Origin of the sequence: Rhizobium sp. TRM95796 (assembly GCF_025779995.1) — a bacterium.
Taxonomy (GTDB): domain Bacteria; phylum Pseudomonadota; class Alphaproteobacteria; order Rhizobiales; family Rhizobiaceae; genus Rhizobium_E.
The window spans coordinates 1-113890 of record NZ_JAOXHE010000004.1 but is presented as its reverse complement, the minus strand read 5'-3'; the positions used below and the strand labels follow the sequence as shown (position 1 = coordinate 113890).

Here is a 113890-nt window from a genome sequence, read left to right as displayed (position 1 = left end):
AGGGACGAGGCGAGATTGCGGCCGAGATGACCGAGGCCGATAAAGGCGTAGCGCATGTAAAGTGTTCTCCTGCTGTTGCCGGAAATCTTACGTCGCCTCACTCATGCGGCAAACCAAAGAATAAACCTTCTGAGACATCGCCGAATTTTTGCATAAAGGCAAAATCTCGGCCGACGCACAAATCGAACCACTGCATTGGCGTATTTTCCTTTGATTGCGTCGATGACCCGTTCGCGCTGGAATCCGCGTCATGGGAGCGCGCCGTTTTTGGCGTATGGGAGGTTTTCATGGATGATGTCTGCACCGTATCCGCATCGCGAAGAGCCGGAGGCCGCGCCGCGCGCGTCGCTCAACGCGCTGCCCCTCTTGCCGACAATCTCCGGCCGATCCGTCCCGGCCTGTCGGGCGGCCAATACAAGCCGCTGACCGACGCCGGCGTCAAACGCATCCATGAAGCGGCGCTCGAGGCGCTTGAGGTCATCGGCCTGTCGCAGGCGCCGGAGACGGGCGTCGAAGTGATGACCCGGGCCGGCGCGGTGCTCGGCGATGACGGCCGCCTGCGCTTTCCGCGCGCGCTGGTCGAGGACATGCTGGCGCTGGCCGCCCGCGACATCACCCTGTTCGGCCGCGATGCGAAATACGACATGCAGCTTTCCGGCACCCGCACCTATTTCGGCACCGCTGGCGCCGCCGTGCACGTCGTCGATGTCGAAAAGCGTGAATATCGCGAATCCACCGCCAAGGATCTGCTCGACGCCTCGAAACTCGTCCACCACCTCGACAATATCCATTTCTTTCAGCGCGCCATGGTCTGTCGCGACGTCACCGACAATCTCCTGATGGACATGAACACGCTTTACGCCTGCTGCGCCGGCACGAGCAAGCATGTCGGCACCAGCTTCTCCGACCCGTCCCATGTGGCCGACGGCTTCGAGATGCTGCATATGATCGCCGGCGGCGAGGATCAGTGGCGGGCGCGTCCCTTCGTGTCGAATTCCAACTGCTTCGTCGTTCCGCCGATGAAATTCGCCACCGAAAGCTGCCAGACCATGGAGCATTGCATCCGCGAGGGGATGCCCATTCTGCTGCTGTCGGCGGGACAGGCCGGCGCCACCGCGCCCGCGCCGCTCGCAACCGCCATCGTGCAGGCGGTCGCCGAATGCCTGGCGGGCGTCGTCTATGTCAACGCCATGGCGCCGGGCCATCCCGCCATTTTCGGCACTTGGCCTTTCGTGTCGGATCTGCGCACCGGCGCGATGTCGGGCGGCTCGGGCGAACAGGGGCTGCTGTCGGCCGGCTGCGCCCAGATGCACCATTTCTACGGCCTGCCGGGCGGCGCTGCCGGCGGCATGTCGGATTCCAAGCTGCCGGACATGCAGGCGGGCTGGGAACAGGGCATCCTCAATGTGCTCGCCGGTCTCTCCGGCCTCAACATGGTCTATGAATCGGTCGGCATGCATGCCTCGCTGCTCGGCTTCTGCCTGGAATCGCTGGTGCTGGGCGACGACATGCTCGGCCAGGTGCAGCGCTGCGTGCGCGGCATCGATGTGACTGAGGATTCCGTCTCGATCGACACGATGAAGTCGGTCTGCCTGGAAGGCCCAGGCCACTATCTCGGCCATGAACAGACGCTGCAGGTGATGCAGACCGAATATGTCTATCCCGCCGTCGCCAACCGTTCGAGCCCGAAGGAATGGGTGGAGCTCGGCCGTCCCGATCTCGTGCAAAAGGCGATCGAGCGCAAGAACCGCATCCTGCGCGACGCCGCCCCGAGCCTGATCGACCCGATCGCCGATCAGGCCATTCGCGAACGCTGGCAGATCTACTGCTGAGCAAATAGGTAAGCCATGACTTCCGGTCCTAAAGCCGGAAGTCCTTGAGCCGGTCGGTCAACAGGCCGATCGTCTCTGCGTCGGCATTGGCGAAGGCGAAGCGCAGGTGGTTGTCCTGCCCTTCGCCGAAATAGATCCCGGGCAGGCAGACGATCCCCGCCTCCCGCGCCAGTTTCTCCGCGACACGCTCGGAGGGCTGGCCGGCAAAAGGATGACGGATATAGGCGAAATAGGCGCCGATGGCGTCGAGCGACCAATCCGGCAATTCCTGCATCACCGTCTTCAACGCCTCGACCCGTCGGGAAATCTCCGCCTTGTTGGCTCTCCGCCAATCGGCCAGCGCCGGAATAGCCCTTGCGAGCGCAGCCTGGGCGGCCCGCGGCGCGCAGATCTGCAGATTGTCCATCACCTTGGCGACCTGATCGACCAGTGCAGGCCCGCCCATCACGGCGCCGAGCCGGTGGCCGGGAATGCAATAGGATTTCGAAAAACTATAGGTGAGGATCAGCCCGTCCTGCCAGTTCTCGACCGACATCAGCCCATGCGGCGCGGCCTCGCCATCGATGAAATCGCGATAGGTCTCATCCAGAATAAGCCAGGCGTCATGCTTGCGGCAAAGCGCGAAGATCTCGGCAAGCAGATCGGCGGGATAGACGGCGCCGGTGGGATTGTTCGGGCTCACCACCGCAAACGCCTTCACGCCGCTCTGCAGCACTACTTCGACATCGGCTGGGTCAGGCAGGAACCCGTTCTCCTGCCGGCAGGCCACCGTCCTGACGCCGATGCCGAGCATGGCAAGCGTTGTTTCCATGTTGAAGTAGAAAGGCCGCGTCAGGGCGATCGCATCGCCGGGACCTGCCACCGCCATGGCGGCGCAGAGGAAAGCCTGATTGGCGCCCGAGGTGATATGGACATTCTCAGCCGTCACATCGACGCCATAGAGCCCAGCGACATGGGCGGCATAGGCCTGCCGCAACGCGTCCTCGCCTTCGATCGCGCCATAACCGGTATAGGCTGCCGAGCCTGCCGCCTCCGAGAGCCATGTCAACATGTCCGGATGCGGAGGATAGCCCGGCACCGCCTGGCTGAGATCGATCTTCGGCCCGCGCTCGCCGTCATAGGCTTGCGCCCAGGCGAGCACGGAGGGGATGGGCGGCGGCGACAGACGGGCGACGAAGAGATTGAAGGCGGGCATGCGGGGCTCCATGACAGTGTCGCGCCCCAGGGCGCGATCCTGTGAAGGATGTGGCGCAAGCGCCCGAAACAGTCAATCCGGGCAAAGCGACCGGCTTCAGGCGACTGGCCGACCGTCGGCACCGAAGCGGTGCATCTTGCCCTCCTGCGCCTTCACCGACACCGTGTCGCCGGTGTTGTAGCGGGTGGTGCCGTTCTCGCGCACGGTGAGAGGTTCTTCCGCGCCGATCTCCAGATAGAGATAGGAATCCGCGCCGAGCTTTTCGGTATGGATCACCTTGCCCGTCCACTGGCCGCCGCTCTCGACGACATCGAGATGTTCGGGGCGAACGCCGATCGTCGTGCAGCCATAGGGTTCGGCGAGCTTTCCGCCGAGCAGGTTCATCTTGGGCGAACCGATGAAGCCGGCGACGAACAGCGACTGCGGATTTTCATAGAGCTCCAGCGGCGTGCCGACTTGCTCGATCTTGCCGGCAGAGAGCACGACGATACGGTCGGCGAGCGTCATCGCCTCGACCTGGTCATGCGTCACATAGATCATGATCGCATCCGACATGCTTTCATGAAGCTTGGCGATCTCGATGCGGGTGGCGACGCGCAGCGCGGCATCCAGATTCGACAGCGGCTCGTCGAACAGGAAGACCTTGGGATTGCGCACGATTGCGCGGCCGATGGCGACGCGCTGGCGCTGGCCGCCGGAAAGCGCCTTGGGCAGGCGGTCGAGATAGGGCGTGAGTTGCAGGATGTCGGCCGCGCCGCGCACCCGTTTGTCGATCTCGGCCTGCGAAGCCTTGGCGATGCGCATGCCGAAGGCCATGTTGTCGTAGACGGTCATATGCGGATAGAGCGCATAGGACTGGAACACCATGGCGATGCCGCGCTTGGAGGGCGGCACGTCGTTGACCAGTTCGCCGTCGATGAACATCTCGCCGGAACTGATCTCTTCGAGACCGGCGATCATGCGCAACAGCGTCGATTTTCCGCAACCCGAGGGACCGACGAAGACGATGAACTCGCCCTTGTTGATCTCGAGATCGACGCCATGGATCACCTTGATCGCGCCATAGGACTTTTTGACGTCCTTGAGAACCACACCGTTCATGCGCTTGCTCCCTCGAATTTTTCTTCTTTGATTTCTATTGCGCCGGTCATCGTCAGCCGCCCTTCACCGAGCCGGCGAGCAGGCCGCGCACCAGGAAACGCTGCAGGGTGAAGAACACCAGAAGCGGCACGATGATGGTGATGAAGGCCGAGGCGGTGAGGATTTCCCAATTGCCGCCGCGCGAACCGAGCAGGTTGACCAGCCGGCCCGTCAGCACCAGTTCGTCATTGCCGGTGCCCAGAAACACCATTGCGACCAGAAGATCGTTCCAGGTCCAGAGGAATTGGAAGATCGAAAAGGAGGCGAGCGCCGGGAAAGACAGCGGCAGCACGATCTTGACGAAGATCTCGAAGTCCGAGGCGCCGTCGACGCGGGCGGATTCCATGATTTCCTTGGGCAGGCCGGCCATGTAGTTGCGCAGCAGATAGACGGCGAGCGGCAGGCCGAACCCCATATGGGCGAGCCAGATGCCGAGATATGTCTTGGACGGCACGCCGAAGAAAGCGCCGACGCCGTTGTAGAATTTGAGCAGTGGGATGAGCGACATCTGCAGCGGCACCACCAGCAGGCCCACCACCACGGCAACGAGAATCGAGCGGCCGGGAAACTTCATCCAGGCCAGCGCATAGGCCGCGAAGGCCGCGACGAGGATCGGGATGACCGTCGAGGGGATCGCCACCGTCAGCGAATTGATGAAGGACGAGCCGATGCCGGCCGACGTCAGCACTTCGCGGTAATTGTCGAGCGTAAACCGCGGCGGCGTCTCGCTGACCACGACGAAACGCTGGCCGCGCGACCCTTCCATACGGGTGGGCGAGACGATCTCGAAGGAGCCGTCATCCTTCACCGACATCTTGGAGCCGTCACGCAACTCGGCGCTGTCGCCGGGCTTGTAGGCTTCGGGCTGCTGCGTGCTCACGCCCCAGGCGACCACCGTGCCGCCGCGTTCTTCCAGCGCATTGCCTGTGATGACGAAGGCGCCGTCGCGTTCGACCTGCTCTTCCGGCGAGGGCGCGCGATAGACGATATTCTGGCGCGAAGTCGACAAGGCCGTCCACCAGCCCGATACGGCCAACTGGTTCTTGTCGCGGAACGACGAGATGAACAGGCCCGCAGTCGGCAGCGTCCATAATGCGACGATGAGCAGGACCGAGAGATGAACGACCCAGATCAGCGGGGATTTCTTGCTCGCATACATCAGCGGCCCTCCATCTCGGCCCGCGCATTGCGGATATTCCAGATCATGATCGGGATGACCAGCGCCATGATGACGATGGCGATCGCCGCGCCGCGGCCGAAATCGCCGCCGCCGCGGAACATCCAGTCGAACATGAGATTGGCGAGCACCTGCGTCTGCCACTGACCGTTGGTCATGGCGAGCACGATGTCGAACACCTTCAGCACGAGAATGGTGATGGTGGTCCAGACCACCGCGATGGTGCCCCATATCTGCGGCACCATGATCTTGAAGAAGATCTGGAAACCGTTGGCGCCGTCGATCACCGCCGCCTCGATCGTTTCGTCGGGAATGCCGCGCAGCGCCGCCGACAGGATGACCATGGCGAAGCCGGTCTGGATCCAGATCAGGATCGCCATCAGGAAGAAGTTGTTCCAGAAGGGAATGGTGATCCAGGCCTGCGGCTGAAAACCGAGCCAGACGATGAAGGCGTTGAGAATGCCGATCTGCTCGGAGCCGGCGTCGCGATAGTCATAGACGAATTTCCAGATCACCGCCGCGCCGACGAAGGAGATCGCCATCGGCATGAAGATCAGCGACTTGGCGATGTTGCCCCACCAGATGCGGTCGGTCAGAACCGCGATCACCAGGCCGAAGAACGTGGCCAGCGCCGGCACCACCAGCAGCCAGAGGAAATTGTTGAAGATCGATTCGCGGAACTGCGTATCGCCAAACATCCAGATGTAATTGTACAAACCGACGAATTGCTGGCCGTCCTTGCCATGGAAGGACAGCCGGACGGATTCGATGACGGGGTAGATCAGATAGAGCGTCAAGGCGAGAAGCGCGGGGCCGAGAAACAGCCAGGGTCTGATCAAGGCGGCGCGGCGCATGTTGCGGGCCGCCGCTGCGGCATTGGATCCCCGCGACGGCAGCGCGAGATCGAGCAGGAAATTCGACAGGAAGAAATAGGCGGCGCAGCCCGCCACCCCCGCGATCATCGTCACTATGGCGTAAAGCAACTGCTCCATCGCTGAGCCCCTCCCCTGAAGATCGCGATATGACTTCTGTTCTGAAGAAGATGTGGTGAGGCCGCGAAAGCTGCAGCCTCACTCCGATTTTGCCGGCCGGAAGATTTACTTCAGCGCGTCCCAGGCTTTCTGGATTTCCCCGCCGACATCTTCGGCCGACTTGCCGCCGGCGTAGTCCACCATGCCGGTCCAGAAGGCGCCGGCGCCGATCTTGCCGGGCATCAGGTCGGAACCGTCGAAGCGGAAGGTCGTGGCGTTGGTCAGGATTTCACCCATCTTTTTCGAAGGTTCGTTCGAATAGGCGTCCGGATTGACCTTCTTGAACGGCGTCAGGAAACCAGATTGCGCCATCCACACTTCATGGGCGATCGGCGTCTGCAGCCAGGCGATGAAGGCGCGGGCGACAGGCGAATCCTTGGTGATCGCCACCAGCGTGCCGGCGCCGAGCACCGGGTTGCCGAGATCGGGCTTGGAGGCGTAGGGCGGCAGGTAGAAGAAATCCGCATCCTGGCCGAGCTTCGTGCCTTCCGGGAAGAAGGACGGAATGAACGACGCCTGGCGGTGCAGGTAGCACTTGGGCGGCGAGGAGAACATGCCCTTCGGGCTGTCGCGGAAATCGGTGGAGGCCACCGCCTTGGCGCCGCCGTCGACATAGGCGTCGTTGCGGGCGAACCAGCCGAATTCATCGATCGCGCCGACCACGGCCGGATCGTTGAACGGAATCTGGTTGGTGACCCACTGGTCGTAGACCTCGGGCTTCTGCGTGCGCAGCATCATGTCTTCGACCCAGTCGGTCGCCGGCCAGCCGGTGGCCCCGCCGGAACCGAGCCCGATGCACCAGGGCTTGTGGCCGTCGGCGGCGATCTTCTCGGTCAGCGCCTTCAGCTCTTCCATGGTCTTGGGCACTTCATAGCCCGCGTCCTCGAAATTGTCCGGCGAATACCAGACCAGCGACTTCAGGTCGGCCTTGTAGGGGAAGGCGTAAAAATGGTCTGCGCCGTCCTTGCCCTTGTAGCTGCCGAGCTTGACCCAGGAATCGCCGGCGGCGTAATTCTCGGTCATCCACTTGGCGGCGTCGCCGCCGAGATCGACCAGAAAGCCCTTGGAGGCGAGGTCGGCGAGAAGACCCGGCTGCGGAAGAACCGCGATATTCGGCGGGCTGCCGGCCTGGGTGTCGATGACGATCTGCTGCTCGTAGTTCTCAGAGGAAGAATAGTTGACGGTCGCGCCGGTCGCGTCCTCGAAATAGGCGAGCATCGACTTGACCAGCGTCTCGTCTTCACCGCGCCACGGTCCGAAAATCGTCAGCGTCTGGCCCTTCACGTCGCCATGCGCGGCCTTGAATTCCTCGAAGCTCGCCCAGTTGAAGCGCTTGTCTTCACCCGGCTTGAACTTGAGATCGGCGGCGCTCGCGGCGCCGGCCATCAGGGCCATAGCGGCCACGGACATCAAAAAGATCTTCTTCATTCGGCAATCCTCCCTGGATCGGATAAATTAAGGGCGCGGCCTTCGCCTGCCGTCCCCCTGCAAGCGTTCATCCTCACTCTTTCGAACATCTGGAGCCCAGATATTGAAAGCGCTTTAAATGATTAAAGCGTCTTTAAGGGTTGAGTGTCAAGGGCGCAGCGGCAAGATTTTACGCGCGATGGGCGATCATTGGACGTCATACCGGCAATAAGTGCTTTATATCAACAACAAGAGGAAATAGTCCGATTTATTCGGACGACTGCCCGTCCTCGCTGCCGGAAAGCTGCTTTGACAACACGGATAAAAAACAATTGATGGCGCTTTCAATTATCAAGCGCCTGTCGTAGGATTTTTGAAAGTGCGGCGCCGACATGGCGATTGAGGGTCGCCATGCGCGGTGTGAACCCGGCGCCGGCAATCCGAGGAGGCCACCATGAACTTGAAAGAGTTCGCCAAATCCATCGGCATGAGCCAAACCACCGTCAGCCGCGCGCTTTCAGGTTATCCCGAAGTCAAGCTCGAAACGCGCGAGAGGATCCTTCGGCTGGCCCAGGAGCTCGGCTATCACCCCAATCGCTCGGCGGCGGGCCTCGCCACGGGCCGGGCAGGCGCTGTCGGCATCGTCATGCGCGAAGGTCTGGGCTTCGACCCCAACACCACCGAATTCATGGCCGGACTCGGCAGCCGGCTGGAAACCCGTCAGATCGACATCCTGATCACCGTCGTCGAGGACAGGCAGGCCGAACTCGCCGCCTATCGACGGCTCGCCGCCTCCAAGCGCGTCGATGCGGTCATTCTCCACACGCCGACGCTGGACGATGAACGCATGCAGTTTCTCAAAGAGCTCAACATGCCCTTCATCGTCCATGGACGCGGCGACGAGGACGGCGGCTATCCCTGGCTCGACATCGACAATCTCGGCGCCATGTATCGGGCGACCGGCTATCTGCTCGATATCGGCCACAAGCGCATCGGCCTGATCAACGGCGCCAAGGGGGACGTCTTCGCCGAACATCGCGAACAGGGCTACCGCCGCGCCATGAAGGAACGCGGCCTGCAGGCGCCGGACATGCTGGTGGTCAACGGCCTGTTCACCGACGATATCGGCTATCGCGCCATGCAGGACTTCCTGGCGCTGCCGGAACCGCCGACGGCGGTGCTGGCCGGTTCGATGATGAGCGCGCTCGGCGTCATGCGCGCGGTGCGTTCGGCCGGTCTGCAGCTCGGCCGCGACCTGTCGCTGATCGCCCATGACGACGTGTTCAACTATATCAACGCCGACAATATGGTGCCGACCGTGTCGACCACCCGCTCCTCGATGCGCGAGGCGGGCGTCAGGATCGGCGACATCATCCTGCAGATGCTCGCCGGCCGCGACGTGACGAATCATCACGAGATCTGGCCGGTGGAACTCGTTTTGCGCGAATCCACCTGCCCGCCGCCTGCGGCCTGATCGGGGCAGGCCCGAGCTATTCCGCAGGAGGCGGATTGCCGAGGATTTGACTTTCACCGCAAAAGCGCTTAGCGGGACGTCAAGGGATGGAAACCCCTGCCGCCCGCAGTCTCAAGACATGGTGAAGTTTCCGGCGCGATCTCTTTCATCGTTCCCAATGAGGCGTTTCGCCTTGGCAATGCGGGTCCCAAGCAGTCAGGAAACGCCGCCATGAGGACCGCCATGAGCGAGACATCCCGCCTACCCTCTATGGAGGACATCAAGGCCCAGGCCCGCCGCCTGCGCGACGCGCTGGCCAGCCAGGGTTCCCCCGTCACCCATTCGAAATCACTGGAACTGATCGCCGCCCAATACGGCTTTCGCGACTGGAACACGCTGCACGCCCGGCTCGGCAATAGGCCGCCGCCGCGCCTGCAGGTCGGCGACCACGCCTCCGGCCTCTATCTCGGCAAACCGTTTCGGGGCAGGGTCGTGTCGCTGCAGCGGATGAACGGATCGGACGACGTCGTCAGGGTCGCCTTCGATTTCGACGAACCGGTCAATGTGTCGAAGTTCGAAAGTTTCGATGTTTTTCGAAAACGCGTCGTCTGCACGCTGGGACCGGATGGCAGGACGGTGGAGAAGACGTCGGACGGCGCGCCGCATCTTCAACTGGCCTGACCAAAGCAAAACGCGCTCCCCGCATGAGGGAGCGCGTCGAATAGACGTCAGGCAATCAGGCGTCAGCCGTTGCTCTTCTTCTTGCGCTTGGGCTTTTCATCGCCGGCGCGAGCAGGCTTGGACGGCTTGCCCCAATCCTTGCCCGGGCGGTCGGCCGGCGGCCGATCCTGATAGGCGGAGCGATCGCCGGCATATTCCGGCTTCCGGCCGAACTTCTTCTTCGGCGCGCCGCCGAAATCATCGGCTGTCGCATCGGCGCGGCGACCGGCCGGCTTTTCGCGCTGCGGCTTTTCCCAGGAGGTGTTGCGATCGTCGCTGCGGGGACGCTCATCGCCGCGCTCCTGCGGCTTGCGGTCGCCATAGGACTTGCGCTCGCCCTGCGGCTTGCGATCGCCGTCGAAACGCGGCGCGCTGCGCGTCGGACGCAGATCCGGTTCGCCCTCGACGAGCCTCAGGCGCATGCCGCGTTCGAGCGTCTTGTTGGGACCGATCGCCGCGAGGAAATGCTCGAGGCTGTCGTTGGAGATCTGCACGAAGGTTTCGTCCTGCTGCATCTTGATCGCGCCGATGTCGTGGCGGGTGATGTCGCCGTTGCGGCAAAGGACGGGAATGAGCCAGCGCGGCTCGGCGTTCTGCTTGCGACCGACCGACAGCGACACCCAGGCGCTGGGGCCGAAATCCTCGCGGCGGCGCGGGGCCGCGTCTTCGCGTCCAGCCGGCCGATCGCCGTCACGCGGCGGCCGGCGGTTGGCGCCGCCGTCGAACACCTGGCCGATATCGACCAATTCTTCCGGCGCGGAGCGGCCGGCGCGATAGAGCCTGAGGAAGGCGGCGGCCACCTGGGCCGCGCCATGCGTCTCGATCAGGCGTGCGCCGATGTCGATCTCGTCCTCGTCGGCGATCCGCGTCAGCATGTCGTCGGCCATCAGCCGCTCGTCGTCGCGGGCGTTCACCTCGTCGGCCGAGGGCGGCGAAGCCCAGGTGGCGCGGACAGTGGCGGCCTGCAGCACGCGCTCGGCCTTGCGGCGGGCGCTGGTCGGCACGATGACTGCGCTCACGCCCTTGCGGCCGGCGCGACCGGTGCGGCCCGAACGGTGCAGCAGCGTTTCCGGATTGGTCGGCAGATCGGCGTGAATGACCAGTTCGAGATTGGGCAGGTCGATGCCGCGGGCGGCGACATCCGTTGCGATGCAGACGCGGGCGCGCCCGTCGCGCATCGATTGCAATGCGTGGCTGCGTTCGTTCTGGCTGAGTTCGCCCGACAGCGCCACCACGGTGAAGCCGCGATTGTGCAGCCGCGCCGTCAGGTGATTGACGGCGGCGCGGGTGTTGCAGAACACGATGGCGTTCGGCGCTTCGTAATAGCGCAGCACGTTGACGATGGCGTTGTCGCGATCAGCCGGAGCGCAGACCAGCGCGCGATAGTCGATGTCGACATGCTGCTTCTGTTCGGAGGCGGTGGCGATGCGGATCGCGTCGCGCTGATAGCTTTCGGCCAGCTTGGCGATCGGCTTGGACACGGTCGCAGAGAACATCAGAGTCCGGCGTTCTTCGGGCGAGGATTCGAGAATGAACTCCAAATCCTCGCGGAAACCGAGGTCGAGCATCTCGTCGGCTTCGTCGAGCACCACGGCGCGGATGGCCGAAAGATCGAGCGAATTGCGGGTGATGTGGTCGCGCAGACGGCCGGGCGTGCCGACCACGATATGGGCGCCGCGATCGAGCGCGCGCCGTTCGTTGCGCATGTCCATGCCGCCGACGCAGGTGGCGATCTGCGCGCCGGCCTCTGCGTAAAGCCATTCGAGTTCGCGGGCGACCTGCAGCGCGAGTTCACGGGTCGGCGCGATCGCCAGCGCGAAAGGCGCGTCGGCGCGGTCGAAACGAGCCTTGCCGGCCAAGAGCGTCGGGGCGAGCGCCAGGCCGAAGGCCACCGTCTTGCCGGAGCCTGTCTGCGCCGAGACCAGCGCATCGCGGCCTTCGAGTTCGGGCGCGAGCACGGCTTTCTGCACAGGAGTCAGTTCGGAATAGCCGCGTTTTTCGAGCGCGACGGCGAGCGCCGGCTCAAGAGCTTGTATATCTGTCATTCCATGTCTTTCGGATGCTGTTGCGACCGGCGGGCCCAAAGCCCTGGAAGTCGCGCGACGCCATTTGCTGCGCCGCAAATCGGAATTGGCGCGTTCATAGGCTGATTGAGGGCAAATGTACAGGGAAAAGGCCGAAGCCGCATGATTTACGGGCCAATGGTTAAGCAGCCCAATAGTCTCGCGCCTGATGGGGCAGCCGTGAAAGCGCGCGATCAAGAGTGATTTGATCCAGACTGGCGCGCAATGCGCGGGCGACCAAACGGATACTGTCGTCATCGGCGAGGTTGTGATCGCGTCTGTTGGCGCGGACTTCGCGCGCCAGCGCCGCGCGGTCTGGAAACGGCGGGAGCTCTGCCGGCGGACGCCAGGTCTCGACGAAGATCGCTCGAAGCACTGCGGGCAGAGCATCGGCAAAAACCAGCGCGTCATGAACCGACAGATGCGCCCGAAACACATGCAGCACGGCGCGCGTCACCGCATAGGCGCGGTGACGCGTTTCCAGAGTGGTGAGATCGAGAAGCGCGGTCATGAAGCGCTCGAAATCCCTGTCCGCATGGGCATATTCGGCCGGCACGGTCATCAGGCTCAGACCGAGATGTCGACCACGCCGCAATCGCCGGCGTCCGACGAGAAAGCCAGCAGCTTGCCGCTTTGCGACCAGCTCATGCCGGAAATGCCGCCCTTGCCCGGACGGCGCAGCAGCGCTTCCTTTTCATCGGCCAGGCGCACGCCGAGGATCATGCCGTCGATGAAACCGATGGCCAAAACCTCCTCGTTGGGATGGAAGGCCACCGAGGTCACCATGATATTGGCGCGCGTGCCGAGCTCCAGCGGCGCCTTGCCCATAGGCCCGTCCTTGGACGAGAACGGCCAGACGATCGCCGCCGGCGCGCCTGATGAAGCCAGCCATTTGCCCTTGGGCGACCAGGACAGCGACTTCACTTTGGCGGGATAGCCGCTCATGCGCATATGGCGGGTTTCTTCGCCCGGCTTGACGTCAAGTTTCCAGCCATGCAGCGCGCTTTCCTGCATGGCGGTGACGAGGAAGCGGCCATCGGGCGAAAAGGTCACGAAAGTGTGTGCGCCCTTCCATTCGAGATCGACGGGCGCGCCGTTTGTGCCCGCCCAATGCAGCGTCACGCCATTATAGCGCGCGACGCCGATGCGCAGGCCCTTAGGCGCAAACGCCAGATGCTCGATGGTGCGCTGCTCAGTAAATTCGCGGCTCTTGCCGTCTGCGGTCACCACCACCGCCGTCTTGCCATGCGCGAAACCGACCGCGCCGGATGGACCGGCCGCCACGGCGTTGATCCATTTGCGCGGCGCTTCCGCAACCTGCGTCACCGCGCCATCGGCGGCGATGCGCAACACCTTGCCGTCTTCCCCGCCGGTAATCAGCGATTTGGACGCGGGATCGACGACGGCGGTCAACAGGCCATGATGGGCTTCGGAGACTTTATGCCCATTGTCGAGTCGATGGATTTCACCCGAAGAGGCGGCGAAAAACGGCGTATCGCCAAGGAAGAAGGCCCCGTAAACGTGGCCTTCCAGATCAAGCGGCGCGACTGTGGGCATCAGGCGGCCTCACAGGCCTTGAAGCTTTCCTCGATCTTCTTGCGGTCGAGCTCGCGGCCGATGAAGACGAGACGGCTTTCGCGCTTTTCGCCGTCCTTCCACGGACGCTGGTGATTGCCTTCGATGATCATATGCACGCCCTGCACCACATAGCGTTCGTCGTCCTGGTCAAAGGCGATGATGCCCTTGAGGCGCAGAATGTTCGGACCCTGCACCTGGGTGATCTTCTCGATCCAGGGGAAGAACTTCTTCGGGTTCATCTCGCCGCCGCGCAGGGAGATCGATTGCACCGTCACGTCGTGAATGGCGGACGGCGCGGCATGGTGATGATCATGCCCATGGTCGTGATCATGATGGTGGTCATGGCCGTGGTGATCATGATCGTGATGATGGTGGTCGTGATCATGGTCATGATGGTGATGGTCGCAATCCGGGCCGCAGACATGGTCTTCATGGCCATGCTCGAGGAAATGCGGATCGTTCTCCATGGCGCGTTCGAGATCGAAAGCGCCGACGTCGAGGATCTTGCCAAGCTCCACATTCGAGCGCTGGGTGTGATAGATGCGGGCCGAAGGGTTGATCACGCGCACGATCTCCTCGATGCGCTTGACTTCCTGAGGCTCGACCAGATCGGTCTTGTTGATCAGCACCACATCGGCGAAAGCCAGCTGGTCTTCGGCTTCGCGGCTGTCCTTGAGGCGCAGCGGCAGATGCTTGGCGTCGACGAGCGCGACGACGGCGTCGAGCTGGGTCTTGGAGCGGACGTCCTCGTCCATGAAGAAGGTCTGCGCCACCGGCACCGGATCGGCGAGACCCGTGGTTTCGACGATGATCGCGTCGAAGCGGCCGGGACGGCGCATCAGACCTTCGACCACGCGGATCAGGTCGCCGCGCACGGTGCAGCAGATGCAGCCATTGTTCATTTCGTAGATTTCTTCGTCCGACTCGACGATCAGGTCGTTGTCGATGCCGATCTCGCCGAATTCGTTGACGATGACGGCGTAGCGTTTGCCATGGCTCTCGGTCAGAATGCGGTTGAGCAGCGTCGTTTTGCCGGCGCCGAGATAGCCGGTGAGCACGGTGACGGGAATTGGCTTGGCGGTCTGGGCTTCGGTCATGAGACTTCCTCGCGGAATGTAATATTATATCATCGGCGCTCTATATAGGAGAGATGAGGAGCGAGCGCAAATGCCTGTCGAGGCTCTTTTCAGCAACCATGCGCGAAAAGGGCTGAGCCGCGGCCTATAAATTTTCCCGCAAATTCTAGGGTATTTTATATTACTATATATTCATTTTTGCGACGCACAAGAATTCGTATCCTGCACAAACCGCGAGGAAGAGACTCTCATGCTGCAGAATCTGCCGATCCAGATGAAAATTGGCCTCGTCATGATCTTCATGGCCGTGGCGTCGCTCGCAATCGCCGGCGTCGGCATTCTCGGCATGCGCGATATCGGCGGCACGCTGGCCTCGGTCGGAACCCGCGAAGAAATGGCCCGTGAAGCCATGGACCTGCGCGTCGACATCATCGCCATCAGCCGCATGACGTATCAGCTGGCGCTCGCGCCGGAGAAGGCAGCGGATTTCGCCGCTGAAACCGAAAAGCGCGCCAGCGAAATGCTGGAGCGGCTGCCGAAGATCGAGCAGGTGGCGAGCCCCGACGAAAAAGCGATGCTCGCGGATGTGAAGACTGCGCTCCTCGCCTATTTCGACCAGATCCGCGCCATGGTGAAGACGGCGCAGGACGGCGGCGACGCTGCGGGGCTGAAAGCCGCACTCGGCAAGGCGCTCGACGCGCAGAAGGCAGTGACCGCCGCCGTCAAGATCTACAGCAAATCCTCGGGCGAAAGCCTGGCGACGGCCCGCGTCAACGCGCTCAGCGAAGCCGATCTCGCGATCTGGGTGCAGATCGGCGTCGCGGCCTTCTGCGTGATCATCGGCGGCAGCGTCAGCTCCTACATCGCCCGCAACGGCATCTCCAGACCGATCAAGGCGCTGACCGGCGCGATGAGCCGGCTAGCCGGCGGCGATCTCTCCGGCGAGGTCGACAGCACCGCCCGCCAGGACGAGATCGGCGAAATGGCCCGGGCCATGGAAATCTTCCGGAAGAACAGCATCGCCATGCGCCAGCTCGAAGCGCAGGAACAGGCGCTGCACGCCAAGAGCGCCGAACTGCAGAACACGATCAGCGGCGTGGTCGCCGCCGCCGTCAACGGCGATTTCTCGCTGCGCATTTCCAAGGATTACGACAATCCCGACCTCAACCGCTTCGCCTTGAGCGTGAACGAGCTGGTCGGCACGGTCGACAAGGGTGTCGGCGCGATGCGCCGCGTGATCGGCGCGCTCGCCGACGCCGATCTCACCCAGACCATGCAGGGCGAATTCCGCGGCGCCTTCGCCGAACTGCAGAACAACGTCAACGCGACGATGGAAACGCTCGCCTCGACGATCGAACGCATCCGCCTTTCCGGCTCGACGATCAACGACAACACCCGCGAACTGAGCGCAGCCGCCAACGACCTCTCCCGCCGCACCGAACAGCAGGCCGCCTCGCTGGAAGAAGCCGCCGCCGCCCTCGACGAGATCACCGCCACCGTGCGCAGCACCTCGCAGCGCGCCCATGAGGTGACCTCGATGATGGTGGAGACCAAGCACAGCGCCGGCAAATCGGGCGCAATCGTCCGCGACGCTGTCTCCGCCATGAGCCGCATCGAGGAATCCTCGGGCAAGATCAGCCAGATCATCGGCGTGATCGACGAGATCGCCTTCCAGACCAATCTGCTTGCCCTGAATGCGGGCGTCGAAGCCGCCCGCGCCGGCGACGCCGGCAAGGGTTTCGCGGTCGTGGCGCAGGAAGTCCGCGAACTCGCCCAGCGCTCCGCCAACGCCGCCAAGGAAATCAAGGCGCTGATCAACCAGTCGGAGACGGAAGTCTCCACCGGCGTCGGCCTGGTCCGCTCGACCGGCGAGGCGCTGCTGGAGATCGAAGGCCTGGTCAACCGCGTCAACGATCACATCGAGACCATTTCCAAGGCGACCCAGGAACAGGCTTCGGCGCTGCAGGAAATCAACAGCTCGGTCAATCACATGGACCAGATGACCCAGCAGAACGCCGCCATGGTCGAGGAAACCACCGCCGCCAGCATGTCGCTCTCCGAACAGAGCCGGCATCTGCATGAATTGCTGGAGCGCTTCCGCCTGAGCGCGTCCACCACCCGGGCGGTCCGCCGCGCCGCCTGAGGTCCGGATCAAGGCGTCTCAGCCGCCTCGCCCGCCCGGCGAGAACAAGCTGAGGTCGAACCTCGCCATGTCGTCCACCAGCTCCACGAGCCCCGAGACGGCATGGGTCAAAAGCGCCTCGCCTTTCTCACTGGTGGCCAGTCGCGCATCGCCGGCCGCGCCCTTATCGTTGAGATCGCGCATCATCCATCCGAAGGCATGCGGCCCGTAAGCGCGCAAATGGGTAAAATTCCGCGCGAAATCCGCTTGGCGGGACGCAAAGTTCGTGCATTTCTCGCGTTCGACCAGATCGGGCCTGAGCGCCAGCATCACCGATGTCTCAATCTCGCCGCCATGAATGTCGAAGGCCTTCCTCTCCGGCGGCACGATGTCGACCGGAATACCGAAGCGCGTCCAGCTGGTGGCGACGCAGAGCATCCCGAAACGCAGGCGCGCCTCCATGGCGACGATCGACAGAAGAGGCGAATTGCCGCCATGCGCATTGAGCAGCATCAGGCGTCCCACGCCCTGCCCGCGCAGCGTCTCGGCCATGCCGAGCCAGCGTTCGATGGCCTCCTGGTAGCCGAGGCTTCGTGTCCCCGGCCGATCGAGATGCTCCGGCGAGTAGCCGACCGGCTCCACCGGCAGCAGGATCACGTCGCGCGCTCCGAGCGCCGCCTCAAGACGCGCAGCCATCCCTTCCACGATCACCGCATCCGTCTGAAGCGGCAGATGCGGCCCGTGATATTCATGCGCCCCGAGCGGCAGGATGGCGATGCGGTCGCTCCAGCCGCCGGGCGGCGGTCCCGGCATATTGCTCATCTTTTCCTTGCCTTTGCCAATCGCCATACGTCATACAGACGGAAAGCAGAAAATCCTAGGGCGGGGCAGGGCATGGCCAAGAAGGACAAACAGGCCAAGAAGGATAAGTCCGAAGACAAGGACAAGCCCAAGGAGAAATACGAGCCGGGGACGCTACAGCCCGAACTCACCAAAGCCGCCCGCTCCATGCGCACCTTCCTGACGCGTTCGCTGTCCGCGAGCGGCCTCTATGCCGGCCAGGACGGCGTGATCCTGGCGCTGTCGTCGCAGGAAACGATGACCGCGGGCGCGATCGCCGCCGAACTCGGCGTCAAACCGCCGACCATGACGCGCACGCTGTCGCGCATGGAAGCGCAAGGCTTCATCAAGCGCGTCGCCGACGAGAGCGACGGCCGGCAGATGCGCGCAGCGTTGACCGATCTCGGACGCAGGCAAGTCGGCGCGATTTCCTATGCGGTCAAGGCGACCGAAGCCTTCGCCCTGACCGGCTTCAGCGACAAGGAAATCCGCCAATTCTGCAAGCTTCTCAGAAAGATCAACGGCAATCTCGGCCAGGAAAACGACAAGGGCGACGGTTTCGGTGAATAATGCTTCGCTTTTCTCCGTCGTCGACCTTGCGGCGCGTCGGCTATGTGATACCTCAAACGATTTAGGAGGATTATGCAGCCCTGCATGCGCGTCTGGCGGCGCGTTCGGGCGGCCGACCTCCTGGGAGGACGCATGGCTCAGAAGATAAAACTGTCGACGATCGCCGAGACGCTCGGCGTATCAACCGCCACCGTGTCGCTGGCGCTGCGCGACAGTCCGCTGGTCGCCGCTTCGACGCGCGAGAAGATCAAGGATCAGGCGCGCGCGCTCGGCTATATCTACAACCGGCGCGCCGCCAGCCTGCGCACGTCCCGCTCCGGCATCATCGGCGTGATCGTTCATGACATCATGAACCCGTTCTACGCCGAAATCCTCAAGGCGATCGAAAGTGAACTCGACCGCAGCCAGCACACCTTCATTCTGTCAAATCACTATGATTCCGTCGAGAAACAGCGGAATTTCATCGAAACCATGCTGCAGCTCGGCGGCGACGGCATCATCATGTCGCCCGCCATCGGCACGCCGAAGATCGATCTCGAACTGGCCGAGGAAAACGGCATGCCGGTCATTCTGGTGGCCCGGACGATCGAGGACGTCAATCTGCCCGCCTTCCGCGGCGACGACAGCTACGGCATTTCGCTCGCCACCAACCATCTCATTTCGCTCGGCCACCGCGTCATCGCCATGGTCGGCGGCACTGACCAGACCTCGACCGGCCGCGACCGCTACCAGGGCTATGTCAATGCGCTGCGCAAGGCCGATATCGCCGTGCTTCCGGAGCTGCGCATTCCCGGCCCCCGCACCCGGCAGGGCGGTTTCGAGGCGGCGGTGAATTTTCTCTCTCATCCGCTCAAGCCGACCGCCGCCGTCTGCTGGAACGATCTCGTCGCCATCGGCCTGATGAACGGCGTCGCTCGCGCCGGACTGATTTCCGGGGTGGATATTTCCGTGACCGGCTATGACGACCTCGAAGAGGCCTCGATCGCCACGCCCGCGCTGACCACCGTGTGGAACGGCCAGTCCGAAGTCGGACGACTGGCCGCCCGCGCCCTTCTCGATCGTCTCGCCGGCAGCCACGAGCCGGACGGACTGCATCTGATCAAGCCCGAAATGCGCATCCGTCAGTCAACGGGGCCGATGAAACCTCGCAAATAAAGGTGACGCTCATGAAAACCGTGCTGATGGTCGGCCGCGCCCATCCCCGTTTCCGCGAACGGCTCGCGCCGCATTTTCGTCTCCTCGAGCTGCCGAGCGCGCGGCCGGAAGACGTGACGCCCGAAATGGCGGAAACCGTCTCCGGCGCGACCACCTTCAACGACTTCAAACCGCCGCTGTTCGACGCCCTGCCCAATCTGAAGATGGTCGCCAATTTCGGCGTCGGCTATGACGGCGTCGACGCGGCCTATGGCGCCGGCAAGGGCGTGATGGTGTCCAATACGCCCGAAGTGCTGGACGAAGAGGTGGCCGACACCACGATCGGTCTGCTGATCAACACGATCCGTCTCCTGCCGCAGGCGGAGAATTATCTCCGCGCCGGCCGCTGGGTGAAAGAAGGCGCGTTCCGCCTTTCGCCATTGTCCTTGCGCGGCCGCCATGTCGGCCTCTATGGCCTCGGACGCATCGGCCAGCAGATCGCCCGGAGGCTGGAGCCCTTCAACGTCAAGATCAGCTACCACACCCGCAGCCCCAAGCCTGGCGTTTCCTACGACTACCTTCCCACTTTGGAAGCGCTGGCCGAAACCGTGGACACGCTGATCGCCATCGTGCCGAAGACGCCGGACACGCATCGCACCATCAACCGGCAGATTTTGCGAGCGCTCGGCGCCGACGGCGTGCTGATCAATGTCGGCCGCGGCTGGACCGTCAGCGAACCCGATCTGATCGAAGCGCTGCGAGCCAAGGAGATCGCCGGCGCCGGCCTCGACGTGTTCGACGACGAGCCGAACGTTCCAGCCGACCTCCTGGAGTTCGACAACGTCTCGCTCTTGCCGCATGTCGCCTCGGCTTCGGTGATCACCCGCAACGCCATGGCCGACCTCGTCGCCGACAATCTGATCGCCTTCCTCGGTGACAAAGCCCCTGTCACGCCGGTTCCGGAATGCCGGGCCCTGCTCGATTAAGGCTTGATTCACCATAAATATTAATCGTTAACGCTCGGGTAAGGTTTGCCGCGCATTCTCGTCTGCGGAATTTCTAAAATTTCGTCGGAAGAAGGAGCAAGCCATGCTTCGCATGTTCGCGGTCACAGCGGCCATCATCGCTGCGGGATATGTCTATCTGCCGGCCCAGGAGGGCGCGGCCAGGATCGACCCCGTGACATCCGCATCGGTCGCCAGGCCGGACAACAAGGAATTCACCGTCTCCAACATGGAAAATGGAGCGGTCTGCATCGTCACCCGAGGCAAACTGCTCAGCTCCCGCTCGAGACAGGTTCAGGCGAGCGCCGATTGCGAGCAGGTCTGGCCCGGCCTCGCCACGGCCCGTAACTGGACCGACAATGGCGACGGCACCGTGGCGCTGACCAATGACGGCGGCGAGGCGATCCTGACGCTCGGCTTCGGCGACGGCGTCGAATATGAAAGCCTCGAGCCCGAAAACGCAGTCCTGGCGCTCAACGGCATCGGCTGAGCGCCCGAAAAGCGTCAATGCCCGCCGCCGGCGGCGGCCGGAGCGGCGCGCGGCTTCTTCAGCGTCATCGCCAGCACCACGAGTGCGGAGAACAACAGCGCCAACAGCATGAAGATGTCGATGAAGGACATCACATAGGCCTGCTGGTTGACCATGCCCACCACCTTCTGAACGGCGATCGCCGAGCCGTCCATGCCGGCCCCGTCATATTTGGCGGTGAGATTGGCGATCATCGACACGGCCTCGGGATTGGCCGGATTCACATGCTCGGCGAGTTGCCCGTAGTGGACCTTGTTCTGCTGTGTGATCAGCGTATTGATGACCGCGAGCCCCACCGCGCCGCCGAGATTGCGGGTGAGGTTGTAGAGCCCCGACGCATTGGCGATGCGGTTCGGCGGCAGGGTTCCCAAGGCGACGTTGTTGATCGGCACCATCGCGAACATCAGCGAGAAGCCGCGCAGGATCTGCGGCACGAGCAGCTCATAAAAATCCCAATCCGCCGTCAGATGCGCCATCATGTAGTTGGACAGCGCAAACCCGCCGAAACCGACCATCATCATCAAGCGCGGATCGAGCTTGCTGGACATGATGCCGGCGATCGGCGCGGTGCAGAACATCGCCAGACCCGACACGAACATCGTCTCGCCGATCATCAGCGAGTCATATCCCCTGATGTGACCGAGATATTGCGGATAGAGATAAGTCAGACCATAGAGCCCGATGCCCATGATGAAGGAGAACATCGAGCCGAAGGCGAAATTCCGGTCCTTGAACGCCTTGAGATCGACGATCGGGAACGGCGCGGTGAAGGCCCGCCAGAAGAATACGAGCGCGCCGGCGGTCAGAGCGACCGTGCCCATGATGATGTGCTCGTCGTCAAACCAGCCCTTGGCGTTGCCTTCTTCGAGAACATATTCCATCGATCCGAGAAACACCGCCATGGCGGCGAGGCCGGTCCAGTCGAATTTCTTCATCAGCGAATGATCGGGCTTGTCGAAATCGATGAACATCCAGGTGGTGATCGCCACGATGACGCCCGGGATGACATTGACCAGGAACAGCCAGTGCCAGGAAAAGATGCTGGTGAGATAGCCGCCGACCGTCGGCCCGATCGTCGGCGCCAGCGTCGCCACCAGACCGATGATCGGCGAGACGACCGCGCGTTTGGACGGCGGGAAGATGGTGAAGGCCGCGGCGAACACCGAGGGAATCATGCCGCCGCCGATGAAGCCCTGGATCGCGCGATAGACGATCATCTGGTCGATATTGGTGGCGGTGGCGGCGAGCGCCGAAGCGATGGTGAAACCTGCCGCGGACACGGAGAACAGCACGCGCGTCGACAACACCCGCGCCAAAGTGCCGGACAGCGGAATCATGATCACTTCCGCGATCAGATAGGAAGTCTGCACCCAGGCGATCTCGTCGTTGCTGGCGCTCAGCCCGGCCTGAATTTCCGAGAGCGACGCCGAGACGATCTGGATGTCCAGGATCGACATGAACATGCCGAAGACCATGGCGAAGAAGGCGATCAGCCGCCGCGTATCCATCTGTTGGGCAGGCGCTCCCGCCATGCTGCTTGTCGTGGCCGCCATGGCGGGCCTCCTGTCCGTCGCCCCACCGGGCGCGACGCTTTGAACCAGACTGCGGGAATTGCGCTTATTTCAGATGCCGGGCCGGATCGCCGGTGCGGCTGTCGACTTCGGCGACGACGCTGAGACCCGCCCGCAGATGGCCGCTTTCCAGGGCGTCCTTCGGCAGCCGGATGCGAACCGGCACGCGCTGAATCACCTTGGTGAAATTGCCGGTCGCATTTTCCGGCGGCAGCAGCGAGAACACCGAGCCGGAGGCGGGGGAGATCGACACGACCTCGCCATGCAGCGTCTCGCCGCCGAGCGCGTCGACTTCGAGCGTCACATCGGCGCCCGGGTGGATGCCGGCCAACTGCGTTTCCTTGAAATTGGCGTCGACGTAAAGCTCGGTGACCGGAACCAGAGCGGCGAGCTTCTGACCCGCCGAGATGAAATCGCCGTCCTGCACGGCGATATTGCCGGCGACGCCGTCGAAAGGCGCCTTGATCACGGTGAACCCTAGATCGCGGGCTGCCTTGTCCTTCGACAATTCGAGAGTGCGGATCTGGCTTTCGGCTTCCGCCTTCTGCGCGGTGACGACGGCGATATTGGCCTTGGCCGAGGCGATGGCGGAATCCGCGCCCACCAGATTGGCCTTGGCCTGATCGAGCGCAACCTGGGCGTTGTCGAGATCTGCGACCGTGCCGGCATTGTTGGCCGCGAGTTTGCTGGCGCGCTGTTCGGTGATCTCGGCGCCGCGCAACGTCGCCTGCAAGGCCGTCTTCGAGGCTTCGGCTTGGGACAGGGAGGCGCGAGCCGCTTCGATCTGCGCATCGAAACGTTGCAGCGCCAGCTTCTGCGTCGCGATCGCTGCGTCCGCCTGTTCGACGGCGATGCGATAGTCACCGGAATCGAGGGTGACCAGCGGATCGCCCTTCTTCACCCGCTGATTGGCGATGACGTCGACACGGGCGACATAGCCGGACACTTTGGAGGCGATGTTGGTGATATCGCCTCCGATATAGGCGTCGTCGGTCGACACCATGAACCGTCCATCGATCCACCATTCATGGCCGTAATAAGCCCCGCCGGCGAGACCGGCGAGCAGCAGTATCGGCAACACCACCTTCCTGACCCCGCCCTTCGACCTGGCCCTCTGCGGCGGCGCGGCGGCGACCTGGACGGGCGCTGCGGGCGCGCGCGGAGCCTCTGCTGCGGGCTCGGCTTTGAACTCTTCGTCCACGGGACGGACTTTGGCGCTGCTGGTCGGATTGGCCATGACGAACTCGATTCTTTGGGCGGCGATCTGATCGAACCGAACGGTTCGGTTTGAAATTGACATAGTCCCTTTTTTGTTCCATAGCAACATCAATCGAACCACGCGGTTCGAATAAAATGAACAAATGGGAAAAGGCATGGCGAACAAGGAAAGCCGCGCCCCGGTGGAGGAACCGCAGCAGCTCAGCCTGTGTGGTCCGGGACGGCGACCCGCAGCGGGGGAAGATCCCGCCAAGCGGGAACAGATCCTCGATGGAGCCCAGCAGGTTTTCATGCAGCTCGGCTATGACGCCGCCAGCATGAACGACATCACCCGCGCCGCCGGCGTGTCCAAAGGCACGCTCTATGTCTATTTCGCCAACAAGGAAGATCTCTTTGCGGCGATGATCGACCGGCAGAAAAGCCGCATCATGAGCATGCTCCGCCAGGTGCTGGAAAGCGGCCTGCCGCTGGACGAAACGCTGCGCCAGTTCGGCGTCGGCCTGACGGAGCATATCTGTTCCGAGCGGGTGATACCCGCCATGCGCATGGTCATCGGCGTGCTCGACCGCATGCCGGATCTCGCCAAGCGCTTCTACACCACCGGCCCCGGCGGCGGCCCGATGCTGCTCACCCTTTACATCCAGAAGCAGCTCGAACTCGGCACGCTCCGCAACATCGAAGATCCCGAATTGGCCGCCCGCCAATATGCCGAACTCTGCATGGCCGGCATTTTCCGGTCGCGCCTGTTCAACGAGATGCCGGAACCGCCCTCGCCCGAGCGCATCGCCCGGAACGTGCGCGAAGCGCTCCGCCTCTTCCTCGGAGCCTATGCCGCCAAGCCGTCCGAATGAGCTTTTCCTTGACGACTTGGGCTGAATATGGCCTAAGGCGGCGCTGACGGAATTGTCCGGCGCCGCCGCATCTCATGGCGTCTCCGCGACTTCTTCCCCACCGAATTTCATCCGGCGAGCCGGCCGGCCCAAAAGGCCTTGGCTGGCGCGGCGGCTTTTTTGCATGATCCATGGGCCAGTAACATGACAACTTCAGGCGTCCGCGTCCGCATCGCACCTTCTCCCACCGGCGAACCGCATGTCGGCACCGCTTATATCGCGCTGTTCAACTATCTCTTCGCCAAGAAGCATGGCGGCGAATTCATCCTCCGCATCGAGGACACCGACGCCACCCGCTCCACGGCCGAATTCGAGCAGAAAGTGCTGGACGCGCTGAAATGGACCGGCCTCACCTGGTCGGAAGGCCCCGATGTCGGTGGTCCCCACGGCCCCTATCGCCAGTCCGAGCGCAAGGACATCTACCGCCCCTTCGTCGAAAAGATGGTCGAGGAAGGCAACGCCTTCCGCTGCTTCTGCACACCGGCTCGGCTTGAACAGATGCGCGAGGCGCAGCGCGCCGCCGGAAAGCCCCCGGGCTATGACGGGCTCTGCCTGCATATCAAGGCCGAAGAAGTCACCGCCCGCGTCGAAGCCGGCGAGCCGCATGTCGTGCGCATGAAGATCCCGACCTCGGGCTCCTGCGATTTCCACGACGGCGTCTATGGCGACGTGTCGATCCCCTGGGACAGCGTCGACATGCAGGTGCTCTTGAAAGCCGACGGCATGCCGACCTATCACATGGCCAACGTCGTCGACGACCACCTGATGAAGATCACCCATGTGGCCCGCGGCGAGGAATGGCTGGCGTCGGTGCCCAAGCATATCCTCATCTATCGCTATCTCGGTCTCGAGCCGCCGGTGTTCATGCATCTGTCGCTGATGCGCAACGCCGACAAGTCGAAGCTTTCCAAACGCAAGAACCCGACCTCGATCTCCTATTACTCGGCGCTCGGCTATCTGCCGGAAGCGCTGATGAACTTCCTCGGCCTGTTCTTCATCCAGATCGCCGAAGGCGAAGAACTGTTGTCGATGGAAGAGCTGATCGAGAAGTTCGATCCCGACAATCTCTCCAAGGCCGGCGCGATCTTCGATGTCCAGAAGCTCGACTGGCTGAACGGTCGCTGGCTGCGCGAAAAGCTGTCGCCGGAAGAGTTCGTCGCGCGCGTGCTCGACTGGGCGTCCGAAAACGACAGGCTGGTCGAGGGGCTCAAGCTCTCCCAGAGCCGCGTGACCAAGCTCGGCGAATTGCCGCCGCTCGCCGGCTTCCTGCTGTCCAACGATGTCGGCCTGACGCCCGCCTCCTTCGCCAGCCTCAAGACCTCTCCGGCCGAGACGCTCGAGATCGTCACCACCGTTCAGGCCGATCTCGAAAAGATCCTCGAATGGAATGTCGGGACCATCGAGGAAGAACTGCGCGCCATTTCCGATCGTCTCGGCAAGAAACTCCGCGTCGTGACCCCGCCGCTCTTCGTCGCCGTCTCCGGCAGCCAGCGCTCGCTGCCGCTGTTTGACAGCATGGCGCTGCTCGGCCGCTCGGTCGTTCGCCAGCGGCTCAAAGTGGCGATCCAGGTGCTGACCTCGATGGTGGGCGCACAGAACTGATATTGAATGAAACGCCGCCATCAGGCGGCAGCGCATGGAATACCCCCCTCTGCCCTGCCGGGCATCTCCCCCACATGGGGGGAGATTGGGCAAGACCCGTCACGGCGGCGACCAATCTCCCCCCTTGTGGGGGAGATGTCACGAAGTGACAGAGGGGGGTGAAACGCACTCCGAGCCGAGGCAGATAGAATGACCGAACAGAAGACCGAAACCGCGCTTTCCTCCGACCCCACCGAAGTCCGCCGCCAGAAGCTCGACCAGCTGCGCAAGACCGTCGGCGACGTCTATCCTGCGCATTTCCACCGCACGCTGACCAATGCGGAATTCGCGGAGAAATATGCCGGTCTCGAGCCGGACCAGGAATCGGAAGATATCGTCACGGTCGCCGGCCGCGTCTATTCCTCGCGCAATTCCGGCATGTTCATGGACATCCATGACGCCTCGGGCAAGATCCAGATCTTCTCCCACAAGGACACGACCCCGGAAGAAGCCCGCGCGCTGCTGCCGATGATCGATCTCGGCGACATCATCGGCGTCAAGGGCCAGGTCCGCCGCACCAAGCGCGGCGAACTGACCATCAACGCCCATGAAATCACCATGCTGACCAAAACGCTTCTGCCGATGCCGGAGAAGTATCACGGCCTGGCCGACATCGAGCTGCGCTACCGCAAGCGCCATCTCGACATCCTCACCAATGAGGATTCCAAGCTCCGCTTCCAGCAGCGCTCGAAGATCGTCTCCGGCATCCGTCGGTTCATGGAAGGCGAAGGCTTTCTCGAAGTCGAGACGCCGATGTTGCAGACCATCTATGGCGGCGCCACCGCCGATCCGTTCAAGACCTTCCACAACACGCTGAAGATGGACATGTATCTGCGCATTGCGCCGGAACTGTACCTCAAGCGCACACTGGTCTCGGGCCTGTCCGACAAGGTGTTCGAGATCAACCGCAACTTCCGCAACGAAGGCGTCTCCACCCGGCACAATCCGGAATTCACCATGATGGAGTGCTACTGGGCCTATGCCGATTACGAGGACATTATGGGTCTCGTCGAGCGGCTGTTCGAAGGTCTCGCCGTCTCCATCCACGGCACGCCCGAAGTGACCTTCGGCGACAAGCAGATCTCCTTCAAGGGTCCGTTCAAGCGCGTGCCCATGCCCGACGCCGTCAAGGACGCCACCGGCATCGATTTCCTCGCCATCAAGACGGATGAGGAAGCCCGCGCAGCCGCCAAGGCCGCCGGCTTTGAAGTCGAAAAGGACTGGACCTGGGGCGAATGCCTCGCCTTCATCTTCGAGGAAAAGGTCGAGGGCACGCTGATCCAGCCGAGCCACGTCACCCATTTCCCCAAGGACATCTCGCCCTTCGCCAAGGAGGTGCCGGGCGAGCCGCGTCTGGTCGAACGCTTCGAGACCTATTGCAACGCCTGGGAAGTCGGCAACGCCTTCTCGGAACTCAACGATCCCGAAGAGCAGCGCAAGCGCATGGTCGAACAGCTCGAGCAGGCCCATGCCCGCGGCGAGAAGGACAAGCAGCTCGACGACGAGTTCCTCGACGCCATCGACCAGGGCATGCCGCCCGCCGGCGGCCTCGGCATCGGCGTCGATCGCCTGATCATGCTGCTCACCAATGCGCCGTCGATCCGCGACGTCATCCTCTTCCCGGCCCGCCGTAACAAGGCAGACTGAGCACGGATAGTCCGAAACAAAAAAGCCCCCGCGACGAGGCCGTCCGGGGGCTTTTTCGATTTCTTGATCTCTGCGCTCAATGCGCGGTTTCGACCGGCGGGCTCTCGGCGGCGGCGTGGTCTTCGGCAGGCGCCGCATCATGCCCGGCAGGGTCCGCCTGGCCATGTTCCTCCGGCTTCGGCGCGGCGTCCGCTTCGCCGGCGGCTCCATGTTCCTCCACCGGCGCGGCATGGCCTTCGGATGCAGAATGATCTTCCACAGGCACAGCGTGGTCTTCGGCTGGAGCGGCATGTCCTTCGCCGGGCGCGGCGTCATGACCTTCGGCCGCGGCATGATCTCCGGCTTTGGCGTCTTCCGCCGGCGCCGCATGCGCCTGAGCAGGTTGATCCACAGCGGCGTCATGTTCGCTGGCCGCGCCGTGATCCTCGGCTGGCTCGGCGTGATCGCCCTCGGCCGCGTCGGACGGCTTTTCGGCGGGAGCGTGTTCGCCCTCCGCCTTTGCCGGTGCATGATCTTCCGGGGGTTTCTCTTCGCCGCCGAGACCCACCATGCCCAGCATGGAATCCATCATGGACGGCTCCGGCGCGGCGGAGGCGGTTTCATGAGCTTGCTCGCCGGGCGCGGTTTCGCCCTCTGTGTTCTTGGAGGCGTCATGGCCCTCGGCCTGCTTTTCATCGCCGCCGCCCAGGCCGACCATGCCCATCACAGAGTCCATCATCGACGGCTCTTCGGCAGGCGCTTCACCATGACCCTCTGACTTGGCTTCCTCGCCACTGGCTGGCGTTTCGCCATGGCCTTCGGCGACAGGCTTTTCCTCGCCATGGCCTTCGGCGGCGGGCGCGGCATGTCCTTCTTTGGCCGGAGCCGAATGGTCCTCGGATTTCTGGGACGCGTCATGGCCCTCGGCAGGCTTGTCCTCGCCGCCGCCCAGACCGACCATGCCCAGCACCGAATCCATCATCGACGGCTCCGCGACGGGCGCTTCGCCATGGCTTTCGGCTTTCGCTTCCTCGCCGCCGGCCGGCGTTTCGCCATGGCCCTCTGCGGTCTTTTCGCCGTGGCCCTCGGCCGGCGCTTCGCCGTGGCCTTCGGCGGCGGGCGCGGCATGACCTTCCGACACCGTCGGCGCGCCATGCTCTGGCTTGGCGGCCCCATGCGCCGGCTTTTCGCCTTCGGCCGGTTCCGGCTTCGGAATGTCGGCGCAATCCTTCTTGTCCGGTTCGTCCTTCATCGCCGCCATGAAGATCTTCACTTCCTCGGCGTCGAGGTCGACCCGCTCGCCATAGAAGCGTCCGTCCTCGGCCGGGAGACCGTCATAATAGCGCGCGATGAACGGCTGCTTCATCTCAGGCACGTAGCGCGGCTGGAGCGCGATCACCACCTCGGCGCCGATGGCGCGGCCGCGCATGAAGGCGCGCTTGTCGGGCCCGCGATCGTCGAGGATCGACACCTGGATCAGGTCCACCTTGTTGGTCTTGGCGAGCAGGCCCGCCACGCGCAGCGCGGTCTTGATGCGCATGTCGGCGTCGGCGGAGGCCATCTTCACATATTTGCGCATCCACAGCCGTTTGCCCGGCGTCTTCAGCACCATGGTCTGGATCGTCTGGCATTCGCCGCCGGTGGTGTTGGGCTTCGGCGGCCCGAGAATTTCGTCCTTGCCGACATAGAGCGCGGCGGCCCCGGTGCCGCCCAGAAGCGCCAGCATGCCAGCGGATATGATCGCCAGCTTCTTGGAGAAGCGGATCTTTGGCAGGCCGATCTTCACACGCAATACTCCGGGCCAATACGCAAAACAGGAATGGTTACCGGACGATAAGGTGGCGACGTTTCGGAACGCTTAACAAACTCGCCTTAAATTTACGGCGTTCGCGCTTTGAGGAAACTTTGCCGCGCCTTGCCCGTTTTCCCTCCGCGACCTGAACGGATCGCCACATCCTGCGGAGCCACCTGATGTCGGACAATATCCATTTCCATCTCGACCGCTTCGTCGAAGCGCAATCCTCGAGCTGGCCCCGCGCGCTCGATGAGTTGCGGGCCGGGCGGAAGCAGAGCCACTGGATGTGGTTCGTCTTCCCCCAGCTCGCAGGTCTGGGCATGTCGCCGACTGCACAGCTCTATGCCCTCGTCTCGGTGGAAGAAGCCAAGGCCTATCTCCGCCATCCCATGCTCGGACCGCGGCTGATCGAGGCGACCAAGGCGACGCTTGCCCATTCGGACAAGAGCCTCCACGAGATTTTCGGCGCGCCAGACGACATGAAATTCCGATCTTCCATGACGCTGTTCGAGTTGGCTGCAGGCGACAGTGGTTCGCTCTTCTCCCGCGCGCTCGACGAGTTGTGCGGCGGCCAGCGCGACGACAGGACGCTCGCGCTCCTCGATTGGACGCCCGAGGCCAACGCCTGATCAGGAGAGCACGAAACTCCGCATCGAGATCGAGCCGAGATCGATCGTGTCGTTGAAGAAGGCCAGATCGTCCGCCTTGTCCATCACCGCCAGCGGATAGAGGATCGGCAGGAAATGCTCGACGGTGGGATGCGCCAGCGCCGCCGCCCGTCCGATTGAACCGGCGTTCAGAACACGGCCGATATCGCGCGTCTCGATGGCGTCGGCCATATAGCGGTCGAACTCCACCGCCCAATCGAACACCTGACCGTCGAAATTCAGCGCCCGGAGGTTATGGACCACGTTGCCGCTGCCGATGATCAGCACGCCTTTTTCCCGCAGCGCCCTGAGTTCGGCCGCCAGCTTGAAGTGATCGGCGAGCCCCTTCGAAAGATCGAGCGACAGCTGGAAGACCGGGATATCCGCCTTCGGAAACATCTGGATCAGCACTGACCAGGCACCGTGATCGAGCCCCCAGCGATCGTCGCCTTCCGCATGGCTTTCCTGCAGGAGGTCGATCGTCGCCTGAGCGAAATCCGGCGCGCCCGGAGCATTGTATTGCTGCGCGAACAGTTCCGGCGGAAAACCGCCGAAATCGTGGATGGTCTTGGGATTGCGGCCGATATGCACCAGCGTCGTCCCCCGCGTCATCCAATGGGCGGAAACGCAAAGAATGGCCTTGGGCGTCGGCAGGCTCTCGCCGATCTTGCGCCAGCTGCGGCTATAGTCATTGTCGAGGATCGCATTCATCGGGCTGCCGTGCCCCACGAACAGCGCCGGCATGCGCGGGGTCGAGGAGAGATTGGAAAAAGCGTTGCTGAGCGATGCCATGTTTGCCTCTGGGCCACGTGATGCATGAGTGTCACGACAAACATAGTCCTTGGGCTATGTTCACGATAGACGCGAAACTCTCGACAACTCGTTCGCAAATCCTGAACAGCAAGAAGCCCGGACATGCCGGGCTTCTCTGATTTCAGGCGTGGCGCGTCTCACACGCTCAGGCAGAGATACTTGATCTCGAGATAATCCTCGATGCCGTATTTCGAGCCCTCGCGACCCTGGCCGGACTGCTTGATGCCGCCGAACGGCGCCATTTCGCTGGAGATCAGACCGGTATTGACGCCGACCATGCCATACTCCAGCGCTTCCGCCACCCGGAATACCTTGGAGAGGTCTTTCGAGTAGAAGTAGGAGGCGAGGCCGAATTCGGTGTTGTTGGCCATCTCGATGACCTCTTCCTCGGTCTCGAACTTGAACAGCGGAGCGACGGGACCGAAGGTCTCTTCACGGGCCACCTTCATCTCGCTGGTCACGCCGGTCAGGATGGTCGGCTGGAAGAACAGGCCGCCCTTCTCGTCGCGCTTGCCGCCGGCAGCCACCTGCGCGCCCTTGGAGAGCGCGTCGCCGATATGCTCCTCGACCTTGTCCATCGCCTTGGCCGAGATCAACGGACCGGCATTGACGCCGGCTTCGAAGCCGTCACCGACTTTCATCTGCGACACCTTAGCGGCCAGCTTTTCGGCGAAGGCGTCATAGACGCCGGCCTGGACATAGAGGCGGTTGGCGCAAACGCAGGTCTGGCCGTTGTTGCGATATTTAGACACCATCGCGCCTTCGACCGCCGCATCGAGATCGGCGTCGTCGAACACGATGAACGGCGCATTGCCGCCGAGTTCAAGGCCGAGCTTGAGGATCTGCTCGGCGCCCTGCCGCATCAGGATCTTGCCGACATTGGTCGAGCCGGTGAAGGTCAGTTTGCGGATCTTTTCGTTCTCGCACATTTCCTGGCCGATCGGCGCGGAGGCCGACGACAGGATGACGCTGAACAGGCCGGCCGGAAGACCGGCGCGTTCGGCGAGCAGCGCCAGCGCCAAAGCGGAGAGCGGCGTTTCGCCGGCGGGCTTGGAGACCATGGCGCAGCCGGCGGCCAGCGCCGGCGCCATCTTGCGCGCCAGCATGGCGTTGGGGAAGTTCCAGGGCGTGATCGCAGCGACGACGCCGACCGGCTGCTTGATGACGATGATGCGCTTATCCGGCTGATGGCCGGGGATCGTGTCGCCATAAACGCGCTTGGCCTCTTCGCCGAACCATTCGACATAGGATGCGCCGTAGAGGATTTCGCCTTTGGCTTCCGCGACGGGCTTGCCCATTTCGGTCGTCAGGATGATGGCGAGATCGTCGGCGTTGGCGACCATCAGGTCGAACAACTTGCGCAGCACGCCGGCGCGTTCCTTGCCGGTCTTCGCAGCCCAGGTCTTCTGCGCCTTGTAGGCCGCGTCGATGGCGCGGGCGGTTTCCGCCCGGCCCATATCCGGCAGCGTGGCGATGACCTCGCCGGTGGCCGGATTGGTCACGTCGAAGGTCTTGCCGCTATCGCTCTTGTCCACCCACGCGCCCGCAACCAGCGCTTTGTCGACGATCAGGCTGGGATCTTTCAGCTTGGACTTGAAGGTGTCGGAAATCGCCATGGATCAGGCCTCCTTCGCGCATTCGCGCAGCGTGGTTTCGAGAATGTCGAGCGCCTCGGCGAAGACATCGTCCTGGATGGTGAGAGGCGACAGGAAACGGATCACGTTGCCATAGACGCCGCAGGTCAGCAGGATCAGACCCTTTTCGAGAGCCCGCACCCGCACCTTGTTGGTGAAGTCGGCGTCCGGCGTCTTGGTTCCGGGAATGTTGAATTCGACGGCGTTCATGAAGCCCGGGCCGCGGATGTCGGCGATCTGCGGCACAGCCTCGATCAGCGACTGCAGGCGCTGCTTGAGGCGAGCGCCCAACTGCTCGGCGCGGTCGCAGAGCTTTTCCTCTTCGATGACGTCGAGCACGGCGTTGCCGGCGGCGATGCCGATCGGATTGCCGCCATAGGTGCCGCCGAGGCCGCCGGGGCCAGGCGCGTCCATGATGTCGGCGCGGCCGGTGACGGCGGCGATCGGGAAGCCGCCGCCCAGGCCCTTGGCCATGGTGGTGATGTCGGCGACGACGCCGTAATGCTCCATGGCGAACAGCTTGCCTGTGCGGGCGAAGCCGGTCTGGACTTCGTCGGCGATCAGCAGGATGCCATGCTTGTCGGCGAGTTCGCGCAGCTTGACCATGAAGGCGCGCGGCACTTCATAGAAACCGCCCTCGCCTTGCACCGGCTCGACGATGAAGGCGGCGACGCGGGCCGGATCGACATCGGCCTTGAACAGCTTGTCGAGCACCGACAGCGAGTCCTCGATCGTCTGGCCATGCAGCTCCACCGGGAACGGCACATGGAAGACGTCGGGCATCATCGCGCCGAAGCCGGTCTTGTAGGGAACGACCTTGCCGGTCAGCGTCATGCCCATGAAGGTGCGGCCATGGAAGGCGCCGGTGAAGGCGATGACGGCGGAACGGTTGGTGGCGGCGCGCGCGATCTTGATGGCGTTTTCGACCGCTTCGGCGCCGGTGGTCACGAAGATCGTCTTCTTCTTGAAGTTGCCGGGCACGGCGTCGTTCAGACGCTCGGCGAGCGTGACGTAGTTTTCGTAGGGAATGACCTGATGGCAGGTATGGGTGAAGTGATCGAGCTGATCCTTCACCGCCGCGATCACCTTGGGATGGCGGTGGCCGGTGTTGACCACGGCGATGCCGGCGGCGAAATCGATATAGCGGCGACCCTCGACATCCCAGACTTCGGCATTCTCGGCCTTGTCGGCATAGATCTGCGTGGTGACGCCGACGCCGCGCGAGATCGCATCGGTTCTGCGGGCGGCGATATCCGTATTCAACATGGGAAACCCCTGGATGTTCGAGTGACCTGATCGAGCCGCGGAACTCTCCGCGACCACTCCGGAAGATTTCTTGCATTTTTTCTGTAGACTTGCAATATGGTCCGCAAGAATTGTCGCGACGTAAATCGTGCGCGCACCAGACCGGATCGGACGAGGATGGAGATACGCTACAAGATCGCCGAAGCGGCCCGCATGGCCGGCGTTTCGGCCTCAACGCTCCGGCTCTGGGAAAGCCAGGGGCTGATCGAGCCGATCCGCACCGATTCGGGCCAGCGGCTTTACGACGCGGGCCATGTCGAACGCCTCAAGAGCATCAGCTGGCTGCGGCACGAGAAAGGCCTGAACCCGGCCGCCATTCGCGAAAATCTGAAAGCGGAACAAGAACAGGACGCTTCCGAGGACGACGCGACCGACGACGGCGATATCGGCGAAATCCCGATCGGCAGGAAGATCCGCAGGCTGAGGCGCGAGGCCGGCAAGACGCTGGATGCGGTGGCGCAGGCCATCGGCCTTGCGACGTCGACACTCTCCACCTTCGAACGAACATCGCAGGGCCTGTCCTTCAAGGCGCTGCATGAGCTGGTAGCCCATTTCGGCACCACGCTCGCGGTGCTTTCGGGGCAGGAAGATCGCCATGCAGGCGAATCGCTGATCCGCAGCGGCGAATGGTCGACCTGGCCGCCCTCCTCCACCGGAGTCACCGTGCAGATCCTGTCGGAAGGCAAGAACCAGATGGAGTGCCATCGCTTCGTGCTCGCGCCCGGCGCCTCCAGCGAAGGCGCCTATCAGCATCCCGGCGAGGAGTTTCTGCATGTGCTGACCGGCAACCTGGAGATCATTCTCGACGGCGACCAGTTCTTCGAGCTCGGCCCTGGCGACAGCTTCTATTTCGAAAGCCGGCGACCTCATTCCTGGCGCAACGCATTCGACGGCGAGACGGTGCTGATCTGGGTGAACACGCCGCCGACGTTCTGACATTCCGGCCGCGTTTCGGAAATTTCACCCGGAAACCATGTTCGATGATTCCGATTGCGGACTTTTCCATGCGGCGTAGGGTTTCGGCGTCAGTCACCGTCAGGGCGCGCCATGAGCAAAGACGCCATCCGAGAAGCGGCCACCCGCTTCCGCCTCGCCATTGAAACGACCGAGAAGAGCCGCCTGTCGGCAGGATTTCGCCTGTTCCCCTGGGGCTCCTGCGGCGACGCCTCCGTGCTGCTCGGCAAATTCCTCGAGGATCAGGGGTTGGGGGATTTCACGCTGGTCATCGGCCGCTCCGCCGACAATCAGCACGCCTGGCTGGAGCAGGACAATGTCGTGGTCGACATCACCGCCGACCAGTTCGACGGTTTCGGCGGCCTCATCCATGTCGGCGACGATATCTGGCGCAAGCGCTTCGCAGAGCGCACGCGCTGCGGCGCGGCGTCTCGCCATGTCGACAACGGCGCGGGATCCGAACTGGCGGGCGATTATCGGTTGCTCGCCGACCGCGCTTTGCTCTGCGCATGAAAAGAGCCGCCTTATCAGGCGGCTCGACGATCGTCTTCAGGCGGCCTGCTTGAGACCCGGCTCGACCAGCTTGCGGCCCGTGGCCACCAGCATGCCGACCGCGCCGTCCAGCCAGCCGTCCTTGAGTTCCAGCGCCAGGAAGCGATCACGGGCAAACGGGCCCGGCATCATCAGCGTCTGGGTCTTGTCTGCGCAAAAGCCGAAGCGCTCGTAATAAGGCGCGTCGCCCACGAGCAGGATCGCCCCGTGACCGAGGGATTTGGCTTCGACAATCGCCGCCCGCATCAGCGCGCCGCCGATGCCTTTGCCCTCATGATCGGCGGACACCGCGAGCGGGCCGAGCAGAAGCGCCGGCACGGCGCCGCCGGCGGGCGTCACGCCCGCCTGGACGTTCCACAGCCGCACGGTGCCGATGACATGATCGTCCTCGTCGCGCGCCACCAGCGCCAGGCCTTCGGCCGGCACGCGATTGCGGCGCAGCGCCTCGGACGATTTCTTGCGCCGATCCGGCCCCATGGCGAGATCGAGCAGGCGCTCGCGCGCGACCACGTCGCCGGGATTTTCCCGGTCGATGCGGAAAGACAGAGAAGACTTGGGCGCAAACAGCGCCCGCACAGTGTCAAGTACAGCGGCCATCTTGGCCTCCCGTGCCCAATACCGTTATCAGCGGCGGTGATGTTGAAGTGTGAAACGCGCGCCCCGGATCATCCGGGGCGTTCGCATATGTCGATCCGGACGCCCGGGATCAGATCACATAGGCCTTGAGCGGCTCGAACCCGTTGAACGCGACCGCCGAATAGGTGGTGGTGTAGGCGCCCGTGCCTTCGATCAGAACCTCGTCGCCGATGGTCAGCGAGACCGGCAGCGGATACATGTTCTTCTCATACATCACGTCGGCGGAATCGCAGGTCGGGCCGGCGAGCACGCAGGGCTCCATCGCGTCCGCATCGCGGGTGGTGCGGATCGGGTAACGGATCGCCTCGTCCATGGTCTCGGCCAGACCGCCGAACTTGCCGATGTCGAGAAACACCCAGCGATGTTCGTCATTGTCGGACTTCTTGGAGATCAGCACGACTTCCGTCTTGATCACGCCGGCGTTGCCCACCATGCCGCGGCCCGGCTCGATGATGGTTTCCGGAATGTGATTGCCGAAATGCTTCTTGAGCGAGGCGAAGATCGCGCGACCATAGGCTTCGGACGTCGGAATGTCCTTGAGATACTTGGTCGGAAAACCGCCGCCCATATTGACCATCTTGAGTTCGATGCCGCGCTTGGCGAGCGACACGAACACGCGCTTGGCGTCGGCGAGAGCCGAATCCCAGGCGTCGAGCTTGGTCATCTGCGAACCGACATGGAAGGACACGCCATGCGAGACGAGGCCGAACTGATGGGCGTAGACGAGCACGTCGACGGCCATTTGCGGCACGCAGCCGAACTTGCGGCTGAGCGGCCATTCGGCGCCTTCGCCATCGGTGAGAACGCGGCAGAACACGCGGGCGCCGGGAGCGGCGCGGGCGATCTTCTCGACTTCCTCATGGCAATCGACGGCGAAAAGGCTGACGCCGAGCGCATGCGCGCGAGCGACGTCGCGCTCCTTCTTGATCGTGTTGCCGAACGAGATGCGGGCAGGCGTCGCGCCGGCGTTCAGCGCCATTTCGATTTCGGCCACAGAGGCGCAATCGAAATTGGAGCCGAGATCGGCGAGCAGCTTGAGGATTTCGGGGGCCGGGTTGGCCTTGACGGCGTAATAGATCTGGCTGTCCGGCAAAGCGTGACGGAAGGCCTTGAAATTGTCCTTGACGACATCGAGGTCCACGACGAGGCACGGTCCATCAGGACGTCGGGTGGCGAGGAAATCGCGGATGCGCTGGGTGGTCATGGCGGGTGTCCTTCCAAAATCCAGAGTAGATTGATCCGTCGCCGGAACCGGAACGAACCGGCCACGGACTGGACAAGTGGCATTCACCGGATGAACCGGTCGACATGAGACAAGGATACGCAGCAAACAGGGCCAGCAGATGGAGACACCGGACCTATAAACTGAATATGCAATGCAATGATGACCTAACGCCTTACAGCGTCGGATCGTCTTGTCTGCCTTGGATTGGAGGGATGAACCCGACCGCACTTCCGGCAATGAAGGTGTGCCTCTTCAGTAACCCCGGCTGATGGAAAGCCGGCAGACACCAGAAAGGCCCGCACCGTCGTTGCTTCAAGATGTCCTCGCATTTCCCGGTTGGCCGGAATAGCGACTGGAGCGGTTAGGTCCAGGTACCTTACCGATAACCTCACCTTAGGGATCTCTCCCAGTTCGAGGGTCGGCGGACACCCACAGGCACGTGCGACTTTGGGCAAGGGGGAGATAGGCATGTTCGCTGTCATAATCAAGAATTTTTTGGCCCCTTTTTGATTTTTTTTCGCCGTGGTAAGACACTGGCGTTCAAGTCTTTTCTTACATTTTTATGAATCGGGGCCCTATGGATACGCTGACGCGGATGCGCGCCTTCATCGACGTTGTCGACGCGGAGGGTTACTCGGCAGCCGCGCGCAAGCTTGGACGATCCAAGGCGCTGCTTTCGAAATATGTGAAGGAGCTGGAGGACGAACTCGGAGCGCTGCTGCTCAACCGCACCACGCGTCAATTCTCACTCACCGAGGCCGGCCATACCTATTATCGCCAGGCCTCTGAAATCCTGAAGGAAATCGACAATCTCGCCGATCTCGTCCGCGAAGGCGCGACCGATCTCAAGGGCCGCATCCGCATCTCGGTGCCGCGCAGCTTCGTCGACGCCAATATCGGCCAGTGCCTCATCGATTTTTCCGCCGAGCATCCAGACATCGTGCTCGACATCGTCGCCGAGGACCGCTTCGTCGACTTGATCGAGGAAGGCTTCGACGTGGCGATCCGCATCACCCGGCTCGAAGACTCCGGGATGATCGCGCGCAAGCTCTGCGATTTCGGCATGAAATTCTTCATCTCGCCGAAGCTGCTCGAAAAATATGGCGAGGTCCGTCATCCCAGCGATCTCGCCGGCATTCCATGCATCGTCGACACCAACAATCGCAATTACAATGTCTGGCGTTTCGAAACCACCGACGGGACCACCCACTCCATTTCCGTCTCCGGTCCGATCGAGGTCAATTCGCCGATCGCCACCACCCGGGCGGCCATTGCGGGTCTCGGCGTCGCGATGATCCCGGATTTCATCGCCCAGCCCAAGGCCGAATGCGGGGCCTTGGTCACTATTCTCGATGATTACGAATTGAAGGGCGGCGGCATCTACGCCATCTATCCGCATCGCCGTTATCTGCCGGCCAAGGTTCGCCGCTTCGTCGACTATCTGCATGGCTGGTTCAAGAAGAACGGCTGAGGCGTTACGGCCGCTCTGTCGGAATTTCGACGCAATTTTCGGCGATCTGCCGTCGATCGGAAGGGACTGGAGATCCATGAGGAAAGACCTCGCGCTTGCCGCATTGCTGTTTGCCGCGCCGTCGGCGGCATGGACGCATCCGCATGTGTTTGCCGACGCCCGGCTCGAGATCGTCGCCGGCGGCGACGGCAAGATCCAGGAACTCCATAATATCTGGCGTTTCGACGAGGTGTTTTCCTCCTCCGTGCTGATGGATTTCGACAAGAACGCCAATCTCGAGCTCGATCCCGGCGAACTCGCCGAAGTCGGCAAGACCGTCCTGGCGTCATTGGAAGAGTTCGACTACTACACCACCATCACCGACAATGGCCGCCTCATCAAGGTCGCCAAACCCGACATGATTCATGTCGACTACAAGGCCGGCCAGTTGCTGATGTTCTTCGCCGTCAAGCCGGCCCAGCCAATTGCGCTCAAGGGCAAGCTGACTTTCGGCGTCTATGATCCCACGCTCTACACGTCGATCGACTTCCCCTCCGATAAGGACGTGGTGATGATGGGCGACTTCAAGCAGTGCAAGGGCGCAGTGGTCAGACCCGATCCAGACGAAGTCATCGCCGAGAACAAGTCGACGCTGACGGACGCCTTCTTCAACGATCCGACCGGCACCGACATGTCGAAACTGTTTGCGACGCGGATGGAAATTCAATGCTCATGAACCGCAGAACACTCGGCGGCGCCCTCCTGTTCGCCTTGGCCGCGCTCGCGCCGTCGCTGGCGCTCGCCTCGTCGCTGGGACTCGGCAACGCCGAACCGGGCGCGGGGCCGCCCTCGGAATTCATGATGCGCTATCTGCCATGGCTGGAGCCGGTCGTCCTGTTCATCAATGCGGAGCAACAGCAGTTCTATCGCGCGCTGACCGAGGCGCTGAAGGCGATGCGCCAGGACAACTGGCAAGTGCTGTGGCTGGTGGGCGTCTCCTTCATCTATGGCGTCTTCCACGCCGCGGGTCCCGGCCACGGCAAGGCGGTCATTTCCTCCTACATGATCGCCAACGAGACCGAGTTGAAGCGCGGCGTCATGATCTCGTTTCTTTCCGCCTTCGTGCAGGGCGCCGTAGCGATCCTGGTGACCGGGGCGGGCTTCCTCGTGCTGCGCGGCACCTTCATCACCATGACCGACGTCGCCAAATGGCTGGAGGTCGCCTCCTTCGCCATCATCATGGGTTTCGGCGTCATGCTGCTCTACCGCAAGCTCAAGAGCCTGACGGCAGCCATGACCGAACCCGGTCTGGCCGTCATCCCGGCCTTTTCGACGCCGCACAATGTCAGCTTTCGCGAAGGTTTCGTTCACGATCACAGCCATGGCCCCGGCCTCAAAGGTCACGCCCATACGGCCGGCGACGTCTGTTCGGTCTGCGGCCACGCCCACGCCCCTTCGGTGGACACCGTACGCGGCGATCGCTTCTCCATCGCCGACGCCTGGACGGCGATCATGGCGGTCGGGCTTCGCCCCTGCTCGGGCGCGCTGATCGTGCTGACCTTCTCCTTCCTCAATGGACTCTATCTCGGCGGCGCGCTGTCGGTGCTGGCCATGTCGATCGGCACGGCGATCACCGTGTCGATCCTCGCCACGCTCGCCGTCACCGCCAAAGACGCCGCCCTCCGCTATGCCGGCTCCGGCGTCGGCGGCAAGCTCGGCCATGGCATCGAACTCATGGGCGCCGTGATCATCATCCTGTTCGGCTTCACCTTCCTGATGGCGTCGCTGCAGGGCTGACGACGCGTTGCCATGGTCAGCCCGCGCAAACGACTTGCGCTCCGGTCAAATCGCGCTAAAGCCTGCGCTTGCAAGCGCCGACGCCGCCGATGCGCGGCGCGCTACAATTTGCAAAACAGGAACATATCATGACCCTCACGCTCCACACCGTCGCCGCGGGCTCCGTCCTGCCTCGCCTCAAGGGCCTTTCCACCGTTCTCGCCAAAGCTTCCGCCCATTGCCGGGAGCACGGCCTCGCGGAACAGACGATCCTCGGCGACCGCTTGGCGGCCGATATGTTCGACCTGACGCGCCAGGTTCAGATCGCCACCGATCACACCAAATCCATGCTCTACCGCGTCACCGGCCAGGACGTGCCGTCCCTGCCCGACACCGAAACCAGCTTCGCTGAGCTCCAGGCCCGCATCGAGAAGGCCAAAGCTCTGTTCGAGGCCGTGGATGCCGACGCCGTCAACGCCCGCACCGAGGTCGAGTTCGAAGTGAAATTCCCTTGGGCGACGATGTCCTTCACCGGAGCCTCCTATCTCCTGCAGTTCGGCCTGCCGAATTTCTATTTCCACGTCGCCACCGCCTACGACATCATCCGCAAGAATGGCGTGAAGATCGGCAAGAGCGATTTCCTGAGCGCTTGAACGCATCAGCAAATCCGATTTTCGAAAGCCGGCGATCCTGTCCCGCCGGCTTTTTCTTTGCCGCACGAAATTTCTGATTTACGTACCTCATAATCTTCGCTATGACCCCATCCGGGAGGAATGCGGGCATGAAACCGACGGTTCATGACATTGCCAGGGAAGCGGGCGTCAGCCTCGCCACGGTCGACCGCGTGCTCAACCGGCGTCCCGGCGTGCGCGCCGCCACCCGTGAACGCGTCGAAGCGGCCATCGACCGCATCGGCTTCGTGCGCGACGTCGCCGCCGCCAATCTCGCCAAGAGCCGCACTTATGGGCTGGCCTTCGTCATTCCGGAAAGCGACAATTCCTTCATGCAGGCGCTGCGCGACGAGGTCGCCGCCGCCCGGCTGCGCGGAGCGCTGGAGCGCACCGACATCCGCCTCATCGCCGTGCCCGCTTTCGATGAACAGGCGCTCGCCGCAGCGCTCGACGCGCTGATCGACAATCCGCCCGCCGGCGTCGCCGTGGTGGCGATCGATGCGCCGGCGATCCAGGCGCGCATGGAGCGGCTGCGCGAAGTGGGCGTCGCCGTGGTCACGCTGGTCTCCGATCTCGTCGCCTCCGGCCGCGACCATTTTACCGGCATCGACAATCTCGCCGCCGGCCGCACCGCGGGCTCGCTGATGGGCCGTTTCCTCGCCGGCCGCACGGGCGCCGTCGCTGTGATCGCGGGTTCCCTTCGGCTCGGCGACCATCGCGACCGTCTTACCGGTTTTAGCGAACGCCTCGACGAGATCGCGCCCAGTGTCCGCCTGCTGGAGGTGATGGAGAGCCAGGACGATCCGGCCCGGGTCAAATCTCTGCTGACATCCGCCTTCCGCGATCATCCCGATCTGATCGGCGTCTACAATCTCGGCGCCGGCAATCGCGGCCTCGTCGCTTCACTCGAGCAGACCACAGGCGAGCCCCCGGTGGCGATCGCCCATGAACTCAGCGCGCTGACCCGCAAGGCGCTGGAGGACGGGCTGATCGACGCGATCCTCAACCAGGATCCCGGCCATGAAATCCGCTCCGCAATCCGCGTTCTCAAGGCCCGGGCCGACGGCCTGCCGGTGATCGCGGCGCAGGAGCGCATCCGCATCGACATATTCCTGAAAGACAATCTGCCCTGAAGGGCAAGGGAGGACAACAATGTATCTCGGTCTCGATCTCGGCACATCCGGCGTCAAAGCCATGCTGATGGACGCCGATCAGAACATCATCGGCTCGGCCAATGGCCATCTCACCGTCTCGCGGCCGCATTCCGGCTGGTCCGAACAGGAGCCGTCCGACTGGATCCGCGCTACGGAAGAGGCGCTCGACGCGCTAAAGGCGGCCCATCCGGCTGAACTCGCCGCCGTCAAGGGCATCGGCCTCTCCGGCCAGATGCATGGCGCGACCCTGCTCGACGCCGCAGACCAGGTGCTGCGCCCCTGCATCCTCTGGAACGACACGCGCTCCTACAAGGAAGCCGCAGCGCTGGACGCCGATCCGCGCTTCCGGGCGCTCACCGGCAATATCGTCTTCCCCGGCTTCACCGCCCCCAAACTCGCCTGGGTGAAGAACAATGAGCCCGAAATCTTCGCCAAGATCCGCAAGGTGCTTCTGCCCAAGGATTATCTGCGGCTCTGGCTGTCGGGCGAGCATATTTCGGAAATGTCCGACAGCGCCGGCACCAGCTGGCTCGATACCGGCAAGCGCGCTTGGTCATCCGAATTGCTCGCCGCCACCGATCTCGACGAAAGCCAGATGCCGCGCCTCGTCGAAGGCACGGATAAGGCCGGCGAATTGCGCAGCGAGCTCGCTGGCAAATGGGGCATGGGCGCAGGCGTGGTGATCGCCGGCGGCGCGGGCGACAATGCGGCCTCGGCCTGCGGCATGGGCACCGTGTCGGAAGGCGCGGCCTTCGTCTCGCTCGGCACATCCGGCGTGCTCTTCGCCGCCAACGCCTCCTATCTCCCCAACCCGGCCAGCGCCGTCCACGCCTTCTGCCATGCGCTGCCCAACACCTGGCACCAGATGGGCGTGATCCTCTCGGCCACCGATGCGCTCAACTGGCATGCGGGGGTGACAGGCAAATCGGCGGGCGAGCTGACGGCGGAGCTGGGCGACACGCTTCATGCCCCCGGCCCGGTCACCTTCCTGCCCTATCTCTCCGGCGAGCGCACGCCGCACAATGACGCGAAAATCCGCGGCGTCTTCACAGGCCTTGGCCATGAATCGGGCCGCGCAGCGCTGACCCAAGCCGTGCTCGAAGGCGTCGCCTTCGCCTTCCGCGACAATCTCGAAGCGCTGAAATCCGCCGGCGCGAGCGTGCCGCGCATGACCGCCATCGGCGGCGGCTCGCGCTCGACCTATTGGCTAAAGGCGATCGCCACCGCGCTCGACACGCCTATCGACATCCCCGCCGACGGCGATTTCGGAGCCGCCTTCGGCGCTGCCCGCCTCGGCCTCATCGCCGCCACCGGCGCCGACCCCGTCGCCGTCTGCACCGCGCCCGCGACCGAAGCCAGCATCGAGCCCGAGGCTGGCCTGCGTGACGTGTTTGAAACCGCGTACCAACGCTACCGCGCCGTCTATCCGGCGATTGCGGCGCTGAACGGCTAAACTTGGCGGCAGCCCCTCATCCGGCTGCCGCCACCTTCTCCCCGCCACAGCGGGGAGAAGGATGATGGAGCACCGTCATCGCCACGATTCCCCTTCTCCCCGTTCTACAGGGAGAAGGTCCCGGCAGGGGGATGAGGGGCCACCGCCCACATCCACCGCCAGAACCACCACCACGAACACCAAACCAAGGAGCAAACACTATGGGTACCGGCTTTTTCGGCACGATCGAAAAGATCAAATTTGAAGGCGAAGGCAGCACAAATCCGCTCGCCTATCGCCATTACAACCCCGACGAAATCGTGCTCGGCAAGCGCATGGAGGATCACCTCCGCTTCGCCATCGCCTATTGGCACACTTTCGTCTGGCCGGGCACCGACCCGTTCGGCGGCAACACCTTCGAGCGTCCCTGGTTCGAAAACACCATGGAAGCGGCAAAACTCAAAGCAGATGTCGCCTTTGAATTCTTCCAGCTGCTCGGCACGCCCTATTACTGCTTCCACGACGCCGATGTGCGCCCGGAAGGCAAGAATTTCGCCGAGAACACCAAGAACCTCAACGAGATCGTCGATTACTTCGCCCAAAAGCAGGCCGAAACCGGCGTGAAGCTCCTCTGGGGCACCGCAAACCTCTTCTCGCATCGCCGCTATATGTCGGGCGCCGCCACCAATCCGGATCCGGATGTGTTTGCGTTCGCCGCAGCGACCGTGAAGACCTGCATCGACGCCACCCACAAGCTCGGCGGTGAAAACTACGTGCTCTGGGGCGGCCGCGAAGGCTATGAGACGCTGCTCAACACCGACCTCAAGAAGGAACTGGACCAGATGGGCCGCTTCCTCAACATGGTCGTGGAATACAAGCACAAGATCGGCTTCAAGGGCGCGATCCTGATCGAGCCCAAGCCGCAGGAACCCTCCAAGCACCAGTATGACTACGACGTCGCCACGGTCTACGGCTTCCTCAAGAACTACGGTCTCGAAAAGGAAGTGAAGGTCAATATCGAGCAGGGCCACGCCATTCTCGCCGGCCACACCTTCGAACATGAACTGGCGCTCGCCAATGCGCTCGGCATCTTCGGCTCGATCGACATGAACCGCAACGACTACCAGTCCGGCTGGGACACCGACCAGTTCCCCAACAATGTCCCGGAAATGGCGCTGGCCTATTACCAGGTCCTGCAGGGCGGCGGCTTCACCTCGGGCGGCACCAATTTCGACGCCAAACTGCGCCGTCAGTCGCTCGACGCCGAAGACCTGCTGATCGGCCATATCGGCGGCATCGATTGCTGCGCCCGCGGCCTGAAGGCGGCCGCCAAGATGATCGAGGAAAAGGCCCTCTCCGTCCCCCTCGACGCCCGCTATGCCGGCTGGGCCAAGCCAGAAAACCAGAAAATGCTGGCCAACGAAAGCCTCGAATCCATCGCCGCCCGCGTCGAAGCCGAGGACATCAACCCGCAGCCAAAATCCGGCAAGCAGGAACTGTTGGAAAACGTGGTCAACCGCTACGTTTGAGGCGGAAGACAGAGGGAGGCGGCGGCGACGCCGCCTCCCTAAACAGTGAAGCGCGCAACTAGCCCAATGGAGCCGGCTCTGACGTCCCGTCTTACCGATCGCTTCGAACAATATCCAAAGCTTCAACCTGAAAGTTCAGCCCAGCACGCCGCGCTGATCGATCTTGTTCATAGTCTGGGGATATCTGGCTCGGTGTTTCACGTCGTTGAGCATGTCGTGGATCAGGGTGAAGACCTCTACACATTACTATGCGACGACCGACTTGTGGTTTCCTTTGAAGTTCCCCGTGGGACGTCGCCCCTTGTCGCTGAGGAAGTCAGCCAAAGAACAGTGTTCCAATATCGCCAGCACATAGGACAGGGTAAGAAACTGATCCGACTTGACCGAACTTTGAACAGCCTGCATGCGCTGTAGGGTTAGTAGTGGGCGGCACCGTCAGTTGCTCGACGCCGAAAACCGGCTGATCTGCGATATCGGCGGCATCAATTGCTGCGCAGGCTGTCTGAAGGTGACGGCGAAAATAGTCAGGGCCAATGTCGGCCACGCTCGACCCCCGTTGCGTTTGCTAGGCCAAGCCCGAAAACCAGAAAATACTGACCTCCGAATGCCTCAAGACATTCGCCACCCGCATCGAAGCCAAGGGTTTCAACTCTCAGTTGAATACCGGCACGCAGGAATGGTTGAAAAAGGCGTTGTGAACCACTACGTCTGAAAGCAGAGATCAGGCAAAGCATCGAGCTCGTGCAGCATTTTCTCGCCAATTTCTACTACTGAAGCAAGATCACAGATCATCTGAGGATGGAATAGAACTGGCTTACCGTCATTCTCATTCGGTCCAAACGAGTGCATCATACAAGGCTGAAATGCCCCAAGCAGCGACTGTTGCCCGCGAAGCTGCCCATAACGACCCATGTCACGGGCTTTCAGAGCTTCAAGGCTCTCTACTTCTAAGCGCCTCCATTCCTTGGCTGCATCGTCATCCATCCTTTTAGGAGGAATATAAAGCGGTACTCGGTGTGCCAAGGCATGGCGGTAATTCTCAAGATAGGCAAACCAATCATTGGTGGTTGCAAGATATGCCTGCATCTGCGTTGACAGGCTTTGCCTGACGATGTTGTGGGCAGGTGTCAATCCGATATTCATCGGCTTAATGGACTTACCCTTATGTTGAATATCGGCTTCCCATACCCACAGTCTGGCGTAGTTATCAATGACTCCGTATGTATTGATCATGAATGCTTGCAGCCAAACAGCGGCATCTTCAATTTCAACCTGCAACGGAGAAACGGTGGCCGGCGGCACCAGATTATAAGCCTGCTCAATACAGCGAACTAGGGTGCGCAGCCGACGTGTGGCCCCATGAGCAACCAGTATTTTTGAGCGCTCGTGCTTATATGCCCTTAAGATGAGTCTCTCGCTTAGATCGCTTTCACGAGCAATCCACTCTTCGAGGCTCGTGCTGAAGTCGGCTATCTGTTCTGCTGAGTACGACATCCTTGGTGCTGCTTGCCCTTTTCCCCATAAAACAGGGCCTCACCCACTGATCCTGTGTAAGGCTCACGGAGTTTTAATGCGTTTCGGAGTCCATACTCGCTGTACTATACTAGAAGGCCGTCTGCAACCCAAACCAACTGAGCGCTGGATCTGATAATTAGACACTGGCAAGTTTTAAAAATTTACCGCGCGCTTAAGCACCTTCTGGAGAGCTTCAAGCTTAACGACTGCGAAGGAGGCCGTATCGATTCCGTGGGGCATTTTTTGCCGTGAAAACACTTTAGCGGCTGAAGGATTGCCTACTTACCGATTACTTCCAAACCATTGCCATCAGGATAAAGCTCACTGCGCCCAACATACCAAAAAGCCCTGTCCCATGACCGACCCCATCCGCACCATCACCCTCACCTTGACCGCCGATGACTACATCGCCGCCAACAAGCTGTTCACGATCAAAACCTTCACCTCACGCTGGCGGCTTGCAGGCTATCTCATCATCCTCGCCATCTTCGTCCTCTCGCTGTTCGCGCCGGAGTCGAGGCGATCTGCATTCACGCCCTTCTACATCATGATGGCCATCGGCTTCGTCCTGCCGTTCTTTCAGTATTTCTATGTGGCGCGGATGGCGGCGCGAAAATCCTATTCGGCGCAGAAGACGCTGCGCTACGAGACGATGGTCGCCTGGACGGAAGACAACGTGACCCTGACAAACCAGCAGGGCGGCGTGACCATTCCCTGGAGCGATTTTCTGAAATGGGCTGATAATGACAGGGTTTTCCTGCTGTTTCAGGGGCCGCGCCTTTTCAACATGCTGCCCAAGCGGGCGCTGACGGCGGCGCAGATCGGCGACCTCAGGGCCATCCTCACAGCCAAGGTCAAACCCGCCTGACTGTCGCGCCCGCGATTGTCGCCGCGCCTTCAGCGCCACAGCCTCCGCATGGACAGTTCTGCGAAGGTAGCCTAAAGTGTCACCAGGTAATACCCAGTCATAGGAACCGAGGACCATGGCGACATCCCTCAAGATCGACGACGACCTGAAGAGCCGCGTTCAGCAGCTTGCCAGCCAGCGTCAGCGTTCGGCGCACTGGATCATGCTCGAAGCGATCAAGCAATATGTGGACCGCGAGGAGGCTCACGAGAGCTTCAAGCAGGACGCCTTGGCGTCCTGGTCCGCCTATCAGGAAACGGGCCGACACCTGACCGGCCAGGAAGTCAGAACCTGGCTGTCCACCTGGGGCGCTGACGATGAAAAGGCGATGCCGGAGTGCCACGAGTAATCGTCACGGAAGGCGCGGCTCTCGGACTGGCGCGTTGCCGGCGGTTTTTGTCCGCAAAAGCGCCGGAAGCCGCCAAACGGGCCGGTCAGGCTATAGCGCGTCAATTCCTCATCCTGGAAACGACTCCGGACATCGGCAGGCCTTTGCCGGAGCAACCTGAACTGCGCGAGTTGCTGATACCGTTCGGAGATTCCGGCTATGTAGCGCTCTATCGCAACGAAGCGGTCGACGATACGGTCTATGTGCTGGCCTTCCGCCATCAAAAAGAAGCGGGATATTGAACGGGTCCAAGGCCCCTACCTCTTCCCCTTCGGCGCCCCCACCGAATTCCGCACCACCAGATCCGGCGCGATCAGAATCTCGGTTTCCTCGGGCTTTTCGTCCTGCAGCAGCTTGAAGAGCAGCGCCATCGCCTGTTTGCCGATCGCGGTGCGCGGCTGGCGGATCGTGGTGAGCGTCGGGTTCATGAAGCTCGCCTGCGGCACGTCGTCGAAGCCGGTGACGGAGAAGTCGCCGGGGATGGAATAGCCGCGCGCGGTCAGCGCCAGCATCACCCCGATCGCCGTCTGGTCGTTGACGCACATGAAGGCCGAGGGCAGCGTGTCGCGCATGAACAGCTGCTCGACGGCAAGGCGGCCGCTTTCGATCGTGCCGTCGCCGGGCATCACCAGCCGCGGATCGAGCTCAAGCCGTGCGGCGCTGAGGCCGTCTTCATAGCCGGCCTTGCGGCGGGCATGCGCGAGCCTTGTGCGGGATTCGCCGATGAAGGCGATGCGGCGATGGCCTTCGGCGATCAACAGGTCGATCGCCTTGCGGGCGCCGGCGGCGTCGTCGACGCCGACATAGGGAATGCCGCCATTATAGACCGGCTCGAAGACGCCGACGCTGGGCGGCAGCCGCGCGGTCATGGTCTGGTGGCCGAAGGGCAGGATGCCGGTGAACAGGATCATCCCGGCCGCCTGGTTGGAATTGAGAAACTTCAGATATTCCAGCCCGCGCTGCGGATCGTTCTGCGTATGGCCGATCAGCACGCCGTAGCCATGCGAGCGCGCCTCGTTTTCCAGTCCCACCAGAATATTGGAAAAATTAGGGTCGCCGATATCGGGCGCCACGACCAAAATCATGTTGGAGCGGCCGAGCCTGAGGCTGCGGGCCATGGCGTTGGTGGTGTAGCCGGTGATGGCGATCGCCTGCGTCACCTTGAGGCGGGTTTCCTTCGCCACCTTTTCCGGCGTATGAATGGCGCGCGAAACCGTCGCGATGGAAACCTCCGCGAGACGGGCGACATCTTCAATTGTTGCGGGGGTGGATTTCGACACGCGCGTCCTCGGTTCCGCCGTTACGGCTGCAAACTACACAGACTCTCGGCAAGGTCAAACGATCCGCCGCTGAAAATTCGAACGACGTGAATGTAAACCTTTACATCACTCCTGTAAAGGTTTACACAATGGCCAACACGGTGGGAAGACCGTGAGGGAGGAAGACCATGACGGCCCCTGAGGCGAGTGAGCGACAGCCTGTTCTGGCTGCGCGCCGGATCAGCAAATCTTTCAATGGCGTACAGGTGCTGTTCAGCGTCGATTTCGACCTGGCCAAAGGCGAGATACATGCGCTGATGGGCGAAAACGGCGCCGGCAAATCCACGCTGGTGAAGATCCTCTCGGGTTTCGAGCAGCCGACCTCCGGCGAAATCCTCCTCGACGGCAAGCCGGTGAGATTGCCGCCCAATGGCGCGGCCGAGGCGCTGGGCATCGTCATCATCCACCAGGAATTCAATCTCGCCGACCATCTCACCGTCACCGAAAGCCTGTATCTCGGCCGCGAAGTCACCCGTTTCGGCGTGCTCGACCGCGCATTCATGCGCCGCGAGACCCGCCGCGTGCTCGACCAACTCGGCTCGCATATCGATGAAAACGCGCTGATCAGTTCGTTGGCGGTCGCCGACAAGCAGATGGTCGAGATCGCCAAGGCGATCAGCCGCGACGCCCGCGTCGTGTTCATGGACGAGCCGACCGCCGTTCTCTCGCGCGAGGAAACGCTGATCCTGTTCGATCAGGTGCGCAAGCTGCGCGACAAGGGCACCAGCTTCGTCTTCGTCTCCCACAAGCTCAATGAAGTCATGGAGCTGACCGACCGCGTCACCGTGCTGCGCGACGGCCAGTGGATCAAGACGGCTCCGACCTCGATGATGGACGGCGAGGCGATCGCGCAATTGATGGTCGGCCGCGAATTGTCGAGCCTCTATCCCGCCAAGCGCGAGCCCGACGTCGATGAGGAGATCGTACTGTCTGTGCGGAATTTGACGACGGGCTATGTCCGCGGCGCGAGCTTTGAGCTGCGCAAGGGCGAAATCCTCGGCTTTTCCGGCCTGATCGGCTCGGGCCGCAGCGAGATGATGGAAGCCGTGGCGGGCCTGCGCCCGCGTCTGTCGGGCGATGTCGAAATTCGCGGCCAGGCCATGCCCTCGGGCGATATCCGCGCCGCAAATGCGCATGGCCTCGCCTATATGACCAAGGATCGCAAGGGCAAGGGCCTGCTGCTCGGCGAAGGCATGACGGTCAATCTGACGCTGCAGAATCTCGACCGCCATTTGAAGACGGTCTATCTCGATCCCAAGAGCGAGACGACCGCCATGGAGCGGGCCCGTCGCCGCTTCGATATCCGCGTGCGCGACGGCAATGTCGTGGCCGGCCGCATGTCGGGCGGAAACCAGCAGAAGCTGCTTCTGGCGAAGGTCATGGAGACCGAGCCCGAGATCGTCATCATCGACGAGCCGACGCGCGGCATCGATGTCGGCACCAAGCAGCAGATCTATCATTTCATCGCCGCGCTCGCCCGCGAGGGCAAGTCGATCATCGTCGTCTCCTCCGAGATGCCGGAAGTGATCGGCCTCTGCACCCGCGTCGCCGTCATGCGCGAGGGCCGCATCGTCGGCATGCTCGAGGGCGAGGAAATCAGCGAACAGGAAATCATGCGCTATGCGGCGGGGCTGAAAGAAAAGCTGGCCAGCTGACGAGCGTGGGGCTCGGACGACAAGATCCGAACGGGGAGAGAGAGACGTGGACATGAGCATCAATGGCGGTGAGACGACGCGGAAGACGCGGAGCTGGCGCGATATCGACATGCGGGCCGTCGCGCCCTTTGCGGCGTTGGCGCTGCTCCTGATCGTCGGGGCGCTGGTCAATCCCAATTTCATCGGCATCAACAACCTCGCCAATGTCGCCACCCGCTCGGCCTTCATCGCCATCATCGCGGTGGGCGCGACCTTCGTCATCTCCTCGGGCGATCTCGATCTCTCGGTCGGCTCCATGGTGGCCTTCGTCGCCAGCCTGATGATCCTGTTCATGAACTCCGGCGTCATCGCCGATCCGGCCTTGATGCTGGCCGCCGCCGCCGCGCTGACCGTCGTCATCGGCGCCGCCTGCGGCCTGTTGAACGGGTTGATCACCACCGTCGGCAAGATCGAACCCTTCATCGCCACCTTGGGCACCATGGGCATCTTCCGCGGTCTCACCACCTGGCTGTCGCAGGGCGGGGCGATCACGCTGCGCTCGCCGGAACAGCAGGAGCTCTATCGTCCCGTCTATTTCGGCTCGGTGCTCGGCCTGCCCGTGCCGATCCTGATCATTCTCGTGGTCACCGCCATCGCCGCCTTCATTCTCTACCGCACCCGCTATGGCCGCCATGTCGTGGCGGTCGGCTCGAGCCGCGATGTCGCCCGCTATTCCGGCGTCGCGGTGGATCGCGTCCGCACCATCGCCTTCGTCATCCAGGGCCTCTGCGTCGCCATCGCCGTGCTGCTCTATGTCCCGCGCCTCGGCTCGACCTCGGCCACCACGGGCATTCTCTGGGAACTGCAGGCCATCACCGCCGTCGTGGTCGGCGGCACGGCCCTCAAGGGCGGCGCCGGCCGCGTCTGGGGCACCATCTGCGGCGCCTTCATTCTGGAGCTGGTCGGCAACATCATGCTGCTGTCCAACTTCATCAGCGAATATCTGATCGGGGCCATCCAGGGCGCGATCATCATCATCGCCATGCTCGTCCAGCGTTCGCTGGCGCGCAAGGGCTGACACGCCGGGTCGGGGGTCGCCCGGTTGGAGGACCGACCCCGCAAAACCTCTAGGGAGAGAGAAACATGCGTATGAAACTGTTCGGACTGGCGCTGGCCATGTCCACCGTCTTCGGCGTCGCCCACGCCCAGGAAACCAAGACCATCGGCGTGTCGATTCCCGCCGCCGACCACGGCTGGACGGCCGGCGTCGTCTACCACGCCCAGCGCGTCGCCGATCTCCTGATGAAGGAGCATCCGGGCCTCAACGTCATCGTTAAGACCTCGCCGGATCCGGCCAGCCAGGCCAATGCGCTGCAGGACCTGGAAACCCAGGGCATCGACGCGCTGGTCATCCTGCCGACCGATCCCGATCCGCTCGTCAACGCCATCAAGGAAATCAAGGGCAAGGGCACCTTCGTGTCGATCGTCGACCGCGCGCCCTCGGTCAACGACAACACCGTCCGCGACCTCTATGTCGCCGGCAACAACCCGGCGCTCGGCGAAGTCGCCGGCAAGTATATCAAGGACAACACGCCCGACGCCCAGGTGGTGGTCATCCGCGGCCTGCCGATCCCGATCGACCAGCAGCGCCAGGACGGCTTCGACAAGGGTATCGAAGGCTCCAACGTCAAGATTCTCGACCGCCAGTTCGGCAACTGGAACCGCGACGACGCCTTCAAGGTCATGCAGGACTACCTGACCAAGTATCCGAAGATCGACGTGGTCTGGTGCCAGGACGACGACATGGCCGTCGGCGTGCTCCAGGCCATCGAACAGGCCAAGCGCACCGACATCCAGTATGTCGTGGCCGGCGCCGGCTCCAAGGACATGATCAAGAAGGTCATGGACGGCGACAAGATGATCCCGGTCGACGTGCTGTATCCGCCGGCGATGGTCGGCACGGCGATGGAACTGACCGCCGCCGCCATCTACGACCAGGTCCCGGTGCATGGCACCTATACGCTGGACGCGACCTTGATCACCAAGGACAACGCCAAGAACTACTACTTCCCCGACTCGCCGTTCTGATCGGAACGGAAGCGCATTGCGCCTCGCCTTTGGGCGGGGCGTTTTTCTGTGTCGCAAGCGCTTTGAATTTTCAGTCCGTTTAAACCCGTTTGCCCGGTTGTGTCGGCAAATCAAACCCTATAAACGTTAACGGAAACGTTGCAGGAGAACGTTCCAGGGAGGAATCATGAAGACGATCAAGGGTCCCGCGCTGTTCCTGGCGCAATTCGCGGGCGACGCCGCCCCGTTCAATTCGTGGAAGACCATCACCAAATGGGCCGCCGACATCGGTTACAAGGGCGTGCAGGTCCCGTCCTGGGACGGCCGTCTGATCGACCTCAAGAAGGCCGCCGAATCCAAGGATTATTGCGACGAATTCGCCGGCGTCGCGCGTGAGAACGGCGTCGAAGTCACAGAGCTCTCCACCCATCTGCAGGGCCAGCTCGTCGCCGTCCATCCGGCCTATGACGAAGCCTTCGACGGCTTTGCGGCGCCGGAAGTGCGCGGCAATCCCAAGGCGCGGCAGGAATGGGCGGTCGAGCAGGTCAAGCTGGCGCTCAAAGCCTCGCGCAATCTCGGGCTCGACGCCCACGCCACCTTTTCCGGTGCGCTCGCCTGGCCCTTCATCTATCCTTGGCCGCAGCGCCCGGCGGGTCTCGTCGAGACCGCCTTCGACGAACTCGCCCGCCGCTGGACGCCGATCCTCGATTACGCCGACGAGCAGGGCGTCGATGTCTGCTACGAGATCCATCCCGGCGAAGACCTGCATGACGGAATCACCTTCGAGATGTTCCTGGAGCGGGTGAAGAACCATCCGCGCGCCAACATGCTCTACGATCCCTCGCATTACGTCCTGCAATGCCTGGATTATCTCGACAATATCGACATCTACAAAGACCGGATCAAGATGTTCCACGTCAAGGACGCGGAGTTCAATCCGACCGGTCGCCAGGGCGTCTATGGCGGTTATCAGGGTTGGGTGAACAGGGCCGGCCGCTTCCGTTCGCTGGGCGACGGCCAGGTCGATTTCGGCGCGATCTTCTCCAAGATGGCCGCCAATGATTTCGCCGGCTGGGCCGTGGTCGAATGGGAATGCGCGCTGAAGCACCCCGAAGACGGCGCCCGCGAAGGCGCGGAATTCGTCAAGGCCCACATCATCCGCGTCACCGAAAAGGCGTTCGACGATTTCGCCGACGCCGGCACGGATGACGCCGCCAACCGCCGCATGCTCGGCCTTTAATCCGCAGCCGATAGCGCCGCGATATCGCCAGCTTCGAGCGCCGTCAGATGGCGCTCGATCTTTCCGATTTCCCAATCCCACCAGGCGATGTCGAGGAGTGTGTCGACGATATGGGGTTCGAAACGCATCCGGATGATCCGCGCGGGATTTCCGCCGACCACCGCATAAGGCGGCGCGTCGCGGGACACGACGGATTCGGCGGCGATGATCGCGCCATGACCGATCGTCACGCCCGGCATGATCGTCGCATTGTGGCCGATCCATACGTCATGACCAACGATCGTGTCGCGCGTCGGAAGGTCCGAGTAACCGTCGATCGTCTTCTGGCTGAAGATGCGAAAGGGATAAGTGGTGACCCCGTTCATCGGATGATTGGCGGAACTGGTGATGAAATAGGCGCCGCGCGCGATCTGCGTGAATTTGCCGATCACCAGCTTCTCCCGGCTGACCGGATAAAGATACGGCGCAAGCAGGCTCGCCGTCTCCTCGATGGGGCGGGAATGGCTGAAATAACTATAGTCGCCGGCCTCGATGCGGGGATGATTGACCGCATTCTTGAGAAACATCGTTTCGCGATAAACCGTCCCATCCGCAAGCGTGATGGGATAAATGAGATCTGGATCTGGAAACGCCATCGCAAAGGCCTTGACTGTTTGTCTGGGGCGCCGAAACCCGGCTAAACGGGCCGAGGCCCATAGTCTCGGCTCTAAACCATGCCCTGCCGGCAGCGCAAGCCGCGCGATGGACACCCTAATCACAACTGAGCCTCAGGGAGGAATATTCATGGCTATCGAAGGAAGCACGGAAAAGCGCGAAGCCCGCATTCGCCTCGGCATGGTCGGCGGCGGCTCGGGCGCCTTTATCGGCGCGGTGCATCGCATTGCCGCCCGTATCGACGACCACTACGAACTGGTGGCGGGCGCTCTGTCCTCGACCCCGGAAAAGTCCCGTCAGTCGGGCGCCGAACTCGGCCTCGCCTCGGACCGGATCTATGACGACTTCCGCTCGATGGCGATCCGCGAAGCCAAGATCAAGAACGGCATCGAGGCCGTGTCGATCGTCACGCCCAACCACATGCACTACCCGGCCGCCAAGGAATTCCTGCGCCGCGGCATCCATGTGATCTGCGACAAGCCGCTCACCTCCAACCTCGCCGACGCCAAGAAGCTGCTCAAGGTCGCCCAGGAATCGGATGCGCTGTTCATCCTCACCCATAATTACACCGGCTATCCCATGATCCGCCATGCGCGGGAGATGGTGAAGTCGGGCGAGCTGGGTGACATCAGGCTGGTGCAGATGGAATATCCGCAGGACTGGCTGGCCGAGCCGATCGAACAGACCGGCCAGAAGCAGGCCGCCTGGCGCACCGATCCCAAACAGTCCGGCGCGGGCGGCTCGACCGGCGATATCGGCACGCACGCCTATAATCTCGGCTGCTTCGTCTCCGGCCTCGAACTCGAGGAACTCGCCGCCGATGTCCACACTTTCGTGCCGGGCCGCGCGCTCGACGACAACGCCCATGTGATGTTGCGCTTCAAGGGCGGCGCCAAGGGCCTGCTCTGGTGCAGCCAGGTGGCGACCGGCAATGAAAACGCGCTGAAGGTCCGCGTCTACGGAACCAAGGCCGGCATCGAATGGTCGCAGCAGGATCCCAACTATCTCTGGGTCACGGAACTCGGCAAGCCCAAGCAGCTTATCACCCGCAACGGAGCCGGCGCCAACGCCGCAGCCGGCCGCGTCAGCCGCATTCCGGGCGGCCACCCGGAGGGCTATCTCGAAGGTTTCGCCACCATCTACACCGAAGCCGCCCGCGCCATCATCGCCAAGCGCAAGGGCGAGAAGGTCGATGCCGACGTGATCTATCCGACCGCGGAAGACGGCGTGAAGGGTGTGGCCTTCGTCGAAGCCTGCATCGCCTCCTCCAAGCGCAACGGCGCCTGGGTCAAGGCGTAAGATCCTGAATCGACCCGCCGGCCAGCCCCTACCGGTTGGCCGGCGGCCCCATCGAGATTGAGTTCCGGAGCCGATATGCAGGACAATGCCGATCTCGCCGATCGCTACCGCGCCTATATCGATTGCCTCAACCGGCAGGACTGGGACTCACTCGGCCTCTATGTCGATGGTGACGCGGAACACAATGGCAGACCCTTCGGCCTCGCCGGCTATCGCGCCATGCTGGAGCAGGATTTTCAAGCTATCCCCGACCTCCACTTCTCGATCGGCCTCATGGTGTGCAATCCCACCCATGTCGCGGCCCGTCTCGACTTCGACTGCACGCCGGCAGGCGTGTTTCTTGGTCTCCCGGTCAACGGCTGCAGGATCACGTTTTCCGAAAACGTCTTCTACGAATTTCACGCCGGCAAGATCCGCAGCGTCTGGTCGGTGATCGACAAAATGGCGATCGAAGCGCAGCTCTGATCACCAGCAGACATTGTGGCATGTATCCACATGACGCGCCTGCAACGTTGCAGATTTAAACATTTCAGCCTGTACAAGCCTTTTCCGCTTGGTTAAACCGCAACGAAGGCGGGCCGTGAGGCCCAGCCGCAACCACACTGGGATTTGCCGCATGGATCCGAAGCTTCTCGCCGCCCGCTTTCCCGGAGACTTCGTCTTCGGCGTCGCCACCGCCTCTTTCCAGATCGAAGGCGCGACCAAGGAGGACGGCCGCAAGCCCTCCATCTGGGACGCTTTCTCCAACATGCCGGGCAGGGTCCACAATCGCGACAATGGCGATGTCGCCTGCGATCATTATCATCGCTGGGAGCAGGATCTCGATCTCATCAAGGAGTTGGGCGTGGAAGCCTATCGCTTCTCCATCGCCTGGCCGCGCGTCTATCCGGATGGAACCGGCCCGCTGAACGAAAAGGGCCTCGATTTCTACGACCGCCTCATCGACGGCTGCAAGGCGCGCGGCATCAAGACCTTCGCGACGCTCTATCACTGGGACCTGCCGCTGGCGCTGATGGGCGATGGCGGCTGGACCGCGCGCTCGACCGCGCATGCCTTCCAGCGCTATGCGCATACGGTGATCAGCCGCCTCGGCGACCGGCTGGATGCGGTGGCGACCTTCAACGAACCCTGGTGCTCGGTGATCCTGTCGCATCTCCTCGGCATTCACGCGCCGGGCGAGCGCAACATGCAGGCGACGCTCTACGCCGCCCATTACACAAATCTCGCCCATGGCCTGGCGGTGGAAGCCATCCGCGCGGAAGCGCCGAAGCTGCCGGTTGGGATCGTCTACAACGCGATGTCGGTCATTGCTGCATCCGATAGCGAGGCCGACCAGGCCGCCTCCATCAGAGCCAATGATTTCCACAATGGCATGTTTTTCGGCCCTGTCTTCAAGGGCGCCTATCCCGACAGCCTGATGGAAGCCTGCGAGCCCCTGATGCCGAAGATCGAAGACGGCGACATGAAGACGATATCGCAAAAAATCGACTGGTGGGGCCTGAACTATTACACGCCCATGCGCGTGGCCGCCGACCCCAATCCGGACGCCCCCTACCCCGCCCATATCCAGGCCCCGCCGGTGCATCCGGAAAAGACCGATATCGGCTGGGAGATCGACAGCTCCGGCCTCAGCCACATCGTCCGCGATCTCTACGCCAGCTATGACCTGCCCGAATGCTACATCACCGAAAACGGCGCCTGCTACAACATGGGCGTCGGCGCCGACGGCGAAGTCGATGATCAGCCGCGCCTCGATTATTACGCCGACCACCTCTCGGTTACCGCCGACCTGATCAAGGAAGGCTATCCCTTCCGCGGCTATTTCGCCTGGTCGCTGATGGACAATTTCGAATGGGCGGAAGGCTATACGATGCGCTTCGGCCTCGTGCATGTCGACTACGAGACCCAGGTCCGCACCGTTAAGAAGTCCGGGAAATGGTATAGCGAACTGGCGCAGGAGTTCCCGAAGGGCAATCACGCGCCGGCGAGCTAAACAAAGATCTTCGCCTTCCGGCGCTGCCGGAAGGCATTTTGATGAACCAGAGTCGGGTTACCCCTCCACCCAATCCTCCCCAAGCGTCACCACCAGCGCAAACCGCTCGTCCCGCGCATGCGTCGCAACCAACAGCTCATAGTCGCCCGCATCCGCCCGGAACGCCTTGGCCTCGACATCCCAGTAAGCGAGGTCGCGGAGCCAGATGGTTAGCGTCACCTCAGCGCTTTCGCCCGCTGCGAGTTTGACCTTGGCGAAGGCCCGGAGCTCCTTGTCCGGCCGCTCCACCTTCGCCGCGCGCGGCCGCACATAGAGCTGCACCACCTCCGAGCCCTGACGCGCGCCGGTGTTTTCCACCCGCACCGTCACATCCACACCCTCCGCGCCAATCACATCCGAGGAGACCTTGGCGTCCGTCCAGGCGAATGTCGTGTAACCAAGCCCGAAGCCGAACGGGAACAGCGGCTCGACGCCGCGCGTATCAAAATGCCGGTAGCCGACGAAGATCCCTTCGTCATAGCGCACATGCCCGGCTACCCCGGGATAGGTCGTGGGATCGCCGGTAAAGACGGGCATGTCCTTGAGCGCCTTCGGGAAGGTCTGCGGCAGCCTGCCCGAGGGCTCCTGGTCGCCGAACAGCACATCGGCGATGGCATGGCCGAGTTCCTGGCCCGGATACCACATTTGCAGCACGGCGCGGACGTCATTCAGCCAGGGCATTTCCACTGGCCCGCCGGTCTGCAGCACCACCACCGTGTTGGGATTGGCGGCCGCCACCGCCGCGATCAATTCATCCTGCCGGCCCGGCAGCCGCATGTCGGGCAGATCCTGCCCTTCCGTATCCCATTGCGCCTCGCGGCCGACGAAGAGGACGGCGACATCCACATCCTTCGCTTTGGCCACTGCCCGCTCGATCGCCTCGGCGCCCAGCGGCTTCTGCACCCCAAAGCGCAACGCCTGGATGGTGATGCCCTCCACATCCGGCTGACGCGATGAATAGTCGACCCGGATGCAATAGGTCCTGCCCGCCTCAAGCGTCAGAGGCCGGCGGACCTCGTCATTGGCCGTGCCGAAATAGTTCTCCCCGCGCCGCCAGTCGCTCCAGCCGTCCACCACCAGCGCATCGTCGACATAGAGCCTGGCGAGACCGGCATTGGTCATGCCGAACAAATGCTCGCCATCCTCCTGAGCGGTGAAGCTGAGCGTCATGCGCGCCGAAAAATCACGCGGATCCAGCTGATCGGACGGCAGTTCGAACCAGAAAAATTCGCTTTTGCCGCCCAACTCATGCGCAACGACCGCGCCCGCGCAATCCGCGCCCTGGAAATAGTCGACCGCCACCTCCTGCTCGAACAGGCGCACCAGCCGGTTGTTGTCGGCGCCCTTTTCCGCTTCGATCGAATTGGCGTTGGCGAGCGCCGCGCGAATGCCGTCTGCCGGGCTGACCTTGTGCAACGCATTGATCTGCGCCGAGCCGCCGCCCATCACCCGCGCCTCCCCCGCATTGGGGCCGATCAGCGCAATGCGCTCGATGGAACTCTTGGCGAGCGGCAGCACGCCGTCATTCTTGAGCAGCACCGCCCCTTCCGCGCCGATCTCGCGGATCAGCGCCCGATCTTGCGGCAGATCGAGTTCGCTCTCGCTGAGATCCGGCGCCGTATCGAGCGCGCCGACCTTGTCCATCAGTCGGAGCATGCGCAGCGCCGATTGCCGGATGGTCTCGAGCTTGACCGCACCCACCTGCGCCGCATGAACCAGCTTGTCGCCGCGATCGCGCGTCGGCCCCGGCATTTCCAGATCGAGCCCGGCATTGATTGTCTCGACGGTCGAATGCGATCCGAACCAGTCCGACATCACGATGCCGTCGAAGCCCCATTCCTCGCGCAGAACCTGGGTCAGCAGCCAGCCATGCTCGGACGTAAAGGTTCCGTTGAGCCGGTTGTAGGACGACATCACCGCCATCACGCCGGCCTGTTTCACCGCCGCCTCGAAAGGCGGCAGGTAGATTTCGCGCAACGCCCGCTCGTCGACATCGGACGACATGGTCTGCCGCTCGATCTCGGATTCGTTGGCCGCGAAATGCTTGATGGTGGCGGCGACGCCGTTTTTCTGCAGGCCGTCGATATAGGCCACGGCCAGAGCCGAGGTCAGCGCCGGATCTTCCGAATAGCATTCGAAATTGCGGCCGTTCAGGCCCGAGCGATGAATGTTGACGGTCGGCGCCAGCAGCACGCTCGCGCCCTTGCTCTTGGCCTGCCCGGCCAGCGCCGCGCCCATCCGTTCGGCGAGCCCGACGTTCCAGGTCGCGCCGAGCGAGATCGCTGCCGGGAAGCAGGCCGCCTTAACGCCGCCCACCAGAGAGCCCGCCCCGCGCGCGCCGTTCGGCCCGTCCGACACCTTGATCTTGGGAATGCCGAGCCGCGCCACCGGAACCGTGGTCCAGAAATCCGCGCCCGACAGCAGGCTTACCTGCTCTTCCAGCGTCATCTGGTCCACCAGCGCCTCGACATCGATGCTCTTCGCCATGTCGTCCTCCCACCTCAACTCGCTTATTCCGACTATTTACTAGGTTTTTTGGAAAGCCTGTCAAGCGCTTCTCAGGGCTTGCGAAAGCGCGTCAAACCGGCAAAAAGTGGGGAGGGGCAATCATGGAGAAGGCCGGAATGACCAAGTCCACGGACGGGCCGCGGCGGCGGCGGTCGCCCAAGGGCGAGCACAGGCGTGAAGAGATTTTGGACGCCGGCATGCGCATATTCGCGCGCGGCGGCTATTCCAGCGCGTCGATCGCCTCGGTGGCCGAAGAGGTCAATCTCACTCTGCCGGGCTTGCTGCACCATTTCCCGACCAAGGTCGATCTTCTTCTCGCTATCCTGGAACGCCGCGACATCAATTCGCTGGCGCTGGTCGGCTCGCTCGACGGAAATTGGCGCGAGACGCTGAAAGGCCTCTGCCGCGTCAATCGCGCCAACACGGAGATCCCCGGCGTCGTCCGGGCTTTTTCGATCCTCAACGCCGAAAGCCTGATCGAGGACCATCCCGCCGTCGGCTGGTTTTCGACACGCCTGACCGGGGTGCGCGAACGGCTCGCAGGCGGAATCCGCCGCGGCGTCGAGGCCGGCGAGGTGCGCGCCGATATTTTCCCCGAAGATATCGCCGCCGAAATCATCGGCATGATGGACGGTCTTCAGGTCCTCTGGCTGCGCGCTCCCGGGCAGACCGACATCGTCGCCATTTTCGACGGCTATATCGATCGGCTGATCCATGACCTGGAAGTCAAATCCTGACGGCCCACCCCGGAGAAGCCGGTCTCCGGGCCGCAAAGGCGCACATCATCTCCGTCAGCCTCTCAGCACGCGGTAGATCGCCGGGATCACCAGCACAGTCAGAAGCGTCGACGAAATCAATCCGAACAGCAGCGAAATCGCCAGACCCTGGAAGATCGGGTCGGTCAGGATCACCGCCGCGCCGATGATCGCAGCCAGCGCCGTCAGCAAGATCGGCTTGAAGCGGATCGCGCCCGCCTCGATCAGCACCTCGCTTATCGACCGGCCCTCGTGATCGGCGTGGCGGATGAAATCCACCAGAAGGATCGAGTTGCGCACGATGATGCCGGCCAGCGCGATGAAGCCGATCATCGACGTCGCCGAGAACGGCGCGCCGAACAGCCAATGCCCACCGAGAATGCCGATAAAGGTCAGCGGCACCGGCGTCAGGATCACCAGCGGCAGCTTGAACGAGCCGAACTGCGCCACGACGAGGATATAGATGCCGAGCAGCGCGATCAGGAAGGCGGCGCCCATGTCGCGGAAGGTCACCCAGGTCACCTCCCATTCGCCGTCCCACAGCAGCGTCGGGCGGCTTTCGTCGCTCGGCTGGCCATGCAGAGAAATCACCGGCTTTTCGAGCCCGGTCCAATCCTGCTTGTCGATCGCCTCCTGCACCGCGAGCATGCCGTAGAGCGGCGCCTCGAAATCGCCCGCCAGCTCCGCCGTGACCATGTCGTTGCTGACCCCGTTATGCCGATAATTCATCGGCGAGGTCTTTTCTTCGGTCACCTGCACGACATCGCCGAGCTCGACGACGCCGCGCCCGCCGGGCAGCACATTGGCCGGCATGGGGGTCACCAGGAAGCGCTCGTCGAGAACCTTATCGGCCTTGTCCCGCTCGAGACGGATCGGGATCGGTTGCCGCCCCCCGCCGCGATGCGAATAGCCGATCGTCTTGCCCCGGGTGAGGATCGAGATCGTGTCGAACACGTCGCTTTCTTCAACGCCGTAGAATTCCGCGTCGTCGGTCGAGACCGTCAGCCGCTTGCGCGGCGCCGCCTGACCATAGGAATTGTCGACATCGACGATGAAGGGCACGGACCGGAACGCCGCCTCCACCTTGGCCGCGGTCTGGCGCCGCGTCTCGGTGTCGGGACCATAGATCTCGGCGAGCAGCGTCGCCATGACCGGCGGGCCCGGCGGCGGCTCGACCACTTTCAGGCTCGTCCCCTCGAGCATCGGGATAGAGGCGATGCGCTTGCGCAGATCGAGCGCAATCTCATGGCTGCTACGGCCGCGCTCGCCTTTGGGCGTGAGATTGACCGCCACATCGCCCTGATAGGACGCGGCGCGCAGATAGGAATGCCGGACGAGACCGTTGAAGTTGAAGGGCGCAGCCGCGCCCGCATGCGTCTGGGCGGAGACGACCTCCGGCATGGCGAGCGCGATCCGCGCCACCGCTTGCGCGACCCGATCCGTCGCCTCCACCGAAGCGCCCTCAGGGAGGTCGAGCGTCACCGAAAGCTCCGATTTGTTGTCGAACGGCAGCAGCTTGACTGTCACATGTTTGGTGTAGAACAGGCTGAGCGACGCCAGCGTCAAGGCGCCGACGACAAGCAGAAAGACCCCGCTCCGCGCCTTTGACGCCAGAATGGGCCGGGCCACCGCAGCATAGGCCGCGCCGAGCCGCCCGCCGGCGGCTGCGTGATCGTCATGGGCGACCGGCGCCTTTCCCGCCACCTTCAGCATCAGCCAGGGCGTCACCATCACCGCCACGAAGAAAGAAAAAATCATCGCCGCCGAGGCATTGGCGGGGATCGGGCTCATATAGGGGCCCATCATGCCCGACACGAACAGCATCGGCAAAAGCGCCGCCACCACGGTGAGCGTGGCGACGATGGTGGGATTGCCGACTTCCGCCACCGCCTCGATGGCGCTTCGCCGCCGGCTGCGGCCGTCGCCCATGCCCCAGTGGCGCGCGATGTTTTCGATCACCACGATGGCGTCGTCGACCAGAATGCCGATGGAAAAGATCAGCGCGAACAGCGACACGCGGTTGAGCGTGTAGCCCATCAGCCGCGAGGCGAACAGCGTCAGCAGAATGGTGACGGGAATGACGATCGCCACCACGAAGGCCTCGCGCCGCCCGATCGCCAGCCAGACCAGCGCGATGATCGACAGAGTGGCGAGACCGAGATGATAGAGCAGCTCGTTCGCCTTGTCATTGGCCGTCTCGCCATAATCGCGCGTCACCTCGACCCGGATATCGGACGGGATCAGCCTGCCCTTCAACGCCTCGACCCGCGCCAGCACGGCTTCGGCCACCAACACGGCATTGGCCCCGGGACGCTTGGCGACGGCGAGCGTCGTCGCCGGTTGCCGCTCGACGCCGTCCTTGCCCTTGTTCAGCGTCGACACCAGCGCCTCTGTATCTTCAGGCGCGAATTCCACCGTCGCGACATCGCGGACATAAACGGGCCGCCCGTCGCGGGCGGTGATCAGCAGATTGCCGATCTCGGCGGGCGTCGAAAGCGTTTCACCCGCCATCACGTCGATCTGAAGACCCTTGTCGCGGACCTGTCCGGCCGGCGCGGCGCGATTGGCGCCCTCCACCTTGGCGGCCAGTTGCTGCAGCGTCACGCCATAGAGCGCGAGCTTCTCCGGCTGCGGCGAAATGCGGATGATCTCGTCGACCTCGCCGACAAGATAGGTCAAGCCGACATTCTCGACCTTGGCGACATCGGTCCGGACCTCCCGGATGATGCGGGTGAGATCGGCGGCGCTGACGCGTCCTTCGGCTTCGGGTTTAGGCGACAGCGTCAGCGTCACGATCGCCACGTCGTCGATGCCGCGTCCAATGATGGCGGGTTCGGGAATGCCGACCGGGATGCGGTCGAGATTGGCGCGCACCTTGTCATGCACGCGCAGCACCGCAGTGTCGGAGGATGTGCCGGTCAGAAACCGCGCCGTCACCATCACCCGGTTGTCCATAGACTGGGCATAGATATGCTCGACGCCGTTGATGCTCTTGACGATGGTCTCCAGCGGCTCGGTCACCAGCTTTTCGGCGTCGTCGGCCTTCAGCCCCGGCGCGTCGACGATAATGTCGACCATCGGCACGGAGATCTGCGGCTCTTCCTCGCGCGGCAGCGTCAACAGCGCCACCAGCCCGAAGGCGAAGGCGGCGATCAGGAAAAGCGGCGTCAGCGGCGATCGGATGAAACCGGCCGTCAACTGGCCGGCGATGCCCAGCCGGCCTTGCGGACGGTCGGCGTCTTCGTCTCCGGGTATGGGCATATTCGTCTTGTTCGCGCTCACGGCGTCACCACGATATCGCCCTCGACGAGGCCGGTCAGGATTTCGGTCATGGCGACGCCGTTGCGCGTGATGGTCGCGCCGCGGACCACCGCCCGCTCGACCACTTGATCGCCCTCGCGCACGGCGGCAAAATCGACGCCGGCGCGGAGCGTCAGCGCTTCGGCCGGCGCAAACAAAGCCTCGCGTTCGCCGACCGGCAGGTCCACCAGCACGCGGGCGCCGACGAAATCTGTGGCCAGCCCCTCGACCTCGACATCGGCCGTCACCCGGCCGCCGGAGATTTCCGGATAGATTTTGGCGAGCTTGCCGCTCAGGGCCTTGCCGCCCGCCTCGATGCGGATATCGGCGCCCTGCTTGAGGAACTGCGCATGCCGCTCGGGAATGGCCAGCCTCAGGAAGAAGCCGCCGCCGGCGATCGCAGCGACGCTTTCGCCCGCCATCACCACCGCGTCTCGGGTTGCCGGCACGCTCACCACCTTGCCGCCCGCCGGCGCCAGCACCACGCCTTCGCGCTGCTGCTCGACCAGCACCGAGCGCTGCGCCTGGGCCGCGCCGATCTGGTTGATCGCCACGTCGACCTGGGTGCGCAATTGATCGACGCGCTGGGCGGTCGTCGCCCCGCTCTTGATCAGTTTCTCGGCGCGGCCGAGTTCGGCGCGCGCATTGTCGAGCGACGCCTGGAGGCCAAGCAGTTGGGCGTCGACCGCCTCGATCTGAAAATCGATCTTGTCGTCGCGGATCCGCGCGATCGACTGGCCGGCCTCGACCTCGTCGCCTTCGGTGACCTCCAGCGAGGACAAGACGCCGCCGAGCCGCGCCCGGGCCAATACGGTGTTCCGCGCCTGCACCTGGCCATAGACGGCCTTCATCTCGACGACCGTTTCGACCCTGACGACATGGTCGCCGGCCAGAGCCGAAAGCGGCGAGAGCGACAGGACCAGCGCGGCGAGGCAGACAGTGGCGAACCGGACGGTCATCGCGCGCCTCAGAATGCGGCGCCGGGGCGCAAGCCCAGCTTGCGCAGCGCCATCGCCGCCGGGCAGAAGCCGGTGACGGCGGATTGCATCAGGTTGGCCCCGACGAAGACCGAGAGCCAGACGAAGCCGGGATGCACGAAATAGGTCAGCGCCAGCGACGCCAGAACCATGAAGCCTGCGAAGAGCAGAACGGCGCGATCGATCGACATGAGTAACTCCTTTGTTTTCGTATTTACGTTATTATGTAGATACTACTCACAAGATGTCAACGCCCGGATGACGACCCGGCGAAATAACATCATTGTCCGAAGGATAGCGCCTTTTGCTCAGCCGCCATTGACCAGCATCAAGATCAGCTGGTGGACGGCGCCGTTATCGCTGAATTCGGCGCGATCATAGTCGCGCTGCCGGGCCCGTTCGCGCTGGGAAATGTCCCGCAGCCGCTCGGTGAGCGTCGCGCGGATCTTCTTGCAGGAGGGATCATTCTTCTCCTCCAACCCGACGGACACCGCCAGGATCTCCTCGACCATCTCCTTGATGATCTGGCCATGCACCCGCTCATGCGCTTCGACGCCGGCCCGGAACCGCGCCCAGTTCTCGGCCGTGGGCGACGCCAGGGGCCCCTTCGCCTCGGGCAGCGTATAGGTGATGACGAGATTGGGTTTCGCCGCCGCCAGCACGCAATCATCGCCGCGCCGTCGATAATCCCGTCGCCAGGTGAGCTTGAAGCCGGTATGCGCAATCACCCGCCCCGCCCCGAGCCTGGGGCCGTTTTCCCCGATCGAGGCATAGAGCTCGGGGCCGGTGCGGCCGGAGACGGCGTAGGCGCGGATTTGTTCGACCGGCCGCCAATCGGCAACGGCAGCAGCGGGCGCAAGAAGGGCGAAGAGTACGAAGGCGGTGCCGATAAAAAACCGTCGACTCATGACGCCTCCAATTCTCCGAAGCTCTTACCGCACCGAGTTCTGTGTGAGCAAGATGCACACTCAAAAGCAACATGCAAAAAAGGACACCGATCCGTTACATCCTGACGAGACTTTTCGCACAACGCGTTACGCTGCGGTTGATTGGCGCGCTTTGAATCCGGTCGGAAGTTGCCTCGGTGGGCTCTCTCGCATCACGCAAGCCGAATTATCACTGACTGGACTAGAAACCCGGCTTCATAATGAAGCAAACTGCTTCGGCATCCGTCCACTCCCAACAAAACCGTTTGTTTCAATCTATGTATGATGACAAATCCAGGTGACCATGTTAGAGCAGAGAACCTGCATTCGCAATTTTTTGAGGTAGATATGCCACAAACTGACATTGATTCGACCGAGCAAAAAGCGAAAGCAGATCTGAAGAATGGAAATTTCGAATCTGCTTTGAGATTGTTTTTATTGCTAACGCACAGAAATGAGAATTTATACTGGTACTACTACCATATTGGGCAATGTTACTTGGGACTTAGAGCCTATGAAACAGCGCTACATTACTTCAATATTGCTTCAAAAAATATTGATGATTATAAGATAAATTTTGAAATAGCCCGCTGCTATTGGCACATGGGTCAAACAGAGAAATTTTCCAGCCATTTTGCGAGACATGTAACAGATAAAAGGTTCTGCGCTCTCACATTTGATATGGCCTGCAGTCAAAGAGACTTTAGGTGCTCCGCCACGTTGTGGCTGGAATTTCGAGATATTATCAAGAAATCAGTATCAGAAGCCAATTTTTGGCTTAATTTTATGGATAGAAATGATGAATTATTATCTCGGTTTGCGAAATCAAGCGCCCGGCTCAGTGGTACTTTTAGCTTTTCGGAAAAATTTCCAAATTTCCTCAGAATTTTGTCTCCGTCAGATTTAGAAGAATTGCTCACCTCCGACAGCGGGATTCACACCCATTTTCAGTTCTCGTCCTGGGATCTGAGCGTCAGTTTGAAGCAAAACAAGATTGCCCAGAATATTCCCTTTTGGTTAATCAAATTGTCAGCAAATGAGCAAATCAACTTTGTGTTTGACTCATCAGAAGAAGCACCAAAATTCTCAGCAGAAGAAGTTATTTCGTTTCGCAACATTGCATTGGGCGCGAATGCATTCCACAGGATAGCAGTTTTAACTGCAAATTTGGACTCATTGAATAAAAACTACATTGAACACAATATTGAAACTATAGAATATAATATTTACCCAATACTAATTTCATCAAATTACATCCACAAATGTTCGACGGAAATGGATAATTTAAAAGACGACATAAACAGAAGTTTCTCGATTATGAATGGAATGCCCCGGCCTCATCGCCAGGCTTTAATGATGCTTTTAAAGAGGAATGACCTCATTGCAAATGTTGATTATTCTTGGTGGAATACATCAAACGAAAAAAACAAGAGTGGGTTTTCGAATTACGCAAAAGCTACAAAATTGGTGTTTTCAAAACTAGGTTTCTCTGATGAAGAATTTGAGTGGTTGTCAAACCTGGATGAAGTGAGAATTGAATCAACCGGCAACAACACGCACTATATGTGCGAAGATGTGCCGCGAGATTTTCTGTCCAGGAGCAACTACCATCTTGTGTCAGAGACAGATTTCGCGGACAAAAACGTCATGCGGCTGACTGAAAAAACCTTGAAGCCTATTATCGCAGGCGTCCCATTTTTGATGGTTGGAGTGCCCGGAATCGTATCGTATCTAAGAAGTCTTGGTGTCGATATGGTTGATGACGTAATTGACCACTCTTATGACGATATAGAGGATCCTAGCGATCGCTTAACGGCCATTGCGGCGGAAATAGCCCGTCTTCAAGGCGTTGCCGTTGGTAAAGATCGACTAGAGATCATGGTGAGTAAGAATTTAGTATTTTTAAAGAAATGGCACCGTCAGACAAGCCGCGCATATATAGGAAGGCTAAATAACTGGCTCAAATGTATTCGACGCGAAAACGCTGTCCCCGACCTTCTCTCTCGTCTCTTTTTTAATGACGGCAAGGCAATACGCTTTTTAATTAAAGATCAGAAAGATGTAATACAAAATCATCATTACAGAGGAACGTTCTACGAGCGAGAAGAATTGGAAATTATCTCGAGACATTTCCCTGTTGGTGGAGCGTATGTTGATATCGGCGCTAATGTTGGAAATCATGCTGTCTATGTCGCAAAAAATCTCAAACCGTCCAAAATAGTTTTGGTCGAATGTTCGCCGGAAGCATTAATGTTATTGAGGTCTAATATTAGGCTGAATGGCATTGACGAAGTCGTTGATCAAAGCTGTTTAGGGTTCGCCGTCGGCCGCGAACACGGATTTGTATCAATGAAAATTCCACAGATGCACAATCTTGGTTCTGGCAGAGTGGAAACGTCAAGTTTTGGGTCAATAAAAATGGTACCTGGAGACGATCTTCTCGCTCATGTTGACAAAATTGACTTTCTTAAAATTGATGTTGAAGGTAAGGAAATCGATGTAATACAAGGCCTTCGCAAAACGTTGGAACGACACAAGCCCGCGATTTTCATAGAAGTAGATTTGAAAAATTTGGCTGAAATCAACGCGCTTTTCAGCGCGCTTGGTTATCGTGTAGTTGACGAACATCAGAGGTATCGCTCTTTAACAAATCTTATGCTAGTAAGCGATTAGGCCCAAAATCCATATTGCATAATTAGTTGTCCGTGGAGAACGGGCATCAAATGCATTCCCGTGGCAGTTTGTTTTTTTGACGGGGCAAGGGCGGCCGAGAGAGCGGCCGACTGAAATAGGATGCGCGCGCGCCTTAATACGGCGGACGTTGTAGCCGATTGCAGCAAAAACGGTGTTGATGGTGTCTACTTGGCCGTGGGCGAAATGTTTCGGCCCATACGTTGGTCGCGCCAAACACAAAGATTCATTATCTGCTAGGACTGCCGTTTGCGTTTTCTTTGAAGCACATGCGCAAAAACTGTCGTCAACCATGACGTTTATGTCAAAACTTTATTCAGTAAGTTCAAAAGCCTAGAAATTTGCGATGGGAACCTACGCGCTTTCTTTCTAAGCAGGAAATTTGCACGAACTCCTACTGAATAACCGAAACCCTTACAGCTACTGCATCTGGCAAATAAACATGCGTACCATGAGCGGCGTGCTGTGCGGCCGAATTAAAAAAACGCGACGCAGCTTCGTCGTAGTTTGTCTCGAATCTGATGGCCGCCAAGAACATAGACTTGGCTTCGGGGCTGACCCAGAGGACGTCTGTGGGGAGTTCATCTGCACATATTCCATGCATACTCGGTGCGAACGACCACGATCTTACATGGTGGCCAATCTGCGTCGGCGTAGTATCGCCAAGTCCGGCTCGACCGTCGGCTGCTTGAACAACCAACCTGCCCGTTGCGGACCAGAACGGACGAAGTGTATGTGCGCGAGCAATATGCGTCAGCCAATCGGGCCTCAGCATCCAATCGGGCGCGACAAACAACAACGGTCGCGATGAGATTTCTGGGCCAGTGTCCTCGAACTGACGACCTTCCTCGCTGACGCCGTCATCAAAAGTCCTCACAGTCAGGCCTGACGCCTCATGTGAACACCACCAAATTTTTGCCTCGAAAGCGCCGAGCCATTCACTGTTGTAGGACATCCAGTTCCTAACCATAGCGCCATCGTTCGCCCTCACGACGACATCGATACCATTTCCAACAATTGACGTGTTCATATCAGTAGTGCCTCAAAGCCCGAATTTTTTGAAGGTTGGCGTCGTAAACTTCGACTTTCGTGATCTGATTGTCGACCAGCCCGACGAAATACTTATTCATCAGCACGGGAACAAACAATGAGGGTTGTTGTTCGGTTGCGCGGAGGATGAACTCCCAATCCACAAGCCGCCTCATATCGTCGCGGAACCCGCCGATCTGTTCATAGATCTCCCGACGATGCGCGAAAACATTGAGGTCTATATAGTTTCTCTGTTCGAGTTTGGACCGGTTGAATGGGCATGCCCGAATGCTCCGGAGTTCGGAGCGTTTTACCGAGGGTAAATACTCCCATATTTCCTGGCCCATATAGCAGCTTGAAAATCCTTTTGATTTTTCCAGCGCGCCGACGACGATCGAAAGAAATTCGGGATACCATTGGTTGTCGGAATCCAGGTAGGAGATGATGCTCCCCTTACACGCTTGGAGCCCGACGTTCCTTGCTGCGGAAACCCCTTGGTTTACAGCCAGCCTCATGAGCTTTATTCGCTCGTCTCCCAGTTCACCGAGCACCTGCTCCAGATGACTGTAGGTATCGTCCGTACTTCCATCGTCGACGATCAGCAATTCCCAGTTTTGATAATATTGGTCCCGCACGGATTGGATCGCGTCAGCAACAACTCCGCTGCGATTGTAGACTGGCATAATGACCGATATCAATTGATCTTGTGGAGCGCTACGCCCCGCATGGCCATAATGGAGTTTGTTGAATTCAAAAAAGCGCTGAAGCGCGTGGTTGTTCTGGTAAAATCCAAGAGGGGTTTCGTAATTTATGAACGCCCACTCCAAGAATTTTTCTGGCGTCATCGCCGGTGAAAGGTTGGCTCCCCGAATCTTCGGCGAAACTTTACGCTCATAGAAATGCGTGGTTTCGCCATCGAGATAGAGTCTGACATTTACGCTCTCTGAAGCGATATGGTCATATGGCAGCGCAAGTCTGAAACCATGCCGCCCGTTCCCCATACCGGCTTTCTCCAGGTCTTCTCGATAGAGCCCGGTCGTCAAACCGCATATTTGTCGTTCATTAATAGACAAGTTGAAATGCACCGAACGGTTCACGGCTGAGGGATCATAGACCCAACCTGTAATCATGCCATTTTCAATCGCGTCGACTCGCGCTTGAATGGGCAAAAGCGCGCTGATTGGAGCCGGATGCGTCAGGCGGTGCTTCAATTCCAAGCAATCTCCTTCAAGAAACGGAAGACGCTTGCCGTCGATGCCATTGCGAAGTTCGATCTTGTGCACAGCGCCATCAATCAGGTCCAAAGGAATTTGGACGACAAAACCGCAATTGGAGGCATATCCCGCAGCCGCCACGTCAGGCCGATCTAAATTGGCTGCGGCGCGTTCGACAGGGACATCATCCACGATTAGCCAGACATCAGTCCCGCCTTGCCATTTGCTGTCATCCCCCTTCTGGAACGAAACCCAGCCAGAGATTTTCCCGTCAACCGTTTCGACATAGCCCTCAACGGCGTAGTCACCGAGGCCATCGAACTCTACCGCGTCTAGACGGTCTCCGACATTCACCGCGCCAAGCCGGTGATTTTCGCCATCGTCTTCCGCAGCCGTCAGCGCCCGCTGAAAAATGGGTTGGAAAGTCGGCGCATTCTTGCTGATGCGCTCGCTCCAACCGTCTCTGAACTTTCGAATAACATCGTGAGATACGTAATCACTCGAACCCAGTACATTTTTATTGAAGACGAAGCTATTTCGAACAAAATAATAAAGATAGTACAAAGTAGGAACCAACCGACCATGCGACGCCTTGTGATGCGTTGCGATAGCGTCCGGTATGATGCGGCGAGCAACACCATGCTGTTCCATACGGAGAAACCAGTCGGTTTCTTCGTAGTACAGAAAATAGTCCTCCGGTATGTAGCCGACCTTTTTAAAGGCGTCTGCCGAGGCAAATAACGCGCAGCCATTGAGGACATCAACCTTGTAGTCTCGCGCCGGCAGCTTTGCGACGCTTTGACCGTCAAGGTGATGCTTCTGCCTGAGGGTCCGATCTTTCATAACCCATCCACCCGCAAAAGATATCTTCCCATCGGCAGTTAGAATGGCAGGTGAAAGCACGTCCCCAGGATATTGTATCGCAGCGCTGTATAGGCGCTCCAGGCAGCCTTTTCGCAGGTTCATGTCAGGGTTCAATATGGATATGTAGGCGTAGCGCTTTTTCAGAGCCAGTTCCAGAATGGCATTGTTTCCGGCCGCATAACCAAGATTTTCCTCTGGAACGAGAACGACGACTTTCCTGTCCAGGTCGCGGTAATGCATCATCTCGCGTTCAGACCTGCCATTGCAGAGGATGTATATATGCACATCCCGCGCGTCTATCTGACGGGGAATGCTTTCCAAGAGCGCATCCACATCATGAAGGCTATAATAACTAACAATGGCAACCGCTATTTGACCTTCTGCCTGATCGCCTAGAGTATCGTACACCTCGAGACTCTTGCCAGATTCCAGCTCCAGCAAATCGCCGGATTTCTCCAGCTCCAACATGGCTGTCTCCAGAGCATCACTTATGTCCGGCCACGCGAAGCGCTCCGCAAAATCCAACGCTGCGCGGCGCATCTCGACGCGAACCTCATCCGAGGTCGACAGAAACTGCTCAAGCGCCAGCGTCAAGCCATCCGGATCTTGCGGATCATAGGATATTGTAAATCCGGCCTGGTGAATCTCTGCAAGCGTGGGCAGCGCTGGGGCAATGACTGGTTTGCCGAATGTTGCAGACAACATGACTGATCCAGAGGTCAATATGTTCTCGTATGGCAAAACAATTACGTCTGAAGCAGAAAAATAAGTCTGCAACAACTCATCCGGAACAAAACCTTCGTGAACAGTGATTGATTTTTTGAATATCGCCATTCTTTCCCAGTAGCCGGCAGGTGTTGGATAAACCGCCTTGCCGGCAATTAGTAGATCAATGGCTTCGTATTTGGATTGAATTTTATCAAAGCTGGAAATTAGTTTTTCCAGACCTTTGTACGCGCGCAGCTGACCAACGAAGCCGAACACTGTATTTTGCTCAGGTATAAGCAAGTGTTGCCTTGCTTCTTCTGTAGACTGCCGCATCGGGTACGAGCCGACATAATTCCCATGCGGAAAAACGTGGCACTTGGCTTCAGGAACCTCATATTCCTTCTGCATTTCGTGGATGGCGCTCCTGTTATGCGTGTGAATAAAATCACATACTTTCATAATGGATTTGAAGAACCAAACCCAGACATCCCTTCTTTCCGTGTCATGAGGAAGCACATTATGAACGGTGAAGGCAAATTTCCCACCATAACCGCGGAAATTTGAAACCTTTTCTAAAAATATCTCGCCGGCTCTGTACATTGCATCTGTAGACTTAGCGCCAGAAAATATTGGTTCTGGCCAATGCAAGTGAAAGACTACGCTATCGTCATCTAAAACGGCCTGTATTGCACCATCTATTCCGCCGCTAGAAACCTCGAAAGCGACAAAATTTGAGTAAAGCGAAGACTGGTAGGGATTCGTTCCTGTATAGTCAGGATAAAAAATCAGCTTTCTTACGCCAGCCATGCTTATATATCTCCAGTCAAACGCCCCAATAACTGCGTTATAGACGGAAGAACGTAAAGCCGGCAAGTCTGGATTTCGTCTTGATCCAATCCATGTTACTCCCTCTCACCCCACCACCCCCGCCAACCTCGCCGCCCAGGCCTCCGCGCCCGCCTCATCCGCAATCAGATCCTGGCGGATTTCGATCAGCAGCGCGGGCAGGCCACGGTCCTCGCCGTGGATCGGTATGGTGTAGTCCTCGGCGCGATCGATCACATAGGGTTGGTTGGCGGCGACCGTCAGTCCGTCACGGCCGAGCTTTTCCACCAGTTCCACCCCCCAGTCGCGCGAGTGGGAAAACAGCACGCCGGCGTGCCACGGCCTTTTAACGCCCTTGAACACCGGCGTGAAGGAATGGATCGCCAGGATCCTCGCCGGGCGTCCGAGCCTCCGGCGTTCGTCGAGATGGGCTGTCACGGCGGCGTGAAAGGGATGAAACATGCGCTCCGCCCTCAGCGCCCGCTCTTTGGGATCGAGATCGCGATTGCCGGGTATCGGCGTGTTTTCCGACAGGATGGGGATGCTGCTGTCGGCGTCGAGCGGCCGGTTGAGGTCGATCAGCAGCCGGGAATAATTGCTCAGGAAAGCCGGCGCGTCGAGACGGGCGCTCAGCCGCCGCGTCACCTCGGCGGCGCCGATGTCCCAGCCGATATGCCGCGCGATCTCCGCTTCGGGCAGGCCGAGCCCCTTATATTCGGGGGGGATGTGGCGGGAGGCGTGTTCGCAGGTCAGCACGAAGGGAGAGCGCCCGTGCGGGTTGACGATCTCCACCGCCTCAGGCCAGTCCACAGTCGTGTCCGCCGGCATCAGAACAGGGTCCGGTAGCGGGCGCAGATCTCGTCGGCCTCGCTGCTCGCCAGAATCTTCATCTCCTGCCGGCGAACGCCGAGATAAGTCTCGATGAAGACGGAATCGAACCAGCCGCAGACCCTGTCGTCGGCCTCAAATGCGGCCAGCGCCTGTTCCAGCGTTTCCGGCAGCCGCCTGAGCCCGAGCTCGGTCCGTTCGCCTTCGGTCAGCAGCGCCGGATCGCCGGAGAAGATCGGCGGGGCGGGCAGTTTTCGCCTGATGCCCTCGAGCCCGGCCCGGATCAGGCCGGCGAGCGACAGATAGGGATTGGCGGTCGAGTCGGCGGCGCGATATTCGATATTGTGCTGGCGGGCCGGATCCTTGCCGCTGAGGCCGGCGATCGGGCAGATGCGCAGCGAGGCCTCGCGGTCGCGCTCGCCGAGCCAGGTCCAGGCCGCGCTCCAATAATGCGGCTGCAGCCGATAGTAAGAGGGAATGCTCGGCGCGGTGATCGCCGTCAGCGCCGGCAGATGCGAGAGGATGCCGGCGCAGAAGGCGCCCGCCGCGGCCGACAGGCATCCCGGCTGCGCCGGATCATAGCCCGCCGGCTGGTCTTGCCCGTCGCGCAGCGAAAAATGGATATGCACGCCATTGCCCACGCCGTCGAGGCTGGTCTTGGGCGAGAAGCTGGCCTGCCAGCCCTTGTTGCGGGCCACTTCGCGGATGATCTCGCGCACCGCCACCGCCCGGTCGGCGGCCGCCAGCGCATCCGCCGGCGCGAGCGTGATCTCGAACTGGTCCTCGCCATATTCGGCGAGAAACATTTCCGGCTCCACGCCCGCCTCTTCCAGCGCCGCCAGCACTTCGGAGGCGAAGGGATCGGCCCGCCGGAGCGCCCCCACCGAGAAGGCGTGCGCCTCCGGCAGATCGGCCCCGAAAATCTGGAATTCGAGTTCGAAGGTCGCGAGCAGCCTCAGCCCCGTCTCGGCTTCGAGATCGGCGATCGCCTGTTTGAGGATGGTGCGCGAGCAGCAGCTCCAGGGCCGCCCGTCGAGCCGGACGATGTCGCCGGCGACCAGCGCAAACGGCGTCGCAGCGCCCGTGCCGGATGTGGTGAACACCGCGCCGAGATCGGGCAGCAGCCGGAGATCGCCCTGGGAGCCCCAGGGATTGGGATCGGCGATGGCGTTGAAGGCGGTGAGCGAAATATTGGCCGGCACCCAGCCCACACCGGCGGCCGCATAGTCCTCCAGCCGGTCGAGCCGCACCGGCCGTCCGCGAGTGACGCCGGAGATGTCGGTGGTGGCGATGACGGCGAGAGGCGGAAGCTTGGCGTTCATCCTCAGCCCTCCATCGCCTGGATCTTGGCGATCACGGTTTCGGTGTCCGCCAGATGGCAATAGCCGCCGAATGCGGCGAGCGCATTGGTCTGCCGCTCCGGCGTGATCGTGGCGCAGGCGTCAGTGACGCAGGTGACGAGAAAGCCGCGATCAGCGGCGTCGCGCACGGTCATGTCGACGCATTGATCGGTCAGCACGCCGGCGACGATCAGATAGCGGATGCCGAGATTGCGCAGGAGATAATCGATATTGGTGGAGTTGAACACGCCCGACGAGGTCTTGGGGATCAGGATCTCGTCGCCCTCAGGCGCGAGATTGGCCGGCGGCAGGCCTTCGGGCAGGTCCGGCGGCACATGGATTGGCGTCAGCTTGTGGTCGAGCGAGCGGTCGCGGCCATCACGCGTCAGCGACTGGATGATCGTGTGCAGGGGCTCGACGCCATGTGCGCGGGCCGCCGTCAACAGACGTTCGCAATTGGGGATCGCCTGTTCGCGCACGCTTTTGTAAAAGTAATGGTCAGGCCCCCGCTCGGGGTGATGCGGATCGAGCCCCGGCTCTAGCCAGATGCGCTGCATATCCACCAGAAGCAGCGCGGTCTGGCCTTTCCTGAACGGCTCGTCGCGGCGTGTGCTGTCGATCATCTCAAGAGTCCTTGCTGGGTTTGGGTCCTGGCCCGCCGCGCAAGGCGGGCTCTGCATCCATGGTCACGGCGTTTTGGGCGCGGATCGCCTCCAGCGCCTCGATGCGGGCGCGCGCCTCTGGCCGCGCAGCAGTGAGAAGATGCGCCGTCAGCGCCTCGATCTGGGCGAGCGCCGGCGCCATCGTGTCGAAGGGCGATTGCGCCTCCACCGGGCAGGTCAGCGTCACCTCAGCCTGCGCCGAAAGCGGCGACATCCAGGGATCGGTGAACAGGATGAGATGCGCGCCGCGCTCGGCCGCCTGCGCGCCGAAGCGGATCGTGTCGTTCTGGTAGCGCCGGTAGTCGAACAGGATCAGCGCATCGGCCTTGGACATGTCGACCAGCTGATCGACGGCGCGGGAGCCGACTTCGCCGAGATCGACCACGCCATCGCGAAACTGCGCGAGATAGCCGGAGAGCATGCCGGCCAGATGCCGGGAAAACCGGCCGCCGAGCAGATAGACGCTGCCCTTGGCGGAGATGATCAGCCGCGCCGCCCGCTCGATCAGCGCTTCCTGGCCCGAGGCTGCGAGCTTGTCCACCGACGCCGCCACCGAGGCGAGATACTGCGCCGAGGCCGAAGCCCCTGCCCCGGCCGGCTTCTTGGCCTCCATCATCATCAGCGGCGAATGCAGCCGCGCCTCGACTTCGGCCAGAAGCCGGGCCTGAAAATCGCCGAATCCCTGAAAGCCGAGCTTGCCGACGAGCCGGAGCACGGTCGGGTCCGACACGCCGGCGCGGCGGGCGAGCGCCGAGGCCGAGCCGAGGCCCGCCGACGGATATTCCGCCAGAAGCGCCTGCGTGATCCGCCCTTCGGCCGGCGTCAGCCCCGGCGCCGCCTTGAGCAGCATGTCTCTGATTGTCTGTTCCATCCCGGACACACGCATGAACGAATGTAGAGATCACTACATATTCAAAAAATTCCGTCAAGCATGAAGAAATGTTGACATTGCCTCATTTTGCGCCTTAGCTTCTTTTTGGGCATGAGAGCCCGATGGAGCGACGATGGATATCAGGGTCTATTCGAGTTTCGTGACCACGGCCGAGCTGATGAACATGACGGCGGCGGCCCACCGCCTCAACATGACGCAATCGGCGCTGTCTCGGCAGATCACCGGGCTCGAGGCGCATCTCGGCGTCAAATTGTTCGAAAAGTCGGGTCGCAATATCCGGCTGACAGGCGAAGGCGAATTGCTGATGGCCAAGGCGCAGGCCTTGCTCGCCGCCGAGCGCGACTTGCGGCTGCAGGCCGACGGCCTCTCCCAAGGCGACACCGGCGTGCTGCGCCTCGGCGCCTGCTCGCAGCTGATCGAGCGCTACTTCCCTGATTTCCTGCGCGGCTGGCGCGACCAGAATCCCGGCGTCGATCTCCGCATCGAGGATGCCGGCGGCGCAGAACTGATCGAAAAGCTCAAGGGCGGCCTCGTCCATTGCACCATCAGCGCCGCCCCCGCCCAGCCGGTCGAGACATTCGGTCTCCGCCGCATCGGCAGCCTCGGCTATCTCGCCGTCGCCGCCCCCGGCCATCTCGACAGACCCGGCCAGCCGATCGAAGCGTCCGATCTGTTCGACAAGCCGCTCCTGCTGCTCAACCGCAAGCATGCCTCGCGCGAAGTCTTCGACGCCGTCATGCGCGTCTATGGCGCGCGGCCCGAGATCATCGTCGAAAGCTATTCGCCGCATACGCTGTTTTCGCTGGCCGAAGGCGGCAATGGCGTCGCCATCGTCCCCTCCTCGGCCCGCATCACCTCGGCCTCGTTGATCCGGCGTCCGATCATGCTGAAGGGCGAACCCGTCCGCTTCGACATTTGCGCGATGTGGAACACGCAATTGCCGCCGCCGGCCTTCGCGCAGCGCTTCATCGACGCGCTCGCCGCCCATATCGCCCGCGAAGAAGAGCGCGAGGCGCGCCAGCCTTTCCGCCGGGGCGCGCTCTATTCGGTTTGAGACAATCCATTCCGGTTTCGCATGAATCGGGGGATCAGAATTCATTGGACGTATCGATTGCGCCGCCCCTAACCTTCGGGCCGCAGACAAGAAACCCTCGCCGAGAGGACCAGGCCGACACATGAACGCCGCCAAGCGATTTGACTGGACCATGCTCAATCAGGAACGGATCGTTCTCCTGATCGCCATTCTCATTTTCGCGACGGCGTCCGCCATGCTGCCGGGCTTCTTCACGCCCGACAATGTCGTCACCATCATCCGCTCGGTCTCGGTGCTCGGCATTCTCTCGCTCGGCATGGCCGTGGTCATCATCGGCCGCGGCATCGATCTCTCCGCCGTGGCGATCATGGCCATGTCGGTGGCGGCCTATCTGCAGATGCTGAGCGATGGCATGAGCGACGGCGCAGCCCTCGCCATCACGCTGGCCGGCGTCATCGGGCTCGGCCTGATCAACGGCTTTCTCGTCGCCTATGCCGATGTGCCGGCGCTGTTCGTCACGCTTGCCTCGGCCTCCTTCGTCTTCGGCTATGTCAGGTCGCAGGTCATTTCCGCCGATGCGATCAGCGCTCCTGTCGATCACTGGATCATCGGGCTTGGCTCGTTCCAGATGCTTGGCGCGCCGGTGGAAGTGTTCATTTTCGCGGGCCTGGCGCTGGCGACGTTCCTGTTCCTGCGCTTCACCAAATGGGGCCGCTATGTCTATTACGCCGGCGACAATCCGGTGGCGGCGCGCAATGCCGGCATGCCCGTCAGGCCCATGCTGATGCTGCGCTATGTCATTTCAGCGGTGTTTTCCTTCATGGCCGGCATTTTGACCGCCGCCAGCCTGCATTCGATGAATACCCGCGTCGTCAATTCGACGCTGCTTTACGACATTGTTCTGGTGGCGGTGATCGGCGGCATCGGGCTTTCCGGCGGCAAGGGCGGGGTGCGCAACGTGCTGATCGGCGCGGCGCTGACCGGCGTGCTGCTCAACGCCATGACCATTGTCGACATTCCCTTGATCTACCAGAACCTGATCAAATCTTCGATCCTGCTTGCCGCCATCATCATGGACGGCCTGCTCAATCCGCGTGACGAACAGACAGCGCAGCAAGGGGATATCTGACTTTCGTGTGTGGGGAACAACACTGTCGCCAAAAGAGGGACAAGACATGAAAAAGCTACTATCGATACTTTTCGCAGGAACAGTCTTTGCAATGGGCGTCTCGGCCGCCCCGGTCAAGGCGGCGGATGATCCGTCGCCGGCGATCTATGCCGAAGCCATGAAGGGCAAGCGGGTCATGCTCGTGCCCATGGCCATGGGCTTCGATCTCGCCCAGGGCTGGGCCGCCATCCTGAAGCGTGAAGTCGACGCTTTCGGCGGCGTGTTTGAGACCCGCGATCCCAATTGGAGCGTTGAAGCCGGCGCCCAGGCGATCACCGAAGCCATTTCGTCGGACACCAAGCCCGATGTGCTGATCGTCATGTCGCCCGACCTCAACTCCTATTCCAAGCTGATGAAGAAGGCGCAGGCTGCGGGCATCTATGTGATCCTCGTCGACAACCCCGCCAACTTCAAGGCCGACGCCTATGTCGGCGGCGACTGGACCCAACTCGGCCGCCTGGAAGCCGAAGCGGTGATCAAGGGCTGCGGCCCGAATTCGTCCAAGAAGATCGGCCTCGTCCAGGGCGACCAGGTCAACGCCACCAGCCTCTATCAATATGCCGGCATCATGGAAGTGCTGGAAAAGAACCCGGACTTCAAGGTCGTCGCCAAGCCGGATTCCAATTGGGACGCCACCACGTCGCGTAATGTGACCGCCACCATGCTGCAGCAGAATCCCGACATCTGCGGCATCATCGATTTCTGGGACGGCGACGCCGTCGGCGCGGCGGCCGCCATCCGCGAAGCCAAGCTTCAGGACAAGGTCTTCCTGGTGACGACGGGCGGCGGCGAAAAGACCGCCGACTGCGACAAGATCGCCGACGGCACCTATGGCGCGGTGGTGATGACCGACCTCGCCAAGGAAACCCACAATATGGTGGCGATCATCAAATATCTGCTGCAGAGCGGCCAGGCGCCGGGCACGGCCTCGCCCTTCATCTACACGCTGATGAAAGCGACGACGAAGGAAAACCTGCGTCCCGACAGTTGCTGGGATCTGAAGGCGCTGCAGGCTGAAGCCGAGCTGAAATAAGCAGCGAAGCGGTCTCTTCCGCTCTCGCCATGACATTAGGGCGCGCTGTGCGGGCGCGCCCATCAAACGCCGCGAAGACGCATCACGCATGCGCCGCCCCGCCCGTTTTTCACCAATGTTCCGGGTTGATTGATGACTTTTCGCGAACGCCTGCAGTCCTGGCGCTACAATCTCATTCCCGATCACCTGATCGGCGAGATCCTGTCCAAGCGCTGGACCGACAACGCCATTCCCTTCATCGCGCTGATCGCCGTCGTCGCCGGCTTCGGCTCGGCCATTCCCGGCTTCTTCAAGCCGCTGTCGCTGCAGGAATCCACCCGCCAGCTCGGCGAATTCTCGATCGTCGTCACGGGCCTCACCGTCGTCCTGCTCGGCGGCGGCATCGATCTGTCGGTCGGCTCGATCTTCGCGCTCGCCACCTTCGCCGCGGTTGGAACCTTCTTCATCTTCGAAGCGCCCGTTTGGATGGCGCTGGCCGCGGCCATCGCCACCGGCCTCATCTGCGGGGCGATCAACGGCTATCTCATCGGCTTTCTTCGCCTCCGCGCCTTTCTCACCACGCTCGTCACCTTCATCATCGGCCGCACCATCTTCGACATCCTCGTCGTCAATTACGGCGCGGCGATCCAGACCTCGATGGCTTCTTCAGACGCCTGGGATTTCATCGGCGACGGCACATTTGCGGGCCTGTCGATCCCGGTCATCACCGCCGTCGTCCTCGCCGTCATCACCCATATCGCGCTGACCCGATCGCGACCCGGCTGGCATGTGCTGGCGGTCGGCGGCTCCAGGCGCTCAGCCCATAATGCCGGCATCAAGGTCAAGCGCACCGTCTTCATGACCTATGTCTTTTCCGGCTTCTGCGCCTCCATCGCCGGCTTTCTCATCGCCTGCCGCCTGTCGGGCGCAGGCCCCGGCACGGGGCTCAACATGGAGATCCTGGCGCTGACCGCCGCTGTGGTCGGCGGCAATTCGCTGGGCGGCGGTCGCGGCTCGGTGGTCAAGGGCCTGATGGGCGCGATCATCGTGCTGGTCATGAACAACGGCCTGATCCGCTTGGGCTACGGCACCGGCACCAACCAGATGGTGATCGGCCTGATGCTGGCGGTCGCCGTCACCATCGACATCCGCTGGCTCAAGAACCGCCACAAGGTGCTCAACGAAGTCTATGTCGCGCCCATCTATCTCAAGATGGGCGAGGCGCAGTCGGCCGAGCCCCATTCCGGCACGCCCTATGCTCTGAACAACGCCATCTCCCGCACCGACTATATCGGGCTGGGCGAACTCGAAGGCCCCGAAGACGTCATTCTCGACCGCGACGACCATCTCTATTGCGGCACCCGCCACGGCGAAATCGTCCGCTTCTTCGCCCCCGATTACACCCGCTCCGAAGTCTTCGCCCATGTCGGCGGCTTCCCGCTCGGCCTCGCTTTCGACCGGGAGGGCAATCTGCTCAGTTGCGTCGGCGCCATGGGGCTCTATTCCATCTCGCCGGATCGCGAAGTCACGCGGCTGTCGGCCGAGACGCGCCGCTCCTGGACGTCAGTCCAGGACGACGCCCGTCTCCGCGATCCCAATGACCTCGACATCGCCCCCGATGGCCGCATCTATTTCACCGATTCCACCAAGCGCTTCGACGCGCATGACTGGGCGCTCGATTCCATCGAGAACCGCGCCACCGGCCGCCTGCTGGTCTACGATCCCAAGACCGGCGAGACCAAAACGCTGCTCGACGGCTATCACTATATGAACGGCGTCTGCATGGCCCATGACGGCAAGAGCCTGTTCTTCGCCGAAAGCTGGGCCTGCCGCGTGCATCGCTACTGGCTGGAAGGCCCAAAGGCCGGCACGGCCGAATGCGTGATCAGGGACATGCCGGGCTATCCCGACAACATCAATCGCGCCTCGGACGGCTCCTACTGGATGGCCTGGCTCGGCATGCGCACGCCGACATTCGACCTGTCGCTGCGCAATCCCGGCTTCCGCAAGCGCATGACCCGGCGGCTGCCGCAGGACGACTGGCTGTTTCCCAACATCAACACCGGCGGCGTGGTGAAATTCGACGAGACCGGCAAGATCATCGGCGCGCTCGGCGATCTCTCGGGACAATCGCATCCGATGGTCACCTCCATGCGCGAGCATAAAGGCTGGCTGTTCATCGGCGGCATTCTCAACAACCGCATCGGACGCTACAAGCTCGACGGCGCCGATGATGCCTGGACGGGTCCGACATCCTATTGGGGAGAACGGGCATGACGATCTTCGATCCCCTCCTCGATCTCTTCCGCGGCAAGGCCGTGACCGTGCCGCCGCTCGACGGCGCTTTCCGCCCCAATCGCCGGCTGGACGAGGCCGACAGCGTGGCAGCGATCGCCGCGCCCGTCGATCTGGCCAGCCATGACGGCCAGTTGCTGGCCGCCGCCGGCAACGCGCTACACGCCGTCTCCCCCAAGGGGGAAACCCGGGTTTTCGCCGCCTATCAGGGCACGATCAGCGCGCTCGCCGTCTCGCCCTCGGGCTCGATCGCTGTCGCGCTCGAAACCGGCGCGATCATCCTCGACGGCAACGAGATCGCCGCCGCCAAAGACATAAGCTGCGTCACCGCGCTGAGCTTCACCGCCAGCGGCGAATTGCTGGTCGCCAACGGCTCTGCCCGTCACCGCCCTTCGGACTGGCGGCGCGATCTCATGGAAAAAGGCGCGACGGGCTCCGTCTGGCGCGTCAAGCCCAACGGCGAGAGCACGAAGCTTATCGATGGCCTCGCCTGGCCCTCGGGCGTGATCGAAGACGGCGCCGATGTCGTCGTCTCCGAGCCCTGGAGCCGTCGCGTGATCCGGATCAGCGCCAGCGGCGCAACAAAGACCCTGATATCGAACATCCCCGGCTATCCCGGCCGTCTCTCCCGCATCGACGGCGGCGCGCTTCTGTCGATCTTCGCGCCGGTCAACCGCCTCATCGAATTCGTGCTGCAGGAAGACCAGTATCGCCAGGCGATGATGGAGGAAATCGCGCCGGAATACTGGATTGCCCCGTCGCTCGCCTCCGGCCGCTCCTTCCTCGAGCCGCTGCAATGCGGGGGCATCAAGACCATGGGCATCCACAAGCCCTGGTCGCCGAGCCGCTCCTACGGCCTGATCGCCCGGCTCGACCAGCACTTCCAGCCCATCGCCAGCTATCACAGCCGCGCCGACGGCAAGCGCCACGGCATCGTCGCCGCCTTGTCGCTCAATGGCAGGATCCATGCGGCCTCGGCCGGCGGGGATGAAATCCTCGCTCTGGCATTGTGAGCGGAGAGAACATCATGGATACGATCATCCGGCTCGAAAACATTTCCAAACTCTATCGCGGCGTGCCGGCGGTGAAGAATGTCACCTTCGAGCTCAAGCGCGGCGAGATCCATGCTCTGCTCGGCGAAAACGGAGCTGGTAAGTCAACGCTTACCAAAATGATCGCCGGCGTCGTCGAGCCCTCTTCCGGCAAACTGTTCCACAAGGGCGTGGAGACGATCTACACCACCCCCAACGACGCGCTCGAAGCCGGCATCGCCATGGTCTTCCAGGAGACCTCGCTGGTGCCGTCGATGACGGTAGCCCAGAACCTCTATCTCGGCTCCGAGAGGTTTTTGAACCGCCTGCGCGGCATCTATATCTCCGCCCAGCAATTCCTGCAGTCGCTGAACTTCTCCGTCGATCCGACCGCCATGGTCGAGACGCTCGGCGCCGCCAAGAAGCAGATGGTCGAGATCGCCCGCGCCGTGCATCACAATGCCGAAGTCATCATCTTCGACGAGCCGACCGCGACGCTGACGCCGGAAGAGAAGCGCCACTTCTTCGCCCTCATCCGGCGGCTCAAGGCGCGCGGCGTCTCCATCGTCTTCATCAGCCATGCGCTCGAAGAAGCGCTGATGCTGTCGGACCGGATTACCATCCTGCGCGACGGCGAACTCGTGGCCTCCGGCGAAACCAAAGACTTCGACCGCGACAAAATCATCGCCTCCATGGTCGGCCGCACGCTCTCGGCCGAACTCTATCGACAGCGCGACGAGAGCAAGATCCGCAAAGCCGGCAAGAAAGTCCTCTCCGTCCAGGACATTTCCATGGGCGCCGCCGTGCGCAACAATTCCTTCTCGATCTTCCAGGGTCAGATCACCGGCGTCTTCGGCCTGATCGGCTCGGGCCGCACCGAAACCTTCAAGATCGTCTCCGGCATCTACAAGCGCGACTTCCTGCGCGGCGGCTCGATCGAGCTGAATGACAGGCCGGTGCGCTATGTCGTGCCGCGCCAGGCGGTGAAGGACGGCATCGTCTATGTCACCGAGGACCGCAAATCCGAAGGCTTCTTCGAGACCATGTCGATCGCCGAAAACATGTTCGGCGGCCTGCTCGCCGCCGATCGCGAGAAGAGCAAAATCATCAGCTATGCCGAGATGCAGGCGCTGTCCAAGGACTGGTCGAAGACGCTCAACGTCCGCGCCATCAACGACAATGCCCGCGTCGTCGAACTCTCCGGCGGCAATCAGCAGAAGGTGGTGATCGGCAAGGGCCTGGTGCAGAAGCCGGAAATCGTCATCTTCGACGAGCCGACCCGCGGCGTCGATGTCGGCGCCATCGCCGAGATCCACCAGATCATCAACCGGCTCGCCGATGAGGGGCTGGCCGTCGTGGTGATTTCCTCCTACCTTCCGGAAATCCTGAATCTGTCGGACCGCATCCTGGTCTGCCGCCAGGGCCGCATCGTCGAGGAATTCTCCCCGACCGAAGCGACCGAAGAGAAAATCATGTATGCGGCCGTCCATTGAAGCGCGCCGCACAAGAAGACGAAATGAGGAAACAGCCATGAGCACGAAAACCACCTGGACCTATTACAAGGGCGCCTGGCATGAAGGCGATGTCCGCATTCTCGGCGCCGCCTCGCACGCCACCTGGCTCGGCTCGCTGGTCTTCGACGGCGCGCGCCTGTTTGAAGGCGTCTCCCCCGATCTCGATCGCCATTGCGCTCGCGTCAACGCCTCCGCAACCGCCCTCGGACTCAATCCCACGCTCACGGGCGCTGACATCGAGACGCTGACCCGCGAGGGCCTGAAAAAATTCGCCCCCGGCACGGATGTCTATATCCGCCCGATGTATTGGGCCGAGGACAGCGACGCCGGCACCGTGCCGCCGCTGGCCGACTCCACCGATTTTGCGCTGTGCCTTGAGGAAATCCCGATGGTCGAGCCCAAGGGTTTCACCATCACCACCACCAGCTTCCGCCGTCCGACGCTGGAAGTCATGCCCGTCAACGCCAAGGCCGCCTGCCTCTATCCCAACAATGCCCGCATGATGCGCGAAGCCAAAGCCAAGGGCTTTCACAATGCGCTGGTCACCGACGTGATCGGCAATGTCGCCGAACTCGCCACCGCCAATGTGTTCATGGCGCGCGGCGGCGAGGTGTTCACCCCGGTTCCCAACGGCACATTCCTGGATGGCATCACCCGCCAGCGCGTCATCAAGCTGCTGCGCGAGGCCGGCGTGACCGTGCATGAAAAGTCGCTCACGGTTGAGGATTTCCGCGAGGCCGACGAGATTTTCTCAAGCGGCAACATGTCCAAGGTCGTGCCGATCGTCGCGTTCGACGACAAGAAACTGGAGTTCGGCCCGCTCGCCCGCAAGGCGCGCGCGCTCTATTGGGACTGGGCGCACGCCTGAGGAGGAAACCACATGGCCACTGTCAAACTTCTGACCGACGCCGACGCCGAGGCGATCCCCGCCGTCAAGGCGGTGTTCGACGACATCCGCGCGACCCGCAAGAACGACTTCATCAACAATTTCTGGCGGGCGCTCGCCAATGATCCCGCCAATCTCAAGCGGGTCTGGGAAAGCCTGAAATCGGTGATGACGGTCGAGGGTACGCTCGATCCCTTGACCCGCGAGATGATCTATATCGCTGTCTCCACCGCCAACAGCTGCCAGTATTGCATCCAGTCGCACACGGCGGCCGCACGCTCTCGCGGCATGACCGACGCCCAGCATGGCGAACTTCTCGCAGTCATCGGACTGGCGGCGCAAACCAATCATCTGGCGATCGCCATGCAGGTGCCGTCAGATCCAGAATTCGACGTGAAATAAGAAAAAGTCCGGGGGGACATCATGAAAGCGATGCTGGCAGCCGCGCCGGGGGGACCCGACGCGATGGTGTGGAGCGATGTCGAGCTCGGTGCGCCCGGCCCCGGCGAAGTCCGGATCCGCCACCGCGCGATCGGCGTCAATTTCATCGACGTCTACTATCGCAGCGGCCTCTATCCGTGGCCCGATAAAACGCTCATCCCGGGCGCGGAAGCCGCCGGCGTGATCACGGCTGTCGGCCCCGATGTCCATGATGTCGCCATCGGCGACCACGTCGCCTATGTCTCCCGCCTCGGCGCCTATTGCGAAGAACGGCTGATCGATGCGGATCGATGCGTCAAGATCCCCGTCAACCTCTCCGACACGGTCGTCGCCGGCTCGCTGCTCAAGGGGTTGACGGCGCAATATCTGGTCACCTCTTCCTACGCCGTCCAGCCCGGCGACACCATCCTCGTCCATGCCGCCGCCGGCGGCGTCGGCCTGATCCTGGGACAATGGCTGAAGGCGCTGGGCGCGCATGCCATCGGCACGGCGGGCAGCCCGGAGAAAATCGCGCTCGCCGAGGCGCATGGCTATGAGCATGTGATCAATTACCGCCAGGACGATTTCGTCCCTGCGGTCAAGGAGATCACTTCAGGCCGGGGCTGCGCCGCCGTCTATGACAGCGTCGGCGCCGACACCTGGCGCGGCTCGCTGCAATGCCTCAAAAAGCGCGGCATGTTCGTGAGCTTCGGCCAGTCCTCCGGCATGATCGAGGGTTTCAAGCTCTCCGACCTCGCCGCCCACGGCTCGATCTCCGCCAACCGCCCCGTGCTGTTCGACTATGTCGAGGACAGGGCCGAACTCCTGTCGCGCAGCGCCGACCTTTTCTCGCGGCTCGTCGGAGGAGAGATCCGGATCACCGAACCTGATCGACGTCCGCTCTCTGAGGCGGCAGAGGCGCATGCGCTGCTCGAGGGACGCCAGACCACAGGATCACTGGTGCTGACGCCATGATCGAAACAGGCGGCCCGTCAACGCAACGCCGTCGTGCGGGACGCCCGAGAACCGGCCGCCCTGTCAGAGACGAATGTCCAGCTCGGCGATGAAACCGTCCTGCAGCGTAAAGAAATATCGCAGGTCGACGGGACTGCCGGGAAAGTCGCCGATCAGATGGCTGGTGACGACGGTGCGGCGGCCCTCTTGCCTGATGTCGATGGGCGTGGCGGTGTAGGAGTACTTCGCAGAAGACGCCGCAATCCATTGGCGGATCTCGTCCCGACCGAGATAGGTGTGGCCCTCGTCCTTGACGAAGGATGTGTCGAGAAAGCAATTGGCGACACGGTCGGCGTCGCGCGACTTATCCGGATTGAAAAACGTTGCGATCGGCTCTGGTAGAGTCATGGTCATGGTCGTTGTCCTTTCAGTGATTGCTGTGAGGGGGCCGTCGCGTGGGCCCTCTCCGCTTAGGGGCGCCTGCCGTCGCCAATCGGTGAGGGGGGCCCGATTTGCATGAGGGCGGGCTCAGACAGTAGGAACCGTGCCGCCGTCGATGGTGTATTCGGTCCCGGTGATCGAGGCGGCGCGGTCGGAGGCGAGAAAAGCGATCAGGTTGGCCACCTCTTCGGGCTTGGCGGGACGGCCGAGCGGGATGCCGCCCAATCCGTCCATGATCATCCGCTTGCCGGTTTCGTAATCGCCGCCGACCTGATCGGCGAGGCGCTGCGCCAGACGCACCGATGCCTCCGTTTCGATCCAGCCCGGTGATACTCGCACCACACGGACGCCCTTGGGCGAGACCTCCTTCGACAGCGCCTTGCTGTAGGTCGACAGCGCAGCCTTCGCAGCCGCATAGGCGGTGGTCGATTCAGGCAGCGGCAACAGACGCTGGATCGACGTGACATGGATGACGACGCCGGCCTCGCGGGCGATCATGTCGGGCAGCAGTTCCCGGTCGAGGCGAACGGCGGCGAACAGGTTCTGCTGCAATTCCCGGCTCCATTCCGCATCGTCGAGCGCCGCGAACCCGCCGCCGGGGGCTGAAGACCCGCCCAGCATATGCACGACGACGTCGACGACGCCCAACCGTTCCCGCGCGGCGCCGGCGACATCGGCGACGCCCTCGATCGTTGTGAGATCGGCAGCGACGAATTCTTCGTCCTGCAGTTCGTCGGGCTTCGTTCTGGCCGTCGTCAGCACCTGTGCGCCCAACTGCCGAAAGAGTTCGACGCAGGCCCTGCCTGCACCCTTGGTGCCGGCGGTGATGAGGACGCGTTTGCCTCCAAGTCCGAGAAAGTCGTTTGCATGGCTCATGGTCAGTTCCTCTTTCATCTCGATGCGAAAGAGATAACACTCGACAATTATACTGATAACTGGGACAAACCGGGATGACGAATGGCGGAATTCGGGACAATGGATAAAGTCGGGCTGACGGATCTGAAAGCGGTGATCGCCATCGCGCATCGGGGAACATTCCGCGCCGCGGCCATCGATCTCGACATGTCCACCACCGCGCTCAGCCTGGCCATCGGCAAGCTCGAGGCTCATCTCGGCGTCAGGCTGTTCAACCGGACGACCCGAAGCGTTTCGCTCACCGGCGCGGGCAGGTTGTTCGTCGATCAGGTCGGCCCCGCCCTTCAGGACATCGAGGTCGCGCTCGAAGCGGTCCGTTCCGAGCGCCTCACGCCGTCGGGCACGATCCGCATCAATGCGGCGCCCTTCGCCGCGCGCGACATCATCTCGCCGCTCGTGCTGGAATTTTTGCGCCGCTATCCCGATATGGTCGTCGACCTCGTGACGGAAGGACGGCTGGTCGACATCGTCGCGGAAGGCTTCGATCTCGGCGTGCGGGTCGCCGGTCTCGTGCCCAGCGACATGATCGCCTTGCCGCTCGGCCGTCCGCAGCGTTACGCCGTGGTCGCCACGCCGGAATATCTCGCAGAGCATGACGCCCCGAAGACGCCGGCGGATCTTCACCATCACAAATGCATCCGGGTGCGCCTGCCGGACGGATCGCTGTTTCGCTGGCGGTTTGAAAAAGACGGCGAGATCCTTCAGATCGACGTGCGCGGCCCGATCATTCTTGATGAGGCCCAGCTGTCGCGGACAGCCGTGCTCGCGCATACCGGGATCGGCTATTTCATGGAGCAGAGCGTTCGGGACGACATCCGAACGGGCCGGCTCACGCGCCTGCTGGAAGATTGGACGCCGCCCTATCCCGGCCTCTGCCTCTATTATCCCGGTCGCCGCAACCTCTCGGCCGGCGTCAAGGCCTTCCTGGCCCTGGCGCGTTCACAGGCCGCCGCCTCGGCCGGCGCGAACGAATAGTCTCGAAAATGCGTCGGCCGCGGCGACCGACCCGTGGGTCGGCATGGGCGTCGTCGGCCGACGCTTCGCTTCGGGCGATCAGGACGCGGCGGACGGCGAAGCCTTCGCCATTTGCGCCAGTTTCACCTGGGTCAGCAGCGAGAGTTCGTCATAGACGTTCCATTCATCGACGATCTTGCCGTCCTTATAGTGGTAATGGGTCATGCCCATGACCTGGAGCCGCGCGCCGGTCGGCTCGCCGAGGGTCTGGAGAATGCCGTAGCCCAGATGATGGCCTTCCATCAACCAGCGCACCGCGACCTTCACGCCGCCCTCTTCGCAAGGGTTGGAGCAGATGTGCTGCGGCATATAGGCGGCGTCCGGGATCGAGCCGATCAGGCCGAGATGCTGATGCGTGACGGCGGCGACGCCGTAGAGCTCCTTCATCAACGGGCCGTGATACTGGCAGTTGGCGGCATAGACATCCTTGATCTTGCCGAACATCCGCTTGTTGAACACTTCATGCAGCCAGCGCAGCGTCTCGGCTTCGACATCGTTATGGGCGATCGAGACATCGGCTTCGGCTTCCGGCGGATACTGGCCGAGAAGGCGGCGGTTTTCGCCGATATCCAGCGACAGCAGGCCCTTGTCGAAAGCCGATCTGGCGAAGCGTTCCGCAAACCCGTTGGGATCGAGACCCAGTTGCTGGATGATCGCCATCGTGTCGGCCACCACCCATTCGCGATAGATCATGTTGCGATGGATCATGCAGTCGGCGATCGTGCGCGATACGAAGGTGCGGCCCGTCGGCGCGCCATAGTGACCATACTGCGTATGACGACCCGAGCCGGTGACGAGGTGAGAGGTGTAGAACCCTTCCTGATCATTGCCGCGCCAGAGAACCTGGGTCGCCATGCCGCGCCGTTCGGGCAGGGACACCAAGCGCTGGATCGTGTCGCGCACCACGTCTTCGCGATTGTAGATCGCGCCGAGCGTGCCGTAGAGCACGCAGTTGTGGGTGTAGTGAGTGTAGATCAGGCCGATGTCGCGCTCATCCCAGATGCGGTGCGTGCACCGGACAATGTAGTCGACGATGTCGGTGTAGATGTCGTCGAAACCTTCGAGCGATTGGCTGCGCGGCCGGTTGGTCGGCGCGAGGTCCACGTAGTCGCGTCGCTCGACCTGCAACACCTGCTCCACCATCTCCTTCGGGCGGGCGGCCGCCGCATTCTTCGGATTCTTCACGTCGTCCTCACTCATGTTTGCTCCTTTTTCGGCATCGACGCCGGATTCGTTCAGGCCGCGCAGGCGTCCAGCCAATGCTGCACATGGGATGCGACGGCGCGGGGATTTTCAAGCGGCGAGAAATGCCCCGCCCCTTCGATCAGATGAAATGCGGCGCCGGCGACGCCGTCTGCGATCTCTCTATGGGCGTCGATCGGGCACACCTGCTCTTCGGCGCCGGCGAGAACCATCGTCGGACAGGCGATGGCGCCGAGCCGCGGCCGGCTGTCGGCGCGATGGATGGCCATGTCGGTCTGCACATCCAACAAGTCGACGCCGCAATCGACCGCCATGTCGATGATCGTGCGGCGGAGCGCGTGATTTTCCAGATTGGCTCCGGCGACGAGGCGCGGCCATGCGTCGGTGATATAGCCCTCCATGCCGTCGCGGCGCGCCTTGGCCCGCACTGCGTCCCGAAGCGGGCCGTTCGCCGGTGGATCGGGCCGCGGCGTCGTATCGATCAGGCAAAGCCCCGCGACCCGTTCCGGCGCCTGGGCGATGATTTCGAAACTGGCGATGCCGCCGAGCGAAAAGCCGACGAGCAGAAAGCGCGACGGCGCGCGCGCCAGAAAAACGGCGGCCGCCTCCGGCATGGAGCGGCCGACATCCAGCGGCGCGAACAGGATCTCGCCCGGATGATCGAGCCGGTCGATGACCGGCTGGTACAGCCGCTCGTCGCAGACGGTGCCGGGCACGACGATCAACGGCGCGGCGCCGTCGACCGTCCGGTCCTTGATCCTTTTCATGGCCGCTGATCCCTTCGGCGCGTCATATTTCCATCGTAAGCCATAGCCGCCTGCAGGGCTGCATTCCAACTCGAATTGCGTCTTCGCAAAAAAGACTGGCAGATTTTGAATACGTATGCAATATCAAAATCGCGGGGCGAAGCAGCTTGCCCGGCGCGGTTCGAGCCGCACTGCCGCCGAGCGCGCGGCGGCGCGGAGTCCGCCGAAAGCAGTTTCCGAACCGGCCGGAGGCGGCCGGAATTTTGAGTGGAGCCATCATGACCGAATTGAAAAAAGCCCCGATGTCCGGTGCAGAGTATGTCAAGTCGCCCGAGCGCGATTCCATTGGCGACAACGCCTCGGTGGAAACGCTGGTTGCGGAAATCCTGGCCGACGTTCGCAGCCGCGGCGATGCCGCCGTGCGCGATTATTCCGCCCGGTTCGACAAGGCCGAGCTCGACGTGTTCGAGGTCACGGCGGCGGAACGGGATGAGGCGCTCGCCCAGCTCGACCCGCAAACCCGCGCCGACACCGAATTTGCGATCTCCAACGTGCGCCGTTTCGCGGAAGCGCAGCTGCAGACCATCCAGCCGCTCGAAATCGAGCTTCTGCCGGGCCTCCATCTCGGCCATCGCGTCATCCCGATCGAAAGCATCGGCTGCTATGTGCCGGGCGGCCGCTATCCCCTGCTGTCGGCGCCGATCATGACCATCGTTCCGGCCAAGGTGGCGGGCTGCAAGCAGGTCATCGCCTGCCTGCCGCCGAATGCGCACAAGGCCATGATCGCCGGTTGCCACCTGTCCGGCGCCGATCGCATCTTCCGCATCGGCGGCGCGCAGGCGATCGCCGCCATGGCCTACGGCACCGAAACCGTTCCGACCGTCAGCAAGATCGTCGGTCCGGGCAACGCCTTCGTCAACGAAGCCAAACGTCAGGTCTTCGGCCCCGTCGGCATCGATCAGCTGGCCGGTCCCTCCGAGATCTTCATCGTCGCCGACAGCACCGGCGACGCCGAGATGATCGCCACCGATCTCCTGGCCCAGGCCGAACACGACGTCAAAACTCGGGTCGGGCTGATCACAACCGACCGGGCGCTCGCCGAAGCGACGCTTGCGGAAGTCGAACGCCAGCTCCAGGATCTGTCGACGGCCAATGTGGCCGGTCAGGCATGGCGCGATTACGGCGAAATCGTCGTCTGCGACAGCGAAGAGTCGATGATCGCCTATTCCGACTTCATCGCCGCCGAGCACCTTCAGGTTCACACCGCCGATGCGCAGGCCATGGCGCTGAAACTCAGCAATTACGGTTCGCTGTTCATCGGCGAACTGGCGAGCGTCGTCTATTCCGACAAGTGCTGCGGCACCAACCACACGCTGCCCACCATGGGCGCCGGACGCTATACCGGCGGCTTGTGGGTCGGCGCCTATGTGAAGGTCGCGACGCATCAGTGGCTCGATGAACGCGGCGTCGCCGCCGTGGCCCCGCCGGCCGCCCGCCAGAGCGCCAGCGAGAGCCTCGAGGGTCACCGCCGCGCAGCCCAGCTGCGTCTGGATCGGCTGCAGAAGCGCAAGGCCTGATCCCGGGTCTGAAACAGCAGAAAGGCCCGGTCGTCCCGGGCCTTTTTCCTATCCGTCACCCGCTGCGTAGTGCGGTTGATCTTATCGAAGCACGCCCGCCGGAAGCGGAGGGCGCAGGCTGGCGAAATCGGTGCTCGCCTCGTAAGCGCGGGCGATCGCGCCGAGTTCGGCTTCGCCATATCTGCGCCCGATCAACTGCAGTCCGAGAGGCAGGCCGTCGCAAAAACCGGCCGGCAGGGCGAACACCGGATGGCCGCTCATGTTGAAGGCCAGCGTGCGCATCGGCGTCCAGACCGCGACATCCGTCTCGAAATCCGCAAACGAAAAGGCCGGAGTCAGCGTATTGACGGTCAGCAGCGCGTCGAACCGGCCGTCGAGATGCGCATCGATCTGTGCGCAGAGACGCTTGCTCGCGCGCCGCGCCTCGTCCACATCCTCCGGCGTCAGAAGCAGCCCCGAAAGGATGTTCTGAAACACTTTGCGACTGTATGTGTCGCCCTTCTCCGCAAGCAGCGTCCGGTGGATGTCATAGGCTTCGGCATGGATGATCACGGCGCCGGCGGCTTCGAACAATGCGGCCTCGGGCAAGGCGACTTCGACGATCTTCGCTCCCAGCAGGGACAGCTGCGAGGCCGCTTCGTCCATCGCCGAGAGAACCGCCGGATGCAGTTGCGGATCGTCGGCGAACCAGTCGCGGGCATAGCCGATGGCGACGTTGCGCAGGTCGTCCCGTTTCGGCGGCAGGACTTGGCGCGGCTCCGCGTCGCTGAGGGCATGATACGTCAAGAGCGCCTCGTCGACGCTGGCCGATAGGATTCCGGCGTGATCGAAACTCGGCGTCAACGGAAAGACCCCCTCGAGCGACAGCGCGCCATAAGTGGGCTTGAAGCCGACCGCGCCGCAATAGCTGGAGGGACTGCGCACGGATCCGCCGGTATCCGTCCCGAGCGCCGTGCGGACCAGGCCGCCGGCGACCGCCGAGGCGGAGCCGGAGGACGACCCGCCCGTAAACCGCTGGAGGTTCCACGGATTGCGCGCCGGCGGCGCCGGACGATCGAAGACCGGGCCGACCATCGCGAACTCATAGGTGTCGAGCTTGCCGACCACCACGGCCCCGCCGGTCCGCAGACGGGCGACGAGTTCGGCGTCGACGGCTGGCCGATGCCCGGCAAAGACGCCGGAGCCCCGGGTCGTCGGCATATCGGCGGTGTCGAACAGGTCCTTGACGCCGACCGGAATTCCGTGAAGCGGCCCCCGGCTTTCCCCGGCCGCGATGTCGCGATCGGCGCGCCGCGCCGCGTCGAGCGCCCGATCGGCATCGACATGCACGAAGGCGTGATAGGACGAATTGCGCTCCTCGATGCGGCGCAGACAAGCCGTCGTCAGCTCCTCGGCCGACAATTCGCGCCGGTCGAGGGCCGCGCGGGCCTCCATGATCGAGAGATCGGCGGGATCGCTCATCACTCGGCCTTCGCGGGGGAAGCCGCCGCCAGTCGACGGCAGACGTCCACCGAACGATGCAGGAAGAGAGCGCCGTCATGCACGAAGGCCGCCCGCTCTTCCGCCAGGGCGATGCCGGCGCGTTTGGCCGCGAGACGCACGTCCTCAATGCTGGGTTCGGATTTCTGCCCGTCCATGACGCTCCTCCTCAGGTCCGGGCGGCTTCGAAAGCCGCCCACGCCGCCTCGAACGTTTCGAAATCGAAACCGGCGGATTTCGCGGGATCGATGATCAGCCGTTCGGTCGCCTGCAGCTTGGCGATCGCCTCGGCCAGGACGGGCACGATTTCCGGCGGGACGACCAGCGCCCCGTGACGGTCGGCGTGAACGAGATCGCCGTTTTTCACCGTCATTCCGAAAACGGTCACGTCGACGCCGACATCCTCGACCCGCACGAAGGCGTGGCTCGGCCCGACGGAGCCGGCGATCATCTGGAAGTCATCCGGCACGTCGCCGAGGTCGCGCATCACCCCATTGGTGAGCACGCCCGACAGGCCGAAGCCGCGGTGAATATTGGCGTTGATCTCCCCCCAGAAAGCGCCCACCGCATTGGGAAAATCGAGATCCTCGATCACCGCGAGGCTGGGCTTCGGGCCGCTGGCCATGTGGCGATAATAGTCCATGCGCCGGGCGCGGATGATCGCGGGATCTTCGGTCGAGGGCGCGGCCGCCGCGATGCGGGCGGTTCGGGCATAGCCGACGATCGCCGGAGCCTGCGGGCGCGATGCGAGAACCGTCCCCCGGGTGAATGCATTGAAGCCGCGTTTGCCCTGCGCCACTTCGATGGCGTTGCACACCGTTGGCGTATCCACCATGCGCAGGAGGGAGAGAAGCGTATCGTCCATGGCCGCTGCCTTCTGGTAAATGTGAGGGTCCCTCGCGGCGGCCGGCCGGCGCGAGGGATGGTGACGGATTATTCGCGCCAGGTGGCGCCGGCCTTGTCCTGGGTGTTCGTCACGCGGTAGAGGCTTGCCTCGCCGGTCATCGACGGCGTCAGGCTGTGCCTCAGGCCGGGCGGAACGGCGCAGGTGTCGCCGGGCGCCAGCGCGGTTTCGCCGCCGTCCCAGGTCAGCTTCCAATGTCCGCGCATGATCATCAGAATCTCATGGCGGTCGACGGAGTAGGCGTCTTCGGGAATGGAGCCCCGCGTCAGGAACTCCACCTCGAAGCCGGGCTTGTCGCGCAGCAGCGCCTGTTCGCCGATCACCTTGGCCGGCTCCTTGGCCGCCAGCGCCATCAGATCCCAGTAGCGCGCCACATAATCGCGCACGACGTCGCGGACCGGCGTCTCGGGGAACGCCTTCAGCTGTTCGTCCGTCAGAAGCGGCATTGGCTTGACGCCTTCCGGCGGCGTCTGCCCCTTCTTGCTGTCATACAGCTTGCCGTTCTCGCCCAGGACAAGACCGTGATCCTTGGCGTTTTCGATGACCTGCGGCGCCCAGATGACTCCGCCGCCGGCATCGTCGCCGCCGAGAATGGCCATGATCATTCCATAGTCGGTGCCGATATTCTCGAAGCCGCGGAAAATGCCGGTCGGAATGTTGATGATGTCGCCTTCCTCGAGCACGACTTCGCCGGCATTGCCCCAGCGGCCCCAGAAGAAGCGCCAACGTCCCTTCAGGACGAAGAAGACCTCCGCCGTCCGATGCGAATGCAGCGAGTTCCGGCATTTCGGCGGCTGGCCCGCGGCGCCGATGTTGAAGCCCGGCGTCTCCTTGATATGCACATGCTGGTCGGCGCTTTCGGATACGCCGCCGCCGATGATCGTGAAGTTTTCTTTCTGATTGGAGCCCGGCGTATGCGCGTCGATGAACGCGGTGCGGCAGGGCTTCAATTCGCCATAGCGCACGATGCGCCGTTCCATTTCGGCCTGTGAGAGTGTCATGTCTTCGCCTTTCATACGTATGCAAAGCCGTTTGCGAAAAGAGTGCGCCCGGCGCTGACCGCCGGATGCGATAGCGAGAAATCAGATGGGCTTGGCGGGTTGCGACGAGCCGCGGACGACCAGCGCGCCGGGAAGGCAGACGCGCCGCGCCGGGCTCACGTCGCCCTCGATGGCCGACAGCAACGTGGCGACGGTTTCGGCCACCATATCGTCCACGCTCTGTCGGATGGTGGTGAGATTGTAGGACGGCCAGCGCGCCGGCGGCACGTCGTCGAACCCGACGACGGCGACGTCGCCGGGTATGGTCAGATTGAGTTCGAAGCGCAGCACGTCCATGACCGCGAAGGCCATGTGGTCGTTGCAGACGAAGACGGCGTCCGGCCGCTCGGCTTCGGGCGCGGCAAACAGGCGGCGGGCGGCGGCCTGCGCCTCTTCGTAACGGAAATTGCCGACGTCGCGGGCGAACAGCGCCTGCCCCGCTTCGTCGAGCCCTTCGCGAAAGCCGCGTTCGCGGTCGCGCTGGGTCGACGCCCCCTCGAAACCGGCGATATAGGCAATCCGGCGCCGGCCGGTCTCGACCAGATGGAGGGCGAGCATCCGGCCGCCGCCGCGATTGTCCGACGTCACGGCGGACAGTTTTTCATCGTCCTGCAGCCGGTTGAACAACACGATGGGCACGCCCGACGCATGGCAGCGCGCCGCCAGCTCGGACGACATGTTCGCCGACGCCAGAACGATGCCGTCGACCTGGTAATCGAGGATTTCCTGGGTGATCTCCTCCACCTTGTCGGCCGCGAGCGACGAGATGAACACCAGGACATGGTATCCCTTGTCCTGCAGCAGGCGCGAGAGACGCTCGACAACGTCGGGATAGAAATAGTTTTCGAGATAGGCGACGACGAGGCCGATGATGCGGCTCTTGCCCGTGATCAGCGACCGCGCCAGAACATTCGGGCGATAACCGAGTTCGTCGGCGGCCGCCTTGATCTTCTCCGCGGTACGCTTCGACACCGACGTCCCCGGCGTGAAGAACCGTGAAACCGCCGACTGGCTGACCCCTGCCAGCCGCGCGACGTCGTTGGATGTCACCTTCTCGCTTACCATCAGTCTGCCGTCCAGCCTCCATCGACCATCAAGGCCGAGCCCGTCACCATCGACGACGCGTCGGTCGCAAGATAGGTGACGGCGGCCATAATGTCTTCCACCGTGGCGATCCGACCCAGCTTGATTTTCTCGCTTATCCACTGCGCGCGCTCCGGATTGGAGAATGTCTGCTCGGTCAGCGGAGTTCGCACGAAGGTCGGGCAAATGGTGTTGACGCGAATGCCGAACCGTCCCCATTCGATCGCCATCGACTTCGTGAAGCCTTCCACCGCGTGTTTGGTGGCGGCATAGACCGCGCGGTCGACCCCGCCCACTTGCGACATCTGCGAGGAGATGTTGATCAGCGATCCGGGCTTGCCCGCCTCTATCAGTCGCGCCGCGACCGCCCGGGTGAGAAAATAGGCCCCGCGCACATTGACGCCGAAAACGGCGTCGAAATCCTCGGGGCGTGTCTCGGTCGCGGGACCGTGTCGCGCCAGCCCGGCGCTGTTGACCATCACGTCGAAGGCCTGGACCGAGCCGAGATAGGCCTGCGTCGCCTCGATGTCGGCGATGTCGAGGCCGACCGCCTCGGCGACCATGCCCTCCGCCGTCATTGCGTCGACGGCTTCCGCGAGCTTGTCGACGCCGCGGGCGGCCAGCGTCACATGCGCTCCGGCTTCGGCGAGCGCCACGGCCGCGCCGAGCCCTATGCCGGAGGAGGCGCCGACCACCAAAGCGCGTTTTCCGTCGAGGCGGAACGAGGGCGTCCTGGGCAACAGCATGAATTCAAACCTCCTTTGGGCGCGCGGGCGGACCGATATGGTTACTCGGCCGCCGCGCCATAGGCGACATTGCCGCCGCCGTAGCGCCGGACGCGAATATTCGCCTGCTCCGCATGACCGACAAAGCCTTCCAGCATGCAGAGCCGCGAGCAATAGGCGCCGATCTCCGCCGCCGCCGCATCGCTGGTCACCTTCTGGTAGGAATGGGTCTTGAGGAACTTGCCGACCCACAGGCCGCCGGTATAGCGACCGGCTTTCTTGGTGGGCAGCGTGTGGTTGGTGCCGATGACCTTGTCGCCATTGGCCACATTGGTGCGCGGTCCGAGAAACAGCGCGCCATAGGAATGCATGTTTTCCAGGAACCAGTCGTCGCGATCGGTCATCACCTGCACATGTTCCGAAGCGATGTCGTTGGCTACCTCCAGCATTTCCTCATAGCTGTCGCAGAGGATGACTTCGCCATAGTCGCGCCAGGAGACCGACGCGGTTTCCGCCGTCGGCAGGATGGCGAGCAGGCGATCCACTTCGGCCAGCGTGTCGCGCGCCAGCTTCGCCGAATTGGTGACGAGAACGGCCGGAGAGTTGTAGCCGTGCTCGGCCTGGCCCAGGAGGTCTGTGGCGCAGAGTTCGGCGTCGACCGTGTCGTCGGCGATCACCATCGTCTCGGTCGGCCCGGCGAAGAGATCGATGCCGACGCGGCCGTAGAGCTGACGCTTGGCTTCCGCCACGAAAGCGTTGCCGGGACCGACCAGCATGTCCACCGGCTTGATGGTTTCGGTGCCCAGCGCCATGGCCCCGACGGCCTGCATGCCGCCCAGCACATAGATCTCATGCGCGCCCGCCTTGTGCATGGCGGCGACGATCGCCGGATGCGGCTCGCCCTTTTGCGGCGGAGCGGCGGCCACGATGCGGGGCACGCCGGCCACCGAAGCGGTCAGCACCGACATATGCGCGGAGGCGACCATGGGAAACTTGCCGCCGGGCACGTAGCACCCGACCGACTGCACCGGGATGTTGCGATGTCCGAGGATGACGCCGGGCAGCGTTTCGACTTCGATGTCCTGCATGGACGCTCGCTGCGCCTCTGCGAAGCGGCGGATCTGCGTCTGGGCGAAGTCGATATCCGCCATGTCGCGGGTGGACACTTTGCTCATCGCCGCCTCGATGTCCGATGCGGTGAGGCGGAAGGAAGCCGGGGAGAATTTGTCGAATTTCTCCGACAGTTCGCGCACGGCGGCGTCGCCGCGGGTTTCGATGTCCTTCAGCGTGGCTTCGACCGTGGCGCGAACTTTCGCATCGTCCTGGGCGCGTTCGGCGTCGGGCTTTCCACGTTTGAGATAGGTGATGGTCATGAGTGCTCCTCTGGGCCCTGGCGCTGGCTGGCCGGCCTCGATGTTCTTTTGGCTCAGGTCCCGGTCGCGCGGGAGAGACGCGCGCCGGTCGCCGCGTCGAAGAGATGGCAGATGCTCGCGGGAATGGCGGCGTGCACGCGCTCGCCGATCGCAGCCCGATAGGCCTTGTCCGACTTGATGGAAATCAGCTGCGAGCCGATGCGGAAACTCGCCATCGTCGCCTCGCCCAGAAGCTCCATCGAATAGACGTCGGCCCCGAGTTCGCCGGCTTCGCTGGTCATGCTCGCATCCTCGGCGCGGAAGCCCAGGGTGATCGGGCCCTTCACATCCGTCTGCAGACCGGACACCGTGATGCCCTCGGCGCGGAACACGCCGCCGTCTATCGTTCCGTCCACCAGGTTCATCGCCGGCGATCCGATGAACGACGCCACGAAGGCGTTGGCCGGATTGTCGTAGATCTCCGTCGGCGTTCCGACCTGCTGGATCTTGCCCTTGTTCATCACCACGACCCGGTCCGCCAGGGTCATCGCCTCGATCTGGTCATGGGTCACATAGATGGTGGTGACCTTCAGTTCATGCTGCAGATGCTTGATCTGGGCGCGCGTGGACACGCGCAGCTTGGCGTCCAGATTGGACAGCGGTTCATCCATGAGAAACACGTTCGGCTCGCGCACAATCGCCCGGCCGAGAGCGACGCGCTGGCGTTGCCCGCCGGACAGCGCCGCGGGGCGCCGATCGAGAAATTCGGTGAGTTCGACCATGCGCGCGGCGCGCATCACCATGTCGTGGTGCAGAGCCTTGTCGACCTTGCGGACCCGCAGCGGAAAGCGGATATTCTCGTAGACGCTCATATTCGGATAGAGGCCATAGCTCTGGAACACCATCGAGATGTCGCGGTCTTTCGGCTCCAGCTTGTTCACGAGCCGGTCGCCGAGCCAGATCTCGCCGTCGGTGATATCCTCCAGCCCGGCGATCATGCGCATGGTGGTGGTCTTGCCGCAGCCCGAAGGGCCCAACAGCACCAGAAACTCGTTGTCCGGAATCGTCAGGTTGAAATTGTCGACGCCGGTGAAATTGTGCCAGCGCTTGTAGACGTTCTTCAGTCGAATTTCGGCCATATGAGTTATCCCTTGACTGCGCCGGCGGTGAGACCGCTGACGATCTGACGCTGGAAGAACATGACCAGCAGGAAAAGAGGGGCTGTCGCAGACACGACGGCCGCCACGGCGAACATGACATTTCCCTCCTGCTGCACTGTGCCGAGGAAGCTGCCGATCTTCGGCACCATGGTCTGGTTGTTCTGAGACAACAGCATGGCGGTGACGGCGAAGTCGTTATAGGCGAGCAGGAAGGAGAACAGGCCCGTCGTGATGACGCCCGGCCACATGACCGGAATGACCACGAGGCGGAAGGCCTGGAAACGCGAACATCCGTCCACCAGCGCGCTCTCGTCCAGATCCTTGGGGATCGACAGGAAGAAGGAGTGCAGCATCCACAGCGTGAACGGCTGGTTGATCGCCACGAGCACGATGATGGAGGTCGGCAGATAGCCCCAGATGTTGAGCTGGAAGAACGGCAGGAGATAGCCGGACACCAGAGTGATATGCGGCATGGCGCGGAACACCAGCGCGGCCATCAGGATCCAGAACGTGTAGCGACGGCCGGAACGGGCGAGCGCATAGCCGCCCAGCGTGCCGAAGGTCAGCGATATCGTCACCACGCAGAGGGTGACGATGCCGGTGTTGATGACCGAACTGAGAAAATCGCGGGTGATCCAGGCGCCGTAATAGCCGGCGCCGGTGAAGGCGGATCCGGTCTGGGCGATCGTGCGCACGCCGGTCACCGCGTTCCACCAGGTCTCGCGCGAGAAGAAGTCCTGCTCGACCTTGAACGATCCCCACACCGTCCAGACGAATGGAAACGCGGCGAGAATCACCCAGATGAGGATGAAGACGACGGACAGCGTCTTGAGGGGCAGCGGTTGGCGATTGGCGGTGGACATGCGCGCCCTCCCCTCAGCGACGGTTGAATTCGCGCCATGTGCGGATCAGCACCGGCGACAGAAGAATGATGACGCCGAGGATCGTCAGCATGGATGTGGCCGCGGCCGATCCGTAGAGCTGGTCCACCTGGCTGTTCAGGTCGTTGTAGATCGCCCAGGACAGCGACGTCGCGCTGGCGTTGGCGCTGAAGCCGACGATCGGCTCGAAGACGCGGAAATTGTCCATCAGCTGCACCAGCGCCACGAAGGTCGCGAGCGGCATGAGATGCGGCACGATGACGAAGCGGATGCGGTCCCAGCGGCTCGCGCCGTCGATCATCGCCGATTCCAGCGTGTCGGCCGGAACGGTCTGCAGACCGGCGTAGAAGACCACGAAGGAGAAGGGCGCATTGTGCCAGACGCCATAGGCGAGCAATGTCAGCCAGGTCAGCCCGAGCGAGGATTTCAGCGACAGCGTGGGATCGTTGAACAGCGCCTGCAGCGATGCGCCGACGATGCCTTGCGACGACACCATCCAGTACACCACCAGCGCCCCCACCAGCGGCGTCACGATCATCGGCAGCAGCGAGAAGAAGATCACCGGCCCCTTCAAGAGAGGCGACAGCGTGTTGACGCCGAGCGCGATGCCGAAACCGAGCGCCATGGCGAGCGGGGTGACGATGAACGTATAGGCCAGCGTAAACGAAAGCGCCTTGTAGAACGGCAGATTGTAGAACTGCCAGACGATGTCGGAAAGGCTGCCGGCGCTGCTCAGGATCGCTTTCACCTCGTCGACCGCCAGATGATTGCGATCGAGATAGGTGCCGAAGCCGTTAAACTTGCCCAGCGGCTCGTCGCGACGCAATTGCGCCGTCGCTTCGGCGTCCACCCGCGTCTGCATCTTGCAGCCGCCGAAGGGCGAACATGCCTCCGTCTGCACAATGACCTTGTCGTGCTGGACGTAAAAAGACTGAATGGCGACCGACACGATCGGCAGCGCGATGAAGATGATCATCGCCGCCAGGGACGGAAAGACGAAAGCGAAGAATGCCCTGTGAGGCATGAGCCCTCCTGGCAGCGTGATGCCGCGTCGCCGCGCCGAGCGGCGGCTGCGTTTTTCCCGATGGCGGCGGATCGATGGGCGAACCGCCGCCGTTTGTCGCGTTCATGCCTCAGCCGAGGCACACCGCATGGCGACGGCGAAAGCCGCCATCGCCATGCGACGGGTGCGGCGGCTTATTTCAGGTAGCCGCCTTCGCGCGCAGCCGCGGTATAGGCCGCCTCCGTGTCGCGCAGGGCGTCTTCGGCGCTTTCGCGACCCGTCATGAAATCGGCGAGCTCCGCGCCCAGGGCCGTATGCAGCAGGCCGATGAAGGGCAGCATCGGATACGGCGCCGCACCGTTGTTGGCGGTCTCGAGCACCCCGACGGCGGCGGCGCTCGGCTTGAAGTCGCGGGTCAGCCAGGTGGCGACGTTCGGGTTCTTGTCGGCCACTTCGGGACTGATCGCCTTCACCATAGCCTGGAAGGACGCTTCCGCATCCTCGTCGGAAATGTTCTTGGCGATCGAGAAGCCGTCCCACCACAGAGCCGCGGCGGGCGTCGAGCCGCCGCCGACCGTCGGCGCGGACGCCAGAACAGTGTTGTTGGCGACTTCAGCGGGCGCGCGGGCCGGATCGATGATGCTGCCGGCGAGCGAGCCCCATTCATTCATGATCGCGGTCTTGCCGGCCACATAATTCTTGGCGAGATCGTCAGCGGAATAGGTCATGTAATCGGGACCCATATACGCGGTCAGGTCCTTCATCATCTTCAGGGTCGCGAGGCCCTTTTCATTGTTGATGGCGACCTCCGCCGTGCCCGGCTTGAAGAATTCGCCGCCGTAGCCGAGATACATGTTGACGAATTCGGCCGCGAGATCCCAGCCGGCCTTGTCGGAGGCGGCCAGCGGATACTCCATCAGCCCCTTGTCCTTGATCGCCTTGGCGGCGGCCAGAACGTCCTCATAGGTCTTCGGAGCGGCGACGCCGGCCTTTTCGAGAATGTCCTTGCGGAAGAACATGTGCTGGCCATTGCCGACGAAGGCGATCGCCATCGTCTTGCCGTCGATCTTGATCAACTGGTTCGGGGCGAGATCCTTGCCGTATTTCGCGACCAGATCGTCGAGCGGACGGATCAGGCCTTCGTTGAGCAGCGGCACGATCGAATTGTTGGCGACCACGGCGACCGTGTACTGGGCCGGGTTGACCTTCAGCGCCGGAACCTGGAGATTCTTGTGCTCCGAGGTCTGGTTCTTGGTGACGGTCACCGACGAGCTCGCGCATTTGGAGGCCTCGCTGGCCACCAGGCGCAGCACCTCGAAATCGTTCGACAGGATGCGAATGGAGCCCTTCTCGATGCCACAGTCGGCACGGGCGGGCGTTGAAGTCATCACGCCTGCAGCAAGCAGAAGCGCGGTCGTGGCAAGCAATCCGATTGTCTTCATGTTCCCTTCTCTCTTTCTTCGTGCAGGCTCCCAGCCGCAACGGATGATCGCCTCTTCGGGGCGATTGGCGATTATCTTATGTCAATATGCATACGTATGCAATATCCCGTTCGAAGTTTTCGCGGTCCGTCGGGAGCTTTGTCCCGGCCAGCGTTGAGACACCCCCGCAAAGACCGTATGGAGCCGGCTTATGCATCGCGCGTTCGTGGGTCCGTACGTGGTACGGCCGAGCCGCCGCCTGTCGCCAGGTCAGCGAAAGTCGCGCAGATGCGCCACGAGCGCTCGCAGTTTCGGCGCCATGTTGCGGCGGCTGGGATAATAGAGATAGAAGCCCGGAAAGCGCGGACAGAAATCTTCCAGCACGGGCATGAGCTCGCCGCGGGCGATCGCGGGCCGGAAACTGTCCTCCATGCCGAAACTGATCCCGGCGCCGGCCACCGCGAGTTTGATCATCAGGCCCATGTCGGTGGTCGTGATCGTATCCGCCACCGCCACGGAAAACTCCCGGCCGCTTTCCGCGAATTCCCATCGATAGGGCGCGACCGCCGCCGCGCGTCGCCACCCGATGCAACGGCGCCGTGCGAGCTCGCTCGGATGAAGCGGCTCTCCGTGCCGCGCCAGATAGGCGGGCGACGCAACCGCCAGCTGACGCTGTTCGCCCGAGACCGGCACGGCGATCATGTCCTGGGCGATCACCTCCCCCAGCCGCACGCCGGCGTCATATCCTTCGGCGACGATATCGAATTCCTCGTCGGTGACGGTGACATGCAATGTCACCTCCGGATATCGATCGAGAAAGGAGGAGAGCAGCTCGCCCGACAGAAAGCTCTCGGCGATCGACGACACGGCGAGCGTCAGCCGACCCCGCGGCGGGCCGCGCAGATTGGTCGCCGCCTCCAGAGCCGCCCGCATGCCGAGCAATGCCGGCGCCGCCTCGCCATAGAGCAGTTCGCCCGCCTCCGTCAGCCCGACGCTTCGGGTCGTGCGATTGACGAGGGCGATGCCGAGCGTCTCCTCCAGCTTGCGGATCGTCTGGCTTACGGCCGACCGCGTGACGCCCATGCGATCGGCGGCGGCGCGAAAGCTCTTCTCTTCCGCAACGAGAGCAAAGACGGCGAGCGCGTTGAAATCCGGCGGCATTGGTTAGCCCTTCTAACCTTTGAGTGCAGTTCTTGGCGGCTTATCGCGACAATGTCCGGAGGCTATCTTCCATGCAACCGCGAAAGCGAAGAAAGAAGGAGAAAATCATGGACAAGGTTGTTCTGATCACCGGCGCATCCAGCGGCATCGGTGTGGGCATCGCTCATGAACTGGCGCGCGCCGGCGCGATGGTGGCGCTCGGAGCGCGTCGCACCGATCGTCTCGAAAGCGTCGCCGAGGATATCCGTTCGGCCGGAGGCCGGGCATTGACTTGCAGGGTCGACGTCACGGACCGCGCCGATGTCGCCGCCTTCGCCGAGACGGCCCGCCGGGAATTTGGCCGGATCGACGTGCTGGTCAACAATGCCGGCGTCATGCCGCTGTCGCTGATGGCGTCGCTGAAGGTCGACGAATGGGACAGGATGGTGGACGTCAACATCAAGGGCGTGCTCTACGGCATCGCCGCCGTGCTGCCGCACATGACCGAGCGCGGCTCCGGCCATATCGTCAACATAGCCTCCATCGGCGCTCTGGCGGTGTCGCCGACCGCCGCCGTCTATTGCGCGACCAAATTTGCGGTGCGGGCGATATCCGACGGCCTGCGCCAGGAAAACGACCGGCTGCGCGTCACCTGCATCCATCCGGGCGTGGTCGAGAGCGAGCTCGCCGACACCATTACCGATCCGGTCGCGGCCGAAGCCATGAAATCCTATCGCGCCGTGGCGCTGACCCCGGACGCCATCGGTCGCGCTGTGCGCTACGCCGTCGAGCAGCCGGATGATGTCGACGTCAACGAAATCGTCGTCCGCCCGACGCGCACGACGTCTTGACCGGTCTGCGGCATCCCCGCAGCGCCTCAGCCCGAGGACCAAACCCCATGCCCGACATCATCACCACCACTGCAACCCTCATCATAGTCGCCGCCGTTCCATACGGCGCGGCGACCCCCATCGCCATGGCGGAGAACACCATGCCAAAACAGTCGAATACCCAGGCCCTGCCGCAAAACCATCCCTATCTCGGCATGTGGATCACCGGCGACGGCCAGATCCGCCAGGAACTCCTGCCGACGGGCCGCTATGACGAAGCCCGCGGCAAACGCCAGAGCGCCTATCAGGGTCGCTACGTCGTCACCGGCAATCACATCGACTATTGGGACGACACAGGCTTCACCGCGGACGGCGTCTTCGTCGATCAGGACACGCTTCATCACGGCGGAATGATCTTCCACCGCCGGAAGCCCTGATCGGAGCAGACGCAGATGCTTGGCTGAACGTTGCCGAACGGACATTGCAACGGACAGCCGAGCGATCTCGCCGATCGGCCGGCGCTTCCAAGAACTGGCCTCGTGTCGATGATGTTGCAAATTCGTCGAGCCTGCCCCGAGCCTGCGGCAGCGCGTCGGGCCAGCCGGCCATCGGCATCGATCACGGCGGCGCCGTGAGCCGCGTTCGGCCGGCGGCGACCTCGCCCCGGGCCGTTCTGTCGGCGACACGGGCGGGTCTGATCGGGATCGAGGATCGCAACCGTCATCGGGACCGAGCGGAGCGGCACGGCTCGCGCACCGCCCTGCGATAGTCGGTCGGGCTCAGGCAGTGGTGTTTCATGAACACCCGGGCGAGCGCCTGGTTCGACGAATATCCGACCTCGTGGGCGATCTCGGTGACCGGAAGGTCCGTGTGCTCCAGCAGTTCGCAGGCTTTTTCCAGTCTCAGTCGCGTCAGATACAGTCTCGGCGGCGCGCCGAAACTCTGCTTGAACATGCGCGCGAAATGAAACGGTGAGAGCCGCGCCTCCTTGGCCAGTTCATCGAGGCTGATATCGTGCGAAAGCTGGGCGCGCATCAGTTCCACGCACCGGCGCTGCGCCCATGGAGCGAGACCACCCTTGGCGCTCGCCAACGGCGCCCCGCCCAACCGGCAGAGCTCGGCGAGAATTTCCAGCCCCGCCGCCCGCGCCATCAGCCGCGAGGGCGGCCCTTCGTCGTCGCAGAGAGCCCACAGCGTCCTAAGCGCCGACCGGATGGTGGGGGAATCGAACACCCTGCCGTAGATGAACGAATTGTCGATCGAGAACCGCCCGTCCGTGGCGTCGTCGAGGACGACCTGCCACTGCGCCAAAGGAAAGGCCAGGCTCCGGAGCCGATGGCTCTCCTCATTGACCACGCTGGTCGAGAAATTCGGCGCGGCGACAGCGAGGGCGCCTTTTTCGGTCGCAATGTCGAAATAGCCTCCGCCCAGATCTCCCCTGACGCGTCTGCAGCCGCGCATGTCCTCCACCAGGACGATATCCGGCAGCGCGGGGCGCGACATGTCACCGGCGGGCCGCTGGATTTCGAGAAGGTCGAGTATCGCGCCGGGCGATTTCATCGTCCGCATATAGGACGCGTGCTCGCCGATGCTGTGCCACTCGGCGAATGAAGACGGGGCATGAACGGTCATGGTCGTCCCTCCTGAGCCGAACGCGCCCGATGAAAGTTCGAAGGCCGGGTCGGATCGCCCAGCGCCCGACCACAGTCGACCGGGCTCAAGGCTTGACGCTTCCGAAAGACCGGATGGAGAACCAGGTTCGACGAACGCCACGCCTCCGGCGCGATCCGCGCGACCATAGCCGGAGCGGTGAAGACGTTGCCCGTTTCGCGTCTCATATCAGTCCATCCGCCGCCCGTGTCTCTGCTCACGCGGCGGCCGCCATGCAGGTCTTCATGCGGCGCGAGATCGGCGACCGCAGGATCGCACAGGTCTGCGGCCGGCTGAGACGCTTCCGACCGGTGGATCTGGCAGCCTGAAGATTTCACGCTTTGCACATAGCGCCGCAGGTGACCATGGTTGCGCCCTCGAACAAAGGAACGATAAGCGGTTCCGGGCATGTCGGGTCTCCTATCCTTCGCGCAGATCTTCGGACCGATCCTGCGGTCCCTGTCGCGCCGCGCTGACGGCCGGCGCACTCTGCCAAACGAGACGTGTTCGGGTTCCGAGGCTTCAGACGGCTTTTCCGAGCGCGCCGTCGCTGCGCTCCACAAACGACCAAAAATCGCGATTGGTTTGCCTCGATCTCTTCTCCCAGGCGGCGCAAGACGCTACCGTTCCGTCCAGAGTGGAGGATTTTTGGATGGAACGCAAGAGTATCGACCTTACGCTGAGGCGGAAGCCGAGCGGGGCGGCGCTCATCCGGCCGGAGCTGACGACAGCTCTGTTTCGCGCCTTGTTCGAGGAATGGGCGATGACGGGCTTTGCCGCCGTCAGCCTGGAGCGGGTGGCGGGGAGAGCCGGCGCAGGAAAGGCTGCGATCTACCGGCGTTGGCGTTCGAAGCTGGAATTCGCTTGCGAGGCGATCCGGAGCGTCGAGGTCATGCGGTTGGGCGCCGCCGACCGCGGTTCGCTGCAGGCCGATATCAGGGAGTATCTTCGTGCGACGCGCACGGTCCTGCGACATCCTCTGGTTCGCCGCATCATTCCCGATCTGGTCGCCGAACGGCTGCGCTCGAATGAACTGTCGGCGATGCTCGACGGCATCGCTCAGGCGCGGCGACAGTTCGGGCACAGACTGCTGGATCGCGCGATCGCGCGGAGAGAATTGCCCGCCGACCTCGACAAAGAGCTGGCGCTCGATCTCCTCTTCGCTCCGCTTTACTCACGCCTGATCGTCCTCGGGAAAAACTTCACCATGAAGGAACTCGAACGTCTGGAGTTCGCCTTGGTCGCCGCCATCAAGACCTGTTGATTGGCCAGCGACCCCGGGCGACGTGACCGAACGGCGCCTATTTTCTGCGAGCGAACGCCGGCCCGCCCGGCTTCGGCTCAGCGCCCGGGAAGGACGGCCCCGGTTCGGTCCGGACCGGATTTTGTCGATGCGAAGAGCGCGTTGAAGCGCAGCGTCCTCTTTCCGATCCGCTGTCTCCCGCGTGATCTCCGTGTCTCATCGATGCAAGGCGTCAGGTCCGCCCGCGCCGCGCGGCCCGCATCGCCTCTCCGGGATCGAACATAGGAACACGTCCTTCGGCCGCCGCGGCCGCCGTTTCGGTTTGGAGCACGTCCCAATGTTCGGCCAGTTTGCCGTCCTCGACCCGGAAGACGTCGATTGCGATCAGCGGTTCCTCGGCCCAACCGCGGATGCGGCCGTGGATCGCCACGAGGTCGTCTTCCGCGAGGATCAGGCCGGGCTCGTAATGGACATGTTCGGGCAGTTGAGCCACAATCGCCCGCAAAGCGTCCCGGCCCTGCGCAATGGCGGGATTATGCTGGATGTAATCCACGGCGTAGAGCCGCTCCACGGCCGCGGCGTCGCGGCGCTGGAACAGCGAGGTCATCGCGTCGAGAACCAGCGCCTTGTTGCGCTGCGGGAGGTTGTCGGCGGGACGTGCGGCGGGGCGGGTGATCGTCATTGCGCCGGTCATGCGCAGAAACCGACCGTCCGGCAGCGTCGCGAACGAAAAGACCAGGCTGCGATCGTAGTCCTGTATATTGGCGACCGTGGCGCCGCTCTCTTCCCGCCAACTGACCGCGAAGACACCGTTGCCGATCGGCGCGACCTCGATGTCGACGGTCTCGGTTCGGGCGAACGGTCCCTCTTTGATCTCGAACCGGAGTTGCGAGATCGACAGCAGCGTCAGGCTCACTCGAAAATTAGGATATGAGACGTCCATCTCCAATCCAGTGGGAAAACCATGATCCGTCATTTTCAGGTCCTTCTTGGCGACCGGGTCCGGCCGGCGGCGCGGCCGCCGCAAGTCGCAGGTTCAGATGTCGTCCTGGTCCAGGAAAACATGCAGCGCTCTGATGAGGCCGCCTTCGACATGCGCGACGTCGACGCCTGTCGCGGCAGCCGGACCGCCGGGCGGACCGGCCCGCCATTGCAGCCGTCCCAAGCCGTTGTGGCCGGATGCCGGCCTTATCGCCGTGAACCCGAAGTCGGCTGGCAGATGCGCCAGAAGATCGCCCACAGCGTCGCAAATGGCTTGATGTCCCCGCGCCGAGCGGTGAGGCTCATGGAGCTCGGCGTCCGCGTCATAGATCCGCCGGATCGCCGCGAGGCGCCGGCTGGCGTCACGCTCGCCGAACACCAGATCGAGATTGTCCTGCATGAGTTCGTCGATATGCAAACCGCGCCTCCCTTGCGGCCGCTCCGAGCCGCGCGATGGATGGCGCGGCGATCCCCACGGCGAGAATGCCCCGAAGTTCGCCGCGCCGTGACGACTCCGATCAGCCCGCAGAGCTCGGCGCCGGCGTGTTGAGCAATTGCTGCTCCCACAGGAAGGCGATGCCGCTGCCGGCGGCATGCTGGATCATGACCTCGTTGATCGCGCCGGCGGTCTCCGCCCGCGCCCAGTCGCGCTGCCATTCCGCCGCCAGCGCCATCCAGGTGATCATGTTCACGCCGGCCGCGATCATCCGCTTGATGGCGACGTCGTGCGCTTCCGTCGATACGCCTCCGCAGGCATCGGTGACCACCGTCACGTCCCAGCCTTCGCCTGCAGCCTGGATCGCCGGCATCGCGACGCATACTTCGGTCCAAAGGCCGGCCAGGACCAGTTGCTTGCGGCCCGTCGCCTTGACCACGTCCACCACCTTCGGGTCTTCCCATGTGTTGATGAACGTGCGGTCGATGACCTGCTGGTCGGGAAACACCTCGGTGACCTGCGGAAAGATGCGGCCGCCGCGATCCACGACCACGCTGGTCAGGATGGTGGGCACGTCGAAGACCTTCGCAGCCTTTACCAGACCGGCCGAATTGTTGACCACCATATGCGGATCGTGGCTGTTCAGATTGGCGAGCTGATAGGGCTGGTGGTCGATCATGACGAGCACCGAATCCTCAGGGCGAAGAAGGGAGCCCAGGCCGTTGCGAAAATTCATCTGACTACTCCTGAATGTCGAGAGAAATGCGAGTTGGCTGCCGTAAACTAGCCAATGCGCACGTCGCCTGCGGCGCCGGGATTGCGGCGCCGGCGCCGTTCTTGCTCCCGATTGTCGTCTCCGCCGCTTTGAGCCTTGAGTTCGAGAGGCTCTTTGGGGAGGGTGAGATCCCATTTCACCCGAAATCACGTGCGTCGGCGCGCCAATGGTGATTGGGAAAGGCGGCCTGACCCCGGCGACAGCCAGACGTCCCCGCCGCCGCAGCCCGCTCGAAATGGCGAAGGCCGACCGGGCGCGCCTCTCGGGCGAACATGCTCGCTCGGCCCCCAGAGACGGTCAAAACACGAAGGATGATGCATATGAGTTGGAATCCATCAATCGAACCGGGTTGTCCCGATGGGGTCGGGATCGACGCGATCGAAACCCTGATCGTTCCGCGATCGCGAGACCTCGGCGATTTCCAGGTTCGGCGCGCCTTGCCCGCGCCCAAGCGGCAGATGGTCGGGCCCTTCATCTTCTTCGATCAGGCCGGGCCGGCCGAGCTGCTGACCGGCCAGGGCGTCGACGTCCGGCCGCATCCGCATATCGGACTCGGCACGGTGACCTATCTCTTCCGGGGCGACTTCCACCACCGCGACAGCACCGGCGCCGATCAGATCATCCGGCCCGGCGCACTGAACTGGATGGTGGCAGGCCGGGGCGTGACGCATTCGGAGCGCACGTCGGCCACGGCGCGCACCGGCCCCAACAGCCTGTTCGGCATTCAGACCTGGCTGGCCTTGCCCGAAAGCCATGAGGACGTGGCGCCCAGTTTCGAGCATCACGGCAAGGAGACGCTGCCGGTGATCGAGGACCGGGGCGCTTCTGTCCGCATCATTCTCGGCGAGCTCTATGGCGAAGCGGCGCCCGCGGCGATGTTTTCGGAGACCTTCTACGCCGACGTGACGCTGCGGCCGGGAAGCCGGCTGCCGATGCCCGACAATCACGAGGACCGCGGCGTCTACATCGTCGAGGGCTCGATCGCGGTGGCCGGGCAGGACTTCGAGGCGTCGCAGATGATGGTGTTTCGACCGGGCGACCGCATCACGGTGGCCGCCGGGGAGCGCGGCGCGCGCCTGATGATCCTCGGCGGCGCGACGTTCAACGGGCCGCGCTACATCTGGTGGAATTTCGTCGCCTCGTCGCAGGAACGCATCGAGGTCGCCAAGGCGGAATGGCGCGCCGCAAACTGGGGCAAGGGCCGCTTCGACCTGCCTGCCGATGATCGCAGCGACTATATCCCCCTCCTAGATTGAACGACCGCAACGCTGGCGGTCGGGAAGAAACGATCTGCTTACCGGGTCGGATCGGCGGGCCCAGCGGCTGTCCAGCCCGGCGTCAAGCCGCTTTTGTCCACCGGCGGCGTCTCCGTCGATGGCGTGGCGATCAAGGCGCGAGCTGAGATGTCGGGCTTTTGCGGACCATGTTGGGCGAGCCGCGTCGTCGACAGGGCGCCCGCTCGGTTCATCAAGGGCGATAGAAGCGCACAAAGCCCCTCGGCGATTGCCTTGGGGCTTGATTGATCGTGCTTTGGTTTTGGTTGCGGGGGCAGGATTTGAACCTGCGGCCTTCAGGTTATGAGCCTGACGAGCTACCGGGCTGCTCCACCCCGCG

Annotated in this window: 103 protein-coding genes and 1 tRNA gene (1 of these 104 cut by a window edge); 48 read left to right on the top strand and 56 right to left on the bottom strand. The window is 62.4% G+C overall.

Annotated elements, in window-relative coordinates; translation table 11 throughout:
* A protein-coding gene (locus tag OCK01_RS09320; RefSeq protein ID WP_263823699.1) for an NAD(P)-dependent oxidoreductase crosses the window boundary here: on the bottom strand, positions 1-56 show its beginning. It extends 850 nt beyond the left edge of the window; the window shows 56 of its 906 coding nt (coding positions 1-56); its start codon is at positions 54-56; the stop codon falls past the left edge of the window.
* 41 nt (positions 57-97) lie between these two features.
* Positions 98-289: a hypothetical protein gene (locus OCK01_RS09315; RefSeq protein WP_263823698.1), complete on the bottom strand. Its 192-nt coding sequence runs from the start codon at positions 287-289 to the stop codon at positions 98-100.
* On the opposite strand from OCK01_RS09315, the gene OCK01_RS09310 reads away from it, so the two are divergent.
* Positions 288-1832 carry a trimethylamine methyltransferase family protein gene (locus OCK01_RS09310; RefSeq protein WP_263823697.1) on the top strand — a complete coding sequence of 515 codons (1545 nt, stop codon included), beginning with the start codon at positions 288-290 and terminating at the stop codon, positions 1830-1832. The two genes, OCK01_RS09315 and OCK01_RS09310, sit on opposite strands and share 2 nt — an antisense overlap.
* Positions 1833-1860: 28 nt before the next feature.
* Here the strand turns inward: OCK01_RS09310 and OCK01_RS09305 are convergent, their stop codons facing one another.
* From OCK01_RS09305 to OCK01_RS09285, 5 genes are all read right to left on the bottom strand, one after another.
* On the bottom strand, positions 1861-3027 hold the full coding sequence (locus tag OCK01_RS09305) for an aminotransferase (RefSeq protein ID WP_263823696.1): 1167 nt from the start codon (positions 3025-3027) through the stop codon (positions 1861-1863).
* A gap of 96 nt (positions 3028-3123) precedes the next feature.
* A complete protein-coding gene (locus tag OCK01_RS09300; RefSeq protein WP_263823695.1) occupies positions 3124-4128 on the bottom strand; it encodes an ABC transporter ATP-binding protein in 1005 nt (334 codons plus the stop codon).
* 52 nt (positions 4129-4180) lie between these two features.
* Entirely contained in the window at positions 4181-5326 is a 1146-nt protein-coding gene (locus tag OCK01_RS09295) for a carbohydrate ABC transporter permease (RefSeq protein WP_182828272.1), read from the bottom strand.
* Positions 5326-6336, bottom strand: a complete 1011-nt coding sequence (locus OCK01_RS09290; RefSeq protein WP_263823694.1) for a carbohydrate ABC transporter permease — start codon at positions 6334-6336, stop codon at positions 5326-5328. The genes OCK01_RS09295 and OCK01_RS09290 overlap by 1 nt, the downstream gene beginning before the upstream one ends.
* Positions 6337-6441: 105 nt before the next feature.
* Positions 6442-7803, bottom strand: a complete 1362-nt coding sequence (locus tag OCK01_RS09285) for an ABC transporter substrate-binding protein (RefSeq protein ID WP_263823693.1) — start codon at positions 7801-7803, stop codon at positions 6442-6444.
* 433 nt (positions 7804-8236) lie between these two features.
* Here OCK01_RS09285 and OCK01_RS09280 point away from each other — a divergent pair, with 433 nt between their 5' ends.
* Positions 8237-9256: a LacI family DNA-binding transcriptional regulator gene (locus OCK01_RS09280; RefSeq protein WP_182828270.1), complete on the top strand. Its 1020-nt coding sequence runs from the start codon at positions 8237-8239 to the stop codon at positions 9254-9256.
* A 222-nt stretch (positions 9257-9478) separates the two neighbouring features.
* The gene (locus tag OCK01_RS09275; protein WP_263823692.1) at positions 9479-9916 is read left to right on the top strand and encodes a glyoxalase superfamily protein; all 438 of its coding nucleotides are present in this window, start codon (positions 9479-9481) and stop codon (positions 9914-9916) included.
* Between the two features lie 62 nt (positions 9917-9978).
* Here OCK01_RS09275 and OCK01_RS09270 read toward each other — a convergent pair whose 3' ends face one another.
* The 4 genes from OCK01_RS09270 to OCK01_RS09255 form a co-directional block, all read right to left on the bottom strand.
* The gene (locus tag OCK01_RS09270) at positions 9979-12000 is read right to left on the bottom strand and encodes a DEAD/DEAH box helicase (RefSeq protein ID WP_263823691.1); all 2022 of its coding nucleotides are present in this window, start codon (positions 11998-12000) and stop codon (positions 9979-9981) included.
* Between the two features lie 160 nt (positions 12001-12160).
* On the bottom strand, positions 12161-12580 hold the full coding sequence (locus OCK01_RS09265; protein WP_263823690.1) for a DUF2267 domain-containing protein: 420 nt from the start codon (positions 12578-12580) through the stop codon (positions 12161-12163).
* Positions 12581-12585: 5 nt separating this feature from the next.
* On the bottom strand, positions 12586-13575 hold the full coding sequence (locus OCK01_RS09260) for a WD40 repeat domain-containing protein (protein WP_263823689.1): 990 nt from the start codon (positions 13573-13575) through the stop codon (positions 12586-12588).
* On the bottom strand, positions 13575-14693 hold the full coding sequence (locus tag OCK01_RS09255; RefSeq protein ID WP_263823688.1) for a CobW family GTP-binding protein: 1119 nt from the start codon (positions 14691-14693) through the stop codon (positions 13575-13577). The genes OCK01_RS09260 and OCK01_RS09255 overlap by 1 nt, the downstream gene beginning before the upstream one ends.
* 229 nt (positions 14694-14922) lie before the next feature.
* Here OCK01_RS09255 and OCK01_RS09250 point away from each other — a divergent pair, with 229 nt between their 5' ends.
* On the top strand, positions 14923-16815 hold the full coding sequence (locus OCK01_RS09250; protein ID WP_263823687.1) for a methyl-accepting chemotaxis protein: 1893 nt from the start codon (positions 14923-14925) through the stop codon (positions 16813-16815).
* Between the two features lie 18 nt (positions 16816-16833).
* Here the strand turns inward: OCK01_RS09250 and OCK01_RS09245 are convergent, their stop codons facing one another.
* Positions 16834-17616, bottom strand: a complete 783-nt coding sequence (locus OCK01_RS09245) for a creatininase family protein (RefSeq protein WP_263823686.1) — start codon at positions 17614-17616, stop codon at positions 16834-16836.
* 72 nt (positions 17617-17688) lie between these two features.
* Here OCK01_RS09245 and OCK01_RS09240 point away from each other — a divergent pair, with 72 nt between their 5' ends.
* The 4 genes from OCK01_RS09240 to OCK01_RS09225 all read left to right on the top strand — a co-directional run bounded on the left by OCK01_RS09240 (position 17689) and on the right by OCK01_RS09225 (position 20832).
* On the top strand, positions 17689-18204 hold the full coding sequence (locus tag OCK01_RS09240) for a MarR family winged helix-turn-helix transcriptional regulator (protein ID WP_182828265.1): 516 nt from the start codon (positions 17689-17691) through the stop codon (positions 18202-18204).
* 132 nt (positions 18205-18336) lie between these two features.
* Entirely contained in the window at positions 18337-19359 is a 1023-nt protein-coding gene (locus tag OCK01_RS09235; RefSeq protein WP_182828264.1) for a LacI family DNA-binding transcriptional regulator, read from the top strand.
* 11 nt (positions 19360-19370) lie between these two features.
* Complete coding sequence (locus tag OCK01_RS09230; protein WP_263823685.1) at positions 19371-20324, top strand: 2-hydroxyacid dehydrogenase; 954 nt, start codon at positions 19371-19373, stop codon at positions 20322-20324.
* A 103-nt stretch (positions 20325-20427) separates the two neighbouring features.
* On the top strand, positions 20428-20832 hold the full coding sequence (locus OCK01_RS09225; protein WP_182828262.1) for a hypothetical protein: 405 nt from the start codon (positions 20428-20430) through the stop codon (positions 20830-20832).
* Positions 20833-20846: 14 nt separating this feature from the next.
* Here OCK01_RS09225 and OCK01_RS09220 read toward each other — a convergent pair whose 3' ends face one another.
* Together OCK01_RS09220 and OCK01_RS09215 are read right to left on the bottom strand one after the other, a co-directional pair.
* Positions 20847-22424, bottom strand: a complete 1578-nt coding sequence (locus OCK01_RS09220) for a DHA2 family efflux MFS transporter permease subunit (protein ID WP_263823684.1) — start codon at positions 22422-22424, stop codon at positions 20847-20849.
* A 64-nt stretch (positions 22425-22488) separates the two neighbouring features.
* On the bottom strand, positions 22489-23679 hold the full coding sequence (locus OCK01_RS09215; protein ID WP_263823683.1) for an HlyD family secretion protein: 1191 nt from the start codon (positions 23677-23679) through the stop codon (positions 22489-22491).
* 136 nt (positions 23680-23815) lie between these two features.
* Between OCK01_RS09215 and OCK01_RS09210 the strand changes: the two genes are divergently transcribed.
* The 3 genes from OCK01_RS09210 to lysS all read left to right on the top strand — a co-directional run bounded on the left by OCK01_RS09210 (position 23816) and on the right by lysS (position 27838).
* Positions 23816-24511 (top strand): TetR/AcrR family transcriptional regulator, encoded by a 696-nt coding sequence (locus OCK01_RS09210; protein ID WP_263823682.1) that lies wholly within the window; start codon positions 23816-23818, stop codon positions 24509-24511.
* A 183-nt stretch (positions 24512-24694) separates the two neighbouring features.
* A complete protein-coding gene (gltX, locus tag OCK01_RS09205) occupies positions 24695-26152 on the top strand; it encodes a glutamate--tRNA ligase (protein ID WP_263823681.1) in 1458 nt (485 codons plus the stop codon).
* A 189-nt stretch (positions 26153-26341) separates the two neighbouring features.
* On the top strand, positions 26342-27838 hold the full coding sequence (gene lysS / locus OCK01_RS09200) for a lysine--tRNA ligase (protein WP_263823680.1): 1497 nt from the start codon (positions 26342-26344) through the stop codon (positions 27836-27838).
* Positions 27839-27914: 76 nt separating this feature from the next.
* Here lysS and OCK01_RS09195 read toward each other — a convergent pair whose 3' ends face one another.
* Entirely contained in the window at positions 27915-29603 is a 1689-nt protein-coding gene (locus OCK01_RS09195) for a hypothetical protein (protein WP_263823679.1), read from the bottom strand.
* Between the two features lie 185 nt (positions 29604-29788).
* Between OCK01_RS09195 and OCK01_RS09190 the strand changes: the two genes are divergently transcribed.
* Positions 29789-30241: a DUF1810 domain-containing protein gene (locus OCK01_RS09190; RefSeq protein ID WP_263823678.1), complete on the top strand. Its 453-nt coding sequence runs from the start codon at positions 29789-29791 to the stop codon at positions 30239-30241.
* Here the strand turns inward: OCK01_RS09190 and ygiD are convergent, their stop codons facing one another.
* The 3 genes from ygiD to OCK01_RS09175 form a co-directional block, all read right to left on the bottom strand.
* Positions 30242-31051 (bottom strand): 4,5-DOPA dioxygenase extradiol, encoded by an 810-nt coding sequence (ygiD, locus tag OCK01_RS09185; protein ID WP_263823677.1) that lies wholly within the window; start codon positions 31049-31051, stop codon positions 30242-30244.
* Between the two features lie 158 nt (positions 31052-31209).
* Positions 31210-32688 carry an NAD-dependent succinate-semialdehyde dehydrogenase gene (locus tag OCK01_RS09180; protein ID WP_263823676.1) on the bottom strand — a complete coding sequence of 493 codons (1479 nt, stop codon included), beginning with the start codon at positions 32686-32688 and terminating at the stop codon, positions 31210-31212.
* A 3-nt stretch (positions 32689-32691) separates the two neighbouring features.
* Complete coding sequence (locus OCK01_RS09175) at positions 32692-33972, bottom strand: 4-aminobutyrate--2-oxoglutarate transaminase (protein WP_263823675.1); 1281 nt, start codon at positions 33970-33972, stop codon at positions 32692-32694.
* Between the two features lie 156 nt (positions 33973-34128).
* Here OCK01_RS09175 and OCK01_RS09170 point away from each other — a divergent pair, with 156 nt between their 5' ends.
* Positions 34129-34947, top strand: coding sequence for a MerR family transcriptional regulator (locus OCK01_RS09170; protein WP_263823674.1), 819 nt, complete (start codon positions 34129-34131; stop codon positions 34945-34947).
* Between the two features lie 111 nt (positions 34948-35058).
* Positions 35059-35478, top strand: a complete 420-nt coding sequence (locus tag OCK01_RS09165; protein ID WP_182828251.1) for a hypothetical protein — start codon at positions 35059-35061, stop codon at positions 35476-35478.
* 36 nt (positions 35479-35514) lie between these two features.
* Here the strand turns inward: OCK01_RS09165 and OCK01_RS09160 are convergent, their stop codons facing one another.
* Positions 35515-36114 carry a GNAT family N-acetyltransferase gene (locus OCK01_RS09160; RefSeq protein ID WP_263823673.1) on the bottom strand — a complete coding sequence of 200 codons (600 nt, stop codon included), beginning with the start codon at positions 36112-36114 and terminating at the stop codon, positions 35515-35517.
* 109 nt (positions 36115-36223) lie between these two features.
* Positions 36224-37357, bottom strand: a complete 1134-nt coding sequence (gene odc2, locus OCK01_RS09155; protein WP_263823672.1) for an ornithine/lysine decarboxylase — start codon at positions 37355-37357, stop codon at positions 36224-36226.
* Between the two features lie 598 nt (positions 37358-37955).
* Between odc2 and OCK01_RS09150 the strand changes: the two genes are divergently transcribed.
* The 7 genes from OCK01_RS09150 (at position 37956) to xylA (ending at position 45390) form a co-directional block, all read left to right on the top strand.
* Positions 37956-38849 carry a LysR family transcriptional regulator gene (locus OCK01_RS09150; protein ID WP_263823671.1) on the top strand — a complete coding sequence of 298 codons (894 nt, stop codon included), beginning with the start codon at positions 37956-37958 and terminating at the stop codon, positions 38847-38849.
* A gap of 76 nt (positions 38850-38925) precedes the next feature.
* Entirely contained in the window at positions 38926-39564 is a 639-nt protein-coding gene (locus OCK01_RS09145; RefSeq protein ID WP_263823670.1) for a DUF1007 family protein, read from the top strand.
* Positions 39555-40625: a nickel/cobalt transporter gene (locus OCK01_RS09140; protein ID WP_263823669.1), complete on the top strand. Its 1071-nt coding sequence runs from the start codon at positions 39555-39557 to the stop codon at positions 40623-40625. The genes OCK01_RS09145 and OCK01_RS09140 overlap by 10 nt, the downstream gene beginning before the upstream one ends.
* Before the next feature lie 128 nt (positions 40626-40753).
* The gene (locus tag OCK01_RS09135) at positions 40754-41257 is read left to right on the top strand and encodes a DUF1993 family protein (RefSeq protein WP_263823668.1); all 504 of its coding nucleotides are present in this window, start codon (positions 40754-40756) and stop codon (positions 41255-41257) included.
* 128 nt (positions 41258-41385) lie between these two features.
* Positions 41386-42408 (top strand): substrate-binding domain-containing protein, encoded by a 1023-nt coding sequence (locus tag OCK01_RS09130; RefSeq protein WP_263823667.1) that lies wholly within the window; start codon positions 41386-41388, stop codon positions 42406-42408.
* A 19-nt stretch (positions 42409-42427) separates the two neighbouring features.
* Positions 42428-43882, top strand: coding sequence for a xylulokinase (gene xylB, locus OCK01_RS09125; RefSeq protein WP_263823666.1), 1455 nt, complete (start codon positions 42428-42430; stop codon positions 43880-43882).
* A 200-nt stretch (positions 43883-44082) separates the two neighbouring features.
* On the top strand, positions 44083-45390 hold the full coding sequence (xylA, locus tag OCK01_RS09120; protein WP_263823665.1) for a xylose isomerase: 1308 nt from the start codon (positions 44083-44085) through the stop codon (positions 45388-45390).
* A gap of 702 nt (positions 45391-46092) precedes the next feature.
* Here xylA and OCK01_RS09115 read toward each other — a convergent pair.
* On the bottom strand, positions 46093-46884 hold the full coding sequence (locus OCK01_RS09115) for a hypothetical protein (protein WP_263823664.1): 792 nt from the start codon (positions 46882-46884) through the stop codon (positions 46093-46095).
* A 376-nt stretch (positions 46885-47260) separates the two neighbouring features.
* On the opposite strand from OCK01_RS09115, the gene OCK01_RS09110 reads away from it, so the two are divergent.
* The 3 genes from OCK01_RS09110 to OCK01_RS09100 all read left to right on the top strand — a co-directional run bounded on the left by OCK01_RS09110 (position 47261) and on the right by OCK01_RS09100 (position 48442).
* Positions 47261-47773, top strand: coding sequence for a YcxB family protein (locus OCK01_RS09110; protein ID WP_263823663.1), 513 nt, complete (start codon positions 47261-47263; stop codon positions 47771-47773).
* A 115-nt stretch (positions 47774-47888) separates the two neighbouring features.
* Positions 47889-48161, top strand: coding sequence for a CopG family ribbon-helix-helix protein (locus OCK01_RS09105; protein ID WP_263823662.1), 273 nt, complete (start codon positions 47889-47891; stop codon positions 48159-48161).
* Between the two features lie 26 nt (positions 48162-48187).
* The gene (locus tag OCK01_RS09100) at positions 48188-48442 is read left to right on the top strand and encodes a type II toxin-antitoxin system RelE/ParE family toxin (protein ID WP_318530236.1); all 255 of its coding nucleotides are present in this window, start codon (positions 48188-48190) and stop codon (positions 48440-48442) included.
* 15 nt (positions 48443-48457) lie between these two features.
* Here OCK01_RS09100 and OCK01_RS09095 read toward each other — a convergent pair whose 3' ends face one another.
* Positions 48458-49480 carry a LacI family DNA-binding transcriptional regulator gene (locus OCK01_RS09095; RefSeq protein WP_263823660.1) on the bottom strand — a complete coding sequence of 341 codons (1023 nt, stop codon included), beginning with the start codon at positions 49478-49480 and terminating at the stop codon, positions 48458-48460.
* 167 nt (positions 49481-49647) lie between these two features.
* On the opposite strand from OCK01_RS09095, the gene OCK01_RS09090 reads away from it, so the two are divergent.
* From OCK01_RS09090 to OCK01_RS09075, 4 genes are all read left to right on the top strand, one after another.
* Positions 49648-51174 (top strand): sugar ABC transporter ATP-binding protein, encoded by a 1527-nt coding sequence (locus OCK01_RS09090; RefSeq protein WP_263823659.1) that lies wholly within the window; start codon positions 49648-49650, stop codon positions 51172-51174.
* Positions 51175-51226: 52 nt separating this feature from the next.
* A complete protein-coding gene (locus OCK01_RS09085; RefSeq protein WP_263824013.1) occupies positions 51227-52231 on the top strand; it encodes an ABC transporter permease in 1005 nt (334 codons plus the stop codon).
* 65 nt (positions 52232-52296) lie between these two features.
* On the top strand, positions 52297-53241 hold the full coding sequence (locus OCK01_RS09080) for a substrate-binding domain-containing protein (RefSeq protein ID WP_182828235.1): 945 nt from the start codon (positions 52297-52299) through the stop codon (positions 53239-53241).
* 166 nt (positions 53242-53407) lie between these two features.
* Positions 53408-54460, top strand: a complete 1053-nt coding sequence (locus tag OCK01_RS09075; RefSeq protein WP_263823658.1) for a sugar phosphate isomerase/epimerase family protein — start codon at positions 53408-53410, stop codon at positions 54458-54460.
* On the opposite strand, the gene OCK01_RS09070 is transcribed toward OCK01_RS09075, so the two are convergent.
* A complete protein-coding gene (locus tag OCK01_RS09070; RefSeq protein WP_263823657.1) occupies positions 54457-55095 on the bottom strand; it encodes a CatB-related O-acetyltransferase in 639 nt (212 codons plus the stop codon). The genes OCK01_RS09075 and OCK01_RS09070 overlap by 4 nt on opposite strands.
* Before the next feature lie 148 nt (positions 55096-55243).
* Here OCK01_RS09070 and OCK01_RS09065 point away from each other — a divergent pair, with 148 nt between their 5' ends.
* From OCK01_RS09065 to OCK01_RS09055, 3 genes are all read left to right on the top strand, one after another.
* Positions 55244-56413 (top strand): Gfo/Idh/MocA family protein, encoded by a 1170-nt coding sequence (locus OCK01_RS09065; RefSeq protein ID WP_263823656.1) that lies wholly within the window; start codon positions 55244-55246, stop codon positions 56411-56413.
* A gap of 75 nt (positions 56414-56488) precedes the next feature.
* Positions 56489-56878, top strand: coding sequence for an ester cyclase (locus OCK01_RS09060; RefSeq protein ID WP_263823655.1), 390 nt, complete (start codon positions 56489-56491; stop codon positions 56876-56878).
* A gap of 151 nt (positions 56879-57029) precedes the next feature.
* On the top strand, positions 57030-58406 hold the full coding sequence (locus OCK01_RS09055) for a GH1 family beta-glucosidase (RefSeq protein WP_263823654.1): 1377 nt from the start codon (positions 57030-57032) through the stop codon (positions 58404-58406).
* Between the two features lie 57 nt (positions 58407-58463).
* On the opposite strand, the gene OCK01_RS09050 is transcribed toward OCK01_RS09055, so the two are convergent.
* Complete coding sequence (locus OCK01_RS09050) at positions 58464-60932, bottom strand: beta-glucosidase (RefSeq protein WP_263823653.1); 2469 nt, start codon at positions 60930-60932, stop codon at positions 58464-58466.
* Positions 60933-61069: 137 nt separating this feature from the next.
* Here OCK01_RS09050 and OCK01_RS09045 point away from each other — a divergent pair, with 137 nt between their 5' ends.
* Complete coding sequence (locus OCK01_RS09045; RefSeq protein ID WP_263823652.1) at positions 61070-61690, top strand: TetR/AcrR family transcriptional regulator; 621 nt, start codon at positions 61070-61072, stop codon at positions 61688-61690.
* A 54-nt stretch (positions 61691-61744) separates the two neighbouring features.
* On the opposite strand, the gene OCK01_RS09040 is transcribed toward OCK01_RS09045, so the two are convergent.
* The 4 genes from OCK01_RS09040 to OCK01_RS09025 all read right to left on the bottom strand — a co-directional run bounded on the left by OCK01_RS09040 (position 61745) and on the right by OCK01_RS09025 (position 66893).
* A complete protein-coding gene (locus OCK01_RS09040; protein ID WP_263823651.1) occupies positions 61745-64969 on the bottom strand; it encodes an efflux RND transporter permease subunit in 3225 nt (1074 codons plus the stop codon).
* A gap of 17 nt (positions 64970-64986) precedes the next feature.
* On the bottom strand, positions 64987-65967 hold the full coding sequence (locus OCK01_RS09035) for an efflux RND transporter periplasmic adaptor subunit (RefSeq protein WP_263823650.1): 981 nt from the start codon (positions 65965-65967) through the stop codon (positions 64987-64989).
* Positions 65968-65975: 8 nt separating this feature from the next.
* Complete coding sequence (locus tag OCK01_RS09030) at positions 65976-66176, bottom strand: DUF2892 domain-containing protein (protein WP_263823649.1); 201 nt, start codon at positions 66174-66176, stop codon at positions 65976-65978.
* 117 nt (positions 66177-66293) lie between these two features.
* Positions 66294-66893: a DUF922 domain-containing Zn-dependent protease gene (locus OCK01_RS09025; RefSeq protein ID WP_263823648.1), complete on the bottom strand. Its 600-nt coding sequence runs from the start codon at positions 66891-66893 to the stop codon at positions 66294-66296.
* A 366-nt stretch (positions 66894-67259) separates the two neighbouring features.
* Here OCK01_RS09025 and OCK01_RS09020 point away from each other — a divergent pair, with 366 nt between their 5' ends.
* On the top strand, positions 67260-69584 hold the full coding sequence (locus tag OCK01_RS09020) for an FkbM family methyltransferase (RefSeq protein ID WP_263823647.1): 2325 nt from the start codon (positions 67260-67262) through the stop codon (positions 69582-69584).
* A 412-nt stretch (positions 69585-69996) separates the two neighbouring features.
* Here OCK01_RS09020 and OCK01_RS09015 read toward each other — a convergent pair whose 3' ends face one another.
* From OCK01_RS09015 to OCK01_RS08990, 6 genes are all read right to left on the bottom strand, one after another.
* The gene (locus OCK01_RS09015; RefSeq protein WP_263823646.1) at positions 69997-70632 is read right to left on the bottom strand and encodes a hypothetical protein; all 636 of its coding nucleotides are present in this window, start codon (positions 70630-70632) and stop codon (positions 69997-69999) included.
* A gap of 1 nt (position 70633) precedes the next feature.
* Positions 70634-74224, bottom strand: coding sequence for a glycosyltransferase (locus OCK01_RS09010; RefSeq protein ID WP_263823645.1), 3591 nt, complete (start codon positions 74222-74224; stop codon positions 70634-70636).
* 105 nt (positions 74225-74329) lie between these two features.
* Positions 74330-75070, bottom strand: coding sequence for an N-formylglutamate amidohydrolase (locus tag OCK01_RS09005; protein WP_263823644.1), 741 nt, complete (start codon positions 75068-75070; stop codon positions 74330-74332).
* Positions 75070-76392 carry a glutamine synthetase family protein gene (locus tag OCK01_RS09000; protein ID WP_263823643.1) on the bottom strand — a complete coding sequence of 441 codons (1323 nt, stop codon included), beginning with the start codon at positions 76390-76392 and terminating at the stop codon, positions 75070-75072. The genes OCK01_RS09005 and OCK01_RS09000 overlap by 1 nt, the downstream gene beginning before the upstream one ends.
* Positions 76393-76394: 2 nt before the next feature.
* Complete coding sequence (locus tag OCK01_RS08995; protein WP_263823642.1) at positions 76395-77033, bottom strand: cysteine hydrolase family protein; 639 nt, start codon at positions 77031-77033, stop codon at positions 76395-76397.
* Between the two features lies 1 nt (position 77034).
* Positions 77035-77943, bottom strand: coding sequence for a MurR/RpiR family transcriptional regulator (locus OCK01_RS08990; protein WP_263823641.1), 909 nt, complete (start codon positions 77941-77943; stop codon positions 77035-77037).
* A gap of 133 nt (positions 77944-78076) precedes the next feature.
* On the opposite strand from OCK01_RS08990, the gene OCK01_RS08985 reads away from it, so the two are divergent.
* From OCK01_RS08985 to OCK01_RS08945, 9 genes are all read left to right on the top strand, one after another.
* Positions 78077-79018: a LysR family transcriptional regulator gene (locus OCK01_RS08985; RefSeq protein ID WP_263823640.1), complete on the top strand. Its 942-nt coding sequence runs from the start codon at positions 78077-78079 to the stop codon at positions 79016-79018.
* 121 nt (positions 79019-79139) lie between these two features.
* Positions 79140-80126: an ABC transporter permease gene (locus OCK01_RS08980; RefSeq protein WP_263823639.1), complete on the top strand. Its 987-nt coding sequence runs from the start codon at positions 79140-79142 to the stop codon at positions 80124-80126.
* Between the two features lie 46 nt (positions 80127-80172).
* Positions 80173-81198: a sugar ABC transporter substrate-binding protein gene (locus OCK01_RS08975; RefSeq protein ID WP_263823638.1), complete on the top strand. Its 1026-nt coding sequence runs from the start codon at positions 80173-80175 to the stop codon at positions 81196-81198.
* 132 nt (positions 81199-81330) lie between these two features.
* Positions 81331-83454, top strand: coding sequence for an ABC transporter permease (locus OCK01_RS08970; protein WP_263823637.1), 2124 nt, complete (start codon positions 81331-81333; stop codon positions 83452-83454).
* Positions 83451-84485 carry a hypothetical protein gene (locus OCK01_RS08965; protein ID WP_263823636.1) on the top strand — a complete coding sequence of 345 codons (1035 nt, stop codon included), beginning with the start codon at positions 83451-83453 and terminating at the stop codon, positions 84483-84485. Before OCK01_RS08970 ends, OCK01_RS08965 begins: the two co-directional genes overlap by 4 nt.
* A gap of 14 nt (positions 84486-84499) precedes the next feature.
* Positions 84500-85996 carry a sugar ABC transporter ATP-binding protein gene (locus OCK01_RS08960; RefSeq protein WP_263823635.1) on the top strand — a complete coding sequence of 499 codons (1497 nt, stop codon included), beginning with the start codon at positions 84500-84502 and terminating at the stop codon, positions 85994-85996.
* 37 nt (positions 85997-86033) lie between these two features.
* Positions 86034-86885, top strand: coding sequence for a branched-chain amino acid aminotransferase (locus OCK01_RS08955; protein WP_263823634.1), 852 nt, complete (start codon positions 86034-86036; stop codon positions 86883-86885).
* A gap of 12 nt (positions 86886-86897) precedes the next feature.
* On the top strand, positions 86898-87305 hold the full coding sequence (locus OCK01_RS08950; protein ID WP_263823633.1) for a carboxymuconolactone decarboxylase family protein: 408 nt from the start codon (positions 86898-86900) through the stop codon (positions 87303-87305).
* An 18-nt stretch (positions 87306-87323) separates the two neighbouring features.
* The gene (locus tag OCK01_RS08945; RefSeq protein ID WP_412179001.1) at positions 87324-88298 is read left to right on the top strand and encodes a quinone oxidoreductase family protein; all 975 of its coding nucleotides are present in this window, start codon (positions 87324-87326) and stop codon (positions 88296-88298) included.
* Between the two features lie 63 nt (positions 88299-88361).
* Here the strand turns inward: OCK01_RS08945 and OCK01_RS08940 are convergent, their stop codons facing one another.
* Together OCK01_RS08940 and OCK01_RS08935 are read right to left on the bottom strand one after the other, a co-directional pair.
* On the bottom strand, positions 88362-88691 hold the full coding sequence (locus OCK01_RS08940) for a nuclear transport factor 2 family protein (protein WP_263823631.1): 330 nt from the start codon (positions 88689-88691) through the stop codon (positions 88362-88364).
* A gap of 114 nt (positions 88692-88805) precedes the next feature.
* Positions 88806-89594, bottom strand: coding sequence for an SDR family oxidoreductase (locus tag OCK01_RS08935; protein WP_263823630.1), 789 nt, complete (start codon positions 89592-89594; stop codon positions 88806-88808).
* Positions 89595-89693: 99 nt separating this feature from the next.
* Here OCK01_RS08935 and OCK01_RS08930 point away from each other — a divergent pair, with 99 nt between their 5' ends.
* A complete protein-coding gene (locus OCK01_RS08930) occupies positions 89694-90608 on the top strand; it encodes a LysR family transcriptional regulator (protein WP_263823629.1) in 915 nt (304 codons plus the stop codon).
* 78 nt (positions 90609-90686) lie between these two features.
* On the opposite strand, the gene OCK01_RS08925 is transcribed toward OCK01_RS08930, so the two are convergent.
* Both OCK01_RS08925 and OCK01_RS08920 read right to left on the bottom strand, forming a co-directional pair.
* Positions 90687-91847, bottom strand: a complete 1161-nt coding sequence (locus OCK01_RS08925; RefSeq protein ID WP_263823628.1) for an ester cyclase — start codon at positions 91845-91847, stop codon at positions 90687-90689.
* A gap of 35 nt (positions 91848-91882) precedes the next feature.
* Positions 91883-92617 (bottom strand): alpha/beta fold hydrolase, encoded by a 735-nt coding sequence (locus tag OCK01_RS08920; RefSeq protein ID WP_263823627.1) that lies wholly within the window; start codon positions 92615-92617, stop codon positions 91883-91885.
* A gap of 257 nt (positions 92618-92874) precedes the next feature.
* On the opposite strand from OCK01_RS08920, the gene hisD (OCK01_RS08915) reads away from it, so the two are divergent.
* Entirely contained in the window at positions 92875-94173 is a 1299-nt protein-coding gene (gene hisD / locus OCK01_RS08915; RefSeq protein WP_263823626.1) for a histidinol dehydrogenase, read from the top strand.
* An 81-nt stretch (positions 94174-94254) separates the two neighbouring features.
* Here the strand turns inward: hisD (OCK01_RS08915) and OCK01_RS08910 are convergent, their stop codons facing one another.
* From OCK01_RS08910 to OCK01_RS08855, 12 genes are all read right to left on the bottom strand, one after another.
* Positions 94255-95634, bottom strand: a complete 1380-nt coding sequence (locus OCK01_RS08910) for an amidase (protein WP_263823625.1) — start codon at positions 95632-95634, stop codon at positions 94255-94257.
* The gene (locus OCK01_RS08905; RefSeq protein ID WP_263823624.1) at positions 95634-95810 is read right to left on the bottom strand and encodes a hypothetical protein; all 177 of its coding nucleotides are present in this window, start codon (positions 95808-95810) and stop codon (positions 95634-95636) included. The genes OCK01_RS08910 and OCK01_RS08905 overlap by 1 nt, the downstream gene beginning before the upstream one ends.
* Before the next feature lie 11 nt (positions 95811-95821).
* Entirely contained in the window at positions 95822-96517 is a 696-nt protein-coding gene (locus OCK01_RS08900) for an RraA family protein (RefSeq protein ID WP_263823623.1), read from the bottom strand.
* Between the two features lie 68 nt (positions 96518-96585).
* On the bottom strand, positions 96586-97557 hold the full coding sequence (locus OCK01_RS08895; RefSeq protein ID WP_263823622.1) for a cupin domain-containing protein: 972 nt from the start codon (positions 97555-97557) through the stop codon (positions 96586-96588).
* 81 nt (positions 97558-97638) lie between these two features.
* Positions 97639-98661 (bottom strand): LacI family DNA-binding transcriptional regulator, encoded by a 1023-nt coding sequence (locus OCK01_RS08890; protein ID WP_263823621.1) that lies wholly within the window; start codon positions 98659-98661, stop codon positions 97639-97641.
* On the bottom strand, positions 98661-99425 hold the full coding sequence (locus OCK01_RS08885; protein ID WP_263823620.1) for an SDR family NAD(P)-dependent oxidoreductase: 765 nt from the start codon (positions 99423-99425) through the stop codon (positions 98661-98663). Before OCK01_RS08885 ends, OCK01_RS08890 begins: the two co-directional genes overlap by 1 nt.
* 41 nt (positions 99426-99466) lie before the next feature.
* The gene (gene hisD / locus OCK01_RS08880) at positions 99467-100777 is read right to left on the bottom strand and encodes a histidinol dehydrogenase (protein WP_263823619.1); all 1311 of its coding nucleotides are present in this window, start codon (positions 100775-100777) and stop codon (positions 99467-99469) included.
* Between the two features lie 53 nt (positions 100778-100830).
* Positions 100831-101895, bottom strand: coding sequence for an ABC transporter ATP-binding protein (locus OCK01_RS08875; RefSeq protein ID WP_182828203.1), 1065 nt, complete (start codon positions 101893-101895; stop codon positions 100831-100833).
* Positions 101896-101900: 5 nt separating this feature from the next.
* Positions 101901-102779 carry a carbohydrate ABC transporter permease gene (locus tag OCK01_RS08870; RefSeq protein WP_182828202.1) on the bottom strand — a complete coding sequence of 293 codons (879 nt, stop codon included), beginning with the start codon at positions 102777-102779 and terminating at the stop codon, positions 101901-101903.
* Positions 102780-102792: 13 nt separating this feature from the next.
* Positions 102793-103821: a carbohydrate ABC transporter permease gene (locus OCK01_RS08865; RefSeq protein WP_182828201.1), complete on the bottom strand. Its 1029-nt coding sequence runs from the start codon at positions 103819-103821 to the stop codon at positions 102793-102795.
* 173 nt (positions 103822-103994) lie between these two features.
* Entirely contained in the window at positions 103995-105242 is a 1248-nt protein-coding gene (locus OCK01_RS08860) for an ABC transporter substrate-binding protein (RefSeq protein ID WP_182828200.1), read from the bottom strand.
* 249 nt (positions 105243-105491) lie between these two features.
* Complete coding sequence (locus OCK01_RS08855) at positions 105492-106382, bottom strand: LysR family transcriptional regulator (protein WP_263823618.1); 891 nt, start codon at positions 106380-106382, stop codon at positions 105492-105494.
* A 107-nt stretch (positions 106383-106489) separates the two neighbouring features.
* On the opposite strand from OCK01_RS08855, the gene OCK01_RS08850 reads away from it, so the two are divergent.
* Together OCK01_RS08850 and OCK01_RS08845 are read left to right on the top strand one after the other, a co-directional pair.
* A complete protein-coding gene (locus OCK01_RS08850) occupies positions 106490-107212 on the top strand; it encodes an SDR family oxidoreductase (RefSeq protein ID WP_263823617.1) in 723 nt (240 codons plus the stop codon).
* Between the two features lie 47 nt (positions 107213-107259).
* Positions 107260-107628 carry an Atu4866 domain-containing protein gene (locus OCK01_RS08845; protein ID WP_263823616.1) on the top strand — a complete coding sequence of 123 codons (369 nt, stop codon included), beginning with the start codon at positions 107260-107262 and terminating at the stop codon, positions 107626-107628.
* 283 nt (positions 107629-107911) lie between these two features.
* Here OCK01_RS08845 and OCK01_RS08840 read toward each other — a convergent pair whose 3' ends face one another.
* Together OCK01_RS08840 and OCK01_RS08835 are read right to left on the bottom strand one after the other, a co-directional pair.
* Positions 107912-108823: an AraC family transcriptional regulator gene (locus OCK01_RS08840; protein WP_263823615.1), complete on the bottom strand. Its 912-nt coding sequence runs from the start codon at positions 108821-108823 to the stop codon at positions 107912-107914.
* Complete coding sequence (locus OCK01_RS08835) at positions 108820-109251, bottom strand: hypothetical protein (RefSeq protein ID WP_263823614.1); 432 nt, start codon at positions 109249-109251, stop codon at positions 108820-108822. The genes OCK01_RS08840 and OCK01_RS08835 overlap by 4 nt, the downstream gene beginning before the upstream one ends.
* Before the next feature lie 242 nt (positions 109252-109493).
* Between OCK01_RS08835 and OCK01_RS08830 the strand changes: the two genes are divergently transcribed.
* On the top strand, positions 109494-110105 hold the full coding sequence (locus OCK01_RS08830) for a TetR-like C-terminal domain-containing protein (RefSeq protein ID WP_263823613.1): 612 nt from the start codon (positions 109494-109496) through the stop codon (positions 110103-110105).
* A 211-nt stretch (positions 110106-110316) separates the two neighbouring features.
* Here OCK01_RS08830 and OCK01_RS08825 read toward each other — a convergent pair whose 3' ends face one another.
* From OCK01_RS08825 to OCK01_RS08815, 3 genes are all read right to left on the bottom strand, one after another.
* Entirely contained in the window at positions 110317-111027 is a 711-nt protein-coding gene (locus tag OCK01_RS08825) for a MoaF-related domain-containing protein (protein WP_412178990.1), read from the bottom strand.
* 93 nt (positions 111028-111120) lie between these two features.
* Positions 111121-111483, bottom strand: coding sequence for a nuclear transport factor 2 family protein (locus tag OCK01_RS08820; RefSeq protein ID WP_263823611.1), 363 nt, complete (start codon positions 111481-111483; stop codon positions 111121-111123).
* Between the two features lie 100 nt (positions 111484-111583).
* Positions 111584-112237, bottom strand: coding sequence for a hydrolase (locus OCK01_RS08815; RefSeq protein ID WP_263823610.1), 654 nt, complete (start codon positions 112235-112237; stop codon positions 111584-111586).
* A 359-nt stretch (positions 112238-112596) separates the two neighbouring features.
* Here OCK01_RS08815 and OCK01_RS08810 point away from each other — a divergent pair, with 359 nt between their 5' ends.
* On the top strand, positions 112597-113532 hold the full coding sequence (locus tag OCK01_RS08810; protein WP_263823609.1) for a pirin family protein: 936 nt from the start codon (positions 112597-112599) through the stop codon (positions 113530-113532).
* Between the two features lie 281 nt (positions 113533-113813).
* Here the strand turns inward: OCK01_RS08810 and OCK01_RS08805 are convergent.
* Positions 113814-113890, bottom strand: a tRNA-Met gene (locus OCK01_RS08805).

What these genes read in the sequence shown, in the direction of transcription:
- OCK01_RS08885 (WP_263823620.1), bottom strand. Translation starts at nt 99,425, where the DNA reads ATGCTGTTGCCCAGGACGCCCTCGTTCCGCCTCGACGGAAAACGCGCT.
- ygiD (WP_263823677.1), bottom strand. Translation starts at nt 31,051, where the DNA reads ATGGCATCGCTCAGCAACGCTTTTTCCAATCTCTCCTCGACCCCGCGC.
- OCK01_RS09040 (WP_263823651.1), bottom strand. Translation starts at nt 64,969, where the DNA reads ATGCCCATACCCGGAGACGAAGACGCCGACCGTCCGCAAGGCCGGCTG.
- OCK01_RS09135 (WP_263823668.1), top strand. Translation starts at nt 40,754, where the DNA reads ATGACCCTCACGCTCCACACCGTCGCCGCGGGCTCCGTCCTGCCTCGC.
- OCK01_RS09315 (WP_263823698.1), bottom strand. Translation starts at nt 289, where the DNA reads ATGAAAACCTCCCATACGCCAAAAACGGCGCGCTCCCATGACGCGGAT.
- OCK01_RS08930 (WP_263823629.1), top strand. Translation starts at nt 89,694, where the DNA reads ATGGATAAAGTCGGGCTGACGGATCTGAAAGCGGTGATCGCCATCGCG.
- OCK01_RS08895 (WP_263823622.1), bottom strand. Translation starts at nt 97,557, where the DNA reads ATGACACTCTCACAGGCCGAAATGGAACGGCGCATCGTGCGCTATGGC.
- OCK01_RS09260 (WP_263823689.1), bottom strand. Translation starts at nt 13,575, where the DNA reads ATGCCCACAGTCGCGCCGCTTGATCTGGAAGGCCACGTTTACGGGGCC.
- OCK01_RS09190 (WP_263823678.1), top strand. Translation starts at nt 29,789, where the DNA reads ATGTCGGACAATATCCATTTCCATCTCGACCGCTTCGTCGAAGCGCAA.
- OCK01_RS08995 (WP_263823642.1), bottom strand. Translation starts at nt 77,033, where the DNA reads ATGATCGACAGCACACGCCGCGACGAGCCGTTCAGGAAAGGCCAGACC.
- OCK01_RS09305 (WP_263823696.1), bottom strand. Translation starts at nt 3,027, where the DNA reads ATGCCCGCCTTCAATCTCTTCGTCGCCCGTCTGTCGCCGCCGCCCATC.
- gltX (WP_263823681.1), top strand. Translation starts at nt 24,695, where the DNA reads ATGACAACTTCAGGCGTCCGCGTCCGCATCGCACCTTCTCCCACCGGC.
- odc2 (WP_263823672.1), bottom strand. Translation starts at nt 37,357, where the DNA reads ATGACCACCCAGCGCATCCGCGATTTCCTCGCCACCCGACGTCCTGAT.
- OCK01_RS08920 (WP_263823627.1), bottom strand. Translation starts at nt 92,617, where the DNA reads ATGAAAAGGATCAAGGACCGGACGGTCGACGGCGCCGCGCCGTTGATC.
- OCK01_RS09055 (WP_263823654.1), top strand. Translation starts at nt 57,030, where the DNA reads ATGGATCCGAAGCTTCTCGCCGCCCGCTTTCCCGGAGACTTCGTCTTC.
- OCK01_RS09140 (WP_263823669.1), top strand. Translation starts at nt 39,555, where the DNA reads ATGCTCATGAACCGCAGAACACTCGGCGGCGCCCTCCTGTTCGCCTTG.
- OCK01_RS09130 (WP_263823667.1), top strand. Translation starts at nt 41,386, where the DNA reads ATGAAACCGACGGTTCATGACATTGCCAGGGAAGCGGGCGTCAGCCTC.
- OCK01_RS08810 (WP_263823609.1), top strand. Translation starts at nt 112,597, where the DNA reads ATGAGTTGGAATCCATCAATCGAACCGGGTTGTCCCGATGGGGTCGGG.
- OCK01_RS08830 (WP_263823613.1), top strand. Translation starts at nt 109,494, where the DNA reads ATGGAACGCAAGAGTATCGACCTTACGCTGAGGCGGAAGCCGAGCGGG.
- OCK01_RS08860 (WP_182828200.1), bottom strand. Translation starts at nt 105,242, where the DNA reads ATGAAGACAATCGGATTGCTTGCCACGACCGCGCTTCTGCTTGCTGCA.
- OCK01_RS09170 (WP_263823674.1), top strand. Translation starts at nt 34,129, where the DNA reads ATGGAGATACGCTACAAGATCGCCGAAGCGGCCCGCATGGCCGGCGTT.
- OCK01_RS09250 (WP_263823687.1), top strand. Translation starts at nt 14,923, where the DNA reads ATGCTGCAGAATCTGCCGATCCAGATGAAAATTGGCCTCGTCATGATC.
- lysS (WP_263823680.1), top strand. Translation starts at nt 26,342, where the DNA reads ATGACCGAACAGAAGACCGAAACCGCGCTTTCCTCCGACCCCACCGAA.
- hisD (WP_263823619.1), bottom strand. Translation starts at nt 100,777, where the DNA reads ATGACCATCACCTATCTCAAACGTGGAAAGCCCGACGCCGAACGCGCC.
- OCK01_RS09030 (WP_263823649.1), bottom strand. Translation starts at nt 66,176, where the DNA reads ATGTCGATCGATCGCGCCGTTCTGCTCTTCGCAGGCTTCATGGTTCTG.
- OCK01_RS09145 (WP_263823670.1), top strand. Translation starts at nt 38,926, where the DNA reads ATGAGGAAAGACCTCGCGCTTGCCGCATTGCTGTTTGCCGCGCCGTCG.
- OCK01_RS09045 (WP_263823652.1), top strand. Translation starts at nt 61,070, where the DNA reads ATGACCAAGTCCACGGACGGGCCGCGGCGGCGGCGGTCGCCCAAGGGC.
- OCK01_RS09105 (WP_263823662.1), top strand. Translation starts at nt 47,889, where the DNA reads ATGGCGACATCCCTCAAGATCGACGACGACCTGAAGAGCCGCGTTCAG.
- OCK01_RS09240 (WP_182828265.1), top strand. Translation starts at nt 17,689, where the DNA reads ATGGCCAAGAAGGACAAACAGGCCAAGAAGGATAAGTCCGAAGACAAG.
- OCK01_RS09265 (WP_263823690.1), bottom strand. Translation starts at nt 12,580, where the DNA reads ATGACCGTGCCGGCCGAATATGCCCATGCGGACAGGGATTTCGAGCGC.
- OCK01_RS09050 (WP_263823653.1), bottom strand. Translation starts at nt 60,932, where the DNA reads ATGGCGAAGAGCATCGATGTCGAGGCGCTGGTGGACCAGATGACGCTG.
- OCK01_RS09160 (WP_263823673.1), bottom strand. Translation starts at nt 36,114, where the DNA reads ATGGCCGCTGTACTTGACACTGTGCGGGCGCTGTTTGCGCCCAAGTCT.
- OCK01_RS09150 (WP_263823671.1), top strand. Translation starts at nt 37,956, where the DNA reads ATGGATACGCTGACGCGGATGCGCGCCTTCATCGACGTTGTCGACGCG.
- OCK01_RS09295 (WP_182828272.1), bottom strand. Translation starts at nt 5,326, where the DNA reads ATGTATGCGAGCAAGAAATCCCCGCTGATCTGGGTCGTTCATCTCTCG.
- OCK01_RS09215 (WP_263823683.1), bottom strand. Translation starts at nt 23,679, where the DNA reads ATGGCCAATCCGACCAGCAGCGCCAAAGTCCGTCCCGTGGACGAAGAG.
- OCK01_RS09255 (WP_263823688.1), bottom strand. Translation starts at nt 14,693, where the DNA reads ATGACCGAAGCCCAGACCGCCAAGCCAATTCCCGTCACCGTGCTCACC.
- OCK01_RS08890 (WP_263823621.1), bottom strand. Translation starts at nt 98,661, where the DNA reads ATGGTAAGCGAGAAGGTGACATCCAACGACGTCGCGCGGCTGGCAGGG.
- OCK01_RS09165 (WP_182828251.1), top strand. Translation starts at nt 35,059, where the DNA reads ATGAGCAAAGACGCCATCCGAGAAGCGGCCACCCGCTTCCGCCTCGCC.
- OCK01_RS08910 (WP_263823625.1), bottom strand. Translation starts at nt 95,634, where the DNA reads ATGAGCGATCCCGCCGATCTCTCGATCATGGAGGCCCGCGCGGCCCTC.
- OCK01_RS08980 (WP_263823639.1), top strand. Translation starts at nt 79,140, where the DNA reads ATGAACGCCGCCAAGCGATTTGACTGGACCATGCTCAATCAGGAACGG.
- OCK01_RS08855 (WP_263823618.1), bottom strand. Translation starts at nt 106,382, where the DNA reads ATGCCGCCGGATTTCAACGCGCTCGCCGTCTTTGCTCTCGTTGCGGAA.
- OCK01_RS09275 (WP_263823692.1), top strand. Translation starts at nt 9,479, where the DNA reads ATGAGCGAGACATCCCGCCTACCCTCTATGGAGGACATCAAGGCCCAG.
- OCK01_RS08905 (WP_263823624.1), bottom strand. Translation starts at nt 95,810, where the DNA reads ATGGACGGGCAGAAATCCGAACCCAGCATTGAGGACGTGCGTCTCGCG.
- OCK01_RS09010 (WP_263823645.1), bottom strand. Translation starts at nt 74,224, where the DNA reads ATGGCTGGCGTAAGAAAGCTGATTTTTTATCCTGACTATACAGGAACG.
- OCK01_RS09280 (WP_182828270.1), top strand. Translation starts at nt 8,237, where the DNA reads ATGAACTTGAAAGAGTTCGCCAAATCCATCGGCATGAGCCAAACCACC.
- OCK01_RS09290 (WP_263823694.1), bottom strand. Translation starts at nt 6,336, where the DNA reads ATGGAGCAGTTGCTTTACGCCATAGTGACGATGATCGCGGGGGTGGCG.
- xylB (WP_263823666.1), top strand. Translation starts at nt 42,428, where the DNA reads ATGTATCTCGGTCTCGATCTCGGCACATCCGGCGTCAAAGCCATGCTG.
- OCK01_RS09110 (WP_263823663.1), top strand. Translation starts at nt 47,261, where the DNA reads ATGACCGACCCCATCCGCACCATCACCCTCACCTTGACCGCCGATGAC.
- OCK01_RS09070 (WP_263823657.1), bottom strand. Translation starts at nt 55,095, where the DNA reads ATGGCGTTTCCAGATCCAGATCTCATTTATCCCATCACGCTTGCGGAT.
- OCK01_RS09285 (WP_263823693.1), bottom strand. Translation starts at nt 7,803, where the DNA reads ATGAAGAAGATCTTTTTGATGTCCGTGGCCGCTATGGCCCTGATGGCC.
- OCK01_RS08965 (WP_263823636.1), top strand. Translation starts at nt 83,451, where the DNA reads ATGACGATCTTCGATCCCCTCCTCGATCTCTTCCGCGGCAAGGCCGTG.
- OCK01_RS09310 (WP_263823697.1), top strand. Translation starts at nt 288, where the DNA reads ATGGATGATGTCTGCACCGTATCCGCATCGCGAAGAGCCGGAGGCCGC.
- OCK01_RS09035 (WP_263823650.1), bottom strand. Translation starts at nt 65,967, where the DNA reads ATGACCGTCCGGTTCGCCACTGTCTGCCTCGCCGCGCTGGTCCTGTCG.
- OCK01_RS08975 (WP_263823638.1), top strand. Translation starts at nt 80,173, where the DNA reads ATGAAAAAGCTACTATCGATACTTTTCGCAGGAACAGTCTTTGCAATG.
- OCK01_RS08925 (WP_263823628.1), bottom strand. Translation starts at nt 91,847, where the DNA reads ATGAGTGAGGACGACGTGAAGAATCCGAAGAATGCGGCGGCCGCCCGC.
- OCK01_RS08970 (WP_263823637.1), top strand. Translation starts at nt 81,331, where the DNA reads ATGACTTTTCGCGAACGCCTGCAGTCCTGGCGCTACAATCTCATTCCC.
- OCK01_RS09175 (WP_263823675.1), bottom strand. Translation starts at nt 33,972, where the DNA reads ATGTTGAATACGGATATCGCCGCCCGCAGAACCGATGCGATCTCGCGC.
- OCK01_RS09220 (WP_263823684.1), bottom strand. Translation starts at nt 22,424, where the DNA reads ATGGCGGCCACGACAAGCAGCATGGCGGGAGCGCCTGCCCAACAGATG.
- OCK01_RS08870 (WP_182828202.1), bottom strand. Translation starts at nt 102,779, where the DNA reads ATGTCCACCGCCAATCGCCAACCGCTGCCCCTCAAGACGCTGTCCGTC.
- hisD (WP_263823626.1), top strand. Translation starts at nt 92,875, where the DNA reads ATGACCGAATTGAAAAAAGCCCCGATGTCCGGTGCAGAGTATGTCAAG.
- OCK01_RS09115 (WP_263823664.1), bottom strand. Translation starts at nt 46,884, where the DNA reads ATGTCGTACTCAGCAGAACAGATAGCCGACTTCAGCACGAGCCTCGAA.
- OCK01_RS09015 (WP_263823646.1), bottom strand. Translation starts at nt 70,632, where the DNA reads ATGAACACGTCAATTGTTGGAAATGGTATCGATGTCGTCGTGAGGGCG.
- OCK01_RS09085 (WP_263824013.1), top strand. Translation starts at nt 51,227, where the DNA reads ATGAGCATCAATGGCGGTGAGACGACGCGGAAGACGCGGAGCTGGCGC.
- OCK01_RS08960 (WP_263823635.1), top strand. Translation starts at nt 84,500, where the DNA reads ATGGATACGATCATCCGGCTCGAAAACATTTCCAAACTCTATCGCGGC.
- OCK01_RS08850 (WP_263823617.1), top strand. Translation starts at nt 106,490, where the DNA reads ATGGACAAGGTTGTTCTGATCACCGGCGCATCCAGCGGCATCGGTGTG.
- OCK01_RS08950 (WP_263823633.1), top strand. Translation starts at nt 86,898, where the DNA reads ATGGCCACTGTCAAACTTCTGACCGACGCCGACGCCGAGGCGATCCCC.
- OCK01_RS09075 (WP_263823658.1), top strand. Translation starts at nt 53,408, where the DNA reads ATGAAGACGATCAAGGGTCCCGCGCTGTTCCTGGCGCAATTCGCGGGC.
- OCK01_RS08985 (WP_263823640.1), top strand. Translation starts at nt 78,077, where the DNA reads ATGGATATCAGGGTCTATTCGAGTTTCGTGACCACGGCCGAGCTGATG.
- OCK01_RS08935 (WP_263823630.1), bottom strand. Translation starts at nt 89,594, where the DNA reads ATGAGCCATGCAAACGACTTTCTCGGACTTGGAGGCAAACGCGTCCTC.
- OCK01_RS08845 (WP_263823616.1), top strand. Translation starts at nt 107,260, where the DNA reads ATGCCCGACATCATCACCACCACTGCAACCCTCATCATAGTCGCCGCC.
- OCK01_RS09210 (WP_263823682.1), top strand. Translation starts at nt 23,816, where the DNA reads ATGGCGAACAAGGAAAGCCGCGCCCCGGTGGAGGAACCGCAGCAGCTC.
- OCK01_RS09245 (WP_263823686.1), bottom strand. Translation starts at nt 17,616, where the DNA reads ATGAGCAATATGCCGGGACCGCCGCCCGGCGGCTGGAGCGACCGCATC.
- OCK01_RS09065 (WP_263823656.1), top strand. Translation starts at nt 55,244, where the DNA reads ATGGCTATCGAAGGAAGCACGGAAAAGCGCGAAGCCCGCATTCGCCTC.
- OCK01_RS09080 (WP_182828235.1), top strand. Translation starts at nt 52,297, where the DNA reads ATGCGTATGAAACTGTTCGGACTGGCGCTGGCCATGTCCACCGTCTTC.
- OCK01_RS09090 (WP_263823659.1), top strand. Translation starts at nt 49,648, where the DNA reads ATGACGGCCCCTGAGGCGAGTGAGCGACAGCCTGTTCTGGCTGCGCGC.
- OCK01_RS08900 (WP_263823623.1), bottom strand. Translation starts at nt 96,517, where the DNA reads ATGGACGATACGCTTCTCTCCCTCCTGCGCATGGTGGATACGCCAACG.
- OCK01_RS09005 (WP_263823644.1), bottom strand. Translation starts at nt 75,070, where the DNA reads ATGCCGGCGGACACGACTGTGGACTGGCCTGAGGCGGTGGAGATCGTC.
- OCK01_RS08990 (WP_263823641.1), bottom strand. Translation starts at nt 77,943, where the DNA reads ATGGAACAGACAATCAGAGACATGCTGCTCAAGGCGGCGCCGGGGCTG.
- OCK01_RS08835 (WP_263823614.1), bottom strand. Translation starts at nt 109,251, where the DNA reads ATGCCCGGAACCGCTTATCGTTCCTTTGTTCGAGGGCGCAACCATGGT.
- xylA (WP_263823665.1), top strand. Translation starts at nt 44,083, where the DNA reads ATGGGTACCGGCTTTTTCGGCACGATCGAAAAGATCAAATTTGAAGGC.
- OCK01_RS08875 (WP_182828203.1), bottom strand. Translation starts at nt 101,895, where the DNA reads ATGGCCGAAATTCGACTGAAGAACGTCTACAAGCGCTGGCACAATTTC.
- OCK01_RS09060 (WP_263823655.1), top strand. Translation starts at nt 56,489, where the DNA reads ATGCAGGACAATGCCGATCTCGCCGATCGCTACCGCGCCTATATCGAT.
- OCK01_RS08815 (WP_263823610.1), bottom strand. Translation starts at nt 112,237, where the DNA reads ATGAATTTTCGCAACGGCCTGGGCTCCCTTCTTCGCCCTGAGGATTCG.
- OCK01_RS09235 (WP_182828264.1), top strand. Translation starts at nt 18,337, where the DNA reads ATGGCTCAGAAGATAAAACTGTCGACGATCGCCGAGACGCTCGGCGTA.
- OCK01_RS09180 (WP_263823676.1), bottom strand. Translation starts at nt 32,688, where the DNA reads ATGGCGATTTCCGACACCTTCAAGTCCAAGCTGAAAGATCCCAGCCTG.
- OCK01_RS09300 (WP_263823695.1), bottom strand. Translation starts at nt 4,128, where the DNA reads ATGAACGGTGTGGTTCTCAAGGACGTCAAAAAGTCCTATGGCGCGATC.
- OCK01_RS09000 (WP_263823643.1), bottom strand. Translation starts at nt 76,392, where the DNA reads ATGAACGCCAAGCTTCCGCCTCTCGCCGTCATCGCCACCACCGACATC.
- OCK01_RS09020 (WP_263823647.1), top strand. Translation starts at nt 67,260, where the DNA reads ATGCCACAAACTGACATTGATTCGACCGAGCAAAAAGCGAAAGCAGAT.
- OCK01_RS09230 (WP_263823685.1), top strand. Translation starts at nt 19,371, where the DNA reads ATGAAAACCGTGCTGATGGTCGGCCGCGCCCATCCCCGTTTCCGCGAA.
- OCK01_RS08825 (WP_412178990.1), bottom strand. Translation starts at nt 111,027, where the DNA reads ATGGACGTCTCATATCCTAATTTTCGAGTGAGCCTGACGCTGCTGTCG.
- OCK01_RS08940 (WP_263823631.1), bottom strand. Translation starts at nt 88,691, where the DNA reads ATGACCATGACTCTACCAGAGCCGATCGCAACGTTTTTCAATCCGGAT.
- OCK01_RS09025 (WP_263823648.1), bottom strand. Translation starts at nt 66,893, where the DNA reads ATGAGTCGACGGTTTTTTATCGGCACCGCCTTCGTACTCTTCGCCCTT.
- OCK01_RS09225 (WP_182828262.1), top strand. Translation starts at nt 20,428, where the DNA reads ATGCTTCGCATGTTCGCGGTCACAGCGGCCATCATCGCTGCGGGATAT.
- OCK01_RS08955 (WP_263823634.1), top strand. Translation starts at nt 86,034, where the DNA reads ATGAGCACGAAAACCACCTGGACCTATTACAAGGGCGCCTGGCATGAA.
- OCK01_RS08865 (WP_182828201.1), bottom strand. Translation starts at nt 103,821, where the DNA reads ATGCCTCACAGGGCATTCTTCGCTTTCGTCTTTCCGTCCCTGGCGGCG.
- OCK01_RS08840 (WP_263823615.1), bottom strand. Translation starts at nt 108,823, where the DNA reads ATGACCGTTCATGCCCCGTCTTCATTCGCCGAGTGGCACAGCATCGGC.
- OCK01_RS09270 (WP_263823691.1), bottom strand. Translation starts at nt 12,000, where the DNA reads ATGACAGATATACAAGCTCTTGAGCCGGCGCTCGCCGTCGCGCTCGAA.